The sequence below is a fragment of the Streptococcus sp. HMSC057G03 genome (assembly GCF_001808745.1).
GTDB classification, from domain to species: Bacteria; Bacillota; Bacilli; order Lactobacillales; family Streptococcaceae; genus Streptococcus; species Streptococcus parasanguinis_Z.
In genome coordinates, this window is sequence record NZ_KV794424.1 from 20,148 (window position 1) to 115,250 (window position 95,103).

The 95,103-nt window shown below is 38.0% G+C and carries 87 protein-coding genes, 4 tRNA genes, 1 pseudogene and 1 riboswitch; of the genes and pseudogenes, 35 read left to right on the forward strand and 57 right to left on the reverse strand.

The genetic code is table 11. The annotated features are described in order from the left end of the window. Positions 1-39 precede the first annotated feature (39 nt). From nrdI to malQ, 5 genes are all read right to left on the reverse strand, one after another. Positions 40-495, reverse strand: coding sequence for a class Ib ribonucleoside-diphosphate reductase assembly flavoprotein NrdI (gene nrdI / locus HMPREF2686_RS05395; protein ID WP_070449535.1), 456 nt, complete (start codon positions 493-495; stop codon positions 40-42). A gap of 61 nt (positions 496-556) precedes the next feature. After that, positions 557-1,072 carry an ABC transporter permease gene (locus tag HMPREF2686_RS05400; RefSeq protein ID WP_070449538.1) on the reverse strand — a complete coding sequence of 172 codons (516 nt, stop codon included), beginning with the start codon at positions 1,070-1,072 and terminating at the stop codon, positions 557-559. A gap of 425 nt (positions 1,073-1,497) precedes the next feature. Then, positions 1,498-4,308, reverse strand: a complete 2,811-nt coding sequence (locus HMPREF2686_RS05405; RefSeq protein WP_070449541.1) for a GbpC/Spa domain-containing protein — start codon at positions 4,306-4,308, stop codon at positions 1,498-1,500. 486 nt (positions 4,309-4,794) lie between these two features. After that, positions 4,795-7,053: a glycogen/starch/alpha-glucan family phosphorylase gene (gene glgP, locus HMPREF2686_RS05410; RefSeq protein WP_070449544.1), complete on the reverse strand. Its 2,259-nt coding sequence runs from the start codon at positions 7,051-7,053 to the stop codon at positions 4,795-4,797. 72 nt (positions 7,054-7,125) lie between these two features. Next, the gene (gene malQ, locus HMPREF2686_RS05415; RefSeq protein ID WP_070449547.1) at positions 7,126-8,652 is read right to left on the reverse strand and encodes a 4-alpha-glucanotransferase; all 1,527 of its coding nucleotides are present in this window, start codon (positions 8,650-8,652) and stop codon (positions 7,126-7,128) included. Positions 8,653-9,100: 448 nt separating this feature from the next. On the opposite strand from malQ, the gene HMPREF2686_RS05420 reads away from it, so the two are divergent. The 6 genes from HMPREF2686_RS05420 (at position 9,101) to pulA (ending at position 16,650) form a co-directional block, all read left to right on the forward strand. After that, entirely contained in the window at positions 9,101-10,357 is a 1,257-nt protein-coding gene (locus tag HMPREF2686_RS05420) for an extracellular solute-binding protein (protein ID WP_070449550.1), read from the forward strand. Positions 10,358-10,484: 127 nt separating this feature from the next. Continuing rightward, entirely contained in the window at positions 10,485-11,780 is a 1,296-nt protein-coding gene (locus tag HMPREF2686_RS05425; protein ID WP_023919930.1) for a sugar ABC transporter permease, read from the forward strand. A 1-nt stretch (position 11,781) separates the two neighbouring features. Further along, a complete protein-coding gene (locus HMPREF2686_RS05430; protein ID WP_021154117.1) occupies positions 11,782-12,624 on the forward strand; it encodes a sugar ABC transporter permease in 843 nt (280 codons plus the stop codon). A 143-nt stretch (positions 12,625-12,767) separates the two neighbouring features. Next, a complete protein-coding gene (locus tag HMPREF2686_RS05435) occupies positions 12,768-13,580 on the forward strand; it encodes a DUF1189 family protein (RefSeq protein ID WP_070449553.1) in 813 nt (270 codons plus the stop codon). A gap of 11 nt (positions 13,581-13,591) precedes the next feature. Beyond that, positions 13,592-14,575, forward strand: a complete 984-nt coding sequence (locus tag HMPREF2686_RS05440) for a LacI family DNA-binding transcriptional regulator (protein ID WP_070449556.1) — start codon at positions 13,592-13,594, stop codon at positions 14,573-14,575. An 8-nt stretch (positions 14,576-14,583) separates the two neighbouring features. Beyond that, positions 14,584-16,650 carry a type I pullulanase gene (gene pulA, locus HMPREF2686_RS05445; protein WP_070449559.1) on the forward strand — a complete coding sequence of 689 codons (2,067 nt, stop codon included), beginning with the start codon at positions 14,584-14,586 and terminating at the stop codon, positions 16,648-16,650. A 35-nt stretch (positions 16,651-16,685) separates the two neighbouring features. On the opposite strand, the gene HMPREF2686_RS05450 is transcribed toward pulA, so the two are convergent. The 11 genes from HMPREF2686_RS05450 to HMPREF2686_RS05500 form a co-directional block, all read right to left on the reverse strand. Beyond that, positions 16,686-17,627 (reverse strand): YitT family protein, encoded by a 942-nt coding sequence (locus tag HMPREF2686_RS05450; protein ID WP_003009152.1) that lies wholly within the window; start codon positions 17,625-17,627, stop codon positions 16,686-16,688. A 75-nt stretch (positions 17,628-17,702) separates the two neighbouring features. Continuing rightward, on the reverse strand, positions 17,703-19,457 hold the full coding sequence (gene aspS, locus HMPREF2686_RS05455) for an aspartate--tRNA ligase (RefSeq protein WP_049471790.1): 1,755 nt from the start codon (positions 19,455-19,457) through the stop codon (positions 17,703-17,705). A gap of 97 nt (positions 19,458-19,554) precedes the next feature. Further along, the gene (locus tag HMPREF2686_RS05460) at positions 19,555-19,779 is read right to left on the reverse strand and encodes a hypothetical protein (RefSeq protein ID WP_021154124.1); all 225 of its coding nucleotides are present in this window, start codon (positions 19,777-19,779) and stop codon (positions 19,555-19,557) included. 251 nt (positions 19,780-20,030) lie between these two features. Continuing rightward, the gene (gene dltD, locus HMPREF2686_RS05465; RefSeq protein ID WP_070449562.1) at positions 20,031-21,299 is read right to left on the reverse strand and encodes a D-alanyl-lipoteichoic acid biosynthesis protein DltD; all 1,269 of its coding nucleotides are present in this window, start codon (positions 21,297-21,299) and stop codon (positions 20,031-20,033) included. Beyond that, complete coding sequence (gene dltC, locus HMPREF2686_RS05470; protein WP_003002265.1) at positions 21,292-21,531, reverse strand: D-alanine--poly(phosphoribitol) ligase subunit DltC; 240 nt, start codon at positions 21,529-21,531, stop codon at positions 21,292-21,294. Before dltC ends, dltD begins: the two co-directional genes overlap by 8 nt. Before the next feature lie 15 nt (positions 21,532-21,546). Then, the gene (gene dltB / locus HMPREF2686_RS05475; protein WP_049492700.1) at positions 21,547-22,800 is read right to left on the reverse strand and encodes a D-alanyl-lipoteichoic acid biosynthesis protein DltB; all 1,254 of its coding nucleotides are present in this window, start codon (positions 22,798-22,800) and stop codon (positions 21,547-21,549) included. Further along, positions 22,797-24,347 carry a D-alanine--poly(phosphoribitol) ligase subunit DltA gene (gene dltA / locus HMPREF2686_RS05480; RefSeq protein ID WP_021154127.1) on the reverse strand — a complete coding sequence of 517 codons (1,551 nt, stop codon included), beginning with the start codon at positions 24,345-24,347 and terminating at the stop codon, positions 22,797-22,799. The genes dltB and dltA overlap by 4 nt, the downstream gene beginning before the upstream one ends. 18 nt (positions 24,348-24,365) lie before the next feature. Next, on the reverse strand, positions 24,366-24,494 hold the full coding sequence (locus tag HMPREF2686_RS05485; protein WP_003002102.1) for a teichoic acid D-Ala incorporation-associated protein DltX: 129 nt from the start codon (positions 24,492-24,494) through the stop codon (positions 24,366-24,368). Between the two features lie 169 nt (positions 24,495-24,663). Beyond that, the gene (locus HMPREF2686_RS05490; RefSeq protein ID WP_070449565.1) at positions 24,664-25,923 is read right to left on the reverse strand and encodes a S41 family peptidase; all 1,260 of its coding nucleotides are present in this window, start codon (positions 25,921-25,923) and stop codon (positions 24,664-24,666) included. 92 nt (positions 25,924-26,015) lie between these two features. Next, positions 26,016-26,699 carry a DUF4956 domain-containing protein gene (locus HMPREF2686_RS05495; protein ID WP_070449568.1) on the reverse strand — a complete coding sequence of 228 codons (684 nt, stop codon included), beginning with the start codon at positions 26,697-26,699 and terminating at the stop codon, positions 26,016-26,018. After that, on the reverse strand, positions 26,692-27,471 hold the full coding sequence (locus HMPREF2686_RS05500; protein WP_070449571.1) for a polyphosphate polymerase domain-containing protein: 780 nt from the start codon (positions 27,469-27,471) through the stop codon (positions 26,692-26,694). Before HMPREF2686_RS05500 ends, HMPREF2686_RS05495 begins: the two co-directional genes overlap by 8 nt. Positions 27,472-27,685: 214 nt before the next feature. Here HMPREF2686_RS05500 and HMPREF2686_RS05505 point away from each other — a divergent pair, with 214 nt between their 5' ends. Next, a complete protein-coding gene (locus HMPREF2686_RS05505) occupies positions 27,686-28,930 on the forward strand; it encodes a carbohydrate-binding domain-containing protein (protein ID WP_070449574.1) in 1,245 nt (414 codons plus the stop codon). Positions 28,931-29,022: 92 nt separating this feature from the next. Beyond that, positions 29,023-29,706, forward strand: a complete 684-nt coding sequence (locus HMPREF2686_RS05510) for a DUF4947 domain-containing protein (protein ID WP_083280261.1) — start codon at positions 29,023-29,025, stop codon at positions 29,704-29,706. A gap of 86 nt (positions 29,707-29,792) precedes the next feature. Here the strand turns inward: HMPREF2686_RS05510 and HMPREF2686_RS05515 are convergent, their stop codons facing one another. After that, a complete protein-coding gene (locus HMPREF2686_RS05515; RefSeq protein WP_070449580.1) occupies positions 29,793-32,588 on the reverse strand; it encodes a YhgE/Pip domain-containing protein in 2,796 nt (931 codons plus the stop codon). A gap of 134 nt (positions 32,589-32,722) precedes the next feature. On the opposite strand from HMPREF2686_RS05515, the gene HMPREF2686_RS05520 reads away from it, so the two are divergent. Continuing rightward, positions 32,723-33,256, forward strand: a complete 534-nt coding sequence (locus HMPREF2686_RS05520; protein WP_049475073.1) for a TetR/AcrR family transcriptional regulator — start codon at positions 32,723-32,725, stop codon at positions 33,254-33,256. Between the two features lie 978 nt (positions 33,257-34,234). Here HMPREF2686_RS05520 and HMPREF2686_RS05525 read toward each other — a convergent pair. From HMPREF2686_RS05525 to HMPREF2686_RS05565, 10 genes are all read right to left on the reverse strand, one after another. Further along, positions 34,235-35,269 carry a head maturation protease, ClpP-related gene (locus HMPREF2686_RS05525; RefSeq protein WP_023919949.1) on the reverse strand — a complete coding sequence of 345 codons (1,035 nt, stop codon included), beginning with the start codon at positions 35,267-35,269 and terminating at the stop codon, positions 34,235-34,237. Continuing rightward, complete coding sequence (locus HMPREF2686_RS05530; protein ID WP_070449583.1) at positions 35,262-36,134, reverse strand: hypothetical protein; 873 nt, start codon at positions 36,132-36,134, stop codon at positions 35,262-35,264. Before HMPREF2686_RS05530 ends, HMPREF2686_RS05525 begins: the two co-directional genes overlap by 8 nt. A gap of 98 nt (positions 36,135-36,232) precedes the next feature. Continuing rightward, positions 36,233-36,379 (reverse strand): hypothetical protein, encoded by a 147-nt coding sequence (locus HMPREF2686_RS10570; RefSeq protein WP_023919951.1) that lies wholly within the window; start codon positions 36,377-36,379, stop codon positions 36,233-36,235. Then, positions 36,379-36,678 (reverse strand): hypothetical protein, encoded by a 300-nt coding sequence (locus HMPREF2686_RS05535; RefSeq protein ID WP_070449585.1) that lies wholly within the window; start codon positions 36,676-36,678, stop codon positions 36,379-36,381. Before HMPREF2686_RS05535 ends, HMPREF2686_RS10570 begins: the two co-directional genes overlap by 1 nt. A 378-nt stretch (positions 36,679-37,056) precedes the next feature. After that, complete coding sequence (locus tag HMPREF2686_RS05540; protein ID WP_070449588.1) at positions 37,057-38,502, reverse strand: VapE domain-containing protein; 1,446 nt, start codon at positions 38,500-38,502, stop codon at positions 37,057-37,059. Further along, a complete protein-coding gene (locus HMPREF2686_RS05545) occupies positions 38,499-39,014 on the reverse strand; it encodes a hypothetical protein (protein WP_070449591.1) in 516 nt (171 codons plus the stop codon). Before HMPREF2686_RS05545 ends, HMPREF2686_RS05540 begins: the two co-directional genes overlap by 4 nt. 145 nt (positions 39,015-39,159) lie before the next feature. Next, positions 39,160-39,426: a MerR family transcriptional regulator gene (locus HMPREF2686_RS05550; protein WP_023919956.1), complete on the reverse strand. Its 267-nt coding sequence runs from the start codon at positions 39,424-39,426 to the stop codon at positions 39,160-39,162. A gap of 13 nt (positions 39,427-39,439) precedes the next feature. After that, positions 39,440-39,631 (reverse strand): hypothetical protein, encoded by a 192-nt coding sequence (locus HMPREF2686_RS05555; RefSeq protein ID WP_070449594.1) that lies wholly within the window; start codon positions 39,629-39,631, stop codon positions 39,440-39,442. 101 nt (positions 39,632-39,732) lie between these two features. Further along, on the reverse strand, positions 39,733-39,933 hold the full coding sequence (locus tag HMPREF2686_RS05560) for a hypothetical protein (protein ID WP_023919961.1): 201 nt from the start codon (positions 39,931-39,933) through the stop codon (positions 39,733-39,735). A 549-nt stretch (positions 39,934-40,482) separates the two neighbouring features. Then, a complete protein-coding gene (locus HMPREF2686_RS05565) occupies positions 40,483-40,680 on the reverse strand; it encodes a helix-turn-helix domain-containing protein (protein ID WP_070449596.1) in 198 nt (65 codons plus the stop codon). Positions 40,681-40,883: 203 nt separating this feature from the next. Between HMPREF2686_RS05565 and HMPREF2686_RS10800 the strand changes: the two genes are divergently transcribed. Further along, entirely contained in the window at positions 40,884-41,321 is a 438-nt protein-coding gene (locus tag HMPREF2686_RS10800) for a helix-turn-helix transcriptional regulator (RefSeq protein ID WP_398578133.1), read from the forward strand. 384 nt (positions 41,322-41,705) lie between these two features. Next, positions 41,706-42,869 (forward strand): tyrosine-type recombinase/integrase, encoded by a 1,164-nt coding sequence (locus HMPREF2686_RS05575; protein ID WP_070449599.1) that lies wholly within the window; start codon positions 41,706-41,708, stop codon positions 42,867-42,869. A 163-nt stretch (positions 42,870-43,032) separates the two neighbouring features. Here the strand turns inward: HMPREF2686_RS05575 and rpsD are convergent, their stop codons facing one another. The 13 genes from rpsD to HMPREF2686_RS05640 all read right to left on the reverse strand — a co-directional run bounded on the left by rpsD (position 43,033) and on the right by HMPREF2686_RS05640 (position 55,711). Next, positions 43,033-43,644, reverse strand: a complete 612-nt coding sequence (gene rpsD, locus HMPREF2686_RS05580) for a 30S ribosomal protein S4 (RefSeq protein WP_003002210.1) — start codon at positions 43,642-43,644, stop codon at positions 43,033-43,035. A gap of 206 nt (positions 43,645-43,850) precedes the next feature. Further along, entirely contained in the window at positions 43,851-44,582 is a 732-nt protein-coding gene (locus HMPREF2686_RS05585; protein WP_042766420.1) for an ABC transporter ATP-binding protein, read from the reverse strand. Continuing rightward, entirely contained in the window at positions 44,575-45,570 is a 996-nt protein-coding gene (locus HMPREF2686_RS05590; protein ID WP_049475071.1) for an ABC transporter substrate-binding protein, read from the reverse strand. Before HMPREF2686_RS05590 ends, HMPREF2686_RS05585 begins: the two co-directional genes overlap by 8 nt. 57 nt (positions 45,571-45,627) lie before the next feature. Next, the gene (locus HMPREF2686_RS05595; RefSeq protein ID WP_070449603.1) at positions 45,628-46,386 is read right to left on the reverse strand and encodes an ABC transporter permease; all 759 of its coding nucleotides are present in this window, start codon (positions 46,384-46,386) and stop codon (positions 45,628-45,630) included. Between the two features lie 74 nt (positions 46,387-46,460). Next, a riboswitch (TPP riboswitch) is annotated at positions 46,461-46,562 on the reverse strand. 34 nt (positions 46,563-46,596) lie between these two features. After that, the gene (locus HMPREF2686_RS05600; RefSeq protein ID WP_003009183.1) at positions 46,597-46,869 is read right to left on the reverse strand and encodes a Veg family protein; all 273 of its coding nucleotides are present in this window, start codon (positions 46,867-46,869) and stop codon (positions 46,597-46,599) included. Position 46,870: 1 nt separating this feature from the next. Then, on the reverse strand, positions 46,871-48,229 hold the full coding sequence (dnaB, locus tag HMPREF2686_RS05605) for a replicative DNA helicase (protein ID WP_070449606.1): 1,359 nt from the start codon (positions 48,227-48,229) through the stop codon (positions 46,871-46,873). Positions 48,230-48,254: 25 nt separating this feature from the next. Then, positions 48,255-48,707, reverse strand: coding sequence for a 50S ribosomal protein L9 (gene rplI, locus HMPREF2686_RS05610; protein WP_003002156.1), 453 nt, complete (start codon positions 48,705-48,707; stop codon positions 48,255-48,257). Then, on the reverse strand, positions 48,704-50,683 hold the full coding sequence (locus HMPREF2686_RS05615) for a DHH family phosphoesterase (RefSeq protein WP_083280262.1): 1,980 nt from the start codon (positions 50,681-50,683) through the stop codon (positions 48,704-48,706). The genes rplI and HMPREF2686_RS05615 overlap by 4 nt, the downstream gene beginning before the upstream one ends. 195 nt (positions 50,684-50,878) lie before the next feature. After that, positions 50,879-52,789 (reverse strand): tRNA uridine-5-carboxymethylaminomethyl(34) synthesis enzyme MnmG, encoded by a 1,911-nt coding sequence (gene mnmG, locus HMPREF2686_RS05620; RefSeq protein ID WP_070449612.1) that lies wholly within the window; start codon positions 52,787-52,789, stop codon positions 50,879-50,881. An 8-nt stretch (positions 52,790-52,797) separates the two neighbouring features. After that, positions 52,798-53,253, reverse strand: a complete 456-nt coding sequence (locus HMPREF2686_RS05625; RefSeq protein WP_070449615.1) for an NUDIX hydrolase — start codon at positions 53,251-53,253, stop codon at positions 52,798-52,800. Positions 53,254-53,510: 257 nt separating this feature from the next. Continuing rightward, positions 53,511-53,858 (reverse strand): SseB family protein, encoded by a 348-nt coding sequence (locus HMPREF2686_RS05630; protein ID WP_261673675.1) that lies wholly within the window; start codon positions 53,856-53,858, stop codon positions 53,511-53,513. Further along, positions 53,843-54,964 (reverse strand): tRNA 2-thiouridine(34) synthase MnmA, encoded by a 1,122-nt coding sequence (gene mnmA / locus HMPREF2686_RS05635; protein ID WP_023919979.1) that lies wholly within the window; start codon positions 54,962-54,964, stop codon positions 53,843-53,845. The genes HMPREF2686_RS05630 and mnmA overlap by 16 nt, the downstream gene beginning before the upstream one ends. Positions 54,965-55,168: 204 nt before the next feature. After that, positions 55,169-55,711, reverse strand: a complete 543-nt coding sequence (locus HMPREF2686_RS05640) for an aggregation-promoting factor (protein WP_049506431.1) — start codon at positions 55,709-55,711, stop codon at positions 55,169-55,171. 228 nt (positions 55,712-55,939) lie between these two features. On the opposite strand from HMPREF2686_RS05640, the gene sdaAB reads away from it, so the two are divergent. The 3 genes from sdaAB to HMPREF2686_RS05655 are packed head-to-tail and all read left to right on the forward strand — an operon-like array spanning position 55,940 to position 58,124. Then, entirely contained in the window at positions 55,940-56,611 is a 672-nt protein-coding gene (gene sdaAB, locus HMPREF2686_RS05645) for an L-serine ammonia-lyase, iron-sulfur-dependent subunit beta (protein ID WP_023919982.1), read from the forward strand. A gap of 9 nt (positions 56,612-56,620) precedes the next feature. Continuing rightward, a complete protein-coding gene (gene sdaAA, locus HMPREF2686_RS05650) occupies positions 56,621-57,493 on the forward strand; it encodes an L-serine ammonia-lyase, iron-sulfur-dependent, subunit alpha (protein ID WP_049495772.1) in 873 nt (290 codons plus the stop codon). 1 nt (position 57,494) lies between these two features. Beyond that, on the forward strand, positions 57,495-58,124 hold the full coding sequence (locus HMPREF2686_RS05655; protein ID WP_049495773.1) for an HAD hydrolase-like protein: 630 nt from the start codon (positions 57,495-57,497) through the stop codon (positions 58,122-58,124). A gap of 24 nt (positions 58,125-58,148) precedes the next feature. On the opposite strand, the pseudogene HMPREF2686_RS10765 reads toward HMPREF2686_RS05655, so the two are convergent. The 8 genes and pseudogenes from HMPREF2686_RS10765 to yfmF all read right to left on the reverse strand — a co-directional run bounded on the left by HMPREF2686_RS10765 (position 58,149) and on the right by yfmF (position 64,935). After that, a pseudogene (locus HMPREF2686_RS10765) lies at positions 58,149-58,800 on the reverse strand (LysM peptidoglycan-binding domain-containing protein). Between the two features lie 157 nt (positions 58,801-58,957). Next, positions 58,958-59,755, reverse strand: a complete 798-nt coding sequence (locus HMPREF2686_RS05665) for an energy-coupling factor transporter transmembrane component T family protein (RefSeq protein ID WP_049506432.1) — start codon at positions 59,753-59,755, stop codon at positions 58,958-58,960. Continuing rightward, complete coding sequence (locus tag HMPREF2686_RS05670) at positions 59,748-60,590, reverse strand: energy-coupling factor transporter ATPase (RefSeq protein WP_049506433.1); 843 nt, start codon at positions 60,588-60,590, stop codon at positions 59,748-59,750. Before HMPREF2686_RS05670 ends, HMPREF2686_RS05665 begins: the two co-directional genes overlap by 8 nt. Beyond that, positions 60,575-61,399, reverse strand: coding sequence for an energy-coupling factor transporter ATPase (locus HMPREF2686_RS05675; RefSeq protein WP_049482711.1), 825 nt, complete (start codon positions 61,397-61,399; stop codon positions 60,575-60,577). Before HMPREF2686_RS05675 ends, HMPREF2686_RS05670 begins: the two co-directional genes overlap by 16 nt. Next, positions 61,400-61,939 carry a CDP-diacylglycerol--glycerol-3-phosphate 3-phosphatidyltransferase gene (gene pgsA, locus HMPREF2686_RS05680; protein ID WP_049506434.1) on the reverse strand — a complete coding sequence of 180 codons (540 nt, stop codon included), beginning with the start codon at positions 61,937-61,939 and terminating at the stop codon, positions 61,400-61,402. Positions 61,940-61,970: 31 nt separating this feature from the next. Further along, positions 61,971-62,378, reverse strand: coding sequence for a helix-turn-helix domain-containing protein (locus tag HMPREF2686_RS05685; protein WP_023919990.1), 408 nt, complete (start codon positions 62,376-62,378; stop codon positions 61,971-61,973). A 26-nt stretch (positions 62,379-62,404) separates the two neighbouring features. Then, positions 62,405-63,679, reverse strand: coding sequence for an EF-P 5-aminopentanol modification-associated protein YfmH (yfmH, locus tag HMPREF2686_RS05690; RefSeq protein ID WP_070449619.1), 1,275 nt, complete (start codon positions 63,677-63,679; stop codon positions 62,405-62,407). Between the two features lie 8 nt (positions 63,680-63,687). Further along, positions 63,688-64,935, reverse strand: coding sequence for an EF-P 5-aminopentanol modification-associated protein YfmF (yfmF, locus tag HMPREF2686_RS05695; protein ID WP_070449666.1), 1,248 nt, complete (start codon positions 64,933-64,935; stop codon positions 63,688-63,690). Between the two features lie 155 nt (positions 64,936-65,090). Between yfmF and yaaA the strand changes: the two genes are divergently transcribed. Both yaaA and recF read left to right on the forward strand, forming a co-directional pair. Further along, the gene (gene yaaA / locus HMPREF2686_RS05700; protein ID WP_070449621.1) at positions 65,091-65,453 is read left to right on the forward strand and encodes a S4 domain-containing protein YaaA; all 363 of its coding nucleotides are present in this window, start codon (positions 65,091-65,093) and stop codon (positions 65,451-65,453) included. After that, complete coding sequence (gene recF / locus HMPREF2686_RS05705; protein ID WP_049471767.1) at positions 65,453-66,547, forward strand: DNA replication/repair protein RecF; 1,095 nt, start codon at positions 65,453-65,455, stop codon at positions 66,545-66,547. Before yaaA ends, recF begins: the two co-directional genes overlap by 1 nt. A 45-nt stretch (positions 66,548-66,592) precedes the next feature. Here the strand turns inward: recF and guaB are convergent, their stop codons facing one another. Together guaB and trpS are read right to left on the reverse strand one after the other, a co-directional pair. Then, positions 66,593-68,074 (reverse strand): IMP dehydrogenase, encoded by a 1,482-nt coding sequence (gene guaB, locus HMPREF2686_RS05710; protein ID WP_070449625.1) that lies wholly within the window; start codon positions 68,072-68,074, stop codon positions 66,593-66,595. Positions 68,075-68,215: 141 nt separating this feature from the next. Continuing rightward, positions 68,216-69,244 (reverse strand): tryptophan--tRNA ligase, encoded by a 1,029-nt coding sequence (gene trpS / locus HMPREF2686_RS05715; protein ID WP_021154159.1) that lies wholly within the window; start codon positions 69,242-69,244, stop codon positions 68,216-68,218. 205 nt (positions 69,245-69,449) lie between these two features. Between trpS and HMPREF2686_RS05720 the strand changes: the two genes are divergently transcribed. Next, positions 69,450-71,075, forward strand: coding sequence for an ATP-binding cassette domain-containing protein (locus HMPREF2686_RS05720; RefSeq protein ID WP_049486042.1), 1,626 nt, complete (start codon positions 69,450-69,452; stop codon positions 71,073-71,075). Positions 71,076-71,123: 48 nt separating this feature from the next. Next, positions 71,124-73,691 carry a YfhO family protein gene (locus HMPREF2686_RS05725; RefSeq protein ID WP_070449637.1) on the forward strand — a complete coding sequence of 856 codons (2,568 nt, stop codon included), beginning with the start codon at positions 71,124-71,126 and terminating at the stop codon, positions 73,689-73,691. A gap of 98 nt (positions 73,692-73,789) precedes the next feature. Here HMPREF2686_RS05725 and HMPREF2686_RS05730 read toward each other — a convergent pair. The 6 genes from HMPREF2686_RS05730 to rlmH all read right to left on the reverse strand — a co-directional run bounded on the left by HMPREF2686_RS05730 (position 73,790) and on the right by rlmH (position 77,034). Further along, a tRNA-Asn gene (locus tag HMPREF2686_RS05730) sits at positions 73,790-73,863 on the reverse strand. An 8-nt stretch (positions 73,864-73,871) separates the two neighbouring features. Further along, positions 73,872-73,943: transfer RNA gene (locus HMPREF2686_RS05735), tRNA-Glu, on the reverse strand. A gap of 50 nt (positions 73,944-73,993) precedes the next feature. Further along, entirely contained in the window at positions 73,994-74,752 is a 759-nt protein-coding gene (locus tag HMPREF2686_RS05740; protein WP_070449643.1) for a LytR/AlgR family response regulator transcription factor, read from the reverse strand. Beyond that, on the reverse strand, positions 74,749-76,089 hold the full coding sequence (locus HMPREF2686_RS05745; protein ID WP_021154164.1) for a sensor histidine kinase: 1,341 nt from the start codon (positions 76,087-76,089) through the stop codon (positions 74,749-74,751). The genes HMPREF2686_RS05740 and HMPREF2686_RS05745 overlap by 4 nt, the downstream gene beginning before the upstream one ends. 349 nt (positions 76,090-76,438) lie before the next feature. Continuing rightward, positions 76,439-76,512 (reverse strand) — tRNA-Arg (locus tag HMPREF2686_RS05750). 42 nt (positions 76,513-76,554) lie between these two features. Further along, positions 76,555-77,034 carry a 23S rRNA (pseudouridine(1915)-N(3))-methyltransferase RlmH gene (rlmH, locus tag HMPREF2686_RS05755; protein WP_021154165.1) on the reverse strand — a complete coding sequence of 160 codons (480 nt, stop codon included), beginning with the start codon at positions 77,032-77,034 and terminating at the stop codon, positions 76,555-76,557. Between the two features lie 204 nt (positions 77,035-77,238). Between rlmH and HMPREF2686_RS05760 the strand changes: the two genes are divergently transcribed. The 5 genes from HMPREF2686_RS05760 to HMPREF2686_RS05780 all read left to right on the forward strand — a co-directional run bounded on the left by HMPREF2686_RS05760 (position 77,239) and on the right by HMPREF2686_RS05780 (position 82,379). Beyond that, positions 77,239-78,420, forward strand: coding sequence for a serine protease HtrA (locus HMPREF2686_RS05760; RefSeq protein ID WP_021154166.1), 1,182 nt, complete (start codon positions 77,239-77,241; stop codon positions 78,418-78,420). Between the two features lie 71 nt (positions 78,421-78,491). Continuing rightward, positions 78,492-79,253: a ParB/RepB/Spo0J family partition protein gene (locus HMPREF2686_RS05765; protein ID WP_049495811.1), complete on the forward strand. Its 762-nt coding sequence runs from the start codon at positions 78,492-78,494 to the stop codon at positions 79,251-79,253. Between the two features lie 267 nt (positions 79,254-79,520). After that, a complete protein-coding gene (gene dnaA / locus HMPREF2686_RS05770) occupies positions 79,521-80,879 on the forward strand; it encodes a chromosomal replication initiator protein DnaA (RefSeq protein ID WP_070449645.1) in 1,359 nt (452 codons plus the stop codon). Positions 80,880-81,038: 159 nt separating this feature from the next. Next, positions 81,039-82,175 carry a DNA polymerase III subunit beta gene (gene dnaN / locus HMPREF2686_RS05775; RefSeq protein WP_070449649.1) on the forward strand — a complete coding sequence of 379 codons (1,137 nt, stop codon included), beginning with the start codon at positions 81,039-81,041 and terminating at the stop codon, positions 82,173-82,175. A 12-nt stretch (positions 82,176-82,187) separates the two neighbouring features. Next, complete coding sequence (locus HMPREF2686_RS05780; RefSeq protein WP_003002008.1) at positions 82,188-82,379, forward strand: DUF951 domain-containing protein; 192 nt, start codon at positions 82,188-82,190, stop codon at positions 82,377-82,379. 35 nt (positions 82,380-82,414) lie between these two features. Here the strand turns inward: HMPREF2686_RS05780 and HMPREF2686_RS05785 are convergent, their stop codons facing one another. After that, positions 82,415-82,912 carry a DUF1307 domain-containing protein gene (locus tag HMPREF2686_RS05785; protein ID WP_070449652.1) on the reverse strand — a complete coding sequence of 166 codons (498 nt, stop codon included), beginning with the start codon at positions 82,910-82,912 and terminating at the stop codon, positions 82,415-82,417. A gap of 177 nt (positions 82,913-83,089) precedes the next feature. On the opposite strand from HMPREF2686_RS05785, the gene ychF reads away from it, so the two are divergent. The 12 genes from ychF (at position 83,090) to HMPREF2686_RS05840 (ending at position 95,029) form a co-directional block, all read left to right on the forward strand. After that, positions 83,090-84,205 (forward strand): redox-regulated ATPase YchF, encoded by a 1,116-nt coding sequence (gene ychF, locus HMPREF2686_RS05790; protein WP_003010773.1) that lies wholly within the window; start codon positions 83,090-83,092, stop codon positions 84,203-84,205. Between the two features lie 68 nt (positions 84,206-84,273). Continuing rightward, complete coding sequence (gene pth / locus HMPREF2686_RS05795; protein WP_003009246.1) at positions 84,274-84,843, forward strand: aminoacyl-tRNA hydrolase; 570 nt, start codon at positions 84,274-84,276, stop codon at positions 84,841-84,843. A 4-nt stretch (positions 84,844-84,847) separates the two neighbouring features. Then, complete coding sequence (mfd, locus tag HMPREF2686_RS05800) at positions 84,848-88,342, forward strand: transcription-repair coupling factor (RefSeq protein ID WP_070449655.1); 3,495 nt, start codon at positions 84,848-84,850, stop codon at positions 88,340-88,342. A 68-nt stretch (positions 88,343-88,410) separates the two neighbouring features. Beyond that, positions 88,411-88,677 carry an RNA-binding S4 domain-containing protein gene (locus HMPREF2686_RS05805; RefSeq protein ID WP_003002258.1) on the forward strand — a complete coding sequence of 89 codons (267 nt, stop codon included), beginning with the start codon at positions 88,411-88,413 and terminating at the stop codon, positions 88,675-88,677. Continuing rightward, entirely contained in the window at positions 88,670-89,038 is a 369-nt protein-coding gene (locus HMPREF2686_RS05810) for an FtsB family cell division protein (RefSeq protein ID WP_003009251.1), read from the forward strand. Before HMPREF2686_RS05805 ends, HMPREF2686_RS05810 begins: the two co-directional genes overlap by 8 nt. A 3-nt stretch (positions 89,039-89,041) precedes the next feature. Then, complete coding sequence (locus tag HMPREF2686_RS10700; protein ID WP_003009253.1) at positions 89,042-89,170, forward strand: SP_0009 family protein; 129 nt, start codon at positions 89,042-89,044, stop codon at positions 89,168-89,170. Beyond that, the gene (locus tag HMPREF2686_RS05815; RefSeq protein WP_261673677.1) at positions 89,163-90,428 is read left to right on the forward strand and encodes a serine hydrolase; all 1,266 of its coding nucleotides are present in this window, start codon (positions 89,163-89,165) and stop codon (positions 90,426-90,428) included. Before HMPREF2686_RS10700 ends, HMPREF2686_RS05815 begins: the two co-directional genes overlap by 8 nt. Beyond that, entirely contained in the window at positions 90,428-91,702 is a 1,275-nt protein-coding gene (gene tilS / locus HMPREF2686_RS05820; RefSeq protein WP_049507426.1) for a tRNA lysidine(34) synthetase TilS, read from the forward strand. Before HMPREF2686_RS05815 ends, tilS begins: the two co-directional genes overlap by 1 nt. Positions 91,703-91,706: 4 nt before the next feature. Next, positions 91,707-92,249, forward strand: coding sequence for a hypoxanthine phosphoribosyltransferase (hpt, locus tag HMPREF2686_RS05825; RefSeq protein WP_070449660.1), 543 nt, complete (start codon positions 91,707-91,709; stop codon positions 92,247-92,249). Between the two features lie 10 nt (positions 92,250-92,259). Beyond that, positions 92,260-94,233 carry an ATP-dependent zinc metalloprotease FtsH gene (ftsH, locus tag HMPREF2686_RS05830; protein WP_003002062.1) on the forward strand — a complete coding sequence of 658 codons (1,974 nt, stop codon included), beginning with the start codon at positions 92,260-92,262 and terminating at the stop codon, positions 94,231-94,233. Between the two features lie 91 nt (positions 94,234-94,324). After that, positions 94,325-94,396: transfer RNA gene (locus tag HMPREF2686_RS05835), tRNA-Glu, on the forward strand. 153 nt (positions 94,397-94,549) lie between these two features. Further along, on the forward strand, positions 94,550-95,029 hold the full coding sequence (locus HMPREF2686_RS05840; protein ID WP_070449663.1) for a transcriptional regulator: 480 nt from the start codon (positions 94,550-94,552) through the stop codon (positions 95,027-95,029). Positions 95,030-95,103 lie beyond the last annotated feature (74 nt).

Consider the following 95,103-nt stretch of genomic DNA (forward strand, 5'->3'; position numbering starts at 1 on the left):
ATTAAGAGGCTAGGACTTTTGTCCCAGCCTCTCTTTATTTTAAAGATGGTACAAATCTTCTACAATGGCCGCTACTTTTTTAATATCTCCCAACATCCCCCGCATTTCAAAATCGGCTAACATAGGGAAACCAAAGCGTTGGCTGTATTGTTTAGCGGTTAAACAATATTGATTGTTAAAATTCCGATTGCCTGATCCAACCACTCCTAAGCACTTGCTGGCGTTGTCTCCGTAAGCAATAAAATCCGCAACATCTGTCGTCAAAATTTCCACATCGCCATTGTCAACACCATTTCCACCCTCCAAATAGGTAGGCAAAAAAGTGATAAAAGGATTGGTCATTTCAAAGAAGGGCTGGCCCTCTTTGACCAGGTCTTTCACATGAACTTTCTCGATTTCAAGTCCGGGATGGACTTCCAGCAAATAGTCACTTAAACGGCGGACAAAACTCTCTGTATTTCCACTCAGACTAATATAAACAAAGGATACTTTCATCTTTTTTCTCCAATCAAGAAGCTCTCTTATCCTCTAAGAGAGCTCCATTCAAACTTATCTATTATGCCCTAGCTTGAGCTTTTCTCAAACGCAAGGTTTTATACAAAACAATTCCAAGGAAGAGAAGAGATAAAGCAGTCAAGAGTAACAACGCAATGGACGAAGATGCCAGATATCGTTGGCGAAGGGACGGGGTTGAAAAACTAGCTAATAGTGGACGCCCTGCAAAATAATTATAGCAAGAGAAGGCTTGACTTAACAAAATCTGCCCCATGTAAGTATAATGGGCTGTTAACAGATCCTGCTTCATAAAGAGGAAATAGAAAGTTGCAAGCAAGGCAATCAGAATCAGAGAAACAAATAAAAAGGTTAGCGGAGACTGATTGAGTTGGGCCGATTTCTCATAATATGTCACATAGTCAGCCTTGTCTTGAGCCGTTGTTAAACCAAGTTGTTTAGCAAAATCATCTGTCAGTTTAAAACTCTTTGAAGCTCCAAAGGTTGAAACAGCTGAAGTTAGGGTTCCAACCGTAGAGAAAAATAACAGGATGTAAAGATAGATAGGTTTCTTTTTCATACAAACTCCTTTTCATTTCTTACACCCTATTATATCGCGATACAGATAGAAAGGCAAGCGCCTCAAAACCGTGGAAGCACTTGCCTGATCACTGATACGTTCAAATGAAATTCATTTGGAAAATAATGGGTGCAAAAGATGAAAAGCCATCGCAACTGTATCATTGGAATGATTAGAGATATAACGGAGTCCTATAAACTTTCATTCGAACACCACCAGTATACCTCATTCTCTTCTTCTTGTGTCATCCATTTCTATTCTGCTTCATTTTGACACGATTTGGTCTATAAAAGCCATTTCCTCTCCTTATCCAAAAACTATTCTGTTCTATTTCTCAACTATTTGGTCATCACTCCATCAAAAAAGCCAGAAGGACTTGCCTTCTGACTTTCTTTACTTAGATAAATGAACGAAAGGGATAAGAATTAATCCTCTTTTTTCTTGCGTGCAAGACCCAATCCAAGCAATCCAGCCATCGCACCTGCAAGAACAGCTGCAGCTGAGCTTTCTGTACCTGTATTTGGAAGCGCAGGTGTTTGTGGTTGCGCAGGTTGTACAGGCTGTTCCGGAACTTCAGGAGTTGGTTCGGTTGGAACCTCTGGAGTTGGTGGAACGATTGGTGTAGGTGGAACAATTGGTGTTGGTGGGTTGTATGGAGTTGGTGGAGTTGGAGGAACTGGTGTTGGTGGAGTTGGAATGTCTGTTTCCGTTACCACTTTATTCTTATGCCATTTCACTTCAGCTTCCGGTTTCACCGGATTCGTATTTGGAACAACTTCAGGAGTCGGTGGGGTTGGTTGGGTTGGTGGAGTTGGTGCTTTTGGTTCCTTCACATCAACTATGATCACAGTGTAGTTAGGTTCTTTTGGAGCCGTTGGACCTTTAGGTTCTTCTGGTTTGCTTGGTTCCGCAGGTAGTACTTCAATTGTAATCGTTGGTGGTGTTGGTGCCTTAGGTTCTGTTGGTTTTGTTGGCTCTTTTGGCGCTTCACCTGGATTTTTTGGAATACCAACATTTGAGTTAATGGCAAACCAGTAAACCGTTGGTTGACCAGCAGCATTAGCTCCATTGGCCGTAAATACCAAGTGACCATCAGACATCTTCAAGCCTGCCCCACCATAATAGAGGTATGGAGAAGATGGATTGTCCCAACCTTCAAGAGTCGTTGAAGATTCACCATTAAAGATTGATCCGTGTTCAATGTATTGGTTATCTTTAAATGATGTTACCTCTTTTGTAGCAGAATCATAAGTAACACTTGAATTTGGAATTGGAATGTATTTATTATTCCCAACATTTACAGATTCTTGGTGCTCTACATTTTCAAATTTCTTCTTAGGAGTGAAGATGATCCGTCCTGAAGTTGGATCAATCGTATAAGAACCGATCACATCATCTTTACCATCTAATGTGAATTCATCTGTTCCGATATCATGACCATTCCCAGCTCCTGAAGCATTAACAGATGTTGCATCAATCACAGTTTCTTCACTAACTGCAAATTCGCTGCCATTCCATGTTGCGTTTTGAGCCACAATCTTAATCGGATTTTCAGCAGAGATAGTGACGTCCGCAGTACCAAAGTCAGCTGTTCCATTTTTAACTACAACAGCATTGTTTTCAATGCTCATTGATGAACCATCTGCATATGGGTTCCAAGTTCCACGAACGGTGTTGCCATTTTTATCTTTAGCTTCTACTGTAAGGGCACGAGGTTTATCCCCACTATCTACATAGGAAGCACCCGTCCAGTGGTTAAGGGAGTTCAAAGCGACAATCGCATTGTGCTGTGTCAAATCAAACTTATTGCCATCACCATCATAGAATTCAACATCTACAGCAACTTTAACTGGTTTATTTTGGTCTGTTGAAGCACCGACTGTCATAGTAACAGTTGGGTCCGCACTAATAGCTGCAATTCCTTTGCCATCATTTGATGGGAGACTTAGAATCTCATAACGGTAAATCACGCGCTTGATTGGATGCATATCCTTTTTATTTTCACGCATGCTGGACTGATTCAAATTGTCATAGGTTACAACAAATTTGTCACCTTCTTTAATTTGAATAAATTCAGTTTCATTATTGGCCCAAGGACTAGTTGCTACAATATCTGAAGCTTCCAATTTATTGGAATCATACTGATGCACATTGCTGGTATTCAAACGAGCTTGGGCATCACGAGTGAGATAAGTACTGATACCATCAATGGTATGAGTAGCTCCACCTTCACGTTGGAAGGTCAAATCTTGAACAGTTTCAACATCTTTTAGATCTTGGAAACCATTATCATTCATGTATTTATCATAGGCTGCTTTAGCATCTTTGTACTGTGCCAAAGCTGTTTGATATTCAGCAAGTTTTGTTTGATAAGTAGCAAAATCTTTGCCGTATTGCTCTAGGTCTACATTGTATTTTGCAAGCTCAACTTCATACTTAGCTTTAGCAGCATCTTCTTCTGCTTTCTTAGCAACTAACTTACCATAAGCTTCTTTATCTTTATCGTATTGAGCTTTCTTAGCTTGGTATTCTTGTAAATCTTTGTCATATTGCGCTTTAGCTGTATTGTAAACAGCCATTTCTGCATCATACTTAGCCTTGGCATCTGCATTGGCCTTATCGGCTGCTGCTTTTTCGGCTACTTTGGCATCGTAGGCTGCTTTTTTAGTATTGTACTCTTCTAAAGCTTTATCATAAGCTGCCTTTTCCTGATTGTACTTTGCTGTTTTCTTTTGGTAATCTGCTTCCGCATCCGCATTTCTCTTTTCAATCAATGTGATTTCTTGAGATTTTGCTTCATACTCGGCTTTGGCCTTTTTGTAGTTTTCAACGACTGTGTTGATTTCAGCTGTTTGAGCTTTATTATCTGCTTCTGCTGCTGCGATAGATGGTTGGACTTTTTCCGCTTCTTCTGTAACGGTCACACCTTCTGTAGCTGCATCAGCTTTTGCTTTTTCAAGTTCTGGTGATTCTACATAAGTCGTCGTAACTGTTTTATTTCCTTCTGTCACAGTTGTAGATGTCAACTTAGAACTTGTTGCAACAGCTGCATCGCTTGTTGCTGTATCCGTAGTAGTCGCTTCAGTTGCAGGCGCTGTTGCCTCATCTGCTTTCACTTCTGCTCCGTAGGTATTAACAGTAGCCAATCCAGCGATGGCCAATGAAACAACACCGACTGATAACTTACGAATTGAAAATTTTTCCTGCTTCGAAACATGTTCACGATAGCTTTTCATTTTCAAAACTCTCCTTTTTTGTTTAAAAAAATCTCACTGTAGAGGCAAAAATATGCTACTTCCAGTTAACTTCATTGTATCACAATCAACCATTTTTAAATATTTGTCGTTTTAATTTTTTATTTTACTTTAAAGATATAACAACTTGAAACGCCAAACCTTCCGGACCTTCCTCATCTTTTAGTTGAAAATATATGTAAGCACCTGTGAAAAATCCTTTATTTTCAAGGATTTTCATCCTGGTTTCTCTTTTTATAAATTTCACCGGAAGGCTTTTTTAGGGGAAGTATTTTTTTATGCCAATAGATTAGATTTGAAGGTTAAAATAAAAAATTATGTAATTTTTTCCCTGCCGGCTCGGAAAAATTCAAAAAAACAACACTGTTTACAGAAGTGTCCATTCTTTAAATTCCTTCCTTTTTCTTCCCAAATAACAAGAAATGAAAAAGACCAAGGTCCTAAGAACCTTGGTCTAATAACTAGTAATTAGTTTAAGTGCCAGATATCTTCGTTGTACTGAGCGATCGTACGGTCAGATGAGAAGAATCCTGCTTTCGCAATGTTAACGATGACTTGATCCAACCATGCATCACGGTCTTCGTAGTCAGCCAACATACGTTCTTTGGTGACAATGTAGTCTTCCAAGTCAAGAAGAGTCATGAACCAGTCTTTGTTGATCAATTCCTTGTGAAGACGAGTCAAGCGTTCCTTGTTCCCAACTGCAAGAACGGCATCGCTGATAATGAAGTCTACCAATGGTTTGATAGCTTCACGTTCATAGAAGTCCGCTGATTTGTATGCTGATTTCTCATATAGATCGATTACAGTTTCTGAATCTTCACCGAAGATGTAGATGTTGTCACGTCCAACCAATTCAGCGATTTCCACGTTTGCTCCATCCATAGTACCAAGTGTTAACGCACCATTCAACATGAATTTCATGTTACCAGTACCTGAAGCTTCCTTAGAAGCAAGGGAGATTTGCTCAGAAATATCGCTAGCTGGAATCAAGTAGCTTGCAGCAGTCACGTTGTAGTTTTCTACCATAACGACTTGCAAGTGTGGAGCTACTGCTGGATCGTTTGCAATCACTTCAGACAAGCAAAGGATCAAGTGGATGATATCTTGTGCAATAGTGTAGGCAGGAGCTGCTTTACCACCAAAGAGAACAGTGATTGGGCGAGCAGGGATATTTCCAGCTTTGATGTCCAAGTATTTGTGGATCACATACAAAGCGTTCATTTGTTGACGTTTGTATTCGTGAAGACGTTTGATTTGGGTATCAAAGATAGAATTTGGATTGATTTCCACACCTTGATGGTCTTTCAAGAAACGAGCCAATTTCCGTTTGTTGTGAGACTTGATGTTTTCCAATTTTGCTTTGACTGCATCTTTATCTTCATAAGAAAGAAGGTCTTCCAATTTAGATGCGTCATGGTGCCAGTCACGTCCGAGGATATCATCCAAGTAGTGTGACAAGGTTGGGTTGGCATGCATGAGCCAACGACGGAAGGTAATCCCGTTTGTTTTGTTGTTGAATTTTTCAGGGTAAATATCGTAGAAGGCCTTCAACTCAGAATTCTTCAAGATTTCTGTATGGAGAGCTGCAACCCCGTTTACACTGTATCCGTAGTGGATATCCATGTGGGCCATATGTACGCGATCATTCTCATCGATGATTTGAACAGCTGGATCTTTGTATTCAGCACGAACACGGCGGTCCAATTCTTCAATGATCGGAACTAGGTGAGGGACCACTTCTTGCAAGAACTCAAGTGGCCATTTTTCAAGGGCTTCCGCAAGGATTGTGTGGTTGGTGTATGCTGTCATGCTGCGTACGATAGAGATCGCTTCATCCATTCCAATACCACGTTCTGTCAAAAGACGGATCAATTCAGGGATGACCATTGATGGGTGAGTATCATTGATTTGTACAACAGCATAGTCAGCAAGGTCATGCAAGTTGCTTCCTTTTTCGATGGCTTCGTCGATGATCAATTGAGCACCGTTTGATACCATGAAGTATTGTTGGAAGATACGGAGCAATTCCCCTTGACGGTTACTATCATCTGGGTACAAGAAGAGGGTCAAGTTGCGAGCGATATCTGTCTTGTCAAAGTTAATACCATCTTCAATAATAGATGAATCAACTGAATCCAAGTCGAACAAGCGCAAACGGTTCTTGGTATCAATCTTGTAACCAGGAACATCAATGTCATAAAGGGTAGAAGTCAATGTGAAGTGTGCAAATGGCACTTTGTAGCTACGGCTTGAACGAACGAGCCAGCTTTGGTCAGTTAACCATGCGTTTGGAATGGTTTCTTGTTGGTTGTTTTTAAGGACTTGTTGGAACAAACCAAAGTGGTAGTTCAAACCAACCCCATCCCCTGTCAAACCAAGGCTTGAGATAGAGTCGATAAAGCAGGCCGCCAAACGTCCCAAACCACCGTTACCAAGTGATGGTTCCAATTCCACTTCTTCGACTTCGATCAAGTCTTTACCAGCATCTGACAATTCTTTTTTGACATCGTCGTAAAGACCCAAGTTGATCAAGTTGTTAGACAAGAGTTTACCGATCAAGAACTCAGCTGAGATATAGTAAACTTTTTTCTTACCAGTATTGATTTTCTTTTGGGCACTTGCTTGCTTGGTGTAATTAAGCAAAGCAAGGTACAATTCTTCATTTGAACATTCTGCAATTGTTTTTTGATGATGATCAATCACATATTTTTGTAATGATTCCATGTTGGGTATCTCCTTTGTTTCAACAATTTAATAGGGGGAAGTTTGCTGAAATCAGCAAACTTTCTAAAACGATTATTTTTCTGCTTTCTTAACTTCTTTCAAGTCTTTGTTTTCACGACGATAGATCGTAGTGAAATCAAGCAATTCTTGCTCGACAGCTGGAGTCAATTGATCCTCTGTCATCCGCCATGACCAGTTACCACCAAGAGTTGATGGGAAGTTCATCCGAGCTGAACCATCCAATTCGAGCAAGTCTTGCATAGTAGCAATCGCCATGAAGCTGACGGAAGCAAAGACTGTACGAAGCATCGCATGCGGTACAGATTCGTACTCTTTCCGGTTAGTATAACGGGCAAGGTACTCACGAGTTGGATCGTCGATTTCATTGCGGTACCATCCAAGAACTGTGTTGTTATCATGTGTTCCTGTATACATCACAGAATTGTTTGGTGCCAAGTGAGGGCTATCGATACTTTCATCGTCCGGATTGAAGGCAAATTGAAGAATCTTCATTCCTGGGAAGCCAGTGCTTTCACGAAGTTCGATGACTTCATCTGTCATAAAGCCAAGGTCCTCAGCGATGATGTTCAAATCACCGAGCTCTTCCTTCACAGCTGCAAAGAGTTTGTAGCCAGGACCTTTAACCCATTTACCTGGTGCTGCTGTATCTGATCCAGCAGGGATTTCCCAGTAAGACTCAAAACCACGGAAGTGGTCGATCCGCACGATGTCGTAGATCTTGAAGCTTTCACGCAAGCGTTCAATCCACCATTGGTAGCCATCTTTGTCCATTGCTTCCCAGTCATAGATTGGGTTCCCCCAAAGTTGACCAGTTGCTGAGAATTCATCTGGCGGGCATCCTGCGATGCAAGTCGCTTTCCCGTTTTTATCTGTTTTGAAGAGATGAGGGTTCGCCCACATGTCACTTGAATCTTCCGCTACATAGATTGGCATATCTCCGACGATTTCAATGTGATGGTCATTGGCATAAGCTTTCAAGGCCAACCATTGTTGGAAGAAGAAGAATTGAGTCACACGATGGTAAGTCAATTGATCCGCCAATTTTTCACGGTATTGAGCCAAAGCTTTTGGTTCACGTGCACGAATAGCTGCATCTGGCCACTCTGTCCAAGCTTTCAAATCAAAGTGTTCTTTAATAGCCATGTATTCTGCGAAGAGCTCCAACCAAGAAGCATTGGCTTGGCAAAAGGCTTGGAATTCTTTTTGATCACTTGATTTTAAGAAATTCGCAACTGCTTTTTCAAGCAAGGGACGACGTTGTTCGAAAACCTTTGCATAATCCACTTGAGTAGGATCTTGACCAAAGTCCACTCCTTTAAGGTCTGCTTCTGTCAACAAACCTTGCTCGATCAAAAGATAGAAATCAATAAAATGAGTGTTCCCAGCAAAAGCTGAGAAAGATTGGTATGGAGAATCTCCATAACTAGTTGTACCAAGCGGCAAGATTTGCCAGTAACGTTGCTTGGTCCGAACGAGGAAATCAACAAAATCATATGCTGATTGACCGAATGATCCGATCCCGTATTGTCCAGGAAGGGAAGAAATGTGCATCAAAACACCACTTTGACGTTTTTTCATGGGTTACCACCTCTTTTTATTTCTTTGAAGCCTGCGATTCGGTGCACGGTATGGGTATCGTTGCAGAGTCGTATCCAGCTCTCAAGCGGCTCTACTCTTTGTTAAAAATCGAACAGGCGCAACTCAGTTTACGCAATTTTTGCGAAAACGTTTGCGTACCATGTCATTATAAACTTTTTCCATATTTTCTGCAAGGGATTTCTTAAAAACTTTTTAACTTTTTTCAGAATGTCCTCACTCCCTTAGTGTATTCTTTCCTTTGCCTAATGTCAACGAATTTGATGCACTTTATAGAAGAAAGTTCGGAATTAAAATATTTTTAAAAAAATTGTTTAAAACTACTTGCAAACGTTTTCGCCTTGTGATATACTTAAGACGTTTTAGGAAAACGTTTGTCTAAAACGGTTTCTAATTATTATCTTTTTTTATTCTTTAGGAGGAATAAATCATGAAACGTACAATTTTACGTAGTGCTGCTGTACTTGGTACAGTTGGTTTTGCCGGCTTCTTACTTGCTGCTTGTAGCAATAGCTCATCAGGTTCTTCTGAGGCAAGTAAAGAAATCAACGTCTATGTAGACAAAGGCTACAAATCTTATGTTGAAGAAGCTGCAAAAGCTTTTGAAAAAGAAAATGGCGTAAAAATTAACATCAAGACTGGTGATGCTCTTGGTGGATTAGATAACCTTTCTCTTGATAACCAATCTAAAAAAGCTCCAGACGTAATGATGGCTCCATACGACCGTGTAGGTGGTCTTGGTAGCGATGGTCAATTGGCTGAAGTGACTTTAAACAAAGATAGCCATACAGATAAAACAACTGAAGCTCTTGTAACAAACGGTGGTAAAGTTTACGGTGCACCTGCTGTCATCGAAACTTTGGTTCTCTACTATAACAAAGATCTTGTAAGCGAAGCTCCAAAAACATTTGGTGATCTTGAAAATCTTGCAAAAGATAGCAAGTACGACTTCGCTAGCGAACCTGGTAAAACAACTGCCTTCTTAGCTGACTGGACAAACTTCTACTACACTTACGGTTTACTTTCAGGTAACGGCGGTTATGTATTTGGTAAAGACGGTACAGATCCTAAAGATATTGGATTGAACAACCAAGGTTCTGTCGATGGTATCGAATATGCAAAAACTTGGTATGCTAAATGGCCAAAAGGTTTGCAAGATACAAAAGCTGCTGCTAACTTCATCCAAACACAATTCCAAGAAGGTAAAACAGCTGCTATCATCGATGGTCCTTGGAAAGCTGCTTCATTGAAAGAAGCTAAAGTAAACTACGGTGTCGCAACGATTCCAACTCTTCCAAACGGAAAACAATATGCTGCCTTTGGTGGTGGTAAAGCTTGGGTTATCCCTGCAGGTGCGAAAAACCTTGATGGCGCTCAAAAATTCATTGACTTCTTGACAAGTACTGACCAACAAAAAGCTTTGTTTGACAAGACCAATGAAGTTCCTGCCAACACAGAAGCTCGTAAATATGCGGTTAGCAAAAACGATGAATTGACAACTGCCGTTGTTGATCAATTCAAGAACGCTCAACCAATGCCAAATATCTCAGAAATGAGTGCGGTTTGGGATCCAGCTGCTACTATGCTTTTCGATGCTGTAAGTGGTAAAAAATCTGCAAAAGCATCTGCTGACGATGCAGTGAAATTGATTAAAGAAACCATCGAACAAAAATTCGGTAGCAAATAAGACAGTTTTTAGGTGTGAGTAAGAGGTTGGAGACAAAGTCCCAACCTCTTATGTTCAATTTTCAAACACAACTGACTGTCTGACTTGTCTTCTTGCTCTCTGGCAAGGACATTATAAGGAGATTTGAATGACTACAGAACAAAACCCTAAAAAGGCTATGTGGCTCTCTTTGATCCCGGGTCTTGGGCAAATTTATAACAAACAAAAAACCAAAGGCTATATTTTTCTTGCCGTAACCATTCTCTTTCTCGCCTATTTCCTAGGAATTGGAGCTGGAGAATTAGCGAAATTGGTTACACTTGGAACCGTCCGTGGACAAGATAATTCTCTCTTTATCTTGATTCGTGGCGCCTTCCACTTGATCATCACTGTTGTTTACTTCCTATTTTATGCCTTAAATATTAAGGATGCTGGAACAGTTGCTAAACGCATCAACAACGGGATTGCCGTTCCAAAAACCTTGAAAGAAATGGTTCAAGCCATCTATGAAAATGGCTTCCCATATTTATTGATTATTCCTTCATACATTGCTATGACATTTGCGATTATCTTCCCAGTTTTAGTAACTTTGATGATCGCCTTTACCAACTACGACTTCAAACATACCGCTCCAACAACCTTGCTTGATTGGATCGGGTTCCAAAACTTCACTAATATGTGGACCTTGAGTACCTTCCGCTCAGCCTTTACATCGGTTCTTGGCTGGACCTTGATTTGGGCCCTCGCAGCTTCTACTCTTCAAATCGTACTCGGTATCTTGACCGCTATTGTTGCAAACCAACCATTCGTAAAAGGAAAACGAATCTTTGGGGTTATCTTTCTGCTTCCTTGGGCTGTTCCAGCCTTCATCACTATCCTTACATTCTCAAATATGTTTAACGATAGTGTCGGTGCTATCAATGCACAAGTTATCCCATTGTTTGCGAAGATCTTCCCATTCTTAGATGGCGTTTTGATTCCTTGGAAAACAGATCCTACCTGGACAAAAATTGCTTTGATTATGATGCAAGGTTGGCTCGGCTTCCCTTACATCTACGTCTTGACTTTAGGGATTCTTCAATCTATTCCAAACGATCTTTACGAAGCTGCTTATATTGATGGTGCCAACGGTTGGCAAAAATTCCGCAGCATCACTTTCCCAATGATTATGGCTGTTGCAGCTCCAACTTTGATCAGTCAATATACCTTCAACTTTAATAACTTCTCCATCATTTACTTGTTTAACGATGGGGGACCTGGTTCTGTCGGAGGAAACGCCGGATCTACAGATATCTTGATCTCATGGATCTACAAGTTGACAACCAATTCTTCTCCTCAATATTCAATGGCTGCAGCGGTAACCTTGATTATCTCTGTGATTGTGATCTCCATCTCTATGGTTGCCTTCAAGAAACTACATGCATTTGATATGGAGGATGTATAAAATGAAAAATTCAGTTCAATTTAAACGCCGCCTCAATCATTTCTTGACTTACCTGTACATGGTGGTTCTTTCAATCGTTATCATTTATCCATTGTTGATTACGGTTCTATCAGCCTTCAAATCAGGGAATGTCAGTGCCTTTACACTTGATTTTAGTGGCAATCTTAGTTTTGATAACTTCTCAAAACTTTTCTCTGAAACCCATTATGGCACTTGGTATATGAACACCTTGGTTATCGCCATTATCACCATGATTGTACAAACAAGTATCGTTACCTTCGCAGGTTACGCATACAGCCGTTACAATTTCTTGGCGCGTAAACAAAGTTTGGTCTTCTTCTTGATTATTCAAATGGTCCCAACCATGGCAGCCCTCACAGCCTTCTTCGTTATGGCTTTGATGCTGAATGCCTTGAACCAACCTTGGTTCTTGATCTTCCTTTATGTTGGTGGTGGTATTCCAATGAATGCCTGGTTGATGAAGGGATACTTTGATACTGTTCCAATTTCCCTCGATGAATCTGCGAAATTGGATGGAGCTGGACACTTCCGTCGCTTCTGGCAAATCGTCCTTCCTCTTGTTCGTCCAATGATTGCCGTTCAAGCACTTTGGGCTTTCATGGGGCCTTTCGGAGACTATATCTTGTCTAAATTCTTGCTTCGTGACGAAGTGAACTATACGGTAGCCGTTGGTCTTCAAACCTTTATCAGTGACCAAAAAAATCAAAAAATCGCCTTCTTTGCAGCCGGTGCTATTTTGATCGCGGTTCCAATCTGTATCCTATTCTTCTTCCTACAAAAGAACTTTGTTTCAGGCTTGACAGCTGGTGGGGATAAAGGATAAAATAGAACCTTATTTCAAACACATTTTATTTTTAAGTTAAGGGTAGTATGGTGGATGCTTTACTACCCTTCGTTAAGAATAAAATCAATCAAAGATATTCCTCTTTGCACCTCTGATTCTCTTATGTTTAGAAAGGTCATCTCATGCCCTATCCTTTTAATTATTTCGCAAGTATCTTCAATTTCCGCTCTTCTTTTGCAAACCGCAAAAATCTGAGTTGGTTCCAAATGATTTTTACTTCTTTCTTTCTGATTTCTGTCACACTATTACCAGTGGCTCTTCAAAACGCTCAACTCAAAACCTATCCCTTAACAACCTTTGTCAGCGATGTGTTTGATCCCTTATCAAATGACGTCATGAAAGATATCCAAGAACACGTCGTGATCAAAGACCAAGAGCTCACCTATACAGGAACTAGCCCTGTACACAAGACTTCAAAAGGACAGGTTGTCTTGGGCCAAGAAGCAAAGGCGAGTGAAGGCAAGGAGTTAACCCTCCATTTTGGTCGAAAACAGTTGATCATCTCAAAAGAAAATAAAGAACTCGCTACCGTCTCATACCAGGCTATCAATCAAGAGAGCCTCCGGGATAAAAAAAGCTTCACTCAAGCTATCTCTAGCGATTGGTTCCGTGAAAATCGACTCCCTGTCAGTCTCTTTCTCGTGATTTTCTCTGGCTTCTTATCGACAGTCAATTATTTGATTCTCATCGTAGGGGCATCTTTCTTCCTCTACTTGACACGAAAATCTCGACTCTTTTCACTACAAACTTTCAAGGAATGTTTCAATTGTATTCTGAATTGCTTGGGACTCCCTATTTTACTGAGTGTCTTCATCAGTTTACTATTCCATCAAGTATTTACTACGACGATCATGATCCAAAATGTCTTATTTGTACTCTATCTTGCTATGGTATTTTATAAGACCCACTTCCGTGATCCAGACTATCACCACTAGGAGGTTTTCTCATGCGTGTTACCATCAAAGATGTGGCGAAACTCGCTGGCGTCGCGCCTTCAACTGTCACGCGCGTCATCCAAAACAAATCCACGATTAGTGATGAAACAAAAAAACGTGTCCGTGAGGCCATGGTCGAATTGGACTACCATCCCAATCTTAATGCTCGCAGCCTTGTCAGCCAATCTAGTCAAGTCATTGCTTTGGTCCTACCAATCGACAGTGACGTCTTCTACCAGAATCCTTTCTTCCCAACTGTTTTAAGAGGGATTACCCAGATCGCGTCAGACAATGATTATGCCATCCAAATCTGTACGGGGCAAAATGAAGAACGGCGGCTCGACAACCTCAAACAACTCATCTACGGAAATCGTGTAGATGGTTTGATTTTCCTTTATTCCAACCCGAATGATCCCCTCGTTGAATTTGCGATCAAAGACAAGTTCCCCTTCCTCATTCTCGGAAAGGCAGCTTCACCTTTTGTATCGCTAGTGGATAATGATAATATCAAGGCTGCATTTGATGCGACAGATTATTTCATTCAACAAAACTACCGAAAAATTGCTTTTATCGGGGGAAACAAAGAGCTGTTTGTGTCTCAAGACCGCTACCAAGGTTATAAAGAAGCCCTCCAAAAAGCAGGGATTCCTCTCGATGAAAAACTCGTTCATTTTTCATTTGGGTTTATGTTAGAAGATAATTCTTATCAAATGATGGAGAGTCTACCGTTAACAGAACTAGATGCGATTATGACGACCGATATTCTCGTTGCTGAAGGGGTGCGCCAATACCTATTAGAACACCAGCTGACAATCCCGATTATTTCCTTTGATTCGATCAAGCCACGACTCGATATTGAAGCCTATATTGACATCAATGCGGTGGAACTCGGGCGTGAATCTGTCCGGACCATCCTTCAAATCATCAAAGATCACAAAGAAGGAAAAACCGTCTGCTACCGTCAATTGATTGACCATACCATTACGAAACTTTAGGAGTCTTTATGTCTACATTTACTGCTTATTTAGATGACCAAGACCTCATTCGTATCCAAAAGGGAGAGGAGCATATCCTTCCTTTTTATTTGAAAACGAACCAAGGTCATCTTGCCTTAATCCCTGTCAAAACGTCAAGTGCAGCGACTGACACAGGAGACTATTTCTTAAGCCCTATTCCACTTGAACTCGGAGAAGAGTACACCATCTACGATGCTACTGGAAATTCTTCTATACTCCACTATCGAAACATCGTTCGCAAACCCATTTTCGATCAAACCTTCACCTATACTGGAGAAGATTTAGGAAGTTTTTACACACCAAATCAGACGCAATTTAAATTCTGGGCACCCATTTCGCAAGATGTGACCCTTCATATCGAAGATCAGGTCTATCCAATGCATCGTACAGAAAATGGAGTCTGGGAACTTTTGCTTAAAGGGGACTGGGAAGGAGCTGCCTACCACTATGAGTTCCGTGTCAATGACCTAGAACGTCGGATCCACGATCCCTATGCTCTATCCTCTTTAGCAAACTCTGGAGATAGCTTAGTCGTCGACCGCAAGAAGATCACACGTCCTATCACACGTGCTGCTCATCAACTAGACCCGACAGAAGCAATCATCTACGAGATGAGCGTTCGGGACTTCTCTGTCCAAAAAGAGGCCGGCTTTAAACACCCTGGTAAGTTTAAAGGCTTGACAGAATCGCCTCAACTCAATGGTCAAATCCTTGGATTTGATTACCTTCAAAAACTTGGCATTACCCATGTACAGTTACTTCCTGTCTATGATTTCGGTAGTGTTGATGAAGAGAATCAATGGAAAGCCTATAACTGGGGTTATGATCCTGTCCAATACAATGTTCCAGAAGGTAGTTATGCCAGTGACCCCAACGATCCTTATGCACGGATTTGGGAGCTCCAAGATGCTATTGAAACCTATCACCAATCTAATCTCAGTGTTATCATGGATGTGGTCTACAATCACGTCTACCAGGCCGATGAGTATGCATTTGAACAAATCGTACCCGGTTATTTCTACCGCTATAATGCAGAAGGAGAGAGGACTAATGGAACCTTCTGTGGGAATGATGTCGCAAGTGAACGTTCCATGGTAAGACACTATATCAAGCAATCCCTCAAGCAATGGGTTTCCCTCTACGGCTTTGATGGTTTTCGCTTTGACTTGATGGGAATCATAGACATTCAAACCATGACAGAGATTGCAGAGGAGCTCCGTAAAATCTATCCTAATGTCTATCTCTATGGGGAAGGGTGGAAGATGGATACAAGCCTCTCTGAAGATCAGCTCGCTCACCAGTACAACTCAAAACGATTACCAGATTTTGGCTTTTTCAGTGATAATTTCCGGGATACGGTCAAGAGAGCACTCTTAGTCGGTCACCGTTGTGATAGTCAACATCCAGCCAATGATTTTTCTAATATCCTAACAGCAAATGTCGGGAAAGTAGGACCTGCTCATTTCATCCAACCTCAACAAGCCATTCAGTACGTCGAATGCCATGACAATGCAACTGTTTTTGATTATTTCCAACTTGAAAAAGAAGAGATTCGTCTAGAGGAGCGAAAAGCTCTCTCACGCCTCGCTCTTCATTTGGTATTATTATCCCAAGGAGTACCTTTTATCCATGCTGGTCAAGAATTTTACCGCACAAAAGGGCTCGAAGATAACACCTATAACTTGCCAGATAGTCTCAACCAATTGGACTGGACATCCCTTTCAAAATGCCAAGAAGAACTTGCTTTTCTTAAAGAATTGATTGCTTACCGGAAATCGCAACCTCTCCTTCGTTTGAAAAAAGGACAAGAGATTCGAGATTACTGTGATGTCAAATGGTTGTCTGATTATCATTTTATCTACACGATTGAAAAAAATCGTGAAAAAATAACGATTCTCGTTAATATCGGTGATCAGGACATGACCTATCAACATCCGAGCGATAGTCAACTGCTATTTGCCTATCCTCATGCAAATCTCCAAACACCTATTCCTAAAGGAAAGGAACTTTCTATTTCCGCCCATAGTTGGCTCCTTCTCCGAGAAGCTGAATAAACAAAATAAGGTCACCACAATGTGGGACCTTATTTTTATTCTTCTGTTTCCACAAAGCGTCCAATGATATGAACGTTTTCTGAAATGGTGATAAAAGCCTGAGGATCAGCTTTTTTCATAATATATTTGAATTCATTAAACTCTGCACGCGTAATAACTGTCAGCAGAACCGCTTTTTCCTGATGGTTATAGGTTCCTTCTGCATTGTGGATAATGGTTGCTCCACGATGCAATTTTTTATGAATCTTTTCAATAATGGCATCCGGCTGGCTCGTTACGATCATTGCCTGCATCCGTTTTTGCTTGGTAAAGACAGCATCCGTTACTCGACTCGATACGAAGATGGTAATCATAGAGTAAAGAGCATACTTCCAACCAAAGGTCAGACCAGCGATCAACATAATGGTCCCATTGACCAAAAAGGAGATACTGCCGACATTCTTTCCTGTCCGTTTTCGAATCGTCAAACTGACAATATCCGTTCCCCCACTGGAAATGTTGTTCCGAAGAGCAAAACCAATCCCTGTTCCCATGACAACCCCACCAAATAGGGCATTCATGATCGGATCGTTGGTCAACGTAATCACTGGCACGAACTGAATAAAGAGGGAACTCATCGAAACCGTAATAAAGGTAAAGATGGTAAATTTATGGCCAATTTGATACCAAGCCACAATCATCAAAGGGATATTGATGGCATAAAAGGTCAAGGAAACGGGAATCGTAAAGCCAATAAAGCGTTGGCTCAGAACAGATAAAATCTGAGCTAGACCTGTTGCACCGCTGGAGTATACATGTCCTGGTTGAAAGAAGAAGTTGACGGCAATCGCTGATAGAAAACCATACAGCAAGGAAGCTGACACTTTTTCATCGTATTTCTCACGGGAGATGCTCTTCAGCACGCGCAATAATTTAATGTTATAAGCTAGTCGCCGCACATGATAGCGAAATAGCTTATGAAAGCGAATTTTTTTCATTTTCAATCCATCGATTAGAAGAAAAGGAAAATCTTAGAGCAACTGATTCCTAGACTCTCCCTTTTCTCTCTTGTCCTATTCTTGCTCTGCTACTTCCACTTGAAGATTTAACTCATCCAATTGCTTTTCAGAAACGACAGAAGGAGCTTGTGTCATTGGATCTGTCGCCTTGTTATTCTTAGGAAAGGCAATGACTTCCCGAATATTATCTTCACCTGCAAGAAGCATCACGAAGCGGTCCAAACCAATCGCCAATCCTCCATGTGGTGGGAAACCATAATCCATTGCTTCCAACAAGAAACCAAATTGTTCATTGGCAGCTTCTTTTGTAAATCCAAGTGCCTTAAACATCCGTTCTTGTAAATCTTTATGATTAATCCGTAGGCTTCCTCCACCTAATTCATAGCCATTTAAGACGATATCATAGGCAATTGCTCGAACTTTTGAAAGATCGCCTTCCAATTCATGCTCTGTTTCAGCTTGTGGGAGTGTAAATGGATGGTGAGCAGACATATAACGGCCTTCTTCTTCAGACCATTCAAACATTGGCCAATCCACTACCCAAAGGAAGTTGTATTGATTGTTGTCAATCAAGTCAAGCTCTTTCGCAAGACGAACACGCAAAGCACCAAGCGTTGCATTGGCTACTTCAAGAGTATCTGCTACAAAGAGAACTAGATCTTTGTCTTCTAACTGTAAAGCAGCTGTCAAGTCACTTGTCAAGTCTGTCAAGAACTTCGCAACAGGACCATTCAAAGCACCTTCAGCATATTTCACCCAAGCAAGGCCCTTCGCACCGTATTGCTTCGCAACTTCTGTCAATTTATCGATGTCTTTACGAGAGTAATGATCCGCTGCACCTTTGACAACAATCGCCTTAACTGCTGGAGCTTCTGAGAAGACTTTGAAGTCTACACCCTTGACAAGCTCTGTCAAGTCTTGGAGCAACATTTCAAAACGTGTATCTGGTTTATCTGAACCATACAAGGCCATAGCATCATCATAATTCATCCGTGGGAATGGGAGTGTTACTTCAATTCCCTTGGTTTCTTTCATGACACGTGAAATCAAGCCTTCTGTGATATCCTGGATTTCTTGATCACTCAAGAAAGAAGTTTCCAAGTCGACCTGTGTAAACTCAGGTTGACGGTCTCCCCGTAAATCCTCATCACGGAAACACTTCACAATTTGATAATAGCGATCAAATCCAGCATTCATCAACAATTGTTTTGTAATCTGAGGACTTTGTGGAAGGGCATAGAAATGACCCTTATTGACACGGGAAGGAACCAAGTAGTCGCGTGCTCCTTCTGGAGTTGACTTAGAAAGAAAGGGTGTTTCCACATCAATAAATTCTAATTCATCTAAGTAATTGCGAATCGAATGGGTCACTTTTGCACGGAGTTTGAGGTTTTCCAACATCTCAGGACGACGAAGGTCTAAGTAACGGTAACGAAGACGGGTATCATCATTGGCTTCAATTCCGTCCTTGATTTCAAATGGTGTAGTTTTTGCAGTATTGAGAACCGTAATAGCTTCTACCTTGAGTTCTACTGCTCCTGTAGGCAAGTTTGGATTAGCTTGTTCACGAGCTTCCACAAGACCTGTCACTTCTACAACATATTCACTACGGATGCTTTCAGCTGTAGCCATCACTTCTGCACTAACTGTTTCTGGATTGATCACCAATTGCATGATCCCTTCGCGGTCGCGTAGATCGATAAAGATCAAACCACCCAAGTCACGACGACGGCTAACCCATCCTTTCAAGGTAATACGAGTTCCAATGTGTTCTTCACGAACACGTCCAGCATACATTGAACGTTTCATTTCTAATTAATCTCCAAACTAATATTCTTCCTTCTATTTTACCATAAAGACCAGCAGAAAGTGGCCTTTAGCTCAACTTTTTCAGTCACCAACTTCTTTAATTATCGTGGCTCTCTTCTTTCTTTTTGGGATCATCGTAGAGAGTGGGTGCTAGCACCTTCATTAAAGTCGCCGTCCCAAATCGCAAGACAGCTGCTGCTAGTCCAAAAATAGGGGATAGGTAGCGGAAAAAGAAATCTCCCCTAAGTACATAGGTCATGCCACCCACAATAAAAAAGATCACAATTCCCTGAACGATTGCGTAAAACCAAATTTTTTTCACACTATTCTCCTTTTCACAAACCAGCTGACTTATCCACTGTTTTTTATCACTTATCCACAAAAATGTGGATAACTTTCACTTTTTGCCCCCTCAAAAGAGGAAGCGTCGTCAGCATCAGGACTTGCTTTCATCCATTTACAAGCAAGTTTCCCACAGCCTGTGGATAACTCTCTTGCTTATTTGTGACTTTCTCGTAACTTTCCTCACAAATCAAGGAGCCAGGATTCGATCCTGCCCCCTTTGATCAAGCATTATTTAAATTCATCTGGTGTCCCTTTATATTGGGCCCAGTCTTTACTGAAGAAGCGATCATTTAGATGGTAAGTTGGTGCTTTTTCAGCCTTTGTGACAAAGGGATTGACCGCTTTATCAAAGGCTAGCCAACCATTCCATCCCATATGAATCGTATCTTCCATAAAGTAGGGCTGATCACCATCTTTAGAAAAGTCTGCAATATTGGTGAATCCTTGACTTTCCAATTGGTAACGAATCTTTTGAACAGCCTGTTCATACTTTTCTTGGCTCAAGCCTGTGTATTTCATCCATTTGGCATTTACTGGAGGAATGACAAAGATAACATTGGTCCGAGATTTAGCAAACTGGTCTAGAACCAACTGCAAGTCATTGTACTCAGGAGATTGAACATAGGATTCGTTTTTTTGGAAACCTTTTAGTTTCTTCAACTTCATTTTTAAACGAGTATTGTAAAAATGATTGCTGATTCCAAGGTCGTTGTTATTGGTTTTGACTTTTGCTTCAGCCGTTGCAATTTCTTCCAATTTCTCATATGAGAATTGATCTGGTAAATCTTGTAGACGTTTTTTGACCTTCTTATCGTAATTCCCGTTTGTACGCGTTGCAAGATTACTAAACAAAGCATCTTCGCGTTGGACAAGGTGGGAAACAAACTGGTTCAAAGACTGATCAAATCTGGAAATTTTCTTTCCTTGAGAAATTTTCGTTACAACACTTTGAAAGGCGACATTTGGATACTGTTGTAACAGACGCTTTGCAGCATACTGGGATGCAGCATCCTGTTGGTGATTGGTAATAAAGCTATTCAACTGATCGCTATTAAAGAATTGTTGAAAAGCAGAGGAATCGTATCCCTTTTTGGTAAACCATTGCGGAGAAACTACATAAACAGCTGTATTGTCCTTGAGTTCTGGCAAAATCTGTTGCATCCCAAAATACTGGTTCAAAGAAGCCGCACCACGCTCTCCTAAAAAGTAGGGTCTATAATTGCGGTCATATTTCTCAGCCAAAACTGCTGGATGCACCACATCAAAACGTAACCATTCACTGGAGCCGAAATAAGGGACAAAGCGATGCTGTGGATCAGAAAGTGCTTCTTGTTTCTTTGTACGACTCTTGAATCCTTCTGCATTCAGACTAACCGCAGCTTTTTTCTCTTCGGTATAGTTGTGCTTATGATTGATTGGATAAAAGAATAATAAAGCTGTTACCATGAGGAGCGCGCAAAATACGGGCCCTAAAATCAGCCACAAACGCTTAAGCATTCTGAAGCTCCGTTACACCTTCTACGATCTTGTTAGCAGTATTCCAATCATCGCGTCCAAATTCAGATACAGGAACACGGATGCCAAAGCGATTTTCCAGTTCTACAATCAATTCGACTGTTCCCATACTATCAAGGACACCAGCATCAAAGAGATCCTCATCCATCATGTCTGAGACATCTTCCATAAACAATTCGTCAATAATTTCAATTACTTGTGATTTTACATCCATTTTTCTATTCTCCTTTTATTTCAATTTTGGAAACCATTGTTGATCCAAGAATCCTGAGAAAATCAGGAAGGACAGCATCACTGTGTTAAAGGTGATAAAGATCCCCAAAGCTTTGGTCCAACGATTGTCCGGTATAGGATCCAATCCTTTTGCTTTTCTTTCTTTATTGATGGTCTTTTTCTTACGAATCCAAGCATCATTGATAACCAGTCCAAGCCCATGGAAGAGCCCATAAGCGATGTAGTACCAGGTCACCCCGTGCCAGAAGCCCATGACCAACATATTGATAATATAGGCAACATTTGAGGTGGTAATTCGGCTCTTGAATACTTTATTGCGCATCAATACCATCACGAGACGCATAAAGACAAAATCACGGAACCAGAAAGACAAACTCATATGCCAACGATTCCAGAATTCCTTTAAGTCACGTGATTTAAAGGGACGATCAAAGTTGATTGGACTTTTAATTCCCATCAAATTTGAAGCTGCTAAAGCAAACATCGAATAGCCCGCAAAGTCAAAGAAGAGGTCAAAGCCATAAACATACATGACTCCCAGCGTTCCGATATTGAAGAATCCACCTTGAGACAAGGCATAGGTCTGCACATGTCCTAACAATAAGTGACCAAAAATATGAGCTAGGATAAATTTATAAAGGAAGCCATACATGATATACTTAACAGCTTGCTCCAACATATCCAATAATTCTTCACGCTCAGGAATAGCGTTATAATCCTCATTAAAACGCTTGAAACGATCAATCGGCCCACTTGAGAAGGTCGGCATAAAGAGCATAAAGCGTAAGAATTCCCAGAGTGTGAATTCTTTCAAGACACCATCTCGCATTTCGATGATCATTCCGACAGCCCGGAAGGTTAAATACGAAATCCCTAAAAATCCAAACAAGGATTGGTGCCCATTCTTGATTGCTGGCTCTACCTTCACAAAGATTAGAGGCAAGACAGACAAGAAGGAATGAAGATAGAAAATCCACTTATTGTCCGCTTTCTGACGATAAATCTTGTAGGAATACACAATCAAAATTTGCCAGACTACGTAAAAGAGCAGGGCATAAATTTGCTTGAGATTCGAACCTGTCAGCATCAAAATGATAAAGATCAGACTCACCAGTCCTTCATAGACCGGAAATCTCTTTTTGAAAAAGAGGCCCACAAAGATCGGCAAAAAAGCTAGAATGAGGTAGATAAAATAGATCGGTGTTCCATAGTGTTCTAAATGAGGGAGCTGTTTCAAAAACTCGATCATCGGTTGTTAACCTCGCTAATCAACCCTTTGATGTCGATTTTCCCGTTTGGTGTTAATGGCAGGCTGTCACGATAGAGGAATTTTGAAGGCATCATATAAGACATCATGATGTTTTCTAAATCTTCCTTAATGGCTTTCGTGATATCAATTTCGCGCTCAAATTGTTCTTTGACGCCCTCTTTTAAGATGACATAGGCCAAGAGATTTTGAACTTTGTGATCTTTATTATAACGCGGTACCGCAACTGCTGAGTCAATATACTTCGATTTGTTCAAGTTTTGAGAGACATCCTCTAGCTCGATACGATAACCGTTAAACTTGATTTGGAAGTCCATCCGTCCACCGTAGAGAAGGAGGCCTTCATCCGTCATGGTTCCGACATCTCCCGTATGGTAGGCTGGAAGACCTTCAAATTCGAAGAAGGCTTCTGCTGTTTTCTCTGGATTATTCATATAACCTTTTGAAACAGCTGGGCCAGATACGATGATCTCCCCTTGCTCACCATTTGGCAATTTGTTTCCTGCCTCATCAATGATGAAGGTTGGAGAATCTTCTTTGGTGTAACCAATTGGCAGACGTTTCAAAGTAGCTAACATCTCATCTGTTACGGCTACAGCCGAAAGAGCTACAGTTGCTTCTGTTGGGCCGTAGGCATTGATGATGCGTGCATTTGGGAAACGCTCGCGCAATTTCTGAGCAGTCTTGACTGTCAACTCTTCCCCATCAAAGTAGAAATGGGTGATTCCTGGCATTTTTTCAGCATTGAAATCTTCAGACAACATAGCCATATCTGCGAAAGATGGTGTTGAAGTCCAGATAGCAATCGGAAGAGAAAAGATGGTCGCAAAGAGTTGTTTGAAGTCTTGAGTAATGGCTGATGGAAGAGCAAAAAGCGTTCCTCCAAGAGCCAAGGTCGGTGCCCAGTACATGACAGACAAGTCAAAGGAATAGGGCGGTTGCGCCAACATTTGCGGACGCTCTGGCGTTGCAAATTCCTTGTCCGTAATCATCCAGTTGGTAAAGCTGAGCAAGTTATCGTGCGAAATTTGCACCCCTTTTGGCTTCCCAGTTGTCCCTGAGGTAAAGATGATGTAGTAGTTATCATCCCCTTTGACCGGATGTTTCAAGTCATAGGCATGCTGAGCCGCATAAGCTTCACGCACTTGCTCCAAGGACATGATTGGAGCAGCTGGGTTTTCCAATGGAAATTCATTGATGGCAATAATCAAGCTTGGCTCTGCTACTTCAACAATGGCAGACACGCGCTCCAAGGCAGAGTGGCTATCAATTGGGATATAGGCATGGCCAGATTTTGTCAAGGCCACAAAGGTTGCTAACATTTCATATTCTTGACCACCAAAGACCACTACAGGTGACTTTTCAGGAAGTCCCATTTGGTCGATGTGGGCAGCCAAGCTATCTGAATCAGCCTTCAATTGGCCATAGGTATGCTCCTCACCAAGGACATTGTAGACAGGATAGTCTGGTTGTAGTTGCGCATAACGTTCAATTGTCTCGATCATATCAGTAATTGGTTGGTTTGACACGGCTAGGAGTCTCCTTTTCTAAAATTCGTTGTAGATAAAGCCACCCTGACCTTGACCAAGGTAACTAAAGAAATAAAGTAGGGCTAGGAAAATGGCGAAATACAAGACCGTCTGCCCGATAAATTTATAAAGTGTTTTATGTTTCATAAGTTTCACTCTTCATTTTAATTGTTACTCACTATTTTACCATTTTTTATACCAAGTAAGCAATTTTAAACATAGTGAGAATGTCGTAGAAAACGTTATCATTTCAGATCATTCAAGCCGTTTAACGAAAGCATTTTTCTTTAATCAGTTTTCTGGTTGAAATCCTATTCTATTTCACAGTCCCCTGATGAATCAACTCCAGACACTTGTCCAGATCCACATCTCTCTCGAAATGGCTAGGTGTCCAAGGAATCTCTATATCGGGTAGAACACCTTGATCCGTCATTCCTTTACCTTGATCTACGCATAGACAACGAGAAGTAGGAAACATCAATTGATAATCGCCATAATCAACGGTACAACAATTGGAATAGTCTAAAATTCCGAGAGTCGGTCTACCTACCACCGTTACCTTCTTAAACTGCTTCATCATCTGAACAAAGTTGTCGCCAGAAGAACCGCAATAGATATCTGATAAGACAAAGATCCGTTCAGGATAGTGGCCACCTTTAACCTCTGGGAAGAATTCCTCGCTTTCTTGCTGATACAGTACATAACCTTTGCCTCGATGGCGGAGCAACTCCTCTTTCATATCTCCAAGCAGCTTGACTGTTTCAGGACTAATTTCTTCCTGTTGCATCCAGTCCTCAAAGTCTTTCAAGCGCAGATCAACATTACGTTCCGTGTAGAGAATTTCCATACCATCATCGTCCCAGTCAAGCGAATCATAGCCCTGATCCTTCTCTAAGCCTAGATGTAACAGAGGAAGATATAGAGAATCCGTCCCTCCGCCGTTCTGTCGGACATCAATGAGAAGAAACTTGACCTCCGTCATCATCGGCAAACACTCTTGATATACCCGACTAATGGCTCCTTCATCCATAAAATTATCCAGACGAAGATAAAGAATCTCATCGTCTAATCGTTTCCAAAAAATCTGATCTTGGATCGGTTCTCGACTGGGTACTACTTTAATGGTCTTTTCTATCCCTTCTCGAAGCAGGGTGACACTAGTTGACTGAGAGACCAAATCTGCCCATTCTCTATAATGTCTTTCTGGGGTCTTGCTGATAAAATAGGCTTTATGAAGAGAAGCTATCTGATCCAAGTCTCTTCCATCCAGAGCTAGGATCTGATCTCCTACTTGAAGACCCGTATCTTCATTAGCTTCCTCAACATACAGTTTCTGTCCATTTATTCTCAAAAGGAACCCTTTTTGACTGGCCTTTTTATCTCGAAAGGAAACATGCCCGATCACCCCAAAACTAGCTAGGTAAGCCTTAACTTGATAGAGAAAGGCATCATCTGTCATCTCATCTGTAATGTTTTCTCGAAAAGGCTCTGGATCGCATCCTTTTCGATCCTTGCTGGTAGATGAATCATGGGTCATAATAGAGACGACATCTTCAAAAATAGCAGTCTTTTTCATAAAGGATTCCTTCCATTTTTTAGAAACAGTATACCACTTTTTCTTAAAAAGTTCTTAAACCCCTAAAAAACTATCCTAAAGTAGGATAGCCGTTATAAATTCTTTCTTTTCTTCGCTTTCTTTGTCAGAGCGACATCACAATTTTCAATCTTGCTAATCAATAGATTGGCAAGGGCAAAATCATCGATGTTCGATTCCATATTTACCTCATAGTTCAAGGTCAGTTGTTCTCCAGCTTGGGCCGTTGTGACAGAAATAAAGTCAATTTCTGAACAACTTTTATCTAAAAACTGGCTGATTTGTTCTGCAACAGAATCTTGTTTTAAGACGGTAATGGTCAAATGACGGCGCCGTTGATGATCTGCCTTACTCTGTTTGTTCTCTAATACCAGCCACACTCCTAGTAAAGAAAGGGTTGATAAAATGGCCAATAAAAGATAGCCTGAACCCGCCGCTAGTCCTATAATCATAGCTAAGAAAATGGCAATCAACTCTCTAGAACCACTCGTAGCTGACCGGAAACGGATCAAACTAAAGGTCCCTGCCACTGCAATCGAGGTTCCCAAACTTCCATTGACCAAAAAAATCACTAAGGTCATCATACAAGGAAGCAAGGTCAAACTAATGACAAACTCTCGAGTGTAAAGTGTCCGGTATTTATAGGTCCAAGATAGGGCCATCCCTAGAAAGATGCTGACCAAAAGGGCCAGCAACAAGCGCAAGGGATCCACCGTTGCTGTGGCATTATTAAAAATAGAATCAAATAGATTAGACATAGGCAGCACCTACCGTTTCTTGAACTGGTCTTGGGGCATAATCCAAGCCTTGTGATTTATGATAAGCACAGCTATATTTTGAAAATTTCTGTTTCACCAAACCATACTTCTCTAAAATATCCTTTAGCCATTTAGGTTCTTGGCCAGGAGCCTTAATTTCCATGATCACGAAGTCATCCTCTAGTAGAGGTTCTCCTTTCTTCCCATCAAAAAGGCTAACAGCCTGGTCTCGAAAGACTAAGTTTTGATCGATTGTCACGCGAATCTTTTGATAAGGATAACCCTGAATGGATTTCTTTTCTTTGAGAGACAAGCGATCGTAATAAATGAACATCCGTGGTTCCAATCGATGACCATAACGTTTGCGCAATCTCTGAATCTCTTGCACTAAGTCTGGATCTTGTATCTGATGATCTACTTTCCCATCTATCATCAAGTTGATAATGGCTTGCGAAGTGGCGACTAGACGGAATTTATGGCCAATTCCTTCTTCATCTTTTGACTTCACCTCTAGAAATACTGGACTGTCTGCTTGAGGTTTTTCTATATAAGTCCGCATCCGAATTTTTTCACGGCGGTGTTGTTTGGCAAGAGCATCTTGAATGACATCAAAATTTTCCGTATCAAAATAAATGTTTGAAATGGTTGAAGTTGGGTAATCATCTTCTACGACGTATTCTTTTAAGTCTTTGATCAAGTCCTTCACGTCATCTTTTGCGACGATATATTTTGTTTCGATTCGTTTGAAACTTGTCTCAATTGTTTTTTTCATGTTTCTTCTCCTTTAAGGGGGATCTATTGTTTCTAACCTTCAGTAAGTATGAATACGACTTACGTGCTTTCTAGTTTAATGGGACTTTCTTAACCGGTCATTAAGCCAAACTTAAATAAAACTAAAGTTAAGGTTCCTTTCAGAAAAACTTTAGGAAACTTTCAGCTAGCAACTTTAGACTAGGAGCATATCAATTGAACGAGAGGAAAAGCTCATGAAATCAAACAAATGGAAATTTTTATTAACGGGGGCCGCAACCCTCACCTTACTGTCAGCTTGCACCCAGGCGTCATCACAATCAGCTACAAAAAGCAATACTGCACAAACAACCGCTACTTCTACTTCAAAAAATAAAACAAACAATCCCAACTATTTTACAGATAAGGACAAGGACACCTCTTATGATGAAAGCAAAGCCTCTACTGTAAAACTGTCTGGATCTTCTGCAAGTGTATCAGGTGACGGCGTTGCTGTATCTGGATCAACTGTGACCATCTCAAAGGCTGGAACCTATGTCATCTCTGGTGAATCCGATGGAGTTCAAATCAAGGTCGAAGCAGGTGACTCAGATGATGTTCACATCGTCTTGAAAGGCGTTACCATGACCAACACCAACGCGCCAATTTCTGCTACGAAAGCAGGTCATGTCTACCTGACTCTAGCAGATGGCACGACCAATACCTTGTCTGATTCAAGTTCAAACAATGATGAAGATGCCGATGCGGTGATCTTCTCTAAAGGCGACCTCACCATCAATGGTTCAGGTACGCTCAACATTGACGCTAAGAAGAACAACGGTATCAAAGCCAATGACACTCTCCATATCACAGGTGGAACCTATAAGATAACGGCTGTAGGAGATGCCTTCAACGTCAATGACGAACTCAATATCACTGGTACGACCATGACCATCGATGCAGATGAAGATGCCGTCAAGGTGGATAATGATGAAGATACTTCGGTCGGAACCATGTATCTTTCAGATAACAAAATGACCATCACCGCAGGAGACGACGGAATCCATGCTTCTGGAGATCTGATCATCGATAGCGGAACCTATGAGGTAACAGAGTCTGTCGAAGGTCTCGAAGGAAAATCGATCACCATCAACGGTGGTGATATCACCATCTACGCAACTGATGATGGTGTCAATGCAGCCAATGCTAATGCTAACCAAGATGAAATTTTCTTCACCATGAATGGTGGAACCCTCAACGTTGAAGTTGGCCAAGGCGATACTGATCCAATTGATTCGAATGGAAATATCACTGTTACCGGAGGAACCATTAAATTAACGGGACAATCTGGATTCGACTTTGATGGTACTGCTACCTACACTGGCGGAGACATCTATATCAACGGTGAAAAACAAACGGAAATTGTCAACTCCATGCCTGGAGGCGGTGGGGCTCCAGGCGGTGGCGGACCTCAAGGCGGTGGACCTCGCGGCGGTCATTAATAATAACAAATAAAGGCAGGATTTCTTCCTGACCTTTTTTTGTTACCCTTTTTATGATAGAATAGAAAATCAATCAGCTTATCGAAAGGAACATGATGAAAAAACAAACACTCCCTCTTTTCTTCACACTGTTGCTGTCTCTTCTTTTTCTATCAGCCTGTGTGCCGGACCTTAAGATCAACTTTAAAAAAGTACCCACTACTACCAGCTCAAAAAAGAAAACCTTTAAAAAAAGTAGCTCGAGTCGTTCTAGCCACCCGATTCGTTCAACTAGTTCAAATAGCTCAAGCAACTCCTCTAGCTCTCCTTCAACCACTACACAGCCCTCTTCTGACATCGTCACGACCGAAGGACTCCCTAAAAATGCTCAAGAAGCACCCAAAGATAAAATTTATGCGACAGGGAACTTAAAAGTAGCCTACTCTAGAAATGACGATAAAATTTTTGCACAGACGCCGGATTATGAAGGATATACCACCGCTCTTGTCCAAACAATTCTTGGAAGTCCTGAAAAACAAATAACAGACCCTGCTTATATTGCCGAATCTTTTGAAAATACCGAATTAGAAAATATTAAGGGGCTCTACCACGAGGGAAAAATCACAGGGGAACAAGCTCACGCCTTTTTGATGGGAGCTGTTGATCTCAAACAAGCTTCTAAATTCGGAGTAAACTACACCATTTACACCTATAAAAACAACACTATCCAACTGGTCTTTGACAACGACCAACTTCTCTATATTACTCCAAATCCTGATGTCGTCTTCTTTAAATAATTTACATTCTCGCTTAGACAAGCGAGAATTTTTGTTTCACATGAAACAAAAAACTCCCAACACATTCTGTTGGGAGTTCCCGAAGATTAGTCCTCTTCATATTGTTTTGGATTATAGAACCACATTCCTAGCCCTGCAAAAAGAGCAATAGTCATCAGAAGGAAGGCCACTTGATTTCCAATTTCTCCTGTCATCGAAATCGTTTGACGAAGACCAGAAACGGTATAGCTCATTGGCAAGAATGGATGAATGGCTTGGAAAAAGCCATTTGTCAAAGCAAGAGGATAGGTTCCTGCACTAGAAGCCAATTGCAAGAGCAAGAGGATCAAGGAAAGGAAAGCACCGATCTTTCTTTGCCATGTTGTCAAAGCAGTCACGATAGACATGAAGGCCACACTACCAATCACACAAAGGAAGAGCGTAGCCATCTCATGATTAGCTGATAAACCAATCAAGTGAACGGCACCATAGACCAAGACTCCTGCAATCACCGCAATCGTTCCGTTGACCTCAAAGCGAGATTTAAACCATGCCCAGCGACTTTCAGGATGACGACCGGATGGCAATTTTGCAAAGATCATATTGGTTGACAAGGCACAAACAAAGAGTGCTACAGAGATCATATAAGGAGCCATTCCGACACCATTCACCGGGACATTGTCACGGTCTGTTTTAGACAAAGTGACAGGATCTGCTAAGGTTTTAGCGTTTTCTTTTTCAGTTGTAGCCACATTCAATTGTCCCTTAGCATCGTTTAATCCTTGACTCAAGGTTTGGCTTCCTGTTGCTAATTCACCTAAACCATTTGTCAATGTTTGGCCACCTGCTGCTAATTTGCTGGACCCATCTGAGATTTGATTTGCACCGTCGGCTAGTTTATCAGCTCCGGTCACCAGTTGACCTGATTTTTCTGTCAACTGATTGACACCAGTGACAAGTTTATTGACACCACCTGCCAACTCTGGAGTCTTGCTGTTCAATTGTCCTACACCGTCAGCTAATTTTCCAGCACCAGCAACCAATTCACCCGACTTACCTGTTAATTGGGTCGCTCCTGAAGCCAGTTGATTCATACCTGATGTCAAGGCAGGCATCTTCCCATTTAACTCATCTAGACCAGAAGCCAATTGATTGCTTCCTGCAAGTAATTCTGATGATTTACTATCTAGTTGATCAACACCTGCTGCTAACTGACTAGCCCCATTTGTTAAAGTACTGCTATTCGTCTGAAGTTGGGTTGCTCCATTAGCGATTTTATCGACACCAGCTGTATAAGCTCCGATCCCTTGATTGATGGTTTGACTAGCTGGCAACAATTGTCCACTAACTGCGGATTGAATCTTAGACAAGCCACTTGACAAGTCTGTCAAGGTAGAAGAAGCTGTCGGTAAAACTTGATTGGCTGCCGTTTGCAGTTGTGTCAAGCTATTTCCTGTATTCAAACTACCTTGGATCGTTTGAATCGTAGTCAAGATTCCTTGAGCCGCCGTTTCACTCGAGCTTGGGCTCGATGAGATCGCTGCATTGATTTCCGCTTGTTGGTCAGCTGTCATTGCTTGATAGGCTGCTGTCCCTTGCACACTTGCAAGGGCATTTGCACGATCCGCTTGGGCTGAAGCAAGGATTGATTGAGCTGAATTCGCAATACTCGTCAATCCAGACGAAAGTTGACTGGTATCTACTGTAGCATTTTGAATCGCTGCATTTAATTGGTTTAAACCTGCTGCCAATTGATCAATCTGAGCGGATTGACTTGTAGAAGCTTGTAGCTGGCTTGATAATGTTTGAATACCTGATTCTAATTGTGAAACCCCATTTCGAAGGGTAGCAGATTGACTACTTAATTGACCCGCTCCCTCTGATAAAGTAGCGACTCCATTTGTATAGGTTGCTAAACCATTTGAAAAGTTTGACAGGCCTGAATTCAATTGACGCACACCATTGGTATAATTCCCAAGACCATCATTGAGGGTCCCCATACCGCTGGTTAACTGACCAACTCCTGAGGCCAACTGAGGGGTTTGACTCGCCATTTGATTGAGACCATTTCCTAATCGATCCACTCCGGTAGCGTAAGCCATCAAGCCTGTATTAAAAGTACCAAACCCATTATTTAATTGATTGACGCCAGATACCAAGTTTGGAAGTTGACCAGCCATTTGATTGAGACCATTTCCTAATTGACCAACACCATCTGTATAGGCTGCTAGACCCGTACGAAGAGTAGTCGCACCATCTGAAAATGCTAAGCTTGAACGAGCCAATGTATTCAAATTAGTAGACAGTGTTTGACCACCATCTTCCAATTTACTTGCACCATCTGCTAATTTAGCACTTCCATCTGCCGCTGTCCCCATACCAGATTTAAGCGATCCCATTTTGGAAAATAAAGCTGTTGTATACGTATTGGTCACTTTTTCGGCCACTGACTGCTTCATCTTTGTCATCGCAGTGTCGCTCATTTTCCCTGCGATAAAACTATGACCACTGGATGTTTGGTAATCAATGGTCATCTGTTCCGGATGATTGGTTAAGATGGAGCTAGCTTTCTTTGAAAGATCCTCAGGCAGGGTTACAATCATATAATAATCGCCATTTTTGAGACCATCTTTCGCAGCTTTCTCATCTACAAAATGAAAATCAAGTGAGTCATTGTCCTTCAAATTGGACACCATGTCTTTTCCTATTTCCATCTTTTGTCCATTATATGTAGCAGATTGATCCTTATTGACAACCGCTACAGGAAGATCCGAAACTTGGCCATATGGATCCCACATGGAAGATAGAAAAATAATATTATAAAGAGCTGGAATCAAAGCAACCCCAATCATGACAATGATAAATGTTGGCTTTTTAAGAATAGCCTTCCATTCTTTCATCATATTTTTTGTCTCCTTTTTATACACATTGTCTAAATTTCTGATATAATAGATTATACAGTTTCTAAAAATTTTCACAAGTAGGAAATCTTTGTTTTTAGACACTGTGTATAATTTTGTGCAAAAAGGATTAACAGATGACTGAGAGCAATAAACGAATAAAAACAAAACGAAATATCGAGGAGGCGATGGTTCGACTACTCGAAAAGGAATCATTCGACCAAATCACAACGGTTGAACTAGCACAAGAATCCGGCATTAGTCGCTCTAGCTTTTATACCCACTATCGAGACAAGTATGACATGATCGAGCGCTACCAACAAGCACTCTTTCACAAGCTTGAATATATCTTTGATAAACACCAAGATGACAAGCGCCAAGCGATTACAGAAGTGTTCGAATTTCTAACCAAGGAGCCACTCTTCGCGGTTCTTCTGACAGAGAATGGAACCAAGGAGATCCAGACCTTCTTACGACATAAATTACAGATTCTTCTGGTTGATAGTTTGCAAGAGCGCTATAGTCATAAATCATTAACAGATATTGAAAGAGTCTACAGTTCTGTCTATCTGACCAATGCCTTCTTCGGAGTCTGTCAAATGTGGGTTTCGCGCGGAAAAAAAGAAAGTCCTCAACAAATGGCTGAATTTTTAATGAAAATGTTACGGTAATAGTGCCTCCTGATCTAGATAGATCAGGATTTTTTTATTAGCAGGTTTAGGTTTTAAGAAAACAAAAAGGAGAGCAAACCCAGAAATCAACCCTTTAAGACAAAACAAAAAGCCCACTGTAGTAGGCTTTCTGCAAAGTATATCTTAAAATTAAAGCATTTTGTTATCATCACTTAAACATGTATAGTAATAATAAGGCAACCTAACTACCAAAAACATTGTATTTCAACAATCACTAACAAAGTGAGACATGCTGGGGTAACTTAAAGGGTAGTAAAAAAGGAACTAAATCTAATGAGTTCAACAGGCAAGAATTAAGCTCCAAAATTTGGGGCTTTTTTAAAATCTTTGACTTTTTTTGACCTTCACCCCCACCCCCTTAAAAATTAACCCTTATATTTAGAAAATCGACCCCTCCCACCGGTTCCCAGAAGCCGATTTTGATCGATTTTTTTCAATAGGGGGGTTCAAATTTTTTGGATCTGAAACAATCTGAAACGACATACAAACAAGAAAGCATACCCTTTGTTTTATGTTTCATTCTCATTCGCTATGAATTCCTTTTACTTATCTATTTTTGTGTAATCAATCTGATTTAAAAAATCATTCACCATGCAATAAGAACACACTGTTCATTAAATACCAATTGTTATTCATATTATAAAAGGAAACTAACTAATTATATTCTTCTGTTTCAATCTCACACAAGATCTAGACTTTAAATAAGATCCTAACTTTTCTTCTTCTAACTCATATAAGTTATTCACTTATTTAGTTACTAATTATATTTCTTCCTATCTTCTTTATCACATCTGACTTAGACATATCTTACATTCTGTCTAATTCGTTTATTCACCAAACCCCAAGCGTATCAAGGAACTACAAGATTTTAAAAAATGAATTGGCGTTTCCCTCGTTATGTCTAATTGGAAGAATTGAAAGATAAAAAGATAGGCCTAAGCCTATCCTCTACCTATTTTATCTTCTCAACTCATCGACTTTACTTTGATAATCATTGAGACCTTGAGCCACTAATACAGTTTTTCCATTCTCCAGTATTACATCTCCAGCCTGGTATCCTTCGTTTAGGTATGGCTCCGAATAACTACCCTTTATCTCTTTTTGAATTTGTTCAAATCTTTTCTCCCGAATAGTTTTTAATGCTTCATGTCTTGCTTCGAGAGTTAACAACATGACTATTTTTTCAGCGTCTTTTGCTACGTTTAACATCTGTTGAGTAGTGAGTTTCTTATTTGGTGTCAACCCGATTGTCATTAGCTTCTGACCGTATGACAGATTGTTTTTCTTTTCCTTTACTCCAAGTGTCATTAGTTTCTGTCCGTAAGACTGATCTTTGTTATTCTCAATGCTTTTCAGTTCTTCGATATTCGCATCGATTTTATCTAGGTTCTTTTTGATTACATTTTCCATAAACAAGTGTCGCCCTTGTTCTGGGACATGTTCGAGAATACTAGCAACCATTTCACGGGAAATTTTTTTCATGAACATTTGTTTATCTACAAAGCCATACTCTAACGCACGATCACAAGAAAACCATGTTTCTTCTTCCATTAAACTTCTAATAGTTTCCATTGGTAAACCTGTCTTGTTTTGATATGCCAAAGCGATACTATTGTTTACTACTTCTAGAGCTTCAATTTGTTTTTTATGCTCTTTAGTATTACCATACGTCCAAGCCATTGCGTTATGTATCATAAACAAACCTGTCGGGCTCATTTCTACAGTATCCCCAGCCATTGCAATCACACTGGCAATACTAGCACAAACTCCCACTATTTTTACTGTTACTTGTCCTTTATATTCTTTTAATCGACTGTATATTTCACTTCCTGTAAATACATCACCACCGCCAGAATTTATAATCACTTCTACGGGTTGAGAAGAAGACGGTAATTCAATATCTTGTAAGGCCGTGTATTCCTTCCCCTCTTTTTTATATGCTTCAATACTATTATTTGGGATAATTGCCCCTTTAATCTCAATCTTATTCATTTGTAAAAGCTCCTAACATTTTTTTAAAAAATCCTTCTTGTTTCCCTTGTGCTTTCAGTTCTTTCAAAGCCTGTTGCATTTTCATGTCTTCAATATATTCAAGTTCTTCCGCTTCTTTTCTTTTTTCATGGACACTTGCAAGCCATTCAACTTTTGAACTAAAACCATTTTCTTTCCAATAGTTTTCCATTTTAAAGTTTGTTAAATGTCTATTAAGTGTTGGCAAGCCAAGTTCTTCAAACTCCGCTTCCGCATGACGTGTAAATGAAACTTCTTCACCAATTCTAATGAAATAATTAAAATCACGATCTTTTAAAGGTGGGTAAGGTGTATATAATTCATCTACAAAATAATTTGTAAATTCAATTTCTGTACACTCTGGATGGTTCGTATATAGGTCGATCTTTGAAGGAAGAACTTTATTGTCGCCAAATTCCCCAAGTGCTTCACTAGCTTCTTTAACTATTTTTAAAATTGGAGAAAATACTTTTTCTTGTTTACTAGCAAGTTTTGTATTTACTTTTACTAACTCATTTAGATTTAAAGTAATTTCTTTTTTTAATTCAGTTGCTTTTTGATCCTTCTTTTTGCTAGTAAGATAACGATCAGAAAGAAGTTTATCCATTTTCTCAATTGACTTTGTTCGAAGTTCCCAATATTTTTTAATTGAGCTACAAATTTCTTCAACAAATTTAATAATTTCTTTACCCCCTGATAATGTACTGGCAATTTCTGGAATTAGTCCTAGTGATAGGTAATGATAATTATCGTTATTCTCTACACCAAAATAGGTAGATTTTTTATTAAATAAATTATAGTTTTGAACTAATTCAAAATAAATCTTTTTTGCGTCTTTAATTTCCATTGTTTTCCTCTTTTCTTTAAATTCCTACAAAAAAGAGACATGACAAAAACGAATTTTAAAAACGTCTTATGTCATGCCTCTTGTCTTCAAGTCAGCAATTATATTTTTGTCTGTTCTTTCGTCTCTACAAGTGTAACTACACCATTAGAGATCTTTAAATTTATTTCCCCAAATTCAGGGATCTTCACGTTTTTTATTATACCACGGTTCATAAAATATATCCAACCGTCATTTAGTTTATCCATTATAACCCCTCCCATTCTTCATCAAAATCTAAATTTAGCCCTGTACGATATTTATCACAAAAGTTACAAATTCGATTTAGAATACTGCTTAAATCATTTACAGATACATATTTTAACAACAATCTAGTTAGACTACTGTCCTTCTCTACACATAGGAAGTCTACCTTTGCATTTACCCTAAAATGAGTACCCAGTAAATATCCTATAAGTGCCTCCGAGGCTATATGAGCTGTTTCTTCTGTTTTAAAATCATATGTAAAATTAAATTCCTTTACATTGTATTTTTGTTTTATTTTCATTTTGCACCTCCTTTTTTTAATATTAGTAGGATTTTTTTAAACTGGTAGGAAAGTGTTGGAAAATTTTCCTACCAAATTAAGCCCGTCAAATCAACATTTTTCGCAAAAAGTTGGAAAGTTGGATTTTTTTACCAAAAATTAAACAACTTATAACATATATAGCTATTACTTATTTAATAAAAATACCTTTATTGTTAAATGTTGTTATTTTCCAACCAATCCTATAAAAGACTTTATACACCAAGCGTTTTCGTGGTTGGATTTTTCTATCAACATTCAAACCAGTTTTTTAAAAAAATCACTCCCCTTTACTCTCACAAGGGTTTACATGGTTGGAATTTCATTTTTAGTTTTCCTACCATTTTTTTAAAACTCCAACTATCCATTTTTAAAAAAACCAGATGTATTGAGTTTCCCGAATTTTATACCTTTCTTGTATTGCCAATTCTGTTGATTTTGTAAAGCCATTCTTATTTTAGCTTTCTGTTTTGGTGTAGGATTATCATTAAGATAAACTTCTTGAAAAAACAAGTTAACAGTTAAGCGATCACGTTCAACTAATTCCCCGTATTTTTCATCTAGTTTTTCTTCCTCACCATTTCCATTAAGCCAAATTCCATTAGTTAAAATTTCATGGATAAAATACTTTCTAACTTTATCATTAGGAGGGCTAAAATACATTCTTTCGGGATATGGGGTGTTAAGATATCTTTCAAGATCTTCTAATTCTTCATCTATAGCTTTATATTTGGCCCGTGTAGCGTTTACTAGGGCTTCTTGTTCATCTGATAGGGTTAACTCTTTATTATCCCTCCAAGCCTTAACCATTCCCCCCCAGAACCTCCTACGATCATTTTCAGTCCAGTTTCTACCTTTGTAGGAACTATCTTTATAGACTTCTGCAACTAGAAAACGGCGTTCTCCAGTTAAATCATTTAGGAAGTCGGGCTGGTTTGTTGCCCGTACAATAACAAAGTTTTTCAGTAATCGCCTATCAGTGCTACCATAAGGCGGGCGATATTCGATTTTTCTATCAGTTATGAACCTTTTTAATTCTTGGAAACTTGTTTTTTTAGTTGCTACCATTTCATCATCAAAAACGCACCAGTTTCGCACCATTCGGGCTTTATCGTCTTTATCCGTGAAAGTTTCAACGGTTGTGAAATATTGATCTGTAAACAAGCCTTCAAAAAATTGTGTTTTTCCTACTCCTTGTTTACCAGTCAAATCTAATACAAAATCAAACTTTACACTAGGATCAAACACTTTCGCAACTGCTCCACGGAAAAATAGATCAAATATTATCCGATTGTATTTACTATCTTCTACATTAAGATATTGACGTAAAATATTAAATGTTTCTGGTGGATCACCACAAGAATTATATTCCCTTTCACATTCTAGCAAGAATTTTTTCAAGGGGTTGTAACCTTGTGTACGGGCCACAACTTCCAAAGTGTCAGAAATATCGCTTTTTTTAAAATCCACTTTATATTTTTTTGCAATATATAGACGAATTTCTTTTAAAACACTATCATCTGCTACCCCAGTAAGCCCGTTATCACTATTAAGCTTTAATGAACCAACAATATCAATTTCATGTGTGAACTCATTGTATCTTAGATTTTCTTTTAGTCTACTATCGCCACTTATAATCTTACTCAAATTATCTAAACTAGAAGCCCAGCCTTTCCCTTTGGCCTTTTCAACTAAACCAAGAATATTATTTTCGGTTTCTGTTTCTCTTCTTTCCGTAAGGTTTGGAAAGTTCGGGGAAGCCCGTTCTTCTTGTATTGTCTTTTCTAATGCTTTTTTAACACTCATGTAGTAACCTCATAACGACTAATTAACTGTACAAAATCACGGGCAAGGGTTTTTCTTTTGACAATATTTGTAAAGATCTGAATGATAATATCTAATTCATATCCAGCTCCTACCATCATTTTAAGGAATGATGAAACTTCTGATCGATCATTAATTCCATAAGCCACAAATTCAAGCAATTGCCCACTAAATTCTAACCTATTCCCATTCCTAAGAGATCCGAGTTTATAGGTTTCATAGAGTTGTAAAAACTCTAATAATTCACCACTTAAATAACTGATCGGTAAATCACGGACTAAATGCCAGCCCCTATCTTCCAGTTCTTTAAAGCTTGTAACAATCTGGATCATCATTTTAGAACTTACTTGCTCTGTTAGATTTTCTCCAAGTGGTTCATAGTAAGGAAAAGCATACCAATCATTCTTTTTATAAACCTTTGTAGGGTTATTCCTCATAAAGTCAAAATCTGGTATTTTTTGTTTTTTAAGAAATATAATCACTTGCCTATACATCTTTTCACCTCCTCAAAATGCTCTATAATCTTCTTTTCGTTTTTCTTGTCAATTCCAGATGGCAATAACAAAAGATCCAACGGAGCATTATAAATCGCTTTATTAAATTCTATAGACGGTTCAAAATACTGTATTTCCATTTCTTCTACCTCACTGATAAGAATAAATAAATATCGCTTGGGCGGTAATAAACTTTTCTAGCTCTCTCCATAGGAGTTTGAAAACGTTGTAAACCCATCATTTCCCAGTTTCTTAGTGTTTCTCCTGAAACTCCTAGGGCCTCTTTTAATTCTTCTCTAGTAATAAGATCTAGTTTCCCTTTTCGTTCCATTTCTAAATTCACAAGGGTTTCTAAAGTCTCTTTTTGAGTTTGAAGCCATTCCAATTGAATTTCCTTTGAAAGTAATTCCATATCCTTACCCCTTTCAATTAAAACGCTTGCCAGCTAGCCAAACATAAGCCCCATAATCTGGATTTAATCCTTTTGAAACTTCTACCTTTTCTTTTTCTTCAACTAGTTTGATTGGACTTGGTCTATTCCATATTTTCCATACAATTTTAAATAGAATTACAAGTAAAATAATGGTTTTGTCAGTTGGTAAATTCCATTCATTCATTTTATTTCCCTCATTCTCTTTTTAACTTCTACACGCCTCTAAATCAGCTTTTTCCTGATCTTTAGGCGGTTTATAGCGGTTTTTCATGGATAGATATCCATTTATATCATCTTTCTATAATTATTGGCCTGTTCAGTATGTTCTAAAATAAGTTGGTTTATAGCTTGAATTACAGTATTTAATAAAGCTGATGAATTTTTACCGTCTTCCATACTAGCCATTTCTAAGACTAGTTGAATTTCACTCAACTGTGAACAAATCCTTTCATACTCAACCAAAACATCATTTGTTTTTACTGTCATATTGTTTTCTTGTTCCTTTCAATTGCCGTTTCCTATACTGAGTTAGCAACACTCCAAACGCTAGGCTATTGCCCCAAGTTGGCGAACGCTTGTAGTGGTGTTTCGTGGGAAATCACCCACATTTTTTCTAAACAAAGCCTTTAAATTGTCCTGTCAGCATGACTTTTCTTATCACTGTTTTCTTTTTTCACCTATCCGCTTGCCTGTTTAATAAGTGATTATTTATTTTAATTTTTTTTCATGTTCTATCTGATCTCCAAGTCTTTTATAAAAGACATCAAAATCAGATCTTGTAATTTCTCTATGGTATAGTTGTGAAACTAGTGTCACTGCCCTACTTAGTAAGCGGGGATAATGGGAAAACTTCTTTCCTTTCATCTTGTGTACCTCTCTAATTTTTGATATACTAGGTACATAAAAAGTATTTAGAAAAGTATTCTTTCTAGGTACCTGTTTCTTTTAAGTCATATACTCAATTTTTGGCGAAGGCGAGTATTTGACTTTTTTTGTTGTCTTTTTTCAAAATCATGTATCCATTATGTATCCTTCCTATTCTTTCACATCTAGAAATTCATCAATAGTTACCCCTAGAAAACTTGAAACTTTTTTCAAAGTATCTAACGTTGGACTTTTTGCCCGTTCATAGTATAATGCCGTTAGTGTACTTTTTGATATTCCTGTAGCTTCTGCAACGTCAGAAGTTTTTTTCCGTTGCTTTGCTAATAATAAGCGCATGTTATTTCTCATGCTTTACCTCCTTTACATATCAACTCCAATAAAATGAAAGGTGTTCATCTTGAAAAGTTGTAATTTTTGTTCAACATCTGCTGACACGATTATTATATTGCACTTTTTATTCAATGTCAATAGTTTTTTTAAAAAAAGTTGTAATTTTTTTTCACTATAAAACTAAAACGTGATATAATAATCTCGAAAGGTGTAACTTATAAATGAATAGACTCAAAGAACTTAGGCTTAATAAAGAAGAAAATGGAAAAGTTGGAGTTACTCAACAAGAGATAGCTGACAAAATAGGTGTAACAAAACGAACATACATATACTGGGAAAAGAATGAGAGACAGATCAAGCCAGAGAAAGCTCAACTTTTAGCAGATTATTTTAAAGTTGATGTGGGCTATTTGCTAGGTTATACTGATGAACCTAATAAACCCCTGTCCGACTTAGTTCACCAAAATCCAGAACATTTCCCTAGTGATGAAGACGGTTCCCAAGATATTACCCCCCAAGGACTTGTGGACGCTTCTTCAGAAAATAATAAAAGATATTTTTATATAGAAAACATAACTTATTTTGTAAAAGATAAAAAAACTACAAATAGTAAGTTAAAGTTGCTATCTGATATAGTAGATAATTTCAAAAAGTCGTAACGTTTCGACTTTTTGAAAAGCAACTTACCCTATTTTAAAATTACCCAACGTTGGGAAATATGAAATGCTACTTTAATAATCATGACCACATGATCATTTTTATTAATCTAAAAGCGACAACGTTGTCGTTTATCAAATTTCGAAACGTTTCGAAATGTTGCAACGTTGCAACATAATCCAAAATCGTTCAACGTTGAACAATTCCAAATTACCCAACGTTGAGTAATTTGGAATTGTGGGACGTCACAGAATTTAGAAAGTCCAAGATTAGCAATACGACCACATGGTCGCATTTATTTACCTTGATATGTGACAACGTTGTCACATTTATTAATTTTTCTTTTCTCACCTATCCGCTTGCCTGTTGATGGAAAGGAAAGAAAAATGAATATCAAAACCGTAGTAAAAAAGAATGGCCAAACTGTTTACCGTGCTAGTGTTTATTTAGGTGTGGATCAGATGACGGGGAAAAAGGCCCGTACCACTGTTACGGCTAATACTAAAACGGCCGTCAAAATCAAGGCTAGGGAAGCTATTAATACCTTTGCAAACAATGGATATTGTGCTAAAAATAAACCAACGATCACTACTTATAGAGAGTTAGTTGCTCTATGGTGGGAGAGTTATAAAAACACAATCAAACCAAACTCCCAACAATCTATGGAGGGTATTGTAAGGCTTCATATTTTGCCCGTTTTTGGCGATTATAAACTAAATAGCCTAACTACCCCTATTATTCAACAACAAGTCAATAAATGGGCCGATAGAGCGAATAAGGGGGAAAAGGGAGCATACGCAAATTATAGCTTTCTAAACAATATTAACCGCCGTATACTCCAATACGGAGTAACTATGCAAGTGATCCAGCACAATCCAGCCCGTGATGTTATTATTCCACGCAAGCAACAAGCAAAAGATCAAAAGATTAGATTTTTTAGCAATCAAGAATTAAAGCAATTTCTAGCCTATCTTGATAGTTTGGATCTAACTTTATATGAAAATCTTTTTGATTACGTTCTTTACAAAACTTTGCTGGCCACTGGTTGCCGTATTGGGGAAGCTCTAGCCCTTGAATGGTCTGATATAAACCTAAAAACAGGTACGATCAGTATATCTAAAACTTTGAACAGATATCAAGAAACAAATACCCCTAAATCAAAAGCTGGGCTAAGAGATATTGAAATAGATCCAGCGACTATCTCACTTTTAAAGCAGTATAAAAAGCGCCAACAAGTAGAATGTTGGAAGCTGGGAAGGTCTGAAAATATTGTGTTCACACCTTTTACTACTAAATACGCTTACGCTTGCTTATTGAGAAAAAGACTACAGGGGCATTTTAAGAGTGCTGGGGTACCCGATATAAGTTTTCATGGTTTTCGTCATACCCATGCTACTATTATGCTTTACGCTGGAATAGAGGCTAAAGATCTGCAATATAGACTAGGCCACTCTAATATAACAATGACATTAAATACATACGTCCACGCTACAAAAGAAGGCGCAAAAAAAGCCGTCTCAATATTTGAAACGGCAATCAGCAATTTATAAATACAGTAAAATACAGGGTGAACCTGAAAAGGTACACCCTCTTACTATACAAAAATTAGTCATAGGTAACTAAAAGGGTAGTAAAAAGAAACAAAGCACTCTAGGGAAAATACCTAAAGTGCTTTGTTTGAAGGCTTTCCAGCCTGTCATAGTTAAAAAGATATTACAACATTTTGTTGTAGAATTCAACGACAAGTGCTTCGTTGATTTCTGGGTTGATTTCATCGCGTTCTGGAAGGCGAGTCAATGAACCTTCAAGTTTGTCAGCATCGAATGATACGAATGCTGGACGTCCAACTGTAGCTTCAACAGCTTCAAGGATAGCTGGAACTTTAGCTGATTTTTCGCGAACTGAGATCACTTGACCTGGAGTTACACGGTATGAAGGGATATCAACGCGTTTTCCGTCAACAAGGATGTGACCGTGGTTAACGAATTGACGAGCTTGACGACGAGTAGTCGCAAGTCCAAGACGGTAAACAACGTTATCCAAACGACGTTCCAAAAGAAGCATGAAGTTGAAACCGACAGTTCCTTCTTTAACTTTAGTAGCTTGTACGAACAAGTTACGGAATTGTTTTTCACCAAGTCCGTATGAGAAACGAAGTTTTTGTTTTTCAGCTAATTGCAAACCGTATTCTGACAATTTTGAACGGTTGTTTGGTCCGTGTTGACCTGGTACGTAGTTACGACGTGCCAATTCTTTACCTGTACCTGTAAGTGACAAGCCAAGACGGCGAGATTGTTTCCAAGATGGTCCTGTATAACGTGACATTTGAAATGTCCTCCTATAAAAATAATTTTTTGTAGGAAATAACGTTTTAGACAAACCTGATTCGTTCAGAAAGCCTTCGCCCAAACAGCAAAGGTTACTTTTCTAGCTGACTTCCTGTTGACGAGCTTCATTTTGTCCTGCTGTCATTTCGCACAAATTCTATTTTATCACGGAATAGAAACTTTGTAAAGTCCTTCAAAACAATTTCAATGAAATTCAGACAATAATTCTATGATTCGTTTTTTATATTGCAATTGTTGCCAGTCCCTATCCGTTGCTGGATCCCATTTTAAAGGAAGATCCGCAATAATTTCACCGGGATTATGATTCAAAATATAGACCCGGTCACTCAATGTCAAAGCTTCTTCGATACTATGAGTGATCACTAGAGTGGTGAGACCAAGACGTTCCTTACTTTCTAGATACCAGTGATAAAGATCCTGCCTTGTCAATTCATCTAAGGCACTAAAAGCTTCATCTAACAGGAAGACAGAATGCCCCAGAAGATAGGTTCTCAATAGCGCCACCCGTTGCCGCATCCCCCCACTCAGCGCATTGGGATAAAGGTTGGCGATACTTCCCAATTTAAATTCATCTAACAATTTTAGAGCTGTAGATGTTGCCTCTTCCTTAGGAATCTTTTTTAATTGAAGGGGAAGAATAATATTTCCCAATACTGTCTTATGTTCTAACAAAAGATCCTTTTGTAGCATATAGCTGACTTTTCCAAAGGAGATCGGGGCATCATCTACTTCTATAGCGCCCTTTTGTAAGGGAAGGATCCCAGCAATTAAATTAAACAAGGTTGATTTCCCTACCCCACTTGGACCTAGAATAGAGACGATTTCTCCTTTTTGCACTTCTAGTGATACATTGTTTAAAACTGCTTTATCTCCAAAAGAGAAACTTACATCTTTTACGGTTAAAATATCAGTCACCTACCAATTCATTTGTGAAACCTTTGTCTTCTAAGTCATTTGAAACCAATCCTTGCTCTTTTGCCCAAGCATAAAAAGCATTCCAACGTTTGGAGTCAAACTGTCCCCATTTATCCTTGTCTGAAGCATATTGACTGGAAAGATATTTTTGAGAAGCTAGTACAAAATCACGCTGGTTAGCCAAAGCAGGGGCCTGTTTAATCAAGATATCTGCTGCTTCTTCTGGATGCTCTATAGCATATTGGTAGCCTTTTTTCACCGCTTGAATGAATTTTTTTGCTTCCTCTTTATGAGATTTCAAATAGTCATTGTTAGCAATAATAACAGGCGAATAGTAGTCAAATGCAGGAACAAAATCTTTCATATAGAAGAAATTGGTTTTCATTCCCTTTTGCTCAGCCAAAATTCCATCCCAACCGTGATAAATCCAAGCAGCATCAAAGACCTTATTTTCAATCGGAGTAATGGAATTTGAATCACTATTTGGAACCAATTTTACTTGATTAAAATCAGCCCCTTCTTTTTTCATCATCGATTTGATCATTTCCAACTCAATCGGATCATTCCAGGTACCATACTTCTTACCAACCAAATCTTTTGGACTTGTGATCGCTGCATCTTTTCTTGAAATAATCCCTGACGTATTGTGTTCGACAATAGCTGCAATAGCGGTAATACCCGCACCTTTATCCAATTTCTTGGCCATAGAATCTTGGAAATAAATACCAAATGGAGCTTTCCCATTGATAATCAAATCAGAACTACTGTCTTCCGGAGGAAGTTTTATATCTACATCCAGTCCTGCATCTTTAAAGTACCCTTTTTCCTTTGCTACATAGAGACCCGTGTGATTGGTATTCGGGGTCCAATCTAGAATAAAATCAATCTTTTTCAAACCACTTGACGATTGCTTGACAGAATTTTGACAAGCACTCAAGAAAACAAATCCCAATATTATTGAGAAAAATAAACCTATTGACTTTTTCATTAGCTATACCTCTTTTACATTTTTGTCAATTTAAATTTTACACCATTTACAAGTTTGTCAATCCTTTTTCCATTTCAGAATGGTTCGTTCTAATTGGTCAACGAGAAACATACCGAGTAAACTAATAGCAGAAATCAATACAATGATCGCAAACATCGTATCATACTGAAATAACTTCTTCGATTGGATCATATAGACCCCCAATCCATCAAAACCTCCTAACCATTCTGAAACTACCGTACTGATAAAAGCATAGGAAACGCTCACACGTAAACCTGCAAAAAAATAAGGAAGCGCTGCAGGAATTTTATAATGAACTAAGGTCTGAAAGCGATTGGCTTGCATAATCTGAAACAATCTCAGAATATCTTGATCGCAATGCCGAAAACCATCTAACAGACTGACTACGATGGGAAATACCACCGTAATAATGATCAAAACTAGTTTTGGAAGCATACCATAACCAAACCAAAGAACCAGGATGGGGGCCAAGGCAATCGTCGGAATGGTTTGAATAACAACCATAAAAGGATAGACCAGATCATTCACCCATTGAAAACTATCCATGAGAATCGCAAAGCCAGCAGCAAGAAGAACCCCTATAACAAGTCCGATCAAGGCCACTTGAAGGGTAGACAAACTGTGATGAATCAGGAGAGCTCGATCTTGTACAAAGGCATTCCCAATTTCAAGTGGCGTTGGTAATACAAATTTGGGGAGGATATTTAAAAATCCTGCTAACTGCCATAAGACAAGAAGACTGCTAAAACCTGCAAATCCTATCAATTGTTTTGAATATCTTTTTACAAGAGACATCGTAACCTCCTTTCTCACAAATAAAAAACGCCTCCAAAATAGGAGACGGATTGCACAAGGTCACTCATAACGAAAAATACATTTCATTTGTTTCCTACGCTGGCATTACCCAGATCAGGTGCGGTCGAAGCTTACACTTCCTCTCAGACTGTACACAGACTCCCATATGTATTTATTATAATAACTGATTTAGACGATAAAAGCAAGAAATTAATCCAAATAACGAATTAAATTCTTCTCTGTTAAAATATCTGAATAGGTGTAAGACTCCACGTATGTATTGGCCGGTTCACCTGGTAAGCTATTGTCGTTCGTATACTCGATAATAAATAAAGAAGGATAGACCTCAATCAAGCGTCCAAATTTATTTTTTTGACGTTTCCGTCCATTTTCAAGCGTCATTTCAACCACTTGTCCTTCATGGGCCTTGATCTCTTCTTTAATTTTTTTCATTTTTGCAACATCTGTAAATGCATCACTCATCTTATTGATCCTCTCTCTTTGAAATACTTGAGAATTTATTGTATTCCTTTTGGAATATTAATTCGACTGTCCCACGCGCACCTGAACGGTTTTTCTCAATAATCACTTCAACCGTATTATTGGGCATTCCATCTTCTTCCTCTTCACCAGCTCGATCATAATAATCATCACGGTACAAGAAAGCAACAATATCCGCATCCTGCTCAATCGATCCAGATTCACGAATATCAGAAAGAACAGGACGTTTGTCTTGGCGCTGTTCCACACCACGTGATAGCTGACTCAAAGCAATAACGGGAACTTTTAGTTCCTTCGCCAAAATCTTTAACTGACGAGAAATTTCTGAAACTTCCTGTTGACGGTTTTCTCTTCCAGTCCCTGTAATCAGCTGCAGGTAGTCAATCAGAATAAGACCGAGATTGCCTGTTTCCTGCGCTAATTTTCTTGCTCTCGAACGAATCTCAGTGATCCGAATTCCTGGAGTATCATCGATGTAAATACTCGCATTGGCCAAATTCCCTTGAGCAATGGCATATTTTCGCCACTCTTCATCCGTCAATTGACCTGTACGAATCGAATGGGATTCAATCAAGCCTTCAGCTGCTAACATCCGGTCAACCAAACTTTCAGCACCCATTTCTAATGAGAAAATAGCCACTGTCTTATCCAACTTTGTCCCGATATTTTGAGCAATATTTAGAGCAAAGGCTGTTTTCCCTACTGCAGGACGAGCCGCTAAAATAATCAACTCTTCCTCATGTAGCCCTGTCGTCATATGGTCCAAATCGCGATAGCCTGTCGCAATACCCGTAATATCAGTGGTTTGAAGCGAGCGGGCTTCCAAGCTACCAAAATTTATATTCAAGATGTCTCGAATATTTTTAAATCCACTACGATTTGCGTTTTCACTAACATCAATCAGAGCTTTTTCAGCACCCGCAATGATTTCATCTGAAGGGCTTGCACCATCATAAGCTTGATTAATACTTTCCGTTAATCGAGAGATCAATCGACGTAAGACAGCTTTTTCGGCAACAATCTTCGCGTAATACTCCGCGTTAGCTGAAGTTGGTACCGAATTAATGACTTCTACCAAATAGGAGAGACCGCCAATATTTTGGAGATCCCCCTGACTATCTAAAATATTTCGAACAGTCGTCGCATCAATCGCATCCCCGCGGTCAGCTAGATCGATCATGGCTTTAAAAATCAAACGGTGCGAGTACTTAAAGAAATCGCCAGGCTCGATATATTCACGAACAAAGACCAATTTCCCCTCATCAATAAAGATGGCTCCCAACACTGATTGCTCCGCTTGGATATCCTGAGGTTGTGTTCGTAATTCCTCTATCTCAGCCATAAAAAAACCTTTCTATCGATCGTGTTTACCCTTCGTTTACACGAATATTAATCACACCTGTAACATCTTGATAAATTTTTACAGGGACGTCAATCAAACCTGTTGAACGAATTGGAGAGGAAACTTGGATATGACGTTTATCAATTTTAATGCCAAATTGCTTCTCAAGTTCTTCTGCAATCTTTTTATTGGTAATAGAGCCGAAAGTACGGCCATCTGGCCCAATTTTTTCAGTGAATTGAACAACAGTTGCTTCTTCTTCTAATTTTGCTTTAATCTTTTGCGCTTCCGCTAACAATTCAGCATGCGCTTTTTCTTCTGACTTTTGCTTTCCACGAAGTTCACCGATTGCTTGGGCATTGGCTTCTTTCGCAAGATTTTTCTTGATCAAAAAGTTTTGTGCATAACCAGTAGGCACTTCTTTAATTTCGCCTTTTTTACCTTTACCTTTTACATCCGCTAAGAAAATAACTTTCATTCTACATTCTCCTTTTCAATAGTTACTTCGTTTTCAATCGTCTCAATCAGTTGTTGACGAATACTCATCAAATCTTGACCCTCAATTTGAGAGGCTGCCGAATTGAAATGACCTCCTCCGCCAAGCTGTTCCATGATACGCTGTACATTGACTTTGCTTCGACTTCGCGCAGAAATCGAGACAGTCCCACTTTGATTGCAAGCAATGACAAAGGTTGCTTCCACCTCAGACATGGCTAGCATACTATCAGCTGCTTTACTAATAGTTACTGAATCATAGGCTTTAGTCGTATTGGCACAAGCTACGATGATATGTGGCAAAATCTTTTCACCAGTCAAGATCAGTTCGTTCACTTCGCGGTACTCGTCAAACTGAATCGCAGAGATCTCCTGGATAGCTACACTATCACTACCTCTTGAGCGAAGGTAACTCGCCACATCAAAGGTCCGACTTGTAACACGTGTGGAGAAGTTCTTAGTATCCAGCATGATTCCAGCCATCAAGACACTAGCTTGAATCTTCGTCAACCGATTTTTTTTCGACTTCTGGAACTGAATCAGCTCACTAACCAATTCGCTCGCACTACTTGCTCCACTTTCAATATAGGTGATCAAAACATTTTCAGGGAAATCATCATCCCGACGGTGATGATCAATGACAATAATCTGTTGAAATTCCTGATAAAACTCTTTAGAAAGAGTCAAGGCTGTCTTAGAATGGTCAACCATAATTAACAAAGAGCGATCCGTCACCATTTGCATGGCTTCCTCTAGGGTAAGGATTTTCGTCACCTGCTCTTCTTCTAGTTTCGCAATCGCTCTTGAAATATCACTAGCCATTGCATGCGGGTCATAGACCACATAAGAGGAAACCAAAATATTGCTAGAGAAAAACTGCATTCCCACAGACGCTCCTAAAGCGTCCATATCCAAGTTTCTATGCCCAACAATGAAGACTTGATCAACGGATTTAATCTTATCCGAAATAGCTGTCATCATAGCGCGTGTCCGTGTCCGAGTCCGCTTAACAGCCGAAGCTGTTCCACCACCAAAGAAAATAGGGTTTTTCTGTTCATCATTTTCTTTGACAACTGCTTGATCCCCACCACGAACTTCCGCAAGGTTTAGGTTCAAGAGGGCCACTTTACCAATCTCATCATGCTCCCCGTCACCGTACGAGAATCCCATACTTAAGGTAATAGGTAGCTCACGATTTTTGGCTTCTTCACGGAATTGATCGATGACTGAAAATTTTGATTCCATCAACTGTTCTAAGACCGTGTAGTCTGTAAACAAATAGAAACGATCCATCCCCACACGTCTGTAAAACATATGGTAACGAGCTGTAAACTCTTCTACAAAGTTGGCAATAAAACTATTGATATTGCTAATATCAGAGTCTGAAATGACATCTTCTAGATCATCATAGTTATCAACAGAAATAATACCGATAACGGGACGAGTTGTCACCAATCCTACAGTTGCTTCATACTCACTTGAAACATCAAAAAAGTAAACAACACTAGACGTCTGATCAAAGTAAACAGAATATTTCTTATCGGCTACAGTGACATAATGACCTTTATCCTCAAACAGAGTATTGAGTAACTTTTTCAATGATTCAACATCAAAGTCCCCATCATCTGTTGAAAAAATCAATTCAGCATAAGGGTTGAACCACTCTACTTCATTTGTCTCTTCATTAATTTTGATAACTCCAACAGGCATTTTATCAAGGAGGGATGCTAATCCGCTTTCTGCCTGATGGTTAACGTATTGTATTTGTTCTAATTCATCTAACTCTGAAATTTGTAACTGGTATTCAAATAAAGCAATCAATCCAGCTAAGACTAAAAAAATTGCAATGAGAGTTACATAGCCTTTGCCAAAGATTCTTAAAAAAATTGCTAAAATTGCAAATGAAATAAAACCAATTAACACATAATGGATGAACGATAAACGAAATTTTTTCATCATAAACCTCTTCTCGGAATTATACCATAAATAGAGGTAAAAAGCGAGGTTTCTCTCTATATTACAGAGAAGAAAGACCACTAAAAAGCTCTTCCTCCGCTTCACTACTTTGTAAACAAGGTTTACAACTGTGTAAATAGTAACAACAAATTTCAATCCATAAAATTGAGGCTGAAACATCATCTCAGCCCCATTTTATTAGTGGTTTGCTTTGTTTTTGGAGATGCTCCGAGATTTACCTTCCAAGTAAACCATTAAAATAGAGATATCCGCTGGATTGACACCTGAGATACGACTTGCTTGACCAATCGTTTCTGGATTAATTAATTTAAATTTTTGACGCGCTTCGGTTGCAATAGAGTCAATATCATCCCAGTCAATATTCGCAGGGATTCGTTTTTCTTCCATACGCTTCATTTTTTCAACTTGGTCCATTGCTTTTGAAATATAACCTTCGTATTTAATTTCAGTTTCAATCAATTCAATGATTTTATCATCCAGTTCTTCAGCTGCAGGACCGATAAATTCTACCACATCTTGGTAAGAGACTTCTGGTCGTCTCAAGAATTCTTTAGCAGTGACAGCATCTGTCAATGGTTTAAAGCCCATTGCAGCGACCTTCTCATTGGTTTCCTTTACAGGCTTTAACTTAATGCTATCCAAACGCTTCATCTCGTTTTCAAACTGATACTTCTTGGTTTCGAAACGTTGCCAACGTTCATCATCTACCAATCCAATTGCTCGTCCTATTTCTGTCAAGCGCATATCTGCATTATCATGACGCAAAATCAAACGGTATTCTGCACGACTTGTTAATAAACGATACGGTTCGATCGTTCCCTTTGTTACCAAGTCATCGATCATAACCCCAATATAGCCATCACTACGTTTCAAAATGAGTTCTGGTTTTCCCTGGATTTTTAGAGCAGCATTGATCCCTGCAATAATCCCTTGACCAGCGGCCTCCTCATAACCAGACGTTCCGTTGGTTTGGCCAGCTGTAAAGAGACCTGAAATTTTCTTGGTTTCCAAAGTTGCGCGCAATTGATGAGGCAAAACCATATCATACTCAATCGCATAACCCGTTCGCATCATTTCTGCCTTCTCAAGTCCCTTAATAGAATGAACGAGATCCCGCTGAACATCCTCCGGTAAACTCGTTGACAGCCCTTGAACATAGACTTCTTCTGTGTTTCGTCCCTCAGGTTCTAAGAATAGTTGATGACGCTCTTTGTCAGCAAAACGGACAATTTTATCCTCAATGGATGGACAATAGCGAGGACCTACTCCCTTTACAACCCCTGTAAACATAGGTGCCCGGTGTAAATTATTCTGGATAATTTCATGGCTATGCCCATTTGTGTAAGTCAACCAACAAGGAACCTGATCCTTTACATAATCTTCATCACGCGATGTATAAGAAAAATGATTTGGAGCTTCATCTCCGGGTTGAATTTCCGTTTCGTCATAATTAATTGACGACGCCTTTACACGAGGTGGCGTCCCTGTTTTGAAACGTCCAATTTCTAATCCTAGCTGTTTGAGATTATCGGCCAAATTGATAGAAGCTAGACTATGATTAGGTCCTGACGAATACTTGAGATCTCCAATGATAATTTCTCCGCGTAAAGCTGTCCCAGTAGTGACAATAACAGCCTTTGCTCCATATTCTTGGTGAGTTGCAGTCCTTACACCAACAACCTTACCATTCTCCACCAAAATCTCATCAATCATAGTTTGACGAAGAGTTAAATTTTCTTGATTTTCAACCGTTTTCCGCATTTCTTTTGAGTAAAGTTCTTTGTCTGCTTGAGCCCGAAGTGCACGAACCGCAGGACCTTTACCGGTATTGAGCATTTTCATTTGGATGTAGGTCTTGTCGATATTCTTCGCCATTTCTCCACCGAGGGCATCGACTTCACGCACGACAATCCCCTTAGCAGAACCACCAATAGAGGGATTACAAGGCATAAAAGCCAGCATTTCAATGTTAATAGTCGCAAGTAAGACCTTACAACCCATACGGCTAGCAGCTAGGGAGGCTTCTACTCCCGCATGCCCCGCACCAATTACAATGATATCGTATTCTTCAATAAAATTATAAGTCATTTTTTCTCCTATTTCTCAAGATGGATGTGTCGTAATTTTCCGTCCCATTCTGGTAGGGCTGATTTTAAAAAGGCCGGTTTCATGTCAACAGTGTGTAAATCATCTAAAGCAATCCAACGGCAAGGTAATCGCTTTGTATCTTCCTGCATGACCAAAGGTGCATCTTCTAGCAAGTCCACCAAATAATGAAATTCAATGTTATGATAGTGGATTCCAGCTTGTTCAAAGTGATTTTCAACCACGAAAGCTAACGGACCTACTGTAGATGTAACACCAAGTTCCTCTTTGACTTCACGAACTACCGCATCCTCTGTAGTTTCATTGACTTGAATAGCACCTCCGATTGTATAACAGCCGTCCTCATCTTCTATGACGAACAAGCGATTATCTTTTACAATCAAAGCAGTCGCTCTCACGCCAAAAACAGTAGAACCTATTTTCGTCCGAAAATCCTGTTGCCTCATTTTACTTCCTTTCGAAATCACACAAAAATAGTCAAAACTCTGAGAAGTGCAGGACAAAAAAGCCTGCAACATCCATGAGCTTTGACCATCATTTCTATTGCTTTTATTATTGTAGCAAATTGAGAAAATTTGTCAATTTAAATATACTAAGATTGACGGATTGCTTCAAAAACTCCTTTGTCAATCTCAACTGGATCAGAGAATGCATCTAGAACAATCCCTCTCACTGGAAACTTTCCTATCCTTTCTGCAGTAAATTAACAGTCCGTAAAAGGTATTTGCAGCCAAGAAAAACGATCGTAATAATCTTTAGGAATATCCTGTTTCGTCAAGAAACAAGGATAAAAGTAGTCGTCTCCCTTTCGTAGAATATCCGGTTTTAGACGAACACCTTCTTGTTCGTCACTCCCATCCATTAAAGAGGCATTAAAGGGAACCCAAACTTTAGATTGCTTCAATTCCTTGAACAAAGCTTCAATTGACTCCGTCGTTTTCTCCCTCAAATACTGTTTCTTATAGTCAGAGATAGTCTTTGTGTTCTCTATTTTTTTCTTAAAGAACTGAAACACTTTCGTTCCTCCTAGAAAATCTAAATATACTGACAAACTTTTCCATCCCGATAAGCATTGTCAATCAAGCCACCGCCTAGACACTCTTCACCGTCGTAAAAGACAACAGCTTGTCCTGGTGTAATAGCTCGTTGAGGTTCTGCAAAAATCACTTCTGCCTTATCACCTTTAACGTGTACAGTTACCTTAGAATCTGGTTGACGATAGCGGAACTTAGCTGTACACTCTAATGTAAACTCTTCTGGCATATCTCGTGTAAAGTGAACTTGACTAGCCTGTAAACTTGTTGACATCAATGCTTCATGATAGAAGCCTTGACCTACATAAAGAATATTTTGACTAAGGTCTTTACCAACTACAAACCATGGCGCATTGTCTCCACCTTGTTGGCCTCCAATTCCAAGCCCACCCCGTTGACCGATTGTGTAATACATCAAACCTGCATGTTCACCCATATCTCGTCCATCAATGGTCATCATTCGACCTGGTTGGGCAGGAAGGTAATTCCCTAGAAACTCTTTGAAATTTTTTTCTCCAATAAAGCAAATTCCAGTTGAGTCTTTCTTTTTAGCTGTTGCTAATCCAGCTTCTTCAGCTAGACGGCGAACTTCAGGCTTTTCCAAATGTCCCAATGGGAACATGGTTTTTTGAAGTTGTTCTTGTGACAGCTGGCTTAAGAAATAAGTTTGGTCCTTCCCGTTGTCAACACCACGTAACATATGAACAATGCCATCCTCATCACGCGCCACGCGCGCATAGTGCCCTGTCGCTACATAATCTGCACCGAGTGTCATAGCATAATCTAAAAAGGCCTTAAATTTGATTTCCTTATTACACATGACATCCGGATTTGGTGTTCGACCAGCTCGGTATTCAGCAAGGAAATATTCAAAGACACGATCCCAGTATTCTTTCTCAAAGTTGACAGAATAGTAAGGAATGCCAATTTGGTCTGCAACCGCTGCTACATCTTTGTAATCTTCTGTAGCTGTGCAGACGCCATTTTCGTCTGTGTCGTCCCAGTTTTTCATGAAGATGCCGATGACATCGTAACCCTGTTGCTTTAATAATAAAGCTGTTACAGATGAATCCACACCACCACTCATACCAACAACAACACGTGTTTTCGAGTTATCACTCATAGATTTCTCCCATCTTTTCGTTTCTCACGATTGAAGGTCGTGGTTTGCTTCAACGATTGAAGGTCGTTTTGAGCAGTTACCATTTTAACACGCTTTATATTAGAAAACAAGCATCTTACTATTCTTTTTGTTGATCAGGATCGATGGGTTTACAAGTCTGTAAATTTAAAAAGAGTCCTATTCAAGAACTCTTTTTAAACGAATTTAATACCAGCCATTTGCCAACCAGAAATTTTTAGCTGCTGACCATGATCCATAACGGTTGACAACATATTGATTGGCCACTTTTTCCTGGTTTGCAGGTGATAAATCACCATTCAAATAAGTGATAGTCAATTGGTAACGACCATAATATTGGCCATTTTGTGCTGTATAACTACCACTTGACTCTTTTTGGGCAATCCATTCCTTAGCAGCCGCATCTTCCGCACTCAAGCCATCTGAAGCAGAGACAGTAGTTGTTGCTTGTGTAGTATCAGTTTTACTAGCAGGAGCTTGCTCCGTAGTTTTCTGCGTTGAATTTGCATCTTCAATCTCAAGAACTTGACCAACTGAGATAAGATTCACGTTACTAATCTTATTTTTCTTAGCAATTGCATCAACCGTTGTGTTCTTCTCTTTAGCAATAGCTGATAAAGTATCACCTGATTTTACAGTATAAGAATCTGCATTCGCTACAATTGGAAGGAAAAGTCCTGCAAGTAAACTAAGTCCAATCATTCGTTTCATCATTTGTTTTTTATTCATTATTATGTACTCCTTTATTGGTATACCTCTATACTACACAAGAAATATTTCATATTTATTGAAATAATGTGTCAAATATTTCAGTCAGATGTTAGAAATACTAAAAATCCAGGATAATATAAATGCTTTAAGCCCCCTTTAAGATTTCTCAGATATTTCGGGAAAAATAGAAGAAATCATCAGCCATATCTGATATAATGAAGTAAAGTGATCACAAAGGAGCAGAGCATGAACTCTTTAAAATTCCAATCAGTTTTTGATATTATTGGACCTGTGATGATCGGCCCATCCAGTAGTCACACTGCAGGTGCTGTTCGAATTGGTAAAATTGTTTCTTCTATCTTTGGAGAGGAACCAAAAGAAGTTGAGTTTCAATTATTTAATTCCTTCGCAAAAACCTATCGTGGTCATGGAACAGATTTAGCCTTAGTAGCGGGCATCTTAGGAATGGACACAGATGATCCTAGAATACCAGATAGTCTAAAAATTGCACATGAACGAGGCATTCGGATTGTTTGGTCTATTCAAAAAGAGAGCAATGCTCCTCACCCAAACACAACGACTATTACTGTTAAAAATGATCATAAAACGATTTCTGTTACTGGAATCTCAATTGGTGGTGGGAACATACAGGTTACTGAGTTAAATGGCTTTGCTATCTCGCTAAATATGAATACTCCAACCATTATCATTGTTCACCAGGACGTCCCTGGGATGATCGCTCATGTGACAGAAGCTCTTTCTCGCTATGATATTAACATTGCACAAATGAATGTGACGCGGGAAAAAGCTGGAGAAAAAGCGATTATGATTATAGAAGTTGACTCAAGGAGTTGTGAAGCAGCTATCGACGATATCCGTAAAATTCCTCATCTTCATAATGTCAACTTTTTCAAATAAGGAGTTCATATGTTTTATTCAATTGTAGACCTCGTAGAACAAGCAAGCGCGCAATACGAAGGAAACGTCGCAGAGTTAATGATTGCGACTGAATTTGAACTAACTGGTCGTGAACGAGAAGAAGTCCTACGATTAATGACCCGTAATTTAGAAGTGATGATTGATTCTGTAAGGTTAGGGTTAAATGAAAACCACTCTCGTAGTGGGTTAACCGGTGGGGATGCCGCAAAATTAGATCGCTATATCAAATCAGGAAAAACGTTATCTGACTTGACCGTCCTAACCGCAGCGAAGAATGCTATTGCTGTCAACGAACACAATGCTAAGATGGGACTGGTCTGCGCAACACCCACTGCAGGATCTGCTGGCTGCCTTCCCGCAGTTCTCACTGCAGCAACTCAAAAATTAGGGTTAAACCGTCAGCAACAACTAGATTTTCTACTGACAGCTGGAGCTTTTGGTTTAGTCATCGCCAATAATGCTTCTATTTCAGGTGCAGAAGGTGGTTGTCAAGCAGAAGTTGGTTCTGCTTCAGCTATGAGTGCGGCTGCATTGACACTTGCTGCTGGAGGAACTCCTTATCAAGCGAGTCAAGCAGTCTGTTTTGTCATCAAAAACATGCTTGGGCTCATTTGTGATCCAGTAGCAGGACTCGTGGAAGTTCCATGTGTCAAACGAAACGCAATGGGAGCCAGCTATGCCTTCATTGCTGCTGATATGGCCTTAGCAGGTATTGAATCAAAAATACCTGTTGATGAAGTTATTGACGCCATGTACCAAGTTGGTTCTAGTCTTCCGACTGCCTTTAGAGAAACAGCTGAAGGAGGATTGGCAGCAACACCAACCGGACGTAGATTACAAAAAGAGATATTTGGAGAATAACATGCAAGCCTTATTTTTTGATTTAGATGGAACATTAGTTGACAGTTCCAAGGGAATTACAGAGAGCTTTCAACATACATTCGATACTTTGAAGGTTCCTCAACCCGATCTCAAAACCATCCGTAGTTTTATGGGACCACCTTTGATTTCTAGTTTTGAAGCTACCCTTCCTGAAACTTTGGTAGATCAAGCCGTAACTATCTATCGCCAGTATTATCATGAAAAAGGTCAATACAAATCAACTCTGTTTCCTCAGATAGTAGAAGCTTTGAAAGCATTACAAGACGAAAACATTCCTCTTTATGTAACTACTTCAAAACATGAACCGGTTGCTTTACAGATGTGTCAAGATTTAGGTATCGCTAAATACTTTAAAGGAATTTATGGATCAAATTCAGATCGTATCAACAAAGCCGATGTCATTCGATACGCCTTATCAAGCAATGACCTTCCAAAAGAGGAGACAGTGATTATTGGGGACACAAAATTTGACCTCATTGGAGGTCAAGCAGTTGGTATAAAAACCATGGCAGTCACTTGGGGATTTGGAGATCTTGAAGAGCTACTTCTTTACTCACCAGATTTTATTTGTCACTCTCCACTTGATATTCTTGAGACATTAAAAAAATAGGTTTACAAATTGTAAACCTATTTTTTAATAACCCCAAGCTGATAAACCTTGTGAGCTATATGCATTGTATGCAGACTGGATTTGATCATCAACTGTTGCAGTTGAACCCCAACCTGGCATTGTTTGGAACAACCCACTAGCACCAGAAGCATTTGCTGCATTTACTTGACCATTTGATTCACGGGCAATAATTGCTTCCCAAGTAGAAGCAGGTACGCCAGTCATTTCAGCCATACGAGCAGCTGCATAAGATCCTTGTTCTCCAGCAGTATTCCCATTTGGTAGAACAATTCCACCATTTGTTGATTGTGCAGAAGTCACTGCAGCATTTGCTGCATAAGTTGTTTGTTTTTGAGCAGTTTGTGCTGTTGCAGTTGCTGTAGGTGCACTTTCAGCAGGGTTTTGCTTGCTCTTGTGGAGCAACTTTATCAATCATAGATTTTGAACGCTCACCTAACTCAATAATTTGTCCTGCATAGATCAAATCTTCATTGGTCAGATTGTTAGATGCAATAATATTTTCTACTGAAGTGTTATTTTCTAGTGCAATTTTTGATAGAGTATCTCCAGACTTCACTTCGTAAGTTTCAGCATTCACTGTAGCAATACCAGAAATGAAAAGTGATGCTGCTGAAAGTAGGGAAGTGACTGTCCATTGGAACTTTTTACTGTTCATGAATTCTATTCTCCTTTCGAACATAATTCTATCATACACACAAAATGTTACAGTTTATTGTAGAATATATTACAAATGTTACAAGAATATGTGAATTTAATGTAAAAAGCGCTTTGTATAGCGCTTTTTCCTTATTTTTGAACCAATACAACTAGCTCTATCCATTTTTTAGATAAAAAACTATCAACATGAGGTACAGAATAACGAGCAATGCTAGGGTATCTTTTACTCTCCACTGCAGAGTCCGATAGCGTGTTCGTCCCTCACCGCCTTTGTACCCTCTCGCTTCCATCGCAATTGCTAATGCATCTGCGCGTTTAAAACTTGAGGCAAACAAAGGAATGAGAATCGGAATGAAGGAACGAATTCTTTTTAATAAATTTCCCTCTCCAAAATCCACACCACGCGCCCTTTGCGCATTCATGATTCGATTCGTATCATCTACTAAGGTTGGAACAAAGCGCAAACTCATAGATAGCATTAACCCAATCTCATGAGCCGGAACCTTAATAATTTTTAGTGGTGTAAGGAGCTTTTCAACAGCATCTGCTAAACTCAATGGTGTCGTCGTCACGGTTAAAATCGTCGAATAAAAAATGATTAAAATAAATCTACAAAATATGATGGCGGCTTGCATCAATCCTTGGTCGGTTAATTTAAAAAACCACCATTGATACAAAATAGTTCCTTGAGAGGTCGCAAATAATTGAAAAATAGTTGTAAAAGCAATGATAAAAATCATTGATTTTAAGCCTTTAATATAAAAACTAACCGAAATCCTCGTTAGATACATTAATACAAAAATAAAACCAAAGAGAAGAACATTTGTCTGGATATTATTTGCCCAAAACAGAAGAAATATGAATAAAAACATTGAGAGCAACTTCCCACGAGGATCTAGTTGGTGGATAATGGAGTTTCCAGGAATATACCTTCCTAAAATCATATTATTCATGAAGTAACAGCTCCTTTAGTTCCTCAATTTTGATTGGTAGTCTGTCCAGAGGAAGTCCTCTTCGTTTCAATTGAAGAGCAAAATTCGTAATTTTTGGGACTCCTAATTGAAGTTTTTGTAAATACTCAACCTGTTGAAACACTTCCCTTGGGGATCCGTTTAGGACAAGTTTTCCCGCTTCTAAAGCAAATACGGTATCAGCAAAATTTGCTACATCATCCATCGTATGAGTTACCAGAACTAGGGTCATCCCATTTTTATGTAATGTCTCAAACAGCGCCATCAATTCCTTTCTTCCAGCAGGATCTAGCCCTGCTGTTGGCTCGTCCAATACTAAAATCTCTGGTTCGATAGCTAAAATACCCGCGATCGCAACCCGTCTCATCTGTCCACCAGATAGTTCAAATGGACTTTTATCATAGATAGACTCTTCTAAACCAACGATCGCTAATTTTTCTTTGGCTATTTCCTCCGCTTTATCCTTAGGTACTCCAAAATTTTGTGGTCCAAAGGCTACATCAGCTAGAACGGTTTCTGCAAACAGCTGACTTTCTGGAAATTGAAAAACCAAACCGACTTTTTTTCTCAGGTACTTCATTTCTTTTGGCTCAGAATGATTATCTAAAACAAAATCTTCAAATTGAATCGTTCCTTTAGTCGGACGCAGTAAACCATTTAGTAATTGCAACAAAGTAGACTTGCCACTACCAGTATGCCCGATGATGGCTGTATAAGATCCATCTTTTATTTCCAAACTAATATCAGAAAGCGCCTGCCCTTCAAAAGGACTTCCCTCTTGATAAGTATAATAGACATTCTTTAAAGAGATTCCCATAGTTGGTCTAATAACTCACTTTCTGTTAGATAATCCTGTTTTAGCGGAAAATGCGAGCTGAGAGATTCTTGAACCTGCTTACTAAAAGGCTTATCTAGTCCAATCTCATTAAGGTCATTTCTTGAAAACAATTCCCGCGGCGTCATAGAAGACTCTAGTTTTCCTTTTTGAAAGACGAGTGTTCGATCACTTAAGGCAATTTCGGATAAATCATGGGTAATGGAGATAATTGTTAATTGAAATTTTTTCTGAAGTTCTCTCATTACCGCCATTAGATCCTCTCTGCCTTCTGGATCTAACATACTAGTTGCTTCATCAAGGATAATAATAGTTGGTCTCAAGGCGATAATACCTGCTATGGCCACCCGTTGCTTTTGACCACCTGACAAACGAGATGGTTCGCGATCTTTAAATTCCAGCATACCGACTTGCTCAATAGCCTTCTCCACACGTTGAAACATTTCTTCCCGTGGAATTCCTTGATTTTCTAAACCAAAGGCAACATCATCTTCTACTGTCGCACCAACAAATTGGTTGTCAGGGTTCTGAAATACAATCCCAATTTTACTACGAATTTCCCATATAGTTCCACGAGTCAGTTGTTTTCCATCAACGTAAATCTCACCAGACTCAGCTTCCAAAAGGCCATCAATCAGGCGTACAACTGTAGATTTCCCACTACCATTGTGTCCAACAATCGAAAGCCACTCTCCTTGTTTCACGTGAAACGAAACCGTGTCAATTTGATACTCTTCTACTGTTTTATCGTATCGAAAGGATACATTTTTTAGCTCAATCATCTGTTTCATTTATTTAAATGTGTCTTTAAAGAGATAGCTACTTCCCTTAAAGTAGTCGTAACCAGAATAAATTGTGAAAATCAATGCAATATAAAGCAACACTTGCCCTGGAAGTGTCCAATGGCAAAGCAAAAAGATAATGGCAAACATTTGGCTAAAGGTTTTAATTTTTCCTGGCATGGCTGCAGCAAGAACTGTACCACCTGTCTCAACAAGTAGAAGACGCAAACCAGTAACAGCTAACTCACGACAAATGATAACGGCTGCAATCCAAGCAGGAACCATTTTTAATTCAATCATCATGATAAAAGCTGACATGACCAATAATTTATCTGCCATTGGATCCGCAAATTTACCAAAATTACTAACTACATTCCATTTTCGTGCAAGAAAGCCATCTAAATAATCTGTAATACTAGCAATTGCAAAAATAAATGCCGCTACAATATGTCCTAAGTAAGAGTGACTTAAACTTAAAATGGCAATAAAAATAGGAATCATCACAACCCGAATTAATGTCAATGCATTAGGAATATTTTCTTTTTTCATACTTCCTCCAAAAAATAAACTATCTTTACATCTATTTTACAGATGCTGTAAACTCATAAAAATATACGATATAAATCACAAAACCAAGAATGACAAAACTAACTAGTAGATAATACAGGATTGGTAACCAGCTCGCTTTCTGTCTTAATTTTCTTGAATGAAGCTCTTCGTCATCTACAAGTATCTCTTCATCAAATAACAATTCTTTTCCTTCACGAAAAGCTGTCAATAGGATGGACTCATCTAATCCCAAAGCCCATGCTAACTTTTTAAGATAGATCTGAGCGTAAAAGGGACTCGGTAATAGATCAAACTCATCATTTTCCAACGCTTCTATATAAGGAATTTCAATGGCTGTCTTATTTGACACATCCTGTAAACTTAAGTGTAAATTTACTCTTGACAGTCTTAACACTTGACCAATCGTTCTCTTCTTCATGTTTTCCCTTCTTGATACATTGTTTACTACTTTTGAAAAATCATATAGTCAACCATCTCAGCCTGGTCGATGAACTGACGCCCTAATTTGATGATATCTTGTAAACTAATACCTTGTAAAATCTTTGGAAGATCATAAGAAGTGCTACAGTCTGAAAAATATTCAAACTGAGTGGCACTATACTCAAGCGAATTTAAACCTTGTAAGAAATCACCAAACATTTCGCTTTTAATCGTATCCAAATGTTCCTGATTCACATCTGGATCCTTCTCAAATTGTTTGATCGCTGACCTAAATTGATGAGATAAGGACACCGGTTCTTGAGTATCCATTGTCAAAATAACGAAATGAAATAATTCCTCAACCTCGACTTCAAGTGTCAATGAGTTGTCAATCTTCCCAGCTTCATATAAACTTTGAAACCGTTGCGAAGTCCAACCAAACATCATCGAAAACAGTAATTTCAACATCAATTTATAACGAAATTTTTCCTCTTCCTTAATGATATCATTTCCTCGAATTCCAATTGCCAACTTAGGAGTAGCAACTTCCATTCTACAAGATTGATTCAATCTTACTTCATTTTTTTCTACAGGAAAACGTTCTAACTCCACAGATGGATGAGGAGGAACTAGATCATATTCCTTTACTACTTGCAATACTTCATCAACATCAAAGTTTCCGATCACTAATAAGTGCATTTGAGAGGGATGATAGAATAGATCAAAGTTTTCACGGAGATTATCTATTGTAATGTCAGAGATAGACTCCCTAGTCCCAGCAATATCATCTGCTAACGGTGTTCCAGGATATAAATTTTCTAAAGCACCAAAAAATAATCGATAGTCTGGACTATCTTGGTACATTCCAATTTCTTGTTGAATGATTTCTCTTTCCTTAGATACAGATTTTTCTGTAAAGGAAGCCTTTGAAACCATCTCCAATAACAATTGAATATTTTCAGGGACTTTTGAAGTTGTTGAGAAAAGATAACTTGTCTTTGTAAAGCTTGTAAAGGCATTACTTTCCGATCCTAAATGAACGAATTTTTTTAAATAATCTTGACCATTTTCATCTTCAAATACTTTGTGTTCTAGGAAATGAGCAATTCCTGCAGGATATTGCCTTTCATTACCATTCACTAGAATTCGTGTATCCACTGAGCCAAACTTAGTTGTGATTATTCCATAGGTTTCATAATAATCTTCTTTGGGAATTAAATGAATAGTCAACCCATTTGACAAGCGTGTAAAGTAAACTTGCTCACCAACTGATTCATAATATTTTTCTTTAATTTTCAATCTTTACACTACTTTCCTTCCATAAAATAAACAGACTGTAAATTAATTGTTTTTGCCACTTCAATAATTTCTTCTCTACTAACCTTATCGATGGACTCTAACCACTCTTCTAAAGAAAGGACTTTCTTTCCTAGGATCGTTTTCAAATATTCCCTTTCAATCAAGGTATTTTGCCGATCCTGTGCTAATAAGGTCGTATTCACCAACATTTCTTTTGTCAATTGAAGCTCTGACTCTGTAAACTTGCCTCGTTTTAAATCATTCAACTGTCTCATAATCAAGGTCATTACTTTCGTACGAGATTCCTTATCAATGCCTGCAAAAACTCTCATAAAGCCTGTAAAAATATCAAAATGGCTAGAGATGGTATAAGCAAGTCCTTCTTTCTCACGAATTATTTGAAAAAGTCTCGAATGCGAGAAAGCTCCCAGCATCCCATTTAATACAACTAGTGGGATATGGAGAGATTCTCCATACTGGGTAGAAAAATGGTAACCTAATTCTAGAATAGATTGTTGGTTTTGTTTTTGCTCTAACTTTTCTCTAACAACATTTGTAAAAGGTTGTTGATAGGTGACAGACAAATTGTTATCACGTGGCTTGAATTCAAACTGGTTCACTCGATCCACAATAGCGACCTCATTAAAATCACCTATGAAAAAGAAGTCAATATTATCTAATTGGAGCATCTGGTGAAACTGTGAAAGAGAACTTTGAGCTGTCTCTTGTCTCACTAAATCAACTTTCCCCAATCTTGACATCCCGATTGTTTCGTCTTCAAAAAATAGTTGATTCAATTGCCCATGTGCATAATAATAAGGCTCTTCAATTTCTGACTCCAAATCGGAAATTGTATTTTTCTTTTCAACGTCAAATGTATCACTGTCAAAGTTATCTTCTACTACCAAAGGTGAAAAGAAGATAGTTTCTATAATGTCCAAAACTTCATCAGTAAGAACATTTTTCTTGCTCAAAAAGTCATCGCGCACAAAGGAAATATTCAAATCAACATAATGAACACGCCCCCTCTTAGAGACTGAGGTGGACAATTCTACCCCGTATAGACTCGCTAATTTTTCACGGAATAATTGTGAAGTTGGATATTTTTGATTTGCAGTTTCCATCATACAGGCTACTAAAACACGCGCAGCCACGGTATTTTCATCTAATGGCGATGAAAAACGGACCTTAATTTTATTGGTTTTAAATTTTTTTGATTGAAGAAAGTGAAGATTCACGCCCTTTACTAATTCCATTTTCATCCTCGTTCTACTCAATAGTAACTTTCATTATAACACGAAATCACACTAAAATCCTAATTCAAACTGTGAAAAAGCTCCTCAAATCACTCAACATTCTCTACCCTAGAAAAACTAAAAATATGGTATAATAACACGCAAAGAGGTGAACTATGAATTACAAATTATTTGATGACTTTATTACATTACAAGCAATCTTAAAAGAACTCGGTATTATACAGAGTGGTGGTGCAATCAAAGCTTTTCTTCAAGAAAAAGAAGTCTTTGTTAATGGTGAATTAGAACAACGGAGAGGCCGTAAACTTCGTGTCAATGATCAAATTGACATTCCTGAACTGAGCATGACTATCACCACTCTTGAACCTTCTCAAGAAGAAATAGAAGAACATCTTAAAGAGAAGGAAGAAAAGGAACGTGTTGCTAAACTTGTCAAGCAACTCAATCAACAACAAAAGAAACAACCGACAAAGACTAACAAAAAAGAAAAAGCAATTCGCTTTCCTGGTATCTCGTAATGTGGTTAAAACAGTTATCCATTCAACATTTTCGTAATTATCAAGAACTAGAAGTCGAGTTTCATCCTGGATTAAATATTTTCCTAGGTCAAAATGCTCAAGGAAAGACCAATATTCTCGAATCAATTTATTTTCTAGCTTTAACCAGAAGTCATCGAACACGAAATGATAGAGATCTCATCTATTTTGAATCCACTGATTTTAAAGTTTCTGGTCAATTGCAAAGAGAAACTGGTCCCCTTCCATTAGAAATTTCCTTGACACCAAAAGGTCGGATAACTAAGGTAAATCATTTGAAACAAGCCAAATTATCGAACTATATTGGCCATATGAATGTTGTCCTTTTCGCACCCGAAGATTTGCAACTGATCAAAGGATCACCTGCAGGGCGTCGAAAGTTTATTGACATTGAATTAGGTCAGATGAAACCTCTCTACTTATCTGACTTATCTCAATACAACCATGTACTGAAACAAAGAAATAGTTATCTAAAAAATTCGGAAAAAATTGATGCTACATTTTTGGAGGTCTTAGATTCACAACTAGCTAGTTTTGGAAGTCGCGTCATCCATCATCGGCTTGAGTTTATTAAAAAATTAGAAGCTAAAGCAAAAGAAAAACATACTCGACTTTCTGACAACAAAGAAGACCTATCAATTCAATATCAGTCAACTGTTTTTTCTGAAGAAGGAAATGATATAGAAGAGCAGTTTCTCTCTATGTTGGAAAAAAACCGTCAGAAGGATATTTTTAGGAAAACAACAAGTATTGGGCCTCACAGGGATGATTTGGCATTTTTTATCAATAATATGAATGCTACCTTTGGTAGTCAAGGCCAGCATCGAAGTGTTGTTCTCTCTCTAAAATTAGCAGAAATTGAATTAATGGAAGAAATCACAAGAGAAAAGCCGATTTTACTACTTGACGATGTCATGAGCGAACTTGACAATTATCGTCAACTTCAACTACTTGAAACCATCTCTAATAATATTCAAACATTTATTACAACGACCACTCTCGATCATTTAAAAGAACTACCTGAAGAGTTGAAAATTTTCACTGTTCAAGCCGGTCATATCAAAACAGCATCTTGACAATACTGTCAAGATGCTGTTATTTTTGTTTACAAATGTGTAAATTTATTGTGCCGAGTAGTTAGGAGCCTCGTTTGTAATTTGCACATCATGAGGATGGCTTTCTTTCAATCCGGCACCGCTCATTTCGACAAATTGTGCATGATCATGTAAATCTTGAATGGTTGCTGCACCAACATAACCCATACCTGAACGAATACCACCGATCATTTGGAAGACCATATCTGCTACAGAACCTTTATAAGCAACGCGTCCTTCAATTCCTTCAGGGACCAATTTATTGGCTTCATTGACAGTTCCTTGGAAGTAACGGTCGCTAGAACCTTTCTTCATTGCTGCAATAGATCCCATACCACGGTATGTTTTAAATTTACGACCTTGGAAGATTTCTGTTTCACCTGGTGCTTCATCTGTACCTGCAAGCATTGAGCCAAGCATAACCGCGTTTCCACCAGCTGCTAGTGCTTTGACAATATCTCCTGAATACTTGATACCACCATCAGCAATGATCGTTTTTCCATATTCACGAGCTACAGCGGCTGCGTCATAAATAGCAGTCACTTGAGGAACACCAACCCCTGCAACAACACGAGTTGTACAGATTGATCCTGGACCAATTCCGACCTTAACTACGTCTACCCCTGCATCAAATAATGCACGAGCACCTTCAGCGGTTGCAATATTTCCTGCAATCAAGGTACGATCTGGGAAGTGGGCACGAATTTCTGCAATCTTACGAAGAACACCCGCAGAATGTCCATGAGCAGTATCGATGACAATTGCGTCTGCACCAGCTTCAAAAAGAGCTTCTGCACGTTCAAAAGTATCTGAAGTAACCCCTACGGCACCAGCCACAAGCAAACGACCAAATTCATCCTTAGCCGCATTTGGGAACTCAATAACTTTTTCAATATCTTTGATTGTAATCAAGCCAGAAAGACGACCATTTTCATCTACCAATGGTAATTTTTCAATACGGTGCTCTTGTAAAATGCGTTCAGCTGTTTCCAAATCAGTTCCAACCGGTGCAGTCACCAAATTTTCACTCGTCATATGATTTGAAATGGGTTGATTGTAATCAGAAATAAAACGCAAATCCCGGTTTGTAAGGATACCAACTAATTTACGATTTTCAAGTGTTTCAACAACAGGAACACCACTGATTCGGTATCGTCCCATCAACTCATCTGCTTCTGCAATTGTATGAGACGGAGTCAAATAGAACGGATCAATGATAACCCCATTTTCAGAACGTTTTACTTTGCGTACTTCATCTGCCTGTTGCTCAATTGACATGTTTTTATGGATCACACCAAGTCCACCAGCACGTGCCATAGCAATTGCCATTTGACTTTCAGTCACCGTATCCATAGCAGCAGTAATGATTGGGATATTCAAGCGTAAATTACTTGCTAATTGTGTACTTAAATCTGCATCATTAGGCAATACGTGACTTTCTGCTGGAATCAAAAGTACGTCATCGAATGTAAACCCTTTTTTCAAAAACTTTGTGTCCCAATTAGACATTAGCTGGATCCTCTTTTCTTTTTATTTGAGCAAGGCTCGAATTTTTATTGTTAATATCATACCATTCTATGGCAATTTGTCAATCATTTATTGGTAACTATCAATGAACGGTATAAAATGTTCGCTATTAATGAAGTCGTTTTATTTTTTAAAATAGGTAATTCCCATCGCAGATTTGACTTCATCCAATGTTTGAGCTGCTACATTTCGAGCACGTTCACTTCCTTTTTCAAGAATAGAGTAGACTTCACCCATATCCTTTGCAAATTCAAGGCGTCTTTCACGAATTGGTCTTAATTCACGATCTAAAATTTCTAAAAGATATCGTTTGGTCTTTACATCACCAAGTCCACCACGTTGATAATGTTCTTTCATTTCTGCAATTTCAGCTGAATCTTCTGGACGGCCAAATACATCCAGGTAATGAAACACCATATTGCCTTCGATTTTTCCTGGATCCTCTACTTTAATATGATCCGGATCGGTATACATACTCATCACTTTTTTCTTTAAAGTATCCGCATCATCAGCTAGGTAAATTCCATTATTCAATGATTTAGACATTTTAGCATTTCCATCTAAACCAGGTAAGCGCCCCGCTGCTTCATTTTCAGGATAAATTCCTTCCGGTTCCACCAAAGTATCTGTGTTGTATGCATGATTAAAGGAACGAACAATCTCACGAGTTTGCTCAATCATAGGCTTTTGATCATTTCCTACTGGAACAAAATTCGCTTTAAATGCTGTGATATCGGCTGCTTGTGAAATAGGGTATACCAAAAATCCTGTTGGAATACTCTCACCAAAACCTTTTTGAGAAATCTCGGTTTTTACAGTTGGATTCCTTTCAAGTCGCGCCAAAGATACTAGATTCATGTAATACATGGTCAATTCCGCTAATTCAGGAATCTGACTTTGAATGAAAATCGTAACTTTTTCAGGATCTAGTCCAGCTGCCAGATAATCCAAAGCAACATTACCAATAGATTCTACAATCGTTTTTGGATCTTTTGCATGGTCTGTCAAAGCTTGCTGGTCTGCTAGGAAAACAAACATATTATACTCATCTTTATTTTGCAACAAGACGCGATTTTTTAAAGAACCAACATAGTGGCCAATATGGAGTTTTCCTGTCGGTCTATCTCCTGTCAGAATGATGGGTTTTGTCATACTCTTCTCCTTAATCGTTATCCCTATCATTATAGCACTTTCTAGTTGAAAATGTTAGTCTATCCTCTATGTTTGTAAGGAATTAACACTTTACTAAACTGTCAATTTCGTTTACATCATTGTAAAAACAAATTGACAGTAAAAAAGTTGAATTTTCCCCTATTTTCTAGTAAAATGAAGACATTATAGAAAGAGGAGAAAATCATTGCTTACAGTATCAGACGTCTCACTACGTTTTAGTGATCGAAAATTGTTTGACGATGTCAATATCAACTTTACAGAAGGAAATACGTACGGTCTCATCGGTGCCAACGGTGCTGGAAAGTCAACCTTTTTAAAAATTTTAGCTGGAGATATTGAACCAACAACTGGTCATATTTCTCTTGGCCCTGATGAACGTTTGTCTGTTTTGCGTCAAAATCACTTTGACTACGAAGACGAGCGGGTCATCGATGTTGTCATTATGGGAAATGAAAAGCTCTACAACATTATGAAGGAAAAAGATGCTATCTACATGAAAGAAGATTTCTCTGATGAAGATGGTGTCCGTGCAGCTGAACTTGAAGGTGAATTTGCCGAACTTGGTGGATGGGAAGCAGAAAGTGAAGCATCTCAATTGCTTCAAAATCTAAATATTTCAGAAGACCTTCATTATCAAACTATGAGCGAGTTAGCCAATGGGGATAAAGTGAAAGTTCTCTTAGCTAAAGCCCTTTTTGGTAAACCAGATGTCCTTCTTTTGGACGAGCCGACCAATGGATTGGATATTCAATCCATTACCTGGTTAGAAGATTTTCTGATTGATTTTGAAAATACGGTTATCGTTGTATCCCATGACCGCCACTTTTTGAATAAAGTCTGCACCCATATGGCGGATCTCGACTTTGGAAAAATTAAACTTTACGTCGGAAACTATGATTTCTGGAAAGAATCTTCTGAACTTGCAGCAAAATTACAAGCAGATAGAAATGCAAAAGCTGAAGAAAAAATTAAACAATTGCAAGAGTTTGTCGCACGTTTCTCAGCCAACGCTTCAAAATCAAAACAAGCAACTTCGCGTAAAAAAATGCTTGACAAGATTGAACTTGAAGAAATTGTTCCATCTAGTCGGAAGTACCCATTTATCAACTTTAAGGCAGAACGAGAAATTGGTAACGATCTCTTGACAGTTGAAAATCTTTCTGTCAAGATTGATGGTGAAACTATCCTTGACAATATCAGCTTTATCTTACGTCCTGGTGACAAAACCGCCCTTATCGGACAGAACGATATTCAAACAACCGCTTTGATCCGTGCATTGATGGATGATATTGAATATGAAGGAACTGTCAAGTGGGGAGTTACAACTAGTCGATCATATCTACCAAAAGACAACAGTCGTGATTTTGCAGGTGGTGAAAGTATTCTTGATTGGCTTCGTCAATTTGCAAGTAAAGAAGAAGATGACAATACTTTCCTTCGTGGTTTCTTAGGACGGATGCTCTTTTCGGGTGACGAAGTTAACAAGTCTGTCAACGTCTTGTCAGGGGGAGAAAAAGTTCGTGTCATGTTGTCTAAATTGATGCTCCTCAAGTCAAATGTTCTTGTACTGGATGATCCAACCAATCACTTGGATTTGGAGTCTATTTCAAGTTTGAATGATGGATTGAAGAATTTTAAAGAATCGATTATCTTTGCTAGCCATGACCACGAATTCATTCAAACACTCGCCAACCATATTATCGTTCTTTCAAAAAACGGCGTAATCGATCGTATTGATGAAACCTATGATGAGTTTCTTGAAAATGAAGAAGTTCAAGCAAAAGTGAAAGAACTTTGGAGTCAATCATAAAAATAAAGAGCCTGAAATAATGATTTCAGGCTCTTTCAGTAGAAATATATGAATAAAACAAAGCTAAAAACATCCCTTTTTATAGTATCTTCTTTCCTGATTCCAGCTATCATGATGTTCTTTATTTACCTCTCACAAGGAATCTACTGGAACAGTGATACATCCCCATTATTAGGAGATGGTTATCATCAGTATGTCATTTTTGATACCACACTTCGAAATATTTTACATGGGACGGATAGCCTATTTTACAGTTTTCAAAGTGGATTAGGTATTAATTTCTATGCACTCAGTAGCTATTATCTAGGAAGTTTCTTTTCTCCTCTCGTCTACTTCTTTAATGCACAATCCATGCCGGATGCTGTTTACCTCATCACTCTTCTTAAATTTGGAGCTATTGGGTTAAGCACTTATATTAGTTTACATGGAATGTTTTCTAAAATTCCTAGATCCCTGGTTCTTACCCTTTCAACATCATTTGCTCTTATGAGCTTTGCTATCAGCCAAATTGAAATCAAAACTTGGCTAGATGTTTTTATCCTAGCACCATTAATTCTTTATGGATTCAAAAAACTCATTTACAATGAGGGAGAGATTCTCTACTTTATCAGCTTAACCAGCTTGTTTATCCAAAATTATTATTTTGGGTTTATGATGTCTATTTTTCTTATTTTATGGTACTTGACACAACTGTCATGGGACATCAAAGTAATTGGAAAACGCTTCTTTCATTTTGTAATTGTATCTCTTTTATCAGTTATAACAAGCCTTGTGATGTTATATCCAACCTTCTTAGATTTACGCACTCATGGAGAAAGTTTTTCAAAGGTTGACAGTATCTTTACAGAAAAAAGTTGGTATCTTGACGTATTTGCAAAAAATTTCATTGGAAGTTTTGACACTACTAAATATGGATCAATTCCAATGATCTACGTGGGATTATTTCCACTTCTTTTAGCGATTACCTTTTTCTTTGTAAAGTCGATCAAGTTTCACGTGAAACTTTCTTACTTTATACTCTTGACCATTCTTATTTTGAGTTTTCGTTTTCAATTATTAGATCTCCTTTGGCAAGGTATGCACGCGCCGAATATGTTTCTTCATCGATACTCTTGGATCTTTTCTTTGACGATTATTCTGATGGCAGGAGAAGTACTAAATCGAATAGAGGAGATCACTTGGATTCGTTTTAGTCTTGCTAATTTTCTCCTTATTCTAGGATTTGGAGCAACTGTCCTTTACAGCAGTCACTATAAATTTTTAGATGCAGTCAATTTCATTGTTACTTTTGAGTTTTTAATTGCTTTCTATTTGGTCTGTTTAGGATTTATCCTAAAAAAGATACTGCCTAGACTTTTCTATCTTTCGATCCTGTTTTTCTCCATCTTTGAATTATCGGTGAATAGTTATTATCAAATGGAAGGTATTGCGAATGAATGGGTCTTTGCTTCTCGATCATCCTACGAACGAGACTTAAAAGCCATCCAATCCTTAGTAAGAGAGAAGACAGACTCTAATTATCGGACTGAGATTCTACAGCCACAAACGGGCAATGATAGCATGAAGTATGGTTATAATGGAATTTCTCAATTTTCATCTGTACGAAATACGGATGCTAGTTCGACATTAGACAAACTTGGATTTAAATCTGAAGGAACCAACCTCAATCTTAGATACCAAAACAATTCTATTTTAATGGATAGTCTATTTGGTGTTCGCTATAATTTAAGCCAACAACCTGTTCAAAAATTTGGATTTAAAGAGATTGCAACCAAAAATGGAGTCTCACTTTCAGAAAACGAATATGCCTTACCAATCGCCTTTCTGTCAGCAAAACCTTATAAAAATACTTCCTTTACGAATTTGACACTGGATAATCAGACACGATTCATCCATCAAATCACAGATGAAAAATATAAATTTTATAAGAAATTAAATATTCTCTCGCCTACTTCACAAAATACTACATCTTCGTTGCAAACTGCAAAAATTGAAGAAGATAGTCATCTATCCTACGCAAGTATTCAATATGAAGTAACGGTTCCTGCCCATAGCCAACTATATGTCAATGTTCCAAATTTACAATTTTCAAACGATGATCGGAAAGATATTGAAATCAGCTACAATGGACAGACCCAACGCTATACCATTGATAATGCCTTTCCATTCTTTTCGATTGGCCATTTTGACACAGAGGAAACAGTTACTATTCGTTTGAGTTTTCCAGAAAATTCGACAGTCTCCTTTGATACACCAGAATTTTTTGCTCTGGATCTTGACCAATACACACAAGCTATCGCTAGTATTCGTCAGCAAGAAGTTGCTATTCACAAAAAGAAAAACAAATTGGTAGCAGCCTATAACGCAAATAGAGACACTACCCTTATTTTTACACTCCCTTATGATAAAGGCTGGTCAGCTAAACAAAATGGAAAACCTATCCAAATTCATCGCATCCAGAAAGGATTATTGGGAGTTCGTGTTTCAAAAGGATCCGGAACAGTCACCTTAACATTTGTTCCCCAAGGCTTCATTGAAGGACTCATTGCCTTTTTCGTTGGAATCATTCTCTTCTTCCTCTACGAATGGAGACAAATAAAAAGACGAAAAAGCTAAGGAATCTAACCATCGTTCACTTATAAATAAAAGGCTAGGATAGTCATTATCCTAGCCTTTTTCAAAACAAAAAAACACCCAAATGGGTGCTATACTAGCTCCGCCAGTAGGACTCGAACCTACGACATCATGATTAACAGTCATGCGCTACTACCAACTGAGCTATGGCGGAATGAGATATAGTCCGTACGGGATTCGAACCCGTGTTACCGCCGTGAAAAGGCGGTGTCTTAACCCCTTGACCAACGGACCATATATTCATTAACAGAACATATCCCATTATATCAGAATTTAACTAATTGTCAAGCACTAAATTCTAAATTTTGCTCTTCGATTAATTTTTTGACACGTTTGATATTGCTTCTTGAGATTGGACAAGAATACCCTTCTTTCAACAACAACTGTTTCCTTTTCTTATCCATTCCAACGATCATACTTCTATTCACGATATAAGATTGATGGGGACTGAAATATCTCTCCTCCACATCTTTCTCCAAGACATCTGATAAACTTCCTGCAATTTCTTTTTGAAAATTTTTCCCAACTAAGTTTAATTTATAAGCAGAACCAACAGTTTCAATATAAAGAATATCTTTAAATGGAATTTTTATCTTTTTATCCTTAAAGTCATACTCAAAATAATCTGTCAAATCATCATTTCCAATTTGAATAGTTGTTAGGTACTCAATACACTCCTTGATTTTTAATCTAAATAAATCTTCATTCAAATTTTTATCAATAAAATCCAAGGCAGATACTTTATAACGATAGGTAATCGAAGCGAATTCTGATTTTGTAGTAATAAAAACAATAATAGCATAAGGATTTGCTTCTCGTATTTTTTGAGCAATTTCCAACCCACAATACTCATTGTCTTGGATATGAATATCTAGAAAATATAATTGGTGGATATCCGAATGCTGGATATAATTTTCAAATTCCGAAATTTTACCGGTAGAAATCACTTCAAGTTTAATTTCTAATTCCTTAGCAATTTCTGCAATATGTTTTTCTACCCGTATCTGTTGAGAGAGCTCATCTTCTAATAAAAAAATCTTCATTCTTGTTCGTATCCTCCAATCTTCAAAACTTGTAAAAAACGATTTCCTTGCAATTCCGTTTCTAAAAACATCGTTCCATAATTTGCTAAGATTTTTCTCACATTATTTAATCCTAGTCCTCTATTTTCTCCTTTTGTCGAATAGCCTTCTTCATATATTTTTCTAATATCAAAAGTGATTTCATTTGTTGTATTATGAATCACTAAGTAAACAATTTTTGAAATAGAGAAAATAGCAATATGAACTTTCTTTTCTTCTGCTTCTTTTGAAGCTTCCAAAGCGTTTGTCACTAGAATCCCAACGATTCTCACGATATCTAATAAATCAACTGGTAGTTGCTCGATTGGTTCACTCGTTTCAAAGGTCATTTCTACCCCAGCATCTCTTGCATCCAACCAGCCTCGAATCAAAATACTTCGTAAAGCAGAATCTTTGATATTGACCAAGTTGAATCCTGATAATGCTTCTGTATTGATCTCTTTATAACCTTTTTCCAATACTTCTCTATGGATTCTCTGTATTTCTGGAATATTTTCTTCCTCAATGGCTAACGACATAGAAATAACTAAATTTCCCAAATCATGACGAAATCCCCTGACAATAGAATAGAGACTTTGAATTTCAGCCATATACCGACTCATTTGTTGCTCAGAAAATTCTTTATACTCCAGTTCTAAATTTTTACGATACTGATCTCGCTCGATTTTCATATGGAATAAGCTGACTACAAAAGAGAAAAAACAAATCGTTGCCAACATACTCCCAAAATTTTTATATTGCGCTTGTTCACTAATCCATAAAGCAAAATTAATCACTACAAATATAGCAAAATAGACACAGATGAGTCTCTTTAAATATTTTTCAAATTCTTTCTCATAAAAAGGAGTGAAATCAAATTCAAATAGGTCAATTAACTTCAAAATGATTCCTAAAGAAATCAAACGAATGCACATATTGTAGACAATCGAGTAAGCTGCTACAACAGCATCCCCCAATACTGAAGAGACAATTATCGTCAGAAAAGTTGCTGTTCCTTCAACCGCTAAATAAGTAAAAAAAGAATAAAAAATGGCGCACAAGCGATTCGTCCGATTGGCATAATGATAATAAGGATATAAATAAACCGGCCATAAGAGCATATTTAAATCAGAGAGTCGAATATTTGAAAATAAAGTCACATCTAAAAATACTAAGAGACTTTCAAAAAGAAGAACAAAGGTGCTCAGCAGAAAGATAAATGCAAATTGATGTTCCTGATAGATTTTTTCGTCCACTAATGCAAACGTCAGAACAATGATCCCTCCCAAGAGAAAAGACAAGATTAATGACTGAATCACACAAACTCTCCCACTTTGTTTTTTCTATTTTATTATACTCTAGTATTATTATAAAAAAATAAAATTTTATATACAAAAAATTATAATATAAAATAGCCTAAAATTAAAGGGAATAGGTAAAATTGTAATGTTTTTAATGTTTTTGTTACATGAATGAAAACTATTTTACACAATTTATATAATCTACACTTTGCACTATATAGGGATTGTTAGTTCTTTTTTAAAATATTCCTAATAAATCATTTCATCACTATTAATCTATAGCAAAGTATACAAAAATTAATAGATAATGAAAATTTATACATTTTAACATAAAAGAAAAGATGCAGCAAAAGCTGCATCTCTCATTTGATCCCAGCAGGATTCGAACCTGCGACCGTTCGCTTAGAAGGCGAATGCTCTATCCAGCTGAGCTATGAGACCGAACTTACTTCATTTTAGCAGAAAAAGGAAGGAGCGTCAAGGTTATTTATGGTAAGGACTCCCCTGTTGAATCATGAAAGCACGATAGATTTGTTCCACCAACACTAATTTCATCAACTGATGAGGAAGAGTTAATTGACCAAAGCTCATTAATAGATTTCCTCTTTTTTTCACTTCAGGAGACAGACCAAGACTGCCTCCAATAACAAAAGTAAGGTTTGAATAACCAGATGTCATAATCTGGTCAATCGTTTGACTAAATTTATCTGAAGGAAATTGTTTTCCTTCGATGGCTAATACAATCACATATTCCTTATCTGAAATCTTAGAGAGAATTCGTTGTCCCTCTTTTTCAAGGATTTGTTGATTTTCGAGTTGACTGGCACGATCTGGAGTTTTTTCATCAACTAACTCAACCTGTTCTACTTTTGCAAATCGACCAAGCCTTTTAATATACTCCGCGATCCCATCTTTTAAGTATTTTTCTTTTAATTTTCCAACGGTTATCAATTTAATTTTCATTCCCCTATTGTAGCATAATTCTTCAATTCCACAAATAATCCACAGCTATAGAAAGGAAATCTATTCTATAAAGTCCTTTTTAAAGCCATTTCTCAACTAAATTCTACAAGTTATCCACAATTTGTGGATAACTTTAGTTATTTAAGATATAATTAAGAAAGTTTTTCTATACTCTAGACAATTTGATATCCTTAGGAGGAAAATATGAAATCTTCATCTAATTTACTGAAAAAAGTTGGAAACATAGCCCTCATTTTTGTTGTAGGTTTTCTAGGTGGTATTCTTGGAACCTTTTTAACCTTACAAACATCTCATTCTTCTACTTCAAATACTGAAAGTAAGCAAGTCCACTCAACCACTGTTAAAACAGCTTATAAAAATACAACCTCAACTAGTGAGGCCGTAGACAAGGTGAAAAATGCTGTAGTTTCTGTGATTACTTATTCTGATTCTTCGAATCAAGGGTTATTTGAAAAAGAAGAAAACTCTGACTCACAAATTTCTAGTGAAGGTTCTGGGGTCATTTATAAAAAAGAAGGAAAATATGCCTACCTTGTTACCAACACCCATGTGATCAATGGTGCTAAAAAAGTAGATATTCTTTTAGCAGATGGGAATAAAGTCCCCGGAGAAGTAGTTGGGTCAGATGTCTATTCTGATATTGCAGTCGTTCGTATTAGTGCGGATAAAGCAAAGGCAGTAGCTGAATTCGGAGATTCAAACCAATTAACAGTCGGTGAGACTGCAATTGCAATTGGTAGCCCTCTTGGAACAGATTATGCGAATTCTGTTACCCAAGGAATTATTTCCAGCCAAGGCCGCAATGTGAAATTGAAAGCCGATAATGGACAAAATATCTCTACACGCGCCCTACAAACAGACGCAGCCATCAACCCAGGAAATTCTGGAGGCCCATTAATCAATATTCAAGGACAAGTCATCGGGATTACCTCAAGTAAAATTTCAAATAACGGACAAACGTCAGTAGAAGGAATGGGATTTGCAATTCCTGCAAATGATGTTGTCAATATTATCAAGCAACTAGAAGAAAAAGGAAAAGTAGTTCGACCAGCTCTTGGAATCCAAATGATGGATTTATCCAACCTTTCAACTTCTGATTTAAGCCAATTAAAACTTCCTGAAAAAATCTCTGGAGGAGTACTAGTTCGTTCAACACTTGAAAATATGCCTGCTTCAGATAAATTGCAACGTTATGATGTCATCACAAAGATCGATGATACAGATATCGAGTCAACGGCAGATTTACAATCCGCCCTCTATTCTCACCAAATCAATGATACAATCAAGGTCACATTCTATCGTGATGGAAAACAACAAACAACTTCTATCAAGTTGACAAAATCAACTGAGGATCTGAGCGATTAACTTTCACTTTCTTGACATACTTGTAAACACACCTTTACGAATTTGTAAAGGTGTGTTATTCTATTCATAAGATGGAAAAATTAGAAAAAATAGCGGTAAAGGACATTCGAACCAATCCTTTCCAACCAAGAAAAGTATTTGATCAAGAAAAATTAGAAGAACTGGCTCAGTCAATCAAAGAAAATGGCTTAATTCAACCCATTATTGTCAGAAAATCTCCAATAATTGGTTTTGAATTGCTTGCAGGTGAAAGACGTTTTAGAGCTTCAAAAATTGCTGGATTAGAGCTTGTTCCTGCGATTATTAAAGAGTTAACGGATCAAGAAATGATGCGACAAGCCATTATTGAAAATCTTCAACGAGAAGATCTCAATCCAATTGAAGAAGCCATCTCCTACCAGAAGCTCGTTGATCATGGCTATAAGCACGACCAAATCGCTCAATTTATGGGGAAATCTAGACCCTATATCAGCAATATGCTTCGCTTGTTACATCTAGCTCCCTCTGTTCAAGAAGCAGTCATTCAAAATGATATTTCTTCGGCTCATGCGCGTGTTCTTGTTCCTCTTGATGAAGAAGAGCAGCGCTTTTGGTTGGAGCGAATCAAACAGGATCATTTAAATGTTCGAACATTAGAAAGCAAGATCAGTTCAAAAAGAAAACAGAAAAATAAAAAAGCAAAAGAGAGCTTCCTACTGGAAGAGGAACAGCGATTGAAAAAAATATTAGGAACAGATGTGACGATACACTCCTCTTCTCAAAATAAAGGAACTATCCAAATTTCTTTTTCCAGTCTTGATGAATACCAACGAATTATCAACAGCCTTAAATAAGGCTGTTATTTTTATTTTTTGTATTGACAAGCTTTTCCACCATAAAAATCTTTTGTAAATAGCAGAAAAATAAGGATATTCTCTAGTTATCCCCACTTTGTGGATAACTTTTAAAAACAATGTGAATTTAAATCCACAACTTGTGGAAAAGTTTAAAACTATAATTTAATTTCATGAAATTTAGCCTGTGGAAAACTATTTTTGTTTGTGGTAGAATAGGAGTACGTATGATTTGATACAATTCAAGAAAAGGAGGGAAGTCTGATAGTGTCACAAGAAGAGCAATTTTGGTCTCGTTTTTTAGAATTAGCCCAATTACAACTAAAAGATAGTGCCTATGATTTTTTTGTCGCCGATTCAAAATTAGTCAAAATCGATGGAGAAACGGCTACCATTTATCTTGATGGAAATTATAAAGAATTATTTTGGGAAACAAATCTAAAAAATGCTTTGATCACAGCCAGCTTTGAAGTCTACAATACAGATTTGAAGTTCCATTTCGTTTTTGAAGATACCGAAGAAATTCCTAGTAGTCATAGCAGTGAGAGTAGGAGATTATCTTCAGCTAGCTTAACAACCGAACCGTTGCCTAAAATTGATACAGGTCTGAAATCAAAGTACACCTTTGATAATTTTGTGCAAGGGGATGGAAATATTTGGGCGAAAGCAGCAGCGCTTGCAGTTTCTGAAAATCTTGCAACAACTTACAACCCTCTCTTTATCTATGGTGGACCAGGGCTTGGAAAGACTCACCTATTGAACGCAATTGGAAATCAAATCCTAGAAAATATTCCAAACGCACGGGTTAAGTATGTCCCAGCAGAAACCTTTATTAATGAATTTTTAGAACACCTTCGATTAGGAGAAATGAAGACGTTCAAGAATACCTATCGAAGTCTTGATCTCTTACTGATCGATGATATCCAGTCACTCGGCGGGAAAAAAGTCACGACTCAAGAGGAATTCTTTAATACCTTTAATGCCCTCCATAGCGACAACAAACAGATTGTTCTAACAAGCGATCGAAGTCCGGATCATTTAGACAGTCTTGAAGAGCGGCTGGTTACTCGTTTCAAATGGGGACTAACGCAAAATATAACACCACCTGATTTTGAAACTCGGATTGCCATCTTACGGAATAAAATTGAAGATCTAGACTATATTTTTCCTAATGACACACTAGAATATCTAGCTGGTCAGTTTGATTCAAATGTCCGAGACTTAGAAGGTGCCTTAAATGATATTTCTTTAATGGCGAAGGTGAAGAAACTAAAAGAAATTACGATCGATGTTGCAGCTGAAGCTATTCGAGCTCGTAAAAATGATAATAGCAAGACGCTTGTCATCCCCATTGAAAAAATTCAGGAAGCAGTTGGAGCCTTTTATGGAGTCAGTGTAAAAGAAATCAAAGGTTCTCGAAGAGTTCAGAATATTGTCCTAGCACGACAAGTGGCCATGTATCTTTCAAGAGAGATGACGGACAACTCACTTCCTCGAATCGGAAAAGAATTCGGTGGAAAAGACCACACGACTGTCATTCATGCTTATGAAAAAATTAAAAGTATGGTCGACACAGATGATAATCTACGACTCGAAATTCAAAGTATCAAGAAAAAGTTAAATTAATCTGTGGATAACTTCCTCTAAACTTCTAAGGGTTATGCACAATTTTTAAACAAGTAACTTTTTAAGTCATAGATAGGATTCTGAGAGTTTTCCACAACTTCCACACAATCTACTATTACTATTATCTTACTAATCATAAAATAAATAAAAGGAATGACCATGATAAATTTTTCTATTAACAAAACTTTATTTTTACAAGCACTAAATACTACCAAAAGAGCGATCAGTTCAAAAAATGCTATTCCAATCCTTTCCACGATTAAAATTGATGTCACTCCAGAAGGAGTTGCCTTATCAGGATCGAATGGCCAAATTTCAATCGAAAACTTTATTTCTATCAAAGACGAAAATGCTGGTTTACTAGTGACCTCCCCAGGTTCTATTTTATTGGAAGCAACTTTCTTTATTAATGTGGTTTCAAGTTTACCAGATGTTACTTTAGATTTTAAAGAGATTGAACAAAAACAGGTTCTTTTAATAAGTGGAAAATCAGAAATTACACTTAAAGGAAAAGATGCGGATCAATATCCACGTATTCAAGAAATTGCTGCAAGTAATCCATTAGTTTTGGAAACAAAATTATTAAAACAATTAATTAATGAAACAGCATTTGCAGCAAGTGTACAAGAAAGTCGGCCAATTTTGACAGGTGTTCACTTTGTTCTATCGGATAATAAAGAGCTAAAAACAGTAGCAACAGACTCTCACCGTATGAGTCAAAAAGTGATTACACTGGAGAAAAATGGAGATAACTTTGATGTTGTCATCCCAAGTCGCTCTCTTCGTGAATTCACCTCTGTTTTTTCTGATGATATTGAAACAGTTGAGGTTTTCTTTGCTAACAATCAAATTCTCTTTAGAAGTGAACACATTAGTTTCTATACCCGTTTGCTAGAAGGAAATTATCCTGATACAGACCGTCTCATTCCAACAGAATTCAATACAGAAGCAACCTTCAATGTGGCCAACCTTCGATTTGCAATGGAGCGTGCTCGTCTTCTTTCAAATGCTACTCAAAACGGAACGGTTAAATTAGAGTTCAAAAATGGAGTGGTTTCTTCCCACGTTCATTCACCAGAAGTTGGGCGAGTAAATGAAGAGATCGATACGAGCGCCGTTTCAGGAGAGGATTTGTCTATTAGCTTTAATCCAACTTATTTGATTGAAGCGCTCAAAGCTATTGACAGTGAACAAGTTGTTATTCGTTTTATTTCTTCTGTTAGACCGTTTACATTGGTTCCAGAAGGAAATGAACAAGGGTTCATTCAATTGATTACTCCAGTTCGCACAAATTAACAAAGGTGAATCATGTATACGTTAGGTGATTTTGTAGAAATGAAAAAGCCTCACGCTTGTGTGATTAAAGAAACAGGCAAGAAGGCAAATCGTTGGGAAATTACGCGACTTGGTGCAGACATAAAAATCAAGTGTAGCAATTGTGATCATGTGGTCATGATGAGTCGCCATGATTTCGAACAGAAAATGAAGAAAGTACTATAAAAGGTTCAGTCACTTATGTGACCGAACCTTTTCGATTATTTTAATTCTTCAAATTTTCCATTTTTAACTTCTTTGAAACCACCCTGTTTCATCATATCAAAAGTTGATTTAAAGCTGATATAGTCGACTTTTTTATCTTTTTGTGTCGTTACTAATTTCTTTTCAATTAGCTGATCTAAGTCTGCCTTTTCATAATTTAGTGTTGTTTTTTCAACCAAATAATCATCTTTATATTCAGCAGAATGTGTGAATCCTTTGACATCTTTGTATTCTTCATCATATTTATCGATCATTTCCTTTAATTGATCTTTCGTAACTCCCGCCTCTTTGTAATAAATAGTAGTGGTGGTTTGGTTACTGATCGCTTTATCACCTTTATGTTCTAGTGTAATACGAACATCTGTTTTCTTTTCTTGGTTGATTGCCTGAAGATAGGATTTTTGAACAGATTGTTGTCCACAAGCTCCAAGAAGAAAGAGAGGAAAGATAGCGATTAAAGAAAGAAAAATAGATTTCCATATTTGTTTTTTCATCTGAAAAACTCCTTTATTCATTGTTAAATAGAGTATACCATATTTATCTTTTTAGAACGTTACAGTTTGATGAAAAAATCTAGTTTCAAAGGTGATGAAATATTTCATTTTTCATCACTTGTCTTTTGAATTATGTTATAATGAAAGAGATTGAAATTTGAACGGAGAAAAAGAAAAATGGCATTAACAGCAGGTATCGTTGGGTTACCAAATGTTGGTAAATCAACCCTATTTAACGCAATTACAAAAGCAGGAGCAGAGGCCGCAAACTATCCCTTTGCAACCATTGATCCAAACGTTGGGATGGTAGAAGTTCCAGATGAACGCCTCCAAAAATTGACGGAAATGATTACTCCTAAGAAGACAGTTCCGACTACTTTTGAATTTACAGATATTGCTGGGATTGTGAAAGGGGCTTCTAAGGGAGAAGGACTTGGTAATAAATTCTTGGCCAATATCCGTGAAGTAGATGCCATTGTTCATGTGGTACGTGCTTTTGATGATGAAAATGTCATGCGGGAGCAAGGTCGTGAAGATGCCTTTGTTGATCCACTGGCAGATATTGATACCATCAATTTAGAATTAATTTTAGCCGACTTAGAGTCTGTCAATAAACGCTATGCGCGTGTAGAAAAAATCGCTCGTACACAAAAAGATAAGGATTCTGTTGCGGAATTTAATGTTCTACAAAAAATCAAACCAGTTCTTGAAGATGGTAAATCAGCTCGGACCATTGAATTCACTGAGGAAGAACAAAAAGTGGTGAAAGGACTTTTCCTTTTGACTACCAAACCAGTTCTTTATGTAGCTAATGTAGATGAAGATGTTGTTGCGGATCCAGATTCTATCGAGTATGTGAAGCAAATTCGTGACTTTGCGGCAACAGAGAACGCGGAAGTCGTGGTGATTTCTGCGCGTGCTGAGGAAGAAATTTCTGAGCTAGATGATGCAGATAAACAAGAATTTTTAGAGGCGATTGGCCTAACAGAGTCTGGAGTTGATAAACTTACGCGTGCAGCTTATCACTTGTTGGGACTTGGCACTTATTTCACAGCTGGTGAAAAAGAAGTGCGTGCTTGGACCTTCAAACGTGGCATGAAAGCTCCTCAAGCAGCTGGAATCATCCACTCCGATTTTGAAAAAGGATTTATTCGTGCCGTGACTATGTCCTATGATGATTTGGTCAAATACGGTTCTGAAAAAGCTGTAAAAGAAGCAGGACGCTTGCGAGAAGAAGGAAAAGAATATGTCGTTCAAGATGGCGACATCATGGAATTCCGTTTTAATGTATAAGAGAGTTAAAAAGATGTAAAGGTTGGAAAAAATATTTCCAACCCTTTTAGTGTTTTGAAAGGAAAGAGATGACGAAATTAATTGTTGGATTGGGAAATCCAGGTGATAAGTATTTTGAAACCAAACACAATGTAGGCTTTATGTTAGTTGATCAAATGGCAAAGTCTTTAAATCTTACTTTCTCCCATGATAAGATTTTTCAAGCTGATATCGCCTCAACATTTTTGAATGGAGAAAAGGTCTATTTTGTAAAGCCGACCACTTTCATGAATGAGAGTGGAAAAGCAGTCCATGCCCTTCTGACTTATTATGGTCTGGATATTGAAGATCTTTTGGTTATTTACGATGATTTAGATATGGAAGTTGGTAAGATTCGTCTTCGAGCGAAAGGATCAGCGGGAGGTCATAACGGAATCAAATCGATTATTAATCATATTGGAACTCAGACTTTTTATCGAATTAAGATTGGAATTGGAAGACCTAAGCAGGGCATGTCAGTGGTTCATCATGTCTTAGGAAAATTTGATAAAGACGATTACATCACCATTCTACAAACAATCGATCGAGTAGAAGAAGCGGTTAATGATTACTTGGTAGAAGAAAATTTTGAAAGAAGCATGCAGAAATACAACGGGTAAGTAGATGAATGTAATTGATTTAGTGAGTCAAAACTCCAACCTTCTATCCTGGCAACAAGGTTTACAAAAAAATAATAGGGAATTGATCTTAGGATTGTCTGCGACCACAAAAGCTGTTGTAATGGCTTCAGCCTTTGATTCTATTGAAAAAGCAGTCCTCATTACTTCCAGTTATAACGAAGCGGAACGATTGGCTAGTGATTTTATTGCCTTACTTGGAGAAGAGAAAGTTCATACATTTTTGGGAGATGATAACCCTTTAGCAGAATTTGTTTTTGCTTCACAAGAAAGGCAATTTGCACGATTAGAGGCTTTGAACTTTTTATGTCAAGAAGATCGTCAAGGCATCCTTGTGACCAATGTGAGTGGTATAAAACTACTATTACCTTCTCCTAAAGTTTTTTCATCTAGTATTTTTAAATTGAAGGTTGGTCAAGAAATAGACTTAACTACTCTGAGTGAAACATTACAAAAGATTGGCTATCAAAAGGTGAGTCAAGTTTTGCAACAGGGAGAGTTTAGTCTACGAGGAGATATTTTAGATATCTTTGAGATCGACCAACTCCAACCCTATCGGATTGAATTTTTTGGAGATGAGATTGATGGAATTCGAATCTTTGACCCAGAAAGCCAGCGTTCTGTTGAAAATGTTAAAGAAGTTCAACTGAAGGCAGTGAGTGATCTATTGTTGCAAGAGGAAGATTTTATACGTGGTCAGCAGCAAATAGAACAATTGCAAGAACAGAGTGCAAATGAAGAATTTAAATCTTATCTAGCAGAAATTCTGGGAGATATTTCTCAAAGGAAACTCCATCCGGATCTTAGGAAATTTATTAGTTTCTTTTACAAAAAGCAATATACCTTATTCGATTATCTCCCTAAACACACTCCTGTCTTTCTGGATGATTATCAAAAAATAGCAGATCAAATAGCGAGATTTGAACTAGATACAGCTAATCTCTTGACGGAAGATTTACATAAAAATAGAGCTTCTTCTCGCCAAGTGTATTTTGCAGACACCAGTACAACATTACGAAAATATACGCCTGCAACTTATTTTTCAAACTTTCAAAAAGGATTGGGAAATTTGAAGTTTGATCATTTGTATCAATTCAATCAATATCCCATGCAGGAGTTTTTTGGACAATTTGATTTATTAAAAGAGGAAATTGAACGGTATCGAAAATCAAACTATACTGTTATTGTCCAAGCAACTTCTCATCACAATCTTCAACAGCTCCATAAAAATTTAGAAGAATATGGAATTCGATTAGATTATATTGATGGGGATACGATCATCCCTCAAGCTAGTCAATTAGTTGTTGGAGGACTAGCTCACGGTTTCCAATTTGTTGATGAAAAAATTGTCTACATTACAGAATCAGAGATTTATCAGAAAAAGATCAAACGAAAGATTCGCAGGCAAAATATTTCCAATGCTGAACGCCTAAAAAATTATAATGAACTGGAAAAAGGGGACTATGTTGTTCACCAAGTTCATGGTATTGGTCAATATTTGGGAATTGAAACGATTGAAATTTCGGGTGTCCATCGTGATTATGTTTCCATTCAATATCAAAATGGAGATCGCATCTCGATTCCTGTCGATCAGATTCAGATGTTGTCCAAATACGTTGCAAGTGATGGAAAAACGCCAAAAATTAACAAGTTAAATGATGGGCGTTTCCAAAAAACGAAGCAAAAGGTTCAGACCCAGGTAGAGGACATTGCGGATGATTTGATAAAACTCTATGCAGAGCGTAGTCAATTAGAAGGTTTTGCTTATTCTTCAGATGATGAAAATCAAGAAGCTTTTGAACAAGATTTTCCATATATTGAAACAGATGATCAGTTGCGCTCCATTGAAGAAATTAAAAAAGATATGGAATCGAATCGTCCGATGGACCGATTGCTGGTTGGAGACGTCGGTTTTGGGAAAACAGAGGTCGCTATGCGAGCAGCCTTTAAGACAGTAAATGATCATAAACAAGTAGCAGTGCTGGTTCCTACCACTGTTCTTGCCCAACAACATTATGCCAATTTTAAGGAGCGTTTTGAATCTTTTGCAGTAGAAGTTGCTGTTTTAAGTCGTTTCCAGAGTAAGGCAGAGCAGAAAGAAACGCTTGAAAAGTTGAAAAAAGGACGAGTGGATATTATTATTGGAACTCACCGGCTCTTGTCCAAAGATGTTGTTTTTTCAGACTTAGGCTTAATCGTGATAGATGAAGAACAACGTTTTGGAGTGAAGCACAAAGAAACCTTGAAAGAATTGAAAAAAAAGGTGGATGTGCTTACCTTGACAGCTACCCCTATACCTCGAACTCTTCATATGTCTATGCTAGGAATTCGAGATTTGTCTGTCATTGAAACACCTCCTACCAATCGATATCCTGTGCAAACTTTTGTACTAGAGACCAATCCAACTATTATTCGAGATGCTGTGTTGCGGGAGATGGATCGTGGAGGACAGGCCTATTATCTTTACAATAAGGTAGATACAATTGAACAAAAGGTGTCTGAATTAAAAGAGTTGATTCCAGAGGCTTCGATTGGCTTTGTTCATGGCCAGATGAGTGAAGTTCGCCTGGAAAATACCCTGTTGGATTTCATTAATGGCGAATACGATGTCTTAGTGACGACAACCATTATTGAGACAGGTGTGGATATTCCAAATGCCAATACACTCTTTATTGAAAATGCGGATCATATGGGGCTTTCAACGCTTTATCAACTAAGAGGTCGTGTGGGACGAAGCAATCGAATTGCTTATGCCTATTTGATGTACCGCCCAGACAAATCTCTTACAGAAGTGTCTGAAAAACGTTTAGAAGCTATTAAAGGTTTTACTGAGTTGGGGTCTGGATTTAAAATTGCTATGCGAGATTTATCGATCCGTGGAGCAGGGAATATCCTTGGAGCTTCTCAATCTGGTTTCATCGATTCAGTTGGTTTTGAAATGTATTCTCAATTGTTAGAAGAAGCTATTGCTAAGAAACAAGGCCAAGAGCATCGTAGACAAAAGAGCAATGCAGAGTTGAACCTGCAAATAGATGCGTATTTACCTAATGAATATATTTCAGATCAACGTCAAAAAATTGAAATTTACAAACAAATTCGTGAAATGAATTCTGCGACGGACTATGAATATTTGCAAGATGAATTGATCGATCGTTTTGGAGAATACCCAGATGTTGTGGCCTACCTACTTGAAATTGGTTTAGTGAAAGCTTACTTGGATCAAGTCTTTGTTCGTCTTGTTGAGAGAAAACAACAAAAAGTGACAGTAAAATTTGAACCTATTGCCAAACAACTGTTTTTAACACAGGATTATTTCAAAGCTCTGTCAATGACACAGTTAAAGGCACAGATTGCAGAAGAAAAGGGATTGATTGAAGTGATCTTCGATATTCGAAATAAGAAAGATTTTGAAATTTTGGAAGCTCTGAAGCAATTTGGTCAAACCTTATTGGAAATTAAACAGGAAAAAGAAAAGGACTAGCAGTTCTTAGCTCATTTTTCGCATTTTATGTATAAAAAATGATACAATACTATGTTAGAGGTGACAGTATGAGATTAGATAAATATTTAAAAGTTTCTCGCATTATTAAGCGTCGTCCTGTTGCAAAGGAAGTTGCAGATAAAGGACGAATCAAAGTCAATGGAGTATTAGCCAAAAGTTCAACGGATTTGAAAGTGAATGATCAAATTGAAGTTCGTTTTGGAAATAAAGTATTGACGGTTAAAGTCTTGGAAATGTTGGATAGTACAAAAAAAGAAGATGCATCCAAAATGTATGAAATAATTAGTGAAACAAGGATAGAAGAAGATGCCTAAAAATATCGTTCAAATGAACAATAAATATATCAAAGACGAAAGTCAGCGAAAACGTTTTTTAGAAGAAGAAAGAAAAAAACGCAATCGTTTTCTGGGACTCGTCTTGATATTGGTCATGTTACTATTTATTCTTCCAACTTATAATTTAGCCCAGAGCTATCAATCGCTACAAGATAAAAAAGAACAATACAAACAGTTGGAAAAAGAGTATAAAGAAACAAGTGAACAAAAAGAATACCAACAAGACATCGCTAAAAAATTAAAAGACGATGATTATGCAACAAAATATGCACGCGCTAAGTATTCTTTTTCAAAAGATGGTGAATATGTTTATACCATCCCAGATTTACTCCCCCAATAACCGATGGAAAATATCTTACAAACAGTTAAACAATTCCTTGAATTTTCGGATGAAAAATTAGAGGAATTAAAAAAGAAAAACCAAATGATTAAACTTCAAAAGGATGAAAAGGAAAGGAATACAGGTGTCTAAACGATTTCTGCTCCTATTGTTAGTTCCAATTTTATTTATTGGGTCTCAAGCAGCGAGTATCGAGCAGTCTGAGTCTTCTCAGACAATGGCTCATCCATCAGAACTTTATTTTTCTTCAATTCCAGCGAATCCTAATGTCTATCGCAAAATTTCTGTTTTTTCTGATCCTCAGTTGAAAAAAGCAAAAGGAGAAATTCTTCCCAACACACCGTTTACAATCGAACAACTCTTTGTAAATGATGAAGGGAAAGCTGTATTTAAAATAGCAGATAAAGGATATGTATTAGCAGATTCTTCTGTCATTTTTTCTGATGTTGTGCAAGAAACACAAGAAAAAAAACAAGAAATGTGGCTAAAACCTGGTTTTAAAGTGTACGACCGACCCTTAATAAATGGTGCAAAAGAAAAAAGTACACCTCTTTCTCCTTATACAAAAGTGACAGTCTTACGTACAGCTAAGACTTTACGAGATGAGTTTGTGGAGATTGAAGGTCAGGGCTGGGTGAACAAAGCATTCGTTACTGAAAAAGATAATCGAATGGAAAAAGTTCAGGACTTGTTAAATAGTAAATACAATTCTCCTTCGTATGGAATCTATGTAAAACAATTAGAGACTGGAAATACTGCTGGAATCAATCCGCAAAAAGAAATGTATTCTGCCAGTGTAACGAAATTACCATACTTGTACTACGTCCAAGAACAGCTCAATAAAAAAGCCATTTCCCCAACTACAACCTACAAATATATTCCAGAAGTAAATGATTTCAAAGGAGGCTATGAACCAGAAGGAAGTGGTAGCCTTTCAAAAACACCCGATGGAAAAGAATACAGTGTTCAAGAGTTGGTAGATAAGATTGCAAAAGAATCAGATAATGTTGGACATAATATCTTGAATTATTATGTCACTCATCAATCAGATCAAGAATTCCAAAAAACTTTGGATAGGATTGCAAAGAAACATTGGGATGTTGAAAAAAGAGAAGCATCCGCTGAAATGGCTGGCAATGTCATGGAGGCTGTCTATCAACAAAATGGCTCTATTATTGATGCGCTCTCCTCTACAAAATATGATGATCAACGGATTGCGCGTGACCTTCCAGTAAAAGTTGCTCATAAAATTGGAGATGCCTATGATTTCAGACATGATGTTGCAATTGTATATACAAATTCACCCTATGTAATAGCCATTTTTACAGATCATTCGAATTATGATACGATTTCCAATATTTCAAAGGATATCTATGAGGTATTGAAATAATGGAAAAGCGATTTTTAGAGTTTTGTGAAAAACAAGATCTATTTACTTCCCATCGTCGTGTTTTAGTTGCCTTATCGGGTGGATTGGATTCAATGAATCTGTACGAACTTTTAGAAAAGAACAAAGAACGATTGAAAATCCAACTGGTACTCGCTCATGTTAATCATGGACAAAGACCAGAATCAGATTTAGAAGAAAGAGAACTTCGAACACTAGCTGACAGGCGCAAGACACGTATCCACGTTGCTCACTATTTGGGTGATTTTACAGAAGCAAAAGCTCGTACCTTTCGTTATGATTTTTTTAGACAGATTATGGAGAAAGAGAATTGTACTGCTTTAGTAACAGGCCATCATGCAAACGATCAAGCTGAAACAACTTTCATGCGCTTAATACGAGGAACTAAATTACGTCACTTGAGTGGCATTCCTGTACGCCAACCATTTGGAAAAGGTGAATTAATCCGTCCTTTATTGAGTTTTACCAAAGATGAATTAATGAAAATTCCTCATTTTGAAGACAGTAGTAATTCCTCACAGGATTATTTTCGCAATCGTGTACGCCATCAATACCTTCCAGAATTTGAAAAAGAAAATCCTCAAATGCAAGCAAGTCTTCGCTATTTAGCAGAGGAAGTGACTCAGTGGCACAAAGCACTGAAAGAATTGACTAGCGAGTTTACTATTCAGGATTTAGCTTTTTTTAGAACGTATTCTCATTCTGTCCAGTCTTTCTTATTAGAAGAGTATCTGGCACAATTTCCAGATTTACAACTTGGTAGAGTCCAATTTCAAGAATTACTAGATTTACTAAGAAAAAAAAGAAATTGTGTCCATTATTTAAAGTCGAATTATGAACTCCATCAAGAATATGATTTCTTTGAAATACAAAAAATCAGTCAAAAGTCGGATGACCAAGTCCTCCCATTTTTGTTAGAATTTGGGAATATCTTTGAGATTGCAAATTATAAATTATCTTTCGGCCACCCATTAGTAGGGAAAAATGTGGAAATTCTTTCTGTTTCACGCGAAACGCCCATCTTAATTAGAAGGCGAGAGGAAGGAGATCAGCTGCTTGTTAATGGCCACCATCAAAAATTAAGGCGGTGGTTTATCAATCATAAAATCCCAATTTCTCTTCGGCAAAAGGCTCTCATTTTAGAACAGAATCATAATATTCTTTCAGTCGTGGGATTGGTAACGAGTGATTTGAGTAAGCCCTCAAAAAGTGGTATAATGAAAGATAGTCTTTATATTCAAAAAATAGATAGGTAAAAACATGTTAGAAAAAGATATAAAAAAAGTATTGGTTTCACATGATGAAATTGTAGAAGCAGCAAAAAAATTGGGTGAAACCCTAACAAAAGAGTATCAAGGAAAAAATCCTATTTTCGTTGGTATTTTGAAGGGTTCTGTTCCATTTATGGCAGAGTTGATCAACCATGTTGATACTCATATTGAATTAGACTTTATGTTGGTGTCAAGTTATCATGGTGGTACAGCAAGCTCAGGTATTATTAATATTATCAAGGATATTGATCAGGATATTACAGGTAGAGATATTTTATTTGTGGAAGATATCATCGATACAGGTAAAACCCTCAAGAGTCTAAAAGAACTCTTTGAAGAACGAAATGCAGCATCTGTGAAGATTGCGACATTATTGGATAAACCTGAAGGACGTTTGGTTGAGATCGAAGCAGATTATACTTGCTTTACGATTCCGAATGAGTTTGTTGTCGGATATGGTTTAGACTATGAAGAAAATTATCGTAACCTACCATATGTTGGTGTATTAAATGAGGAAGTGTACTCAAAATAGAGGAGACTAGATGAATAACAGAAAAAACAACGGTTTTGTTCGAAATCCTTTTCTGTATTTGTTGATTATTGTAGCGGCTGTGACAGGATTCCAGTACTTTTTTGCGGGTAATGGAGTTGGTCAAAGTCAGCAAATCAACTACACAGAATTGGTCAAGGAAATTAAAAATGATAATGTCAAAACGATCAGTTACCAACCAAATGGTAGTGTGATTGAAATTGCAGGGACCTATAATAAAGCAAAAGAATCAAAAGAAGATACAGGGATTCAATTCTTTACCCCGAGTGTTCAAAAAGTATCTCGCTTTACTAGTGTCATCCTTCCATCTGATATTACTGTTAATGAATTACAAAAATTAGCAGCTGACCACAAAGCAGAAATCACCATCAAGCGTGAGAGCTCAAGTGGCATGTGGATAACAATTCTCACTTCAATTGTTCCATTTGTTATCGTCATGTTCTTCTTCTTCTCCATGATGAACCAAGGCGGTGGCGGAGGTGCCAGAGGCGCAATGAACTTTGGTCGCAATAAAGCCCGTGCTGCTAATAAAGAAGATATTAAAGTTCGTTTTTCAGATGTAGCAGGAGCTGAGGAAGAAAAACAAGAACTTGTTGAAGTTGTTGAGTTTTTGAAAGATCCAAAACGCTTTACTAAATTAGGAGCAAGGATTCCAGCAGGTGTGCTTCTTGAAGGACCTCCGGGAACTGGTAAAACCCTTCTAGCAAAAGCAGTAGCTGGAGAAGCTGGAGTACCATTCTTCAGTATCTCTGGTTCTGACTTTGTTGAAATGTTTGTCGGAGTCGGAGCTAGTCGTGTTCGTTCACTTTTCGAAGATGCTAAAAAAGCAGCCCCAGCCATTATCTTTATCGATGAAATTGATGCTGTTGGGCGTCAACGTGGTGTAGGTCTTGGTGGCGGAAATGATGAACGTGAACAAACCCTCAACCAGCTCCTGATTGAGATGGATGGTTTTGAAGGCAATGAAGGAATCATCGTGATCGCAGCAACCAACCGTTCTGATGTTCTTGACCCTGCCCTTCTTCGTCCTGGCCGTTTTGACCGTAAAGTATTGGTTGGACGTCCAGATGTGAAAGGTCGTGAGGCGATTCTTCGTGTTCACGCTAAGAATAAACCACTTGCTCAAGATGTCGACTTAAAACTGGTTGCTCAACAGACACCAGGATTTGTCGGTGCTGATCTTGAAAATGTTTTGAACGAAGCAGCCTTGGTAGCGGCTCGTCGAAATAAAAAAGTAATTGATGCTGCTGATATTGATGAAGCAGAAGATCGTGTTATTGCAGGTCCATCTAAGAAAGATCGGACGATTTCACAAAAAGAGCGAGAAATGGTTGCTTATCATGAAGCTGGTCATACAATCGTTGGTCTGGTCTTATCAAATGCTCGAGTGGTTCATAAAGTTACCATTGTTCCACGTGGTCGCGCAGGCGGTTACATGATTGCCCTTCCTAAAGAAGATCAAATGTTACTTTCTAAAGAAGATATGAAAGAACAATTAGCAGGGCTCATGGGAGGACGTGTTGCCGAAGAAATTATTTTCAATTCGCAAACAACAGGTGCTTCAAATGACTTTGAACAAGCCACTCAAATGGCGCGTGCAATGGTGACAGAATATGGTATGAGTGAAAAACTTGGACCGGTTCAATATGAAGGAAATCATGCAATGTTTGGTGCCCAAAGTCCACAAAAAATGATTTCAGAACAAACAGCTTACGAAATCGATGAAGAAGTTCGTGGTCTGTTGAATGAAGCCCGTAATAAAGCTGCGGAAATTATTCAAGGAAATAGAGAAACGCATAAACTGATTGCCGAAGCTCTATTAAAATATGAAACCTTGGATAGTGTCCAAATTAAATCATTATATGAAACAGGAAAAATGCCCGAAAATTCAGAGCATGAATTAGAAGAAGAAGCAAAACCTCTATCATATGATGAGATTAAGTCAAAATTAGAAGAAAACAACTAATTTAAAAGAAGGAAAATATTTCCTTCTTTTTTTATTAAAAAAGTGTTGACAGAGTAAAAATATTCTGTATAATAGAATATGTTGTAAAAATGGTCCGTTGGTCAAGGGGTTAAGACACCGCCTTTTCACGGCGGTAACACGGGTTCGAATCCCGTACGGACTATCGATAAACTGTCACCAAGTGGCAGTTTTTTTGTGTATCTGAACAAAATAGTTAAAATAATAACCAAATAGTTAAAAAAACGTACAGAATAGAAAAAAAGTCCAAGGGGCTTCTTTATTTTTATAAAATACAGATAAAAGTAAAGGAGAGCTTATGGAATTTAATAAAATGTATCAAAAAGTAAAATATATCGTAAGAAAATGTGAAAAAGAATATTATATTCAATTATGGGAAAAAGATGATTGGGAACAAGAAGGTCAGCTAACTCTGTTTGAACTTTATCAAAAGAATCCTGAAATTGAAACAAATGAAGAATTACTTTATACATATTTCAAAACAAAATTTAGAAATCATATTAAAGATAAAATAAGACAACAGGAAAGTGATAAAAGAAAAATTAATAGACTTCCATATATTGAAATTGGGGAAATTAGCCACAGAATTTCATCAAGAAAAATGTATTTAGACGAACTGGTAGTTCTAAGAGATTCTTTAAAGGATTTTAAAGAAAAATTAACAGTAAAAGAAAAAGAACAATATGAAGCATTACTAACAAACAGAAGATGTCAAGGAAAAGCAAAAATGAAAAAGAAACTAGAGAACTATCTAAAGGATTTTAAAAATACCATTTAAAAACTGAAAGTTAACAGTGTTTAAAAAAACTTTCAATAAAATAAATTTTTTTGAGAAAAAGTGTTGACAGTAAG

What these genes read in the sequence shown, in the direction of transcription:
- HMPREF2686_RS05840 (WP_070449663.1), top strand. Translation starts at nt 94,550, where the DNA reads ATGGAATTTAATAAAATGTATCAAAAAGTAAAATATATCGTAAGAAAA.
- HMPREF2686_RS05405 (WP_070449541.1), bottom strand. Translation starts at nt 4,308, where the DNA reads ATGAAAAGCTATCGTGAACATGTTTCGAAGCAGGAAAAATTTTCAATT.
- HMPREF2686_RS05590 (WP_049475071.1), bottom strand. Translation starts at nt 45,570, where the DNA reads ATGAAAAAGTCAATAGGTTTATTTTTCTCAATAATATTGGGATTTGTT.
- HMPREF2686_RS05500 (WP_070449571.1), bottom strand. Translation starts at nt 27,471, where the DNA reads ATGAAAAAAACAATTGAGACAAGTTTCAAACGAATCGAAACAAAATAT.
- HMPREF2686_RS05780 (WP_003002008.1), top strand. Translation starts at nt 82,188, where the DNA reads ATGTATACGTTAGGTGATTTTGTAGAAATGAAAAAGCCTCACGCTTGT.
- trpS (WP_021154159.1), bottom strand. Translation starts at nt 69,244, where the DNA reads ATGACAAAACCCATCATTCTGACAGGAGATAGACCGACAGGAAAACTC.
- rlmH (WP_021154165.1), bottom strand. Translation starts at nt 77,034, where the DNA reads ATGAAAATTAAATTGATAACCGTTGGAAAATTAAAAGAAAAATACTTA.
- HMPREF2686_RS05560 (WP_023919961.1), bottom strand. Translation starts at nt 39,933, where the DNA reads ATGACAGTAAAAACAAATGATGTTTTGGTTGAGTATGAAAGGATTTGT.
- sdaAB (WP_023919982.1), top strand. Translation starts at nt 55,940, where the DNA reads ATGAACTCTTTAAAATTCCAATCAGTTTTTGATATTATTGGACCTGTG.
- HMPREF2686_RS05595 (WP_070449603.1), bottom strand. Translation starts at nt 46,386, where the DNA reads ATGTCTCTTGTAAAAAGATATTCAAAACAATTGATAGGATTTGCAGGT.
- HMPREF2686_RS05615 (WP_083280262.1), bottom strand. Translation starts at nt 50,683, where the DNA reads ATGATGAAAAAATTTCGTTTATCGTTCATCCATTATGTGTTAATTGGT.
- HMPREF2686_RS05785 (WP_070449652.1), bottom strand. Translation starts at nt 82,912, where the DNA reads ATGAAAAAACAAATATGGAAATCTATTTTTCTTTCTTTAATCGCTATC.
- HMPREF2686_RS05685 (WP_023919990.1), bottom strand. Translation starts at nt 62,378, where the DNA reads ATGAAGAAGAGAACGATTGGTCAAGTGTTAAGACTGTCAAGAGTAAAT.
- mnmA (WP_023919979.1), bottom strand. Translation starts at nt 54,964, where the DNA reads ATGAGTGATAACTCGAAAACACGTGTTGTTGTTGGTATGAGTGGTGGT.
- HMPREF2686_RS05805 (WP_003002258.1), top strand. Translation starts at nt 88,411, where the DNA reads ATGAGATTAGATAAATATTTAAAAGTTTCTCGCATTATTAAGCGTCGT.
- ftsH (WP_003002062.1), top strand. Translation starts at nt 92,260, where the DNA reads ATGAATAACAGAAAAAACAACGGTTTTGTTCGAAATCCTTTTCTGTAT.
- recF (WP_049471767.1), top strand. Translation starts at nt 65,453, where the DNA reads ATGTGGTTAAAACAGTTATCCATTCAACATTTTCGTAATTATCAAGAA.
- HMPREF2686_RS05530 (WP_070449583.1), bottom strand. Translation starts at nt 36,134, where the DNA reads ATGGAAATTAAAGACGCAAAAAAGATTTATTTTGAATTAGTTCAAAAC.
- nrdI (WP_070449535.1), bottom strand. Translation starts at nt 495, where the DNA reads ATGAAAGTATCCTTTGTTTATATTAGTCTGAGTGGAAATACAGAGAGT.
- HMPREF2686_RS05495 (WP_070449568.1), bottom strand. Translation starts at nt 26,699, where the DNA reads ATGTCTAATCTATTTGATTCTATTTTTAATAATGCCACAGCAACGGTG.
- HMPREF2686_RS05760 (WP_021154166.1), top strand. Translation starts at nt 77,239, where the DNA reads ATGAAATCTTCATCTAATTTACTGAAAAAAGTTGGAAACATAGCCCTC.
- dltD (WP_070449562.1), bottom strand. Translation starts at nt 21,299, where the DNA reads ATGCTTAAGCGTTTGTGGCTGATTTTAGGGCCCGTATTTTGCGCGCTC.
- rpsD (WP_003002210.1), bottom strand. Translation starts at nt 43,644, where the DNA reads ATGTCACGTTATACAGGACCATCTTGGAAACAATCTCGCCGTCTTGGC.
- mfd (WP_070449655.1), top strand. Translation starts at nt 84,848, where the DNA reads ATGAATGTAATTGATTTAGTGAGTCAAAACTCCAACCTTCTATCCTGG.
- ychF (WP_003010773.1), top strand. Translation starts at nt 83,090, where the DNA reads ATGGCATTAACAGCAGGTATCGTTGGGTTACCAAATGTTGGTAAATCA.
- tilS (WP_049507426.1), top strand. Translation starts at nt 90,428, where the DNA reads ATGGAAAAGCGATTTTTAGAGTTTTGTGAAAAACAAGATCTATTTACT.
- HMPREF2686_RS05675 (WP_049482711.1), bottom strand. Translation starts at nt 61,399, where the DNA reads ATGAAACAGATGATTGAGCTAAAAAATGTATCCTTTCGATACGATAAA.
- aspS (WP_049471790.1), bottom strand. Translation starts at nt 19,457, where the DNA reads ATGAAACGTTCAATGTATGCTGGACGTGTTCGTGAAGAACACATTGGA.
- HMPREF2686_RS05525 (WP_023919949.1), bottom strand. Translation starts at nt 35,269, where the DNA reads ATGAATAAGATTGAGATTAAAGGGGCAATTATCCCAAATAATAGTATT.
- HMPREF2686_RS05575 (WP_070449599.1), top strand. Translation starts at nt 41,706, where the DNA reads ATGAATATCAAAACCGTAGTAAAAAAGAATGGCCAAACTGTTTACCGT.
- dnaN (WP_070449649.1), top strand. Translation starts at nt 81,039, where the DNA reads ATGATAAATTTTTCTATTAACAAAACTTTATTTTTACAAGCACTAAAT.
- pth (WP_003009246.1), top strand. Translation starts at nt 84,274, where the DNA reads ATGACGAAATTAATTGTTGGATTGGGAAATCCAGGTGATAAGTATTTT.
- guaB (WP_070449625.1), bottom strand. Translation starts at nt 68,074, where the DNA reads ATGTCTAATTGGGACACAAAGTTTTTGAAAAAAGGGTTTACATTCGAT.
- HMPREF2686_RS10700 (WP_003009253.1), top strand. Translation starts at nt 89,042, where the DNA reads ATGGAAAATATCTTACAAACAGTTAAACAATTCCTTGAATTTTCGGAT.
- HMPREF2686_RS10570 (WP_023919951.1), bottom strand. Translation starts at nt 36,379, where the DNA reads ATGGATAAACTAAATGACGGTTGGATATATTTTATGAACCGTGGTATA.
- rplI (WP_003002156.1), bottom strand. Translation starts at nt 48,707, where the DNA reads ATGAAAGTTATTTTCTTAGCGGATGTAAAAGGTAAAGGTAAAAAAGGC.
- HMPREF2686_RS05505 (WP_070449574.1), top strand. Translation starts at nt 27,686, where the DNA reads ATGAAATCAAACAAATGGAAATTTTTATTAACGGGGGCCGCAACCCTC.
- HMPREF2686_RS05535 (WP_070449585.1), bottom strand. Translation starts at nt 36,678, where the DNA reads ATGAAAATAAAACAAAAATACAATGTAAAGGAATTTAATTTTACATAT.
- HMPREF2686_RS05440 (WP_070449556.1), top strand. Translation starts at nt 13,592, where the DNA reads ATGCGTGTTACCATCAAAGATGTGGCGAAACTCGCTGGCGTCGCGCCT.
- HMPREF2686_RS05600 (WP_003009183.1), bottom strand. Translation starts at nt 46,869, where the DNA reads ATGAGTGATGCATTTACAGATGTTGCAAAAATGAAAAAAATTAAAGAA.
- sdaAA (WP_049495772.1), top strand. Translation starts at nt 56,621, where the DNA reads ATGTTTTATTCAATTGTAGACCTCGTAGAACAAGCAAGCGCGCAATAC.
- HMPREF2686_RS05520 (WP_049475073.1), top strand. Translation starts at nt 32,723, where the DNA reads ATGACTGAGAGCAATAAACGAATAAAAACAAAACGAAATATCGAGGAG.
- HMPREF2686_RS05550 (WP_023919956.1), bottom strand. Translation starts at nt 39,426, where the DNA reads ATGGAATTACTTTCAAAGGAAATTCAATTGGAATGGCTTCAAACTCAA.
- HMPREF2686_RS05665 (WP_049506432.1), bottom strand. Translation starts at nt 59,755, where the DNA reads ATGAATAATATGATTTTAGGAAGGTATATTCCTGGAAACTCCATTATC.
- pulA (WP_070449559.1), top strand. Translation starts at nt 14,584, where the DNA reads ATGTCTACATTTACTGCTTATTTAGATGACCAAGACCTCATTCGTATC.
- HMPREF2686_RS05810 (WP_003009251.1), top strand. Translation starts at nt 88,670, where the DNA reads ATGCCTAAAAATATCGTTCAAATGAACAATAAATATATCAAAGACGAA.
- HMPREF2686_RS05515 (WP_070449580.1), bottom strand. Translation starts at nt 32,588, where the DNA reads ATGATGAAAGAATGGAAGGCTATTCTTAAAAAGCCAACATTTATCATT.
- HMPREF2686_RS05425 (WP_023919930.1), top strand. Translation starts at nt 10,485, where the DNA reads ATGACTACAGAACAAAACCCTAAAAAGGCTATGTGGCTCTCTTTGATC.
- HMPREF2686_RS05545 (WP_070449591.1), bottom strand. Translation starts at nt 39,014, where the DNA reads ATGTATAGGCAAGTGATTATATTTCTTAAAAAACAAAAAATACCAGAT.
- HMPREF2686_RS05740 (WP_070449643.1), bottom strand. Translation starts at nt 74,752, where the DNA reads ATGAAGATTTTTTTATTAGAAGATGAGCTCTCTCAACAGATACGGGTA.
- HMPREF2686_RS05540 (WP_070449588.1), bottom strand. Translation starts at nt 38,502, where the DNA reads ATGAGTGTTAAAAAAGCATTAGAAAAGACAATACAAGAAGAACGGGCT.
- HMPREF2686_RS10800 (WP_398578133.1), top strand. Translation starts at nt 40,884, where the DNA reads ATGAATAGACTCAAAGAACTTAGGCTTAATAAAGAAGAAAATGGAAAA.
- HMPREF2686_RS05725 (WP_070449637.1), top strand. Translation starts at nt 71,124, where the DNA reads ATGAATAAAACAAAGCTAAAAACATCCCTTTTTATAGTATCTTCTTTC.
- yaaA (WP_070449621.1), top strand. Translation starts at nt 65,091, where the DNA reads ATGAATTACAAATTATTTGATGACTTTATTACATTACAAGCAATCTTA.
- mnmG (WP_070449612.1), bottom strand. Translation starts at nt 52,789, where the DNA reads ATGACTTATAATTTTATTGAAGAATACGATATCATTGTAATTGGTGCG.
- yfmF (WP_070449666.1), bottom strand. Translation starts at nt 64,935, where the DNA reads ATGGAATTAGTAAAGGGCGTGAATCTTCACTTTCTTCAATCAAAAAAA.
- HMPREF2686_RS05450 (WP_003009152.1), bottom strand. Translation starts at nt 17,627, where the DNA reads ATGAAAAAAATTCGCTTTCATAAGCTATTTCGCTATCATGTGCGGCGA.
- pgsA (WP_049506434.1), bottom strand. Translation starts at nt 61,939, where the DNA reads ATGAAAAAAGAAAATATTCCTAATGCATTGACATTAATTCGGGTTGTG.
- HMPREF2686_RS05430 (WP_021154117.1), top strand. Translation starts at nt 11,782, where the DNA reads ATGAAAAATTCAGTTCAATTTAAACGCCGCCTCAATCATTTCTTGACT.
- dltB (WP_049492700.1), bottom strand. Translation starts at nt 22,800, where the DNA reads ATGATCGAGTTTTTGAAACAGCTCCCTCATTTAGAACACTATGGAACA.
- HMPREF2686_RS05565 (WP_070449596.1), bottom strand. Translation starts at nt 40,680, where the DNA reads ATGAGAAATAACATGCGCTTATTATTAGCAAAGCAACGGAAAAAAACT.
- hpt (WP_070449660.1), top strand. Translation starts at nt 91,707, where the DNA reads ATGTTAGAAAAAGATATAAAAAAAGTATTGGTTTCACATGATGAAATT.
- HMPREF2686_RS05510 (WP_083280261.1), top strand. Translation starts at nt 29,023, where the DNA reads ATGATGAAAAAACAAACACTCCCTCTTTTCTTCACACTGTTGCTGTCT.
- HMPREF2686_RS05485 (WP_003002102.1), bottom strand. Translation starts at nt 24,494, where the DNA reads ATGAAACATAAAACACTTTATAAATTTATCGGGCAGACGGTCTTGTAT.
- malQ (WP_070449547.1), bottom strand. Translation starts at nt 8,652, where the DNA reads ATGAAAAAACGTCAAAGTGGTGTTTTGATGCACATTTCTTCCCTTCCT.
- HMPREF2686_RS05490 (WP_070449565.1), bottom strand. Translation starts at nt 25,923, where the DNA reads ATGAAAAAGACTGCTATTTTTGAAGATGTCGTCTCTATTATGACCCAT.
- HMPREF2686_RS05625 (WP_070449615.1), bottom strand. Translation starts at nt 53,253, where the DNA reads ATGAGGCAACAGGATTTTCGGACGAAAATAGGTTCTACTGTTTTTGGC.
- HMPREF2686_RS05670 (WP_049506433.1), bottom strand. Translation starts at nt 60,590, where the DNA reads ATGGGAATCTCTTTAAAGAATGTCTATTATACTTATCAAGAGGGAAGT.
- HMPREF2686_RS05400 (WP_070449538.1), bottom strand. Translation starts at nt 1,072, where the DNA reads ATGAAAAAGAAACCTATCTATCTTTACATCCTGTTATTTTTCTCTACG.
- HMPREF2686_RS05555 (WP_070449594.1), bottom strand. Translation starts at nt 39,631, where the DNA reads ATGAATGAATGGAATTTACCAACTGACAAAACCATTATTTTACTTGTA.
- dnaB (WP_070449606.1), bottom strand. Translation starts at nt 48,229, where the DNA reads ATGGCTGAGATAGAGGAATTACGAACACAACCTCAGGATATCCAAGCG.
- dltC (WP_003002265.1), bottom strand. Translation starts at nt 21,531, where the DNA reads ATGGATGTAAAATCACAAGTAATTGAAATTATTGACGAATTGTTTATG.
- HMPREF2686_RS05765 (WP_049495811.1), top strand. Translation starts at nt 78,492, where the DNA reads ATGGAAAAATTAGAAAAAATAGCGGTAAAGGACATTCGAACCAATCCT.
- HMPREF2686_RS05420 (WP_070449550.1), top strand. Translation starts at nt 9,101, where the DNA reads ATGAAACGTACAATTTTACGTAGTGCTGCTGTACTTGGTACAGTTGGT.
- HMPREF2686_RS05655 (WP_049495773.1), top strand. Translation starts at nt 57,495, where the DNA reads ATGCAAGCCTTATTTTTTGATTTAGATGGAACATTAGTTGACAGTTCC.
- HMPREF2686_RS05640 (WP_049506431.1), bottom strand. Translation starts at nt 55,711, where the DNA reads ATGAATAAAAAACAAATGATGAAACGAATGATTGGACTTAGTTTACTT.
- glgP (WP_070449544.1), bottom strand. Translation starts at nt 7,053, where the DNA reads ATGGAATCATTACAAAAATATGTGATTGATCATCATCAAAAAACAATT.
- HMPREF2686_RS05435 (WP_070449553.1), top strand. Translation starts at nt 12,768, where the DNA reads ATGCCCTATCCTTTTAATTATTTCGCAAGTATCTTCAATTTCCGCTCT.